The following is a 115,343-nucleotide window of genomic DNA, read 5'->3' on the forward strand; positions in this document are numbered from 1 at the left end:
CTGCATGAATCAGCACGGATTCATTTTGTTGAAGCCTTGCAACATTCACGAGTAAATTATAGCTTGTGAAAGATACGATCGGACAAGCAGCTGCAGTTTGAAAGTCGACTTCATGGGGTAAAACGAAAGTGAGATTTTCATTTGAAACAACGTACTCTGCGTAAGATCCATTTTGAGGAAAAGCAATGACACGCTGTCCAGGTTGAATATTTTTCACATGAGAACCGACGCGTTCTACAATACCAGTTGCATCTATTCCTGGAATAAAAGGTAGTGCTTTATTTCCTTTTTTGCCATAACGTGATTTAATATCAGCGAAATTTACACTAGTAGCAAAAACGCGAATTAAAACTTGATCTTCTGAAATAGTCGGCATATCCACATCTGTATATTTCATCACTTCAGGACCACCGAACGACGTTACAACGATAGCTTTCATCATATATCCTCCTAAATTTGACTATATAAATCATTTTAAATCTTTATCAGAAATTGGAAAATTATATAATAGTTATGTGTGGTTATAAGTGAAGCTTATGAACTCATTGGATCATAATATTAATTTATATAAAAAATTTTTTCGGAAAAATCGAACGAAATATGAATTACTTGCCAATATATAGTGTAAGACAAAGGAGGGCTGGAATATGAAGGCTGAAATAGATTACGCACATTTAATTCGATTAACTTTATCAGGAAATAAAGAAGCGTATAGCGAATTGTATGATGTAACGATTCAAGAAGTATATAAAACAGCACATTTTTTAATTGAAGATAAAACGGATGTAGATGATGTCGTTCAAGAAGTATACATACAGCTATATGAATCGCTTCGTAAATATGATAGCGAGAAGCCATTTCGCCCTTGGCTAATTGGGCTTGCGATTAAACAAATTCATTCTTATAGAAGAAAGAGGTGGATGCGACTACGAATTATGAAAAAAGCAGAAGAGCAAAGAAAGCCAGTGCAAATTGATTTTTCTAACGATGTTGTAAGTAAAATATCAAACCAAAAACTAATCGAACTCATTCATAAATTACCGTATAAATTGAAACAAGTTATTATCTTAAGATACTTATACGAATATTCACAAGAAGAAGTAGCACAAATATTACATATTCCAATTGGTACAGTGAAGTCTAGAATTCATGCGGCATTAAAGAAACTACGTCAAAAAGAGCAAGTAGAAGAAATCTTTTTAGGAGAGGTAGGGAATGTGAAATGAGTTTAGATTGTAGAGTTAGAGAATCTATACGAGAAGAAGCGAAGGGGATTGTTGCCCCACCGGAGTTAAAAGAAAAAGTAATTGTTCAAATCAAAATGAATCGCGGGGGAAGTAAGGTGAAGAAACGTCTTATCGCCGGAGTGCTTGCAGCAGCATTTTTAATCCCTACGACCGGTTTTGCATATCAATCTATTATGGCGGATGGTATATACGGATCTTTTGAGAATTTAAAAAAACACGCCGGAGCGATGACATTAGAAACGTATATGCGTTTTAATGCAAAATTATCAGAAGCGAAAGATGAAATGAGTTCGAAGGAATATGAAGAGTTTACAAAAGAACTGAAAAAATTAACTAATGCAAAGCTTGCGTACGGGGATTCGAATGGTAATATAGATTATGATCAATTATCACCAGCTAAAAAAGAGGAATTGAAAAAGGTAGTAATGGAGCTTCATCCGTATTTTGATAAATTAAATGGCCATAAATCTAGTAAAGAAGTACTAACTCCTGAAGAGTATGAACAATACATGGAGGCGTTAATGTCACATCAAACTGTGTTAGTAAAAACGAAATCGAGTGGCGGGATAACAGTAGAAGAAGTGCCTGAGGCGTACAAAGAAAGATTTATTAAAGCGGAGCAGTTTATGGAGTATGTAGATGAAAAGGTGAGATAAGTAAAAAAGCTCAAAGCTTTAGCTTTGAGCTTTCTTTATTAAAAGAAAATAGAGCATTCAATTATATTTTTTCATCGTTGCATTGTCCTTTTGTATAAAACAATCTAATAGTGAATAACCAGCTATTAAACTAATAATCGTAACAAAAGTTGTATTTATTAGAATAATATTAACTAAATAAGGTAGGTATTCGGCAAGTGGTGAAAAGAGTAGTGCTGGGGAAAAGGAAATGAATAGTGTAGGCACTGTAATAGCAATAAATTTATCCGGTTGAAAGCTCCAGTTTTGTTTACTCGTTTCGCGATTAATAGATTGAAGGAAGCGTAATAAAATGCCAACTATAAGAGGGAAGAGTGTAAAGTAGAATAATCTTGGATAAACGTTAAAGTTCACTTGTGCATCTGTATCTAAATAAAATTGAATTTTTACTCCTACAAATAATAATAAGACGATAAATAATGTGAAGCAGAGGTATAGCATCACTTTTTGCATTATATTCCACCATCCTTTACTCAAAATATATTCAAAAAAAGAAGAGATATACAATAACTACTGTTGTATATCTCTTCTTTTACTGTTAGTTAATAGTGGAGTTTGATTTTTCTTGCTTCGTGAAATAATCAATAATGCCCATTGCGCTAATTTCTATATCTAAATGTAAAATATTATAAACGGAATGATCTGATGGAACGTTTAACTTTGTAAGATGAGAAGAGATTTTATCCATTAACAAAGTTTGTAAAGCTTTAGTTGCTTCATCGAAATCATTATACTTTTCAAAGACTTCCTTACCAGTATGAACGAAAATAGGTAGCCAATATTCCAGTTGATTATATACTTCTGTAACATGAGAGGATGCGCCGTAATGACCGAAATAAATAGTATCTACATTCATACTTTGAATGTGATTTTTAGAAGTAATCATCGCATCTGGTTGGAATTGTGAAGGGGACGTTGATGGTAGATATAACTCTACATCAACGTCTGCGAGTTCTCTATAATAAATTCCAATTGTATCGCCAGTAAAAATCCCGTTTGTTAATGAATCGTGAATGCTAATATGGTGCTTCGCATGTCCTGGTGTATCATAAAATGTAAGGGTGCGATCTTTTGCAATTTTTAACGTATCACCATGTTGTACAATATGAACACGTTCTTCTTCAATTGGAAGAATTGGATCAAAGAGTTTATCGAAATCTTCTTTGTAGACAGCTTTTGCACCTAAAATAAGTTTTGTTGGATCAATCATATGACGAGCACCACGAGAATGCACATATAACGTAGCATTTGGGCACTTTTCCATCATTAAACCAGCTGCTCCAGCGTGATCTAAATGCACATGTGTAACGATAATGTTTTTAACATCGTTTAAATCAATATGTAATTGTTGTAAGCCGTCTAAAATATACGGAAGAGAAGGGGCTGCACAAGTTTCAATTAAAGTAATATCGTCACCTAATAAAACGTACGTACCTGTTCGTTCATTATGCTGTAAATCGAAATCATCAATAAGATATAGGTGAGAAGATAATTGCTCTACTTTTTTCATAGTTACCACTCCTTATATACTGCATGTTTTTATTATACGCTAAAATAGAAAAAAGGCAGAAAACGAAGCTCGTCTTCTGCCTTTTTGTAATATTATTATTTCGTTTGTTGTTTATTAATAGACATAATGAACAGTCCAACAATCCCGCCTACTAATGGAAGCATAATCTCTCCTGCTAAATTAAAGTAGGAGCTTAAGAATAAACCATTTACATCGATTACCCAGCCAGTAACAAACAATAACATCATATATAGTACGAAATAAAACTCGCGATTTGAAATCGTTTCATGTTGTGCAGTTTTCATAATGAACACCATCCTTTTCTTTTATAATGGAATATAAACTGTCACATTTTGTTCATATTTCAATTGTAAAACTTTCCATCATAAAAGTCTAGTAGTTTGTGTCGAATTTTCGAACAGAAATAAAGCGCTATCATTACAACTTATAAGTACGTAATAAGAGCTGTATATTCACGAATGTAGTATAGTATAAACATAGAATGATAGTGAAGAGAGGGGCAAAGACAATGACAGTTTATGATTTTTCAGCTAAAACAATTACAGGTGAAGAAAAATCGTTAAAAGATTACGAAGGAAAAGCACTTCTTATTGTCAATGTAGCTAGCAAATGTGGTTTCACACCACAATATAAAGGATTACAAGAGGTATATGATAAATATAAAGACCAAGGACTCGAAATACTCGGATTTCCTTGTAACCAATTCGGGGGACAAGAACCAGGTACAGAAGCGGACATTACTAGTTTTTGTGAATTAAACTACGGTGTAAACTTCCCGATGTTTGCAAAGGTTGATGTGAAAGGTGATAAGGCTCACCCTCTATATACATACATGACAGAACAAGCACCAGGTTTACTTGGTATGAAAGCAGTGAAATGGAATTTTACGAAGTTTTTAATCGGAAAAGACGGGAAAGTAGTAGGGCGTTTTGCTCCGCAGACGAAGCCGGTAGATTTAGAGGTTGAGATTGAGAAGGTGCTTGGGGAATAAGTAGGAGTTTCACTTTATTAAAAAACGTCTCAAAGAACAATGTAGTTCTTTGAGACGTTTTCTTTAAACTCAAATTTTCAAGATTAAATAACTGTATCAAAGCCATCTGATTTAGGTGGAGAAGCTGCTTTTTTCATAAGTACTTCCCATAAGTGTACGGATTTCTTCCATTCTACCGTAGCCTGCCCCTGTTGATACATAGCGTTCTCATAACTGGCAGTAAGTTGTTGCATATCGGCCGAGTTGTAAAGTGTATCGATATGGAGAGCGTATTCTCGGAATGTTTGACTTTCACCCCGTGGTATGCCAATTCTCGCAAATTGTTTTAAAAGTGCACCGTAAGCTTTTTGATAAACAGCATCATCTTTTCGGTATTTATAGAAATGAATAATAAGAAATGTCATCCATTTCATTCTAGTGGTGAAGAGAATGTATCCTATAATACTAATTAGTATCGTAGAGAGGAATACGTACCACCAAGAAAAACTAGTTTTAGAATTTGTGACCTTTTTAGTAGAAGCTTCTTCTGTATTTTCAATTAAACTTTTAAGTTTTGCTTCATTATTTCGTTGTTGTATTTGCTCGTTATTAGAATTATTTGCTTCGCTATTTTGTGAAATAGGAGCAGGCGTATTATTTATAAAATTATAGGGATTAGTAAATCCTTTTGTCGGTTCGAATGGAATCCATCCGTATTCTGGGAAATATACTTCGACCCAAGAGTGTGCGTTATCGTTCGTGATTGTATAAACATCCTCACCTTCTGCAGAGGCAAGTGTATTGTCAAGAGTTCCTTCTGTATAGCCTTTCACCCAGCGAGCTGGAATCCCGGCAGAACGAAGTAGTACAATCATAGACGTCGAAAAATTATTACAGTAGCCGCTTTTTGTATCGAAAAGGAATTGATCTACATAATCTTGGCTTTTGGCAGGGAATGAGACATTCGTTGATTCGTATGTAAAAGAGTTGTCTGTGAAGTAATTTTCAATAGCTAATACTTTATCATATCGGTTGTCTTTATCATTTGTAAGATTGATAGCCAAGTCTTTTACGCGCTGTGGTAATGACTCGGGAAGTTGTGTGTACTTTGTCATAAAATAAGGATTTGTTTCTTGACCTTCATTTGTTTTTACAGCTTTCAAGTTTTTTATGGAAAACTCAGGGATCTCATATGTTACTTTATACGAATGTAAAGTAGTAGAAGAGTCTCCATTCATTGTATAAATTTTTTCTGAAAACGGGTCAACACTGTATGATACATCAGAAGAAGCTTCAACTGTTACTAATCCTGCTGGATAGGTAAGGTGAGGGTAACTTTTTTGCATGGTAATTGTTGCCTCAGTAGTTTCTGTTTTTGTATTTTGTTCGTACCAGCTTACGACGTCGTTTTTATTTTTAAAAGAAACCTTTTTCGGATTTTCAGAAACCTCCCAGCCTTTTCCGGTATAAAAATCTTTCGTTTCGACTCTCCAATATTGTTTGTTTTGCGTTCGTGCTGTGAAAACAATTGTAGGATCCGCCTTAAAAGGACCACCTAATCGTGAGTCATCTAAACCATACCCAATTGTAGAAACTTTTTTTTCTTTACTTGCTTCAGATGTGTTGAATTTTAAGAAATCCATTGGGTTTGGCCATTGAGGGCCAAATTTTGGAGCAAAGTATGCGATGATTGCTAATAATACAATAAATATTGTAAGTGGTCTAAGTAATTTTGAGATTTCCCTAGCATAATTTTGTAAGTGTTCACGTTCTTTTATTCGTTCTACTTGAAGAAGACTAAGCATAAAAAAGCCGATGACAACAGTACGAATAATAGCGTAGTTTGCATTGTATAAATGTAAGTTATGAAAAGTTGCGATATAAATAATAGTCAATACAAGAAATAGAAACCCACGTTTTTTATGAATAATCCAAAATGAAGTAAAAGAACTCAAAAACCAAAATGAGAGAAAAAATAAAACCGTCGGAAAAACTGGAGAAATATCTAGTAAATTCCCTTGGAAAAACAGGGAGGAATTTCGAAACATATCAGAAAAGAATGCTGTTAGCCAAGATGGATTTATAAAAGCATTTTTATAATATAGGGAATGAATGATAAATAGGACTGTGACAATTTTTATTGGAATCTGCCACCTCGTTTGAAAAAAAGAGAGAGCGAAGCAAATTCCTATAAATGTTACGAAAATATCTAATCTACCTACATTTGTAATACCTATAAGAGGTCTTAGCCATTCTAGTAAAAGAAGAAATACACATGCATGCATAAAGAATCTGTTCGTATCCCACTTGTATTTTGTTTGTAATGTTATCATTTGCTCACCTCAAAAAACACGTTTGTATAACGGTTTTCATAAACCGTGTTTACAAATATTTGTCGTTTTTTTAGAGTTTCTATTATACTGATTTCTCGGTGTGAAAGTTGATTCGCTTTTTCTTTCACGACAAAAACCATACATTTTCTATTTCTTATAGCGGCACAATCAGCCGCCTTTTGAATATCGGGAGAAAGATTACTGGTCACGAGTATAACCGTGACGGGCTCATAAATTTTTCTTAGTTCCATGTCTACACTCTGGGAGAGCGGGAATACACTGTCTGCTTGCACTTTTGCTAAATGACAAAGGATTTGTTGTAACTGCGTATCTCCATTGTCTAAAGGGAAAATAGTTTGTTCTTTTCCGATAGACACGAATGATGCTGGTGAATTTTGTTTCAAGACAGTCCTTACGATAGAGGCAGTAAATGTGACGACTGATTCGAATAGAGGAGACTCGGTTCTGTCTATGAATATCATGACATTATGGCTGCGCTGTTGTTCAAACTCTTTTGTCATAATAGTGTTTGTTCGTGCAGTTGCTTTCCAATCAATCCATGAAAAGCGATCACCAGGTTTATAGTCTCTGACACCGACAGAGATTGTAGAGTCTTTTGCTGAATTTATATTTGCTGAAAGCGCTCCTTGTTCGAAATGATTTTCCAATTGTCGATATGCTATATCTACATACTGGGGATAGACTAAAAATGTATCTGGAACTGAAAAAGTTACTTCTTTCTCTATCATGCCGAATAAATCGCCAGTTTTGACACGAACGCTTGAAAAAGTGTGCTCGCCTCTAGGGATTGTGTTAATAACATATTGAAACGAAATATTTCGTTTCAATCCTGGGAAGAGTACTACCTTATTCATCTTTGTTTGTTTACAACTTATAAATTGTGGTGGCAGTTCATCTTCTATAACTAAATAAAGTAAGGGAAAAGGAAATTTTCTTTTTATTGTAATCGTGCTTACAAATTGTTCTCCTACTACATATCCATTTTGGTTTGTTATTCGTTTTACTTCAGCGTCCCGTAAAGCGTAGAAGGGGAGTAGTAGCGAATAAAGAGCAATGGGAATTGTGCTGTAAAACAAAAACCAACTGACAAACCCTCCTTGAAGCATAGCGTACACAAATGTTAAGACTAGACATAAAGGGAGTAGCAATAACTTCATAACGTGATATAGCGCTCGCAGCATTCGTTTCATCAAGGGTTCATCGTCCTTTGAGTAGGCACGGTAGTTCGTGCAACGATTTTTCCGATAACTTGTTCTCCTGTTATTCCTTCAAATTTTGCTTCCATTTTTAGAATGAGTCTATGTGCTAAAACGTAAGGAGCTAAAAATTTAACATCGTCTGGAATAACATAATTCCTGCCATGGATAAATGCATAAGCTTGTGAAGCTTTCATTAAAGCAATCGAGCCACGTGGACTTGCACCTAACTGTATAGAACTGTACGTACGAGTCTGATTAACAAGCTTTACAATGTAATGCTTAATTGCTTTGTCCATACTTACTACCCGTACGCTTTGTTGTAAATAAATTAATTCTTCTATTGTAGTAATGGTCTGTAATTGAGAGAGTGGATTTGTTTTTTCCATCCGGTTTAAAATTTCAAATTCTTCCTCTGGTGTAGGATATCCCATTTTTAGTTTCAATAAGAAACGATCGAGCTGAGCTTCTGGTAGAGAATATGTTCCTTCATATTCGACCGGATTTTGTGTAGCCATGACAAAGAACGGTTTTGGTAAAGGTCTTGTAATGCCATCTATTGTAATATTGCCTTCTTCCATACATTCAAGTAAAGCAGATTGTGTCTTTGGAGATGTACGATTAATTTCATCAGCAAGTACAAAATTCCCCATAATTGGTCCAGGCTTGAACTCAAATTGGAGCTCTTTCGGATTATAAATAGAAACTCCTGTTACATCTGACGGCAATAAATCAGGTGTAAATTGAATTCGCTTATAATCAGCATCAATGGATTTAGAAAGGGCACGTACTAGCATTGTTTTCCCGACACCAGGAACATCTTCTAATAGCACATGACCTTCAGCTAAGAGAGCTGTCAAAGCTAAGATTGTTTCTTTTCGTTTTCCGACCATTATTTTTTCAATATTATTGATTATTTTTTCTACAGTGGGATGTAATGAATCAAGCTGGGGCATCGTAATCCTCCTAATGTTATTATCGTTTTCTAATCAATTTAGTGGACATATTTCTAATTCTATATGTAGATAGTAAAACTTCTACCTTAAATTCTGAGAATATTCAGATTATTTATTTCGATTACATCTAGTATAATTGTTTCCGTAACTAAGGGCAATACAGTAAATAATGATTTGTATTTTTATGTAAAATCAGACTCGATATAAAATAATAACATTGGGAAAAATTTTTTTACATACAATTTATACTCTTTTCCTTATGGCAGTTTTGAAATAATATCAAAACTCTTTTTCTTTTGCAAAATAGTCGATACCTCAAAATACCATTCTCCTAATAATTAAGATTAACCATAATCTTCACAACGGAACACAAGATTTTCTCACAAACTTATTTTCTACTGAATTTTTGACAATCTCTTGAACTGTGCGAAATGTCACATCTGTATTTTACAACCTCTCTTATAGTAAGGGTATGTAAGAGAGACGTATTAAAGGAGTGAACAGTATGAAGAAAAAAACTTCAGCACTAATGAGACGTTTAAAATATTTTTCACCAATAGATCGTTATAACGATAATCATACACAAGAAACATATGAAGATCGCGAATGGGAAAATGTGTACAGAAAGCGTTGGCAGCATGATAAAGTAATTCGTTCTACACACGGCGTGAACTGTACTGGTTCATGTAGCTGGAATATATATGTGAAAGATGGAATTGTAACTTGGGAAGGGCAAGAGCTTAACTATCCAACAACAGGTCCAGATATGCCTGATTTTGAACCACGAGGATGTCCGCGTGGAGCGAGTTTTTCTTGGTACATTTATAGTCCACTTCGTGTGAAATATCCGTATGTACGTGGTGTTCTTTGGAGTATGTGGCAAGAGGAACTACAAAAGCACAAGTCACCACTAGATGCTTGGAAAAACATTGTGGAAAACCCTGAAAAAGCACGTAAGTATAAGCAGGCGCGTGGTAAAGGTGGATTCGTTCGTGCGAATTGGGATGAAGTATTACAACTCGTTTCAGCTTCTCTACTTTATACAGTAATTAAATACGGGCCAGATCGAAATGTTGGCTTTTCACCAATTCCAGCTATGTCGATGTTAAGTCATGCTGCTGGTAGTCGTTTTATGCAACTTATGGGTGGGCCGATGCTTAGTTTCTATGATTGGTACGCAGATTTACCACCAGCTTCTCCGCAAATTTGGGGCGATCAAACAGATGTACCAGAAAGTAGTGACTGGTATAACTCTGGTTACATTATGACATGGGGTTCAAATGTACCGATGACGAGAACACCAGATGCTCACTTTTTAGCAGAGGTTCGATATAAAGGAACGAAAGTCGTTTCTGTCAGCCCTGACTTCGCTGAATCTACAAAGTTTGCGGATGATTGGATTAGTGTGAAACAAGGTACAGATGGTGCACTTGCGATGGCAATGGGGCATGTGATCTTACAAGAATTTTACGTAGATAATCAAGTGGAATATTTCACAAAGTATGCGAAGCAATATACTGATTTTCCTTTCTTTGTCACATTGAAACAAAAAGGAGATCAATTCGTTGCTGATCGTTTCTTAAACGCTGCTGATATTGGACGCGAAACGAAGTTAGGAGAATGGAAACCTGTTCTTTGGAACGAGAACACGAATGATTTTGCAACACCTCAAGGCACAATGGGCTCACGTTGGGATAACGAAAAGAAATGGAACTTGCGTTTAGAAGATGAAGAAACAGGTGAAAAGATTGATCCACGTCTTTCTTTACTTGGAATGGAAGAATCGATTGGAACGGTACAAATTCCGTACTTCTCTGATGATGGAAACAAAGTATTAGAACGTACAATTCCAGTGAAAAAGGTTATGACAGAAGAAGGCGAAGTGTTCGTTACAACTGTATACGACTTAACGTTAGCAAATTACGGAGTGAACCGAGGGCTTGGCGGACAAGAGCCGAAAGACTTCAATGATGACATACCGTTTACACCTGCATGGCAAGAGAAAATGACAGGAGTAAAACGTGAGCTTATTATTCAAATCGCTCGTGAGTTCGCACAAAATGCTGTTGATACGAATGGTCGCTCAATGATTATTGTCGGAGCGGGTATTAACCACTGGTTTAACTCTGATACGATTTATCGCGCTGTTTTAAATCTTGTTCTTCTCGTTGGAGCACAAGGTGTAAACGGCGGTGGTTGGGCGCATTATGTTGGTCAAGAAAAGTTACGACCTGCAGAAGGATGGCAAACAATCGCGATGGCAAAAGATTGGCAAGGGCCACCAAAATTACAAAATGGTACGTCTTTCTTCTATTTCGTAACAGATCAATGGCGCTATGAAGATACACCTGTTGGACATTTAGCATCACCAATTGAAGGTAACTCACGCTATCAACATCACGGTGATTACAATGTATTAGCAGCACGACTCGGCTGGTTACCTTCTTATCCAACATTCGAGAAAAATGGAATTGAATTATATAAAGAAGCTGTTGCTGCTGGTGCAACAACGCAAGAAGAAATCGGAAAATATGTTGCACAAAAATTAAAAGAAAAAGAACTGAAATTTGCGATTGAAGATCCTGATAATAAAAACAACTTCCCGCGCAACTTATTCGTTTGGCGTGCGAATTTAATTTCAAGTTCTGGTAAAGGGCATGAATATTTCTTAAAACATTTATTAGGTACAACAAACGGATTAATGAATGACGATAGTGATTCATTACGACCAGAAGAAATTAAGTGGCATGAAGAAGCACCAGAAGGGAAGCTTGATTTACTCATTAATTTAGATTTCCGTATGGCTGGAACAGCGCTGTATTCTGATATCGTCTTACCTGCTTCAACTTGGTACGAAAAACATGATTTAAGTAGTACAGATATGCATCCATTTGTGCATCCATTTAATCCAGCAATCGGTTCACCGTGGGAAGCACGCTCTGACTGGGATATTTTCACTTCACTTTCTAAAGCTGTGTCAGATTTAGCGAAGAAAATAGATCTTGAACCAATGAAAGAAGTTGTTGCAACACCACTTCTTCATGATACACCGCAAGAATTAGCGCAACCACTTGGCAAGATTAAAGATTGGAGTAAAGGTGAATGTGAACCAATCCCGAGTAAAACGATGCCACAAATTCATGTTGTTGAAAGGGATTATAAAACGATTTATGACAAAATGACAGCACTTGGACCAAATGCCGGAAAACAACCGATTGGTACGAAAGGGATCTCTTGGTCAGCTGAAAAAGAGTATGAGCAATTAAAGAGCAAATTAGGAGTTGTTCGAACGGATACTATTGCGAAAGGTTGCCCAGACATAAAAGAAGCAATCAATGCTGCTGAAGCGGTATTAACGCTTTCTTCTACAACAAACGGTCATATGGCAGTAAAAGCATGGGAAGCACTTGAAAAACAAACAGATCTAAAATTACGTGATTTAGCAGAAGAACGTGAAGAAGAATGCTTTACATTCGAACAAATTACAGCACAACCGAAAACAGTAATTACTTCTCCGGCCTTTACAGGTTCAGAAAAAGGTGGACGACGTTACTCACCGTTTACAACAAATGTGGAACGTCTTATTCCTTGGAGAACGATAACTGGTCGACAATCTTTCTACTTAGACCATGACATGATGAAAGAATTTGGTGAAACGATGGCAACATTTAAACCAATTCTGCAACATAAACCGTTCCGTAAGTCACGCCCTGAAGTAGAAGGGAAAGAGATTACACTAAACTATTTAACACCGCATAATAAGTGGTCGATTCATAGTATGTATTTCGATTCATTACCGATGTTAACGCTGTTTAGAGGTGGTCCAACTGTTTGGATGAATAAAGAGGACGCTGCAGAAGCTGGCGTTGCTGATAATGATTGGATCGAGTGCTTTAACCGTAACGGTGTTGTCGTAGCGCGTGCTGTTGTAACGCACCGTATACCGAGGGGAATGGCATTTATGCACCATGCGCAAGATCGCCACATTAACGTGCCTGGTACGAAATTAACAAGCACCCGTGGGGGAACGCATAATAGTCCAACCCGTATTCATGTTAAACCAACACATATGATTGGTGGATATGGCCAATTAAGCTATGGATTTAACTATTATGGTCCGACTGGGAACCAGCGTGATTTAAATGTTGTAATCCGTAAACTGAAGGAGGTAGATTGGCTTGAAGATTAAAGCGCAAGTCGGAATGGTAATGAACCTAGATAAATGCATCGGCTGTCATACTTGTAGCGTAACGTGCAAAAACACCTGGACAAATCGTCCAGGTGCGGAATATATGTACTTCAATAACGTAGAAACGAAGCCTGGAATTGGTTATCCGAAACAATGGGAAGATCAGGAGAAATATAAAGGCGGATGGGAATTGAAAAATGGTGAAATTCAGCTGAAATCTGGTTCGAAAATGAAACGTCTTATGAACATTTTCCACAATCCAGATCAACCAACAATTGATGATTACTTTGAACCTTGGAATTATGATTATGAAACATTAACAAATAGCCCGCAGCGTAAGCATCAACCAGTTGCTCGTCCGAAATCAGCAATTACAGGCGAATTTATCGACAAAATTGAATGGGGTCCGAACTGGGAAGATGATTTAGCTGGTGGACATATAACAGGATTACAAGATCCGAACGTAAAGAAAATGGAAGAAGAAATTAAAACAGATTTTGAAAACGTCTTTATGATGTATTTACCACGCATATGTGAACATTGTATGAATCCGTCTTGCGTATCATCTTGTCCATCTGGTGCGATGTATAAACGTGAAGAAGACGGCATTGTTCTTGTAGATCAAAATGCATGTCGTGCTTGGAGGTTCTGCGTATCATCTTGTCCATATAAAAAAGTGTATTTTAACTGGCAAACGAATAAAGCTGAAAAATGTACAATGTGTTTCCCACGTATTGAGGCTGGTATGCCAACAATTTGTTCAGAAACATGTGTGGGACGTATCAGGTATATTGGGGTAATGCTATATGACGCTGACAAAGTAAAAGAAGCAGCTTCTGTTGAAGACGAAAAAGATTTATATGAATCTCAGCTTACTGTTTTCCTAGATCCAAATGATCCAGAAGTAGCAGCTGAAGCGAAAAAACAAGGCATTCCTGAAGAATGGATTAAAGCAGCACAAGAGTCACCAATCTATAAAATGATTATCGATTGGAAAATTGCTCTGCCTCTTCATCCAGAGTACCGTACAATGCCGATGGTTTGGTATATTCCGCCGCTTAGCCCAATTATGAATATGGTGGAAGGGAAAGGCAGTAACTGGCAAGCAGAAGAGATTTTCCCTGCTATCGATAATATGCGTATTCCAATTCAATATTTAGCGAATTTACTCACTGCAGGAGATGAATCACACATTCGTCTTACATTGAAGAAAATGGCTGTTATGCGAACGCATATGAGAGCGCTGCAAATTAATAAAGAGCCAAATGAAGCTGTATTAAAAGAACTTAGTTTAACAAAACAGGATGTAGAAGATATGTATCGTCTTCTTGCTATTGCGAAATATAAAGATCGCTTCGTCATTCCGGGCACTCACCGTGAACAAGTGGCAGATTTATATAGCGAACAAGGAAGCTGTGGTTTAGCATTCGCAGGTGGTCCAGGCTCTTGTATGACAATTTCTTAAATAAAGGGGGCAGAAAATGATGAAACAAAGTTTACAAACTGCTTTTTCTTGTTCTTCTTTTCTTCTCTCCTATCCTGAACTAGGGTGGAGAGAAGCTGTAACTGAATTGCAAGAAGAGATTGAAACGATAGAAAAGGAAGAAGTTAAAGCATCACTTACAGCCTTTATAAAGCAAGCGCTACATAAAACGAATGATCAACTCATTGATAGTTACGTATATACATTCGATTTTGGTAAGAAAACAAATATGTATCTTACTTATATGAACACTGGTGAACAAAGAGAAAGAGGTATTGAATTATTAGAGTTAAAGCAGCATTATAAAAAATCTGGTTTTGAAGTAACGGATAAAGAACTACCTGATTATTTACCACTTTTTCTTGAGTTTTTTGCAAATGCAAATGAGCAAGACAGTGAACCAATTATGAATAAATACAAGGAGAATATACAAGCATTACACGTTCAGTTAAAAGAAGCAGGTAGTATGTATGAACCAATTCTTGCGGCTGTTCTACTCGCTATCGAAGCATGGGATGTACAGACAAATTAGAAAGGAGAGTTGTTAAAATGATGAATCAATTTCTATGGGTATTGTTTCCCTATATCATTTTTGCAATCTTTATCGGTGGACATATTTTTAGATACAACTATGATCAATTTGGATGGACATCAAAATCTAGTGAACTATTAGAAAAGAAAATGCTCCGAATCGGAAGTCTATTATTCCACTTTGGGATTATGTTCGTAATTGGCGGTCATGTTATGGGGATATTAATTCCAGAAGCTGTATACCGTTCGATAGGTATTTCTGAGCATACGTATCACATAATGGCAATTAGTTTCGGGCTTCCGGCAGGTGTTGCTTCTATCATCGGTTTAATTATATTAACGTACCGCCGCGTAACTGTAAAACGTATCATTGCAACGAGCACAAAGGGAGATTATATTGCGCTTATTTTATTACTTATCGTAATGTTAGCAGGACTTTCTTCAACATTTTTAAATATCGATTCAAAAGGATTTGATTATCGTACAACAATTGGCCCTTGGTTCCGAAGTCTCTTTATTTTCCAACCGAAAGTTGAATATATGACGGAAGTACCAGTATGGTTTAAAATTCATATTCTTGCAGGGATGGGTTTATTCGCAGTGTGGCCATTTACAAGACTAGTACATGTATTTAGTGCCCCAATTAAATATGTAAGCCGTAGTTATGTAATTTACAGAAGACGTATTCCTAATGAGTTGAAAAAATAATACTGCTGTAAACAGATAGGAGTTAGCAGCTAAAACGAAACGAGGTCTAATATGGAAGGCCTCGTTTTTGTTTATATAGGGAATAGCCGTTAATAAGTAGTTTAAATTGAAAAAAGATTAGCATCTAAATAAGATGCTAATCAATGCTACAAACAGAAGCAGAGCAATCTTCACAAGCAATTTCACATTTTAAAAATTGTAAATCGTGGATTGTAATCTTTCCTTTATGAATCGAAATTGTACCTTGCTTTTTTAATTCATTTAACATTCGATTTACACTTTCACGTGAAGTTGCACAGAAATTAGCAAGTTCTTGATTTGTTAATGGTAAATCGATGAGAATCCCATTTTCTTTTAATACACCGTAACTATTTGTCATTCGTATAAGAGTAGAGTACAGGGCACCTTTTTTGCCGTGTAATACTAAATCTCGGAACTTCGTTTGCATTCTTCTTAAATGTTCACTAATCCATTTCATAAATTCAAATACAAGTGCTGGTTTTTGGAGTAATGCTTTTTCTAACGCTTCACGCTTTATAACTCCTACTTCAACATCTTCAAGGCATTTTGAATTTAATAAGTATTTCGCATTGTCCGTGAATAATGTTAGTTCTCCAATAATGTCATATTCCGAACAAATTCGAAGTGTCAATTCTTGTCCGTCAGCACTTAATTTACTAATTTGTACTTTTCCTGAGTGGATGATATAGAGCTCTGTTGCCTCCATACCTTCTTGAAAAATAAAACTACCTTTTTTAATTTGCATTTTATATTCAACAGATGCAAGTAATTCTTTTAAATCTTGAGATAATGTCATACTGTTTGCCACAGTGATCACCTTTCTTCTTATAAGCAATACATTTCCTATTTTGAGTGTAAGTATGATGAAAATGCAAGAGCTATTTTAAAAATAAATTGAAATTTCAATGACCGTAAGGGGAAGAAATCTTCAGTTTTTAGTTTGAAAAATTCAATAGACAAAGTGGATGAGATTAAAGATGTGAACAAAATTCGAACGGATTTGTGAAGAATTTTTGAATGGGGAAAGTAATGTGAGAAAAGTCACATTGAATATGTAGCTTCTTTTTTATAATGAAGGCAAATAAAAAAATTGAAAGCTTACTAAGGATTGCAGCAGAAAAGAAGGGATATAGATGCATGAGAACATGAAAGATTCTTTAGAACGGCCACTTCAAGATTTACGTATTTCAGTTATTGATCGTTGTAATTTTAGGTGTACATACTGTATGCCTGCTGAAGTGTTCGGACCTGATTACGCTTTTTTAAAGGAAGAGCTTTTATTAACGTTCGATGAAATAGAAAGATTAGCGAGATTATTTATAAGTATGGGAGTCAATAAAATTAGGCTTACTGGCGGTGAACCTTTATTGCGTAAAGACTTACCGACGTTAATTGCAAGACTTGCAAAGCTAGAAGGCTTAAAAGATATTGGACTCACAACAAACGGTATTCATTTAGCAAAACAAGCAAAGGCGTTAAAAGAAGCGGGATTAAAACGTGTAAATATTAGTTTAGATGCGATAGAGGATTATGTCTTCAAAAAAATTAATGGACGAAATGTAAGCACAAAACCTGTATTAAAAGGAATTGAAGAAGCGAAGAACGCAGGGTTAGAAGTAAAGGTAAATATGGTCGTAAAAAAAGGAATGAATGATAGTCAAATTCTTCATATGGCTCGTTACTTTAAAGAAAAAGAAATTCAGCTCCGTTTTATAGAGTTTATGGATGTGGGCAGTACAAACGGCTGGAACTTTGAACAAGTTATTACGAAGGAACAATTAATAGAGAAGATTAATCGTGTATATCCGATTGAGCCTGTTAAACCTCGTTACTTTGGAGAGGTTGCGAAAATGTATCGATATGTAGGGAGCGATGCAGAAGTTGGATTTATTACTTCTGTTTCTGAGTCATTTTGTTCTTCTTGTACGAGAGCCCGTATTTCGGCAGACGGTAAGTTTTTTACATGTTTATTTGGAACAAAAGGAACGGATTTGCGAACGCTTCTTCGAGAAAATATTTCTGACGCCTCATTATTAAAAATTTTACAACATACATGGCGATATAGAACAGATCGATATTCAGATGAAAGAACAGTTGAAAGTACAAGTAAACGTCCAAAAGTTGAAATGTCTTACATTGGTGGATAGTGAAAGGCGGAGTTCTTATGCAAGAGCGTTATGCAAGACAAGTATTGTTTTCTAGAATTGGTGAAATGGGACAAAGAAAAATAAGAGAAAAGCATGTGCTCCTAATCGGTGCGGGTGCACTAGGAGCTGCAAATGCAGAAGCTCTTGTTAGAATGGGAATTGGGAAATTGACAATTGCTGACCGTGACTACGTCGAATGGAGTAATTTACAACGGCAACAGTTATATACAGAAGAAGATGCACAGCAGTGCAAACCGAAAGCAATTGCAGCGGCAGAGCATTTAAGAAAGATTAATTCTGAAGTGGAAATTGTACCAGTAGTATCGGATGTCACACTGCAAGAAATAAAAGAGTTAACAAAAGAAGTGGATCTCATATTAGATGCGACTGACAATTTTGATACGCGCCTACTTATAAATGACATTTCACAAAAAGAAAATATACCTTGGATATACGGTGGATGTATTGGAAGTTACGGTGTAACGTATACAATTCTTCCAGGGAAAACACCATGTTTTCGCTGCTTAATGGATCATCCTATGGGCAGTGCAACATGCGATACAGCAGGAATCATTCAACCGGCTGTACAAATGGTCGTTGCTCATCAAGTAACAGAGGCGATGAAAATATTGGTGGATGATTTCGAGGCGCTAAGAGGAACAATGTTATCATTTGATATTTGGAACAATCAATATCTCTCATTAAAAGTAAATAGACAGAAGAAAAATACATGTCCATCTTGTGGAAATACACGCACGTACCCAAGTTTAACATTTGAAGCACAGATGAAAATGGAAGTGCTATGCGGACGGAATACGGTTCAAATCCGTTCAGGGGTAAAACGTGTTCTTCATTTAGAGGAAGTTCAAAAACGATTACAAAAAAGTGTACTTGTCCAAAAAACGCCTTACTTACTATCATTTCTAATTGATGAATATCGTTTCGTTTTATTTACAGACGGTAGGGCATTTATTCATGGAACAAATGATGTGAAAATAGCAAAACGATTATACGCAAAATATATAGGATGAACAGAAAGAGAGTTGTCCCTTATTAAAACGAGGTGAAAAAGAATGTTAGAAAAACGTATACCAATTCCAGTGGCAGAAGCAGTTGCACGTGTAATGGAATATGCTTACCAAGGTGAAATAGAAAAGGTTTCTCTTATAGAAAGCTACGGTAGAACACTTGGAGAAGATGTTATTGCAGATCATGATGTCCCGCATTTCAATCGTTCTCCATACGACGGATTTGCGATTCGAGCAGAAGACACAAAAGAAGCAAGTAGCAGTAATCCCATTCTGTTTGAAGTGATTGGTGAAATTGGAGCAGGTTTTGTTTTTACAGAAGATGTGAAAGCATTTCAAGCTGTCCGTATTATGACAGGTGCGGCAATTCCTGCGGGGTGTAATGCAGTAGTTATGTTAGAGCTAACGGAAGGATTTGAAGAAAACGAAAAGACTTATATGAAATTGAAACGCTCCTTTGTTGCTGGGGATAACATTTCTTTTAAAAGAGAAGATGTAAAACAAAATAGCATTCTGGTGAAAAAAGGGACTGTTATTAATCCTGGAGTTGCAGCACTTCTTGCTACATTTGGTTATAGTACGGTATATGTTGTAAAACAGCCAGTCATTGGAATTGTAACGACAGGAAGTGAACTGCTCGAAGTACATGAACAATTAAAGCCAGGGAAGATTCGAAATAGTAACTCTTATATGGTAGCTGCTCAAATTGAACGAGCAGGTGGAATTGTACAGTATTATGGGCAATTCGCTGACAATTTTGAGACGTGTTATAACACTGTAAAAAAAGCGATAAAAGAAGTTGATATATTAATTACAACTGGTGGCGTTTCAGTAGGAGACTATGATTATTTACCGGCTATTTATGAGAGATTACAAGCTAATGTACTTTTTAACAAAATAGCGATGCGACCAGGAAGTGTGACAACTGTAGCTGAGTTAGAGGGAAAACTATTATTTGGTCTATCTGGTAATCCTTCTGCTTGTTATGTCGGATGTGAATTGTATGTTCGACCTGTCATTGGAACATACTTGCATAGGAAAGATCCGCACATATATCGTGCAGAGGCAATTTTACAGAAAGACATTTCGAAAGCAAATCCGTTTACTCGTTTTGTAAGAGGGAGAGTAGAAATTGTAGATGGGCAATTGCAAGTTACACCAGTCGGTTTAGATAAATCTAGCGCAATTTCTTCAATTGCAGAAGCGAATGCATTTATCGTTCTGCCGGGAGGAACGAGAGGATTTGAAACAGGAATAACCGTTTCGGTACTGTTATTAGAATCGAACGTCGGAAGTGAGTGGCCGTGGGAAGAGCCGCTTCGATCATACAAGTAATAGAAAAAGAGATTGCTAACTTATATAAGGATCAGAGGTGCAAGATGACACATACGTATTATGAAGTAATTGATACACCTATTTCAATTGAAGAAGTTACAAACAAAGTAATTCGTCGTGAGTGTGGTGCGGTTACTACTTTTATTGGTACTGTTAGAGAATTTACGAAAGGTCGACGTACACTTTGTTTAGAGTATGTAGCTTATAAGACAATGGCGGAGAACCAGCTTGAGAGAATTGGCACTGAAGTAGGAGAGAAGTGGCCAGGGACATATGTCGCTATTACACATCGCATTGGTACATTACAAATTTCTGATCTTGCTGTTGTTGTCGCTGTTTCTACACCACACCGGAAAGCTGCATATGAGGCGAACGAATATATTATGGAGCGTATTAAACAAATTGTTCCAATTTGGAAGAAAGAGTTTTGGGAAGATGGTGAGTCATGGATAGGTGATCAGTTAGAGAAGGTAACATATGCAAATGGTGAGCCTGGAAAGGAGAGGAGTATATGATTGAAGTACTATTATTTGCACATTTACAAGAAGAAGTAAGTAAGCCAGCATTACACATAGATTGTGAAAATATTACAGTTGCGAAGCTGAAGGAAGTTCTGATTAAGGAATATAATGTAGCAATTTCAAACGAGATTATGGTCGCGATAAATGAAGAGTATGCAAATGAGGATGACATCATTCAAGTTGGCGATGTCGTAGCAATGATTCCGCCAGTAAGTGGTGGTTGATTCTTTTCAGCCTAATCATGTTAGGACGTGATTAGGCTGGAGAGAATGAATATAACTATGCATACATAGGAGGGAACAGGATGAAAAGTCCTAATTTTCAATTAAGTTTACAAACTTCTAATCTAGTTATCGGTTTTATGGTATGGGTCATTTTATCATCATTAATGCCTTATATTAAAGCGGATATTCCATTAACTGCGGGACAAATTTCTATGGTAACAGCAGTACCGGTTATTTTAGGTTCTGTTCTTCGCATTCCAATTGGTTATTGGACAAATCGTTTCGGAGCAAGAAAATTATTCTTTATTAGTTTTATTTTATTATTATTTCCTGTCTTTTATATTAGTGTTGCCAATTCTATGATGGATTTAATTATTGGTGGATTATTTGTCGGAATCGGTGGTGCTGTATTCTCTGTAGGGGTAACTTCTTTACCAAAATACTTTCCGAAAGAGAGTCACGGTTTTGTAAATGGTATTTACGGTGTAGGTAATGCCGGAACAGCCATTACTTCATTTTTAGCGCCTGTTATCGCAACTTCAGTTGGCTGGAGAGCGACAGTACAATGTTATTTGGTTTTACTTGCAGCATTTGCACTTATGAATTTTTTATTAGGCGATCGTAAAGAGAAAAAGGTGAATACACCATTAATGGAACAAATAAAAGGTGTATATAAAAATGAAAAACTTTGGTTTTTATGTATCTTTTACTTTTTAACATTCGGATCATTTGTCGCATTTACCGTATACTTACCAAACTTTTTAGTATCTCACTTCGGATTAGAGAAAGTAGATGCAGGTATGCGGACAGCTGGATTCATCGTACTCGCAACAATTATGCGCCCAATTGGTGGTTGGCTCGGTGATAAGTTTAATCCATTTAAAATATTAATCTTTGTATTTATCGGTTTAACACTTTCAGGTATTATTTTATCATTTATGCCTAGCATGAACGTGTATACATTTGGTTGCCTACTAGTCGCATTTTGTGCAGGTATAGGTAATGGTACAATCTTTAAACTCGTTCCAATGTATTTCTCAGAACAAGCTGGTATTGTAAATGGTCTCGTATCAGCTTTAGGTGGACTAGGGGGATTCTTCCCACCGCTAATTTTAACATTACTATTCCAATTAACAGGTCATTATGCAATTGGATTTATGGCGTTATCAGAAGTCGCACTTGCTTGTTTAATTATTACAGTGTGGATGTATAGCCAAGAGAAATTGTTAGTGATGTTAAAGAATCATTAATAAGGAAAAAGAACCGTCCCAAAGTATATTGGGATGTTTTTTTTAGTAATAGGCTTCAACATGTTTTTATTGCTATCTCAACAAACGCTCGTTTTCTAAAAGAATGTGCTTTTAAAATGAAAAACAGAAGGTTTATGGAATTTTATTTTAAAATATAGAAGTCAAAAGTTATTCAATTAAGGGGTAGATTAGTGAAGGAAATCTTAAATCTATTCTAAAGATCGAACTCATTTTTAGAATGTAAATATTTAATTGAATCGGGATGTTTAGATGAAAAAAATATAAGTCCACTCAAGATAAACAAGTATCAGGTGTGTTAGGTGGTTTAAGCGACAAGTATGGAATTGATGTAAGTATTCTTCGCATAGTAACTGCAGTATCAGATTTTTTTAGGGCCAAATTTTTTGGTAAGGCTAACGGATATTGTGAAAAAAGTACTACACTAAAGAATACAGTTTAGTTCGATAAGATAAAATTATGAATTTGTATAAACAATCCATAATTTTCTTTATGAGTTATATTTGATATGTTAAAGAAAAGAGAGGGGAGGGAAATGAAATAAGAATTTTTGATGAGCATTTTCATATTATTGATTTCAGTTTTCTGATTATTAAGAACTGAGGGTGTTTTCCGATGAATTAAATGTGGTCCATATTTAGTAAAGAGTTTCATCCAACTATAATATATTTGGAATGAGGTTTTACATGTTTGTTTTTATTATATTAGACGTGATATTACCAATATTAATATTGATGCTAATTGGTGCAATCTTACAAAGAAAGTTTCAATTTAACTTAAAGCAGCTATCTACACTTATTACTTATTGCTTGATGCCAGCGGCTGTATTTGTGAATATATATGATATTCGTATAGAAACAGGTTTGTTGCTCCAGATAATATACTATTTAATGCTTTATAGTCTGAGTCTGATCATAGTAAGTCATTTCATTTCAAAAATATTAAAGTTAGAAAAAGGAGAAAGTGCAGCTCTAAAAAATAGCATTTCGTTAATGAATTCCGGTAATTATGGGTTACCAGTAAGTCAATTGATTTTCAGTAACAATCCAGTGGGGGTTTCCATTCAAATTTTTATTGTTATTTTCCAGAATCTTTTAACTTATTCATATGGGATATATAACTTACTATCAGCAACAAAAACAATCGGAGGTATTATTCAATCATTTCTAAGACTGCCTGTATTTCATGCACTCGTATTAGGGGTTTTCTTTCAATCTTTTACAATTCAAATACCTAATTCTATCTTTATTCCTCTTAATCAGCTTGCGAATGGTTTTGTTGCAATAGCACTCATATTGCTAGGGGCACAATTATCCAACATTAAGCTTAATTTTTTCCATCGAGTCATAACATGGGCTTTAATTGGAAGGTTACTGATGGGACCATTATTAGCACTTGCTATGATATATCTACTAAACATGGATGGTATTGTTGCACAATCATTATTTATTGCAAGTTCTTTTCCTACTTCAAGAAATACATCAACCATTGCTATGGAGTATCAAATAGAACCTGAATTACATGCACAAATCGTTTTATTTTCAACACTTTTCAGCATTATTACAGTAACTGTCGTTATTTATTTGTCATATATTTTGTTTTGAATGTACGTGCAAAAACGAATAGATTTGAGGCGGTAAATGATGGACGGAAATCCCATCGATATGAGAAGAAAACAGTCTTAAATATATTGAGTGTCGTTTACAATTGTACTATGTCTGATAATCAAGTGGCTTAATTCAAAAAAAAGGAAACTCGTTACGGGTTATTTCGTATGTAAATCTTTAAAGCATCTACATATAGATTTGCGAAAAAAGACACAATCTCGCTTATAATTGACGTTACATGAGCTTAGGTTGATAGTGATGGGGGAGCGTCAAGTAAGAATTTTATCTTTATTGATTCCATGTAATTTTTCCGTATTATTGTAAATAAAGGGGATGATTCCAAGTTGAGTAAACAAAATATCAGCACAACAGTTTCAGGAGATGTAATTGTTACCCATCTAGTTGGTAATATAAAAACAGATGATGTGTATGAATGGTTTAATGGTTTCGAGCAGGTTTGTCAGCAATTCATTTCCGAAGGGCGGAAATATAAATTGTTGGTGGATAGAAAAGGATACACGCCAAATCATTTTTCTGTTCAAAAAGTATGGAAAGAGAAGTTTTTCAATGAAACCATTTTGAATCACAGTAAGGCAATTGCATTTCTCCTTGAAGAGGGGGGAGATAATGGATTATTTACAACAATCTAATACGAAAGAATCTGTGAGATTTTTTGATGAGTATGAATATGCGCTAATTTGGTTGAATGAATATCCAATATAAAACCTGTATTGAAGCAGTTGCTCTCAAGCAACTGTTTTTTATGTCCGTAATTGTTGCCGTTATTTTTCTTCACAGATTCTTGTCCAATTGCTTGTCTGAGCCTAAAAAACGAAACTAAAGCAAAAAGAACAAACGCCTCTAAAAACGTTTGTTCAAAGTTAATTACTATTTTAGCTGAGTGATAGATTACAATTTGCGAGTATGAGAAAGTTTTTTTATAAGTTTAGGAAGTATGGATGTTAATTCTTGCTTCATGCGCTTCGTAAACGATGGGTCCTTACCTGAAGTTGAAATAGTGACAACATATTCATCATTTCGAATGACACCAGGTGTGTGAAAAGATGATGCTGTACTACCACTTACAACGTTAACCCACTGGAAATCATGAGCGGCCTGTTTGACCATCATATTTACAGCATGTTGATTTGTAGCTGCATAAATAAGATGAGCATCTTTAATATCATCATTACTAAAAGTTTTTTGCTTCCAAGTAATATAAGAAAGTTCCTTCATTTCCTCGCAAATTTCTGGGCTGACAACAGTGACGAAAGCACCTGTATTTTTTAATCCAGACGCTTTTCGATATGCAATTTTACCTCCACCAATGATAACGACCACTTTATTTTGTAGATTAAACATAAGAGGGTACATGTTATACATATATGCATTCCTCCATTCGTTCTAATAATGTTAACTTCATGTATGTATCAAACTGAAGACAGTTACAAGTCGTAACGTGATCATATTTTTTTGTATGCAATTTAATTTTTTGAAGTAATAATCCGGTAAAGAGAAGGTACGGCATGACATATACATGGGACGCAGTCGATGTTATAGCCTTGAGCTCAGCAGCAAAAGAGGGAGTTCCTTTCGTTAAAAAGGAACAGGATACTGGCATACCAAGTTTTCGTTCGACAGCTGCTCTGATTTGTTGTAATTCATGTATCGGTTGTGGATCACTACTGCCTCGTCCTACGAGTAAAATACTACTATTTTGCATTGACATAGCTTCACGTATTCTTTTCACTACAAGTTCCACCATATGTGGATGTGTACTAAAAGGAGGTACAACTGAAAATGTTATTTGTGGATATTTCTTTTGTAGTTGCTCTATTTCAAAAGGAATATCACGTTTATAGTGAGCTGCTGCAAATAATAAAACAGGTACAATCATTATTTCAGTTACTCCCTCTATTATCGTTTCTGTAACTGCATCCGAAATAGTAGGTGTCGTTAGTTCTAGAAAAGCTATTTTTTGAATTCTTTCGTTTCGCTCTTTCATAACAGATTGAATAAATTGAATGAATTGTTCATTACCTTCTTGTAGCCGGCTCCCATGTCCAACATATACAATTCCTTTCATTGTCTCACCATGTCTTTCTTCATAAGAGTTTCTTGTAATTGATGATCTACGTTATGAAACCCAACTTTATTTGCATAGTGTAAAGTTGGAACGTCGGTATACGAGAATGGGAGAGTAAGAATATTGATAAAGCCAAGGCGTTTTATTTCTGCTAGAAACGTATCAATAGAAGCACGACCTTCAAATACAATGCTATCCCATGAGAATTCAGAAAGAATACGTGAATGAATTTCATCGAAGCGATGATCAATTGTGTACTCATGAGTCATCATATAGGAACCAGCACCAATTTTTTCTTGAATAACAGCAATTCGGTTAATGTTTCGTCCTAAATAAATCGTTGAATTCGAAGAAAATTGCGCAGGTTTACTGAACAATCCATATTGCATGAGCTTTTCTTGAATAGAAAGGTTCATATACTGAAGTTCTGCCTGTAAGGAACGAATATCTTTATGATATTTACTGCATGATTGCATTAAGATGTCTACACTGTCAGCGGAACAAAATACAAGACGATCAACGTTAAAAATCTTATTGATTTGTTCAGAGGTTAATGTGTATTCTTTCTTTTTGAAAGTTGGAATTTGATATATTTCTGCACCGGACTCTTGTAACATTTGCTTTATTGCGCTTTTTTTATTTGTTGCAGATGTAAATAAAACTTTCTTGCTGTGCAATGGCTTGCGTTCTTTCCAAGAGATTTGATTACGTAAGGAAACGACATCACCAACAATTGTCATAGAAGGATTAGAAATATTTTCGTTTTTGACAATAGAAACAATGGTAGACAGTGTCCCTGTGACAACGCGCTGTTTACCAGTTGTACCCCATTCAATGACTGCTACTGGCGTATCTTCTTTTTTTCCTGCTTGTAGTAAGTTTTCACAAATTGTAGGTAAGTTTTTTATACCCATGTAGTAGGCAATCGTGTCGCTATTGTAAGATGAATTATATTTTCCATGATCGCTTAAAGGACCTTTTGCATGTCCGGTTAATAAAGTGACACTATTACTGTAGTCACGGTGGGTGAGGGGAATACCTGCATAGATACTAGCGGCGATGCTAGATGTAATACCTGGTACAATTTCATATGGAATATTTGCTGATGCTAAAGTTTCTGCTTCTTCACCAACACGGCCAAAAATAGATGGATCTCCGCCTTTTAAGCGGACTACGATTTTTCCTTCTTTCGCAAATTGAAGGAGGTGTGAGTTAATCATTTCTTGACGCATAGTATGATTCTTTGGCATTTTTCCGCAATAAATAAGTTCACATGTTTCTTTTGTATAATTAAGAAAGGAAGGGTTTAATAAGCGGTCATATAAGACGATATCTGCACGATTTAAGCACTCTATCGCTTTTTTTGTAATAAGCCCTTCATCACCTGGTCCTGCACCAACTAAATATACATATCCGTTCATATTCGCACCTCGTCTATTTTTATTTAAAAGGAAGCCAGGGGAGGCTTCCTTTTGTAAATTACATGTATATATAAATATCTCCGTCAATAACTTCTACTTCATACGTTTGAATACAACCGTCATCAGGTTTTTGAACTTCACCTGTTAGTAGTGAAATTTTCCAATCATGTAATGGACAAAAGACGAATTCTCCAGATACAATACCTTCCGCTAATGGCCCGTTTTTATGAGGACAACGATTTTCTACAGCTCGAATATCGCCATTTGAAAGGCGGAATAGGGCGAAAGACATACCTTTCATTTGCACCTCTTTACCGATTTGAATAGGAAGGTCTTCTGCACGCATAACTTTTATTTTTTCTTTCGTTTGTATCATATAGGTCACAGCTCCTTATTTCACAGTTTCTACTTCATACATCGCTTTTAATGATTTCGTTTCTAGTGCTTGTCCCCAAGCTTCTTTATATGTGCCACGAGCTTTTTGGAAACGTTCATTTAACGTAGTAACCATATTTGCATCTTGCAGTATTTCTTTTATGTGATCGAAGCCTAAACGTTCTGTCCAGTAGGCAGTACGCTCTCCGTAAATACCAGTTTCACGATAATATTGCATGTAAGCTGTAGCGATGCGAAGGACATCATCTTCAGTAGGGACAATCATTACAAAATCAGCTTCACGTACTTCTGTACCACCATTTCCGCCAATATAAAGTTGATATCCATTTTCGACACAAACAATGCCAAAATCTTTCGTCAGTACTTCCGCACAGTTACGCGGACAACCAGTTACACCCATTTTCATTTTATGAGGTGTATCTACCATTTCTAATGATTGTTCAAGCAACATACCAAGTCCTAATGAATCTTTCGTACCGAAACGGCAAAAACGAGAGCCAACACATGATTTTACATTACGAAGAGATTTTGAATACGCATATCCAGAAGTCATATTTAAGTCAGCCCATACGTTAGGTAAATCTTGTTTCTTGACACCGTATAAGCCAATTCGGCTTGCACCGGTAATTTTCACAAGTGGAACATCATACTTCTTCGCAACTTCAGCAATTTTCATTAAATCATCTGCTGTTGTAACGCCTCCGTACATACGTGGAATAACAGAGAATGTACCATCGTGTTGGATGTTACCATTCATTCTTTCATTAACGAAACGGGACGATTTATCATCTTCATATTCTTCTGGAATCGCCATACGTAAATAGTAGTTTAAAGCAGGGCGGCATTTCGAACAGCCGTCTTCATGTGCAAAACCAAGAACATTTCGTACTTCTTTTGGAGATTTTAAGCCTTTCTCGTGAATGGCCGCTACGACTTCATCACGGGATAAAGGTGTACATCCACACATACCGGCAGATTGCGCTGAGGCATCAAAAGCATCTCCAAGTGTATGAGATAAAACTTGTTCCACAAGCGGACGACATTTACCACAAGACCCTGCGGCTTTCGTACAGCCTTTAACTTCTTCAAAAGTCGTTAACTCTTGTTCTAAAATGGCGTGAACGATTGTACCTTTCGTAACACCATTACATCCGCAAATCGTGTCATCAGCACTCATAGTAGCAACGTCAAGTTCACTCTCTTCACCAGCTTTGTGAAGAATGGAAGCTGGTGTATATTCTTGTATATCTTCTTCTTTCTTTAACATGCTAAAGAGGCGTGTACCGTCAGCTGTGTCACCATATAAAACGATACCGACGACTTTATTATCACGAATTAATACTTTTTTATAGGAACGTTTACATTCATCAAAGATGGATATTGCTTTCGTTTGATCATCTTCATAAATTTGACCAGCAGAGAATAAATCACAACCAGCAACTTTTAATTGCGTACCGACGATACTGCCCGAATATCCATCAGTTTGTAAATTTGTTATATGTTTTGCTAATATCGCACCTTGTTCATAAAGAGGAGCAACAAGTCCATATGCGATACCGTCATGCTCTGCACATTCTCCAACTGCATAAATGGACTCATCATTTGTTAGCGTATAGTCATTGACTACAATACCGCGATTTACAATTAAACCAGCATCTTTTGCTATTTGCGTATTTGGGCGTATTCCGACAGCCATTACGACTAAATCACAATCTACAACTTCACCATCTTCAAATTGAATGCCCTCAACATGGTCTGTACCAAGAATTTTTACAGTTTTCTTTTCCATTAGAAATTTCATGCCTTGCGCTTCCAAATCTTTGCGTAATAGAGAAGCTGCTTTCGTATCTAGTTGCTGCTCCATTAAGTTTGGCATTAAATGAACAACATGTACGTCCATCCCTAAGTCAATAAGACCTCTTGCGGCTTCTAAACCAAGTAACCCACCACCAATAACAACGCCCTTTTTCTTTTCTTTAGCGGTGTCTATCATAAATTGTGTATCTTCAATTGTTCGAAATCCTGTTACACCAGGAAGAGTAGAACCTTCAACAGGTAAAATAAAAGCACTAGAACCTGTTGCGATAATGAGTTTGTCATATGTAAGAGTACGATTTTTTTCTGTGATAATGATTTTTGCTTCTCGGTTAATACTTTGAACTCTTTCGTTTGTATATAAAGTTATCTCATTCTCTTCGTACCAACTATATTCATTCATAATGATATCTTGCATATTTGTTTTGCCTTGTAAAACGTGAGAGAGCATAATACGGTTGTAGTTTGGATGCGGTTCATCTCCCAAAATAGTAATCTCATATGAATCACTATTATGTTTTAATATTTCTTCTATACAGCGTATGCCAGCCATACCATTTCCGATCATAACTAAACGTTTTTTCATTTTCGTTTCCCCTTTTTCTGTGAAATGTTGAACAAAGGATTATATTTCTATTATAGAAAATCCAAAAAAGGGGAGATGTGATATTTGTCACATTTTTATAATGATTCACAAATTGTTAAAATTCGGATTTATTCGAGAGGGATGTGTATATTTTTTACCAAATGAAAAAACAGGACATAAGTATGTATACTCATGTCCTGCAATTTATTTATGCTCTCGTAATGGCACGTGGAAATAAAATATTATTTTCTAAATGAATGTGTTCAACTAAGTCAGACTCTAATGCTTCAAGACGTTGGTAAACAAGTCGATAAGTACCGCAAGCTCCTTCTGGAGGAGTAAAGTCATTTGTAACTTTACGAAGCTCTTTAATAATGTTGCCTGCGTGGTTATGTTCATTTTCCAACTCATCTACTACTTTAAGTAATTTCACATAGTTTTCTTCAATTGGATTTTGTTCAAATTCTAAAATTAATGGGAAATCTTCTGTTTCTTCTTTAATTAAATGTTGTTCTAATTCCATCTTTAATTCGTGAAATAGCTTATGAATTTGAGCTAAGTGAGGCTGACTTGCTCCGTGGACGCGTAATACTTTCGTCACATACGGACTTAATTGTGGTAATTCTTCATTTAAATAGCGATGATGCTTATTTATAACATAATCAATCAATTCACGATAAGAAGCATTTTTCCAATCAATTTCAGATTCATTTAATCGTTTCGTATTATTATAAAGTGTATTTAATTCTGTAAGTACTTCTGTTGCTGATAAATTTCTTTCATGAATTGCATCAATAAGTGGTTTATTACCACCACAACAAAAGTCTATTCTATATGATTTAAAAAGATCGCTAGCTTTCGGAAATTGTGTAACGATCTCACCGACAATAGAAGTTTCAGTAAATGCATGTTTCATATGAACGCCTCCATAAAGTTTGAATGTAATAACTAAATTAAGAATAGCGATAAACTAACATCTATGTAGTGATTGAAATCACTTATTCTGTGTCGTTTTTGAGAATAATAAGAAGAATGTTATTAAAATAAGGGGGAAAGTAATAAGTGGTAATATTTTTTATTGCTATTTTTCACATGCAATTCCATCGCCATCACGATCAAGATGAGAGCTATAACCTGGTTGCCCTTTATGTAAAGGGGCTTTCCCAGCTGCTCTAACTGCAGCACAATTTTTGTAGTATGCACTACTAGTATTTCCTGAAGCGGGTTGTGTTTGAGTTTGCTGTGCTTTTTGCTCTTCTTGTTGTTTGCGAGCCTGTTCGTCAGCCTGACGTTTTTGTTCTTCTTGTTGTTTACGAGCTTGTTCCTCGGCTTGACGCTTCTCATCTTCTTGCTTTTGAGTTTTTTCATCCGCCTCTTTCTTTTCTAGTTCTTTTTTCTGTTCGCTATTTTTTTGTTCTTCATTGTTAGAGGCAACTTTTGTACTAGTTGCTGTCGTTTTTTCAAAAGAAGGAGCTGAAATACCTAATAGCGCAACAAAAATGACAAATAATACGGCTGTAATAATAAATTGTTTTTTCGCTACACCTGTTTTCTTAATTACAGATAAGATTGCTATAACAAGGAAGAATATAAATAGAATGAAAATTAAAGTAGAAAAAACTCGACGACGGGGTGTTCCGACTTTGTTGTACCGGTCGTTATTAATATAATAGAAATCATAAAAAGAATAACGGTAGGACGTCCATATTGTTTTGCTTTTCCATTTTTCTTAAAGAATGAAATGATACATAAGATTAAAAGAATAAAAGCAATAGAAAATAAAGCTGCACCAATATTAATCAAAATCGCCATTTTCATACCTGCATTTGTAAGATTTTTCTTATTGATTATAAACTTATTGGATATTACACGTTTTATATAAATTTAGAAAATTAATATTTTTACTAGACTTATAAACGATTATTTTATATATAGAGAAAAATAGATATATTTCCTATTACTTTTTGAAAGATATTTCATAAATTATAGTATATCGATTGAAAGGAGGAGATTTGAATGGAATTTCAATTGTTAGTAACTTGTATATTACAAGAAGGTAATGCTTACTTTTTAGTAACGAAGGTAGACGATGTTATTACGTTAAAAGTACCGATTACTGCGGGAGTAGCAGGTTTATTTTTAGCTTTAGGTGTACCAAGATGTTCTTAATTTAAATCTCTATAGTAGAAGGGGGAGGGACATGCCTTCCTTTTCTGCTATTACATAATATAATTATGTAAACTTAAATATCATATTTGTGATAGCACGTTTGAAATGGACATGCATATACTATAATGTTTCATTGGATGTTAGCGGTGAAAGGTAGTTTTAATAAGTGCATCCAGTGATGTTTTTAAGCTATGAAAATAAAAGAGGTGCTATTATATATGAAAAGAAAAACATTGGATATTCCAGTTACATTGCGAAGAGAGTGGTTTTTACTAGAGTTAGCTCATTTAACGAAAAAATATGGAATTGAAATTGCAACTAGCAAAATGGATGCTGCACCGTTTTTAAGAGATCAAGTTACAGAATCAAAGATAGGGAAAGGGTTACAATACGATAAATATGATGATGAATATATAATTGAAAATTAAAGGGTAACAACAAAATTAAATTAATTTATAACAAAATATAAAATAAAGCAGATTCTAAATATAGAATCTGCTTTATTATGAAATACTTGTAGTCAACTAACCTCTTTCTAGTGTTTTTCCTACATATTTCTCTTGCGTTATTCCAAAAGATTCACGAAGAATGCGAGCGTAATCTTTAGATTCTATTGGTCGTTTATTTTTAGTGCCTTTAAAGGTTTCTGTATAATTTTTATTTGTTAATGATATGTGACCATAAGTAGTTAATTTACAAGTGATAGCCCCTTTATTAAAAGGAGATTCTTTATGCTCTACAATCACTTTTTGAATGTTATTCACTTTTTTCTCATCTATTGGATCTACAGTGAAAGCATAGCCTATTTTCCATTCATTTGAAGGTTCAGATTGTAAGAAACTTGTAGATTCTCCGTTAGCTCCTTTTCTCATTTCTAAAATATGCGTACCTTTTCGAGTATTTCGCTTACGAATTCGATATTCTCCTGTTTGAGAGGAGATGACATCTCCGTTAAAAGGGACTGGATGTAAAGGGAGATGAGATGCAAAACCTGCATCCACAACATAATCTTTATCCTCATGACTTAATATGATAATGACATGACCATCATCGGGTTTCCATTTATTATCGTACAGATCATAAACAGTACCGGCTACTTTGTATACTTGAAACCTACAATCAATTAAAAAATAATACAATAAGGAGTTTAATTCATAACAAAGTCCACCTCGTTTTTGAATAAGTAACTTTTCTATTAAGTTATCTTTTGAGATATTTTTAATAGTGCCAGCCATAATATCAAGATTTTCATAGGGGAGAATCATTCCCATTTTTAAGAGAATTTCATCTAAATCATCAAATGTTATTTCTTTTGCAGGAATTTTTAAGCGTTTAAAAAACTCCTTTTGTAAATTGGTCATCATAAAGTATTCTCCTTTCTTTTTACAGAATTTTCTTCTGCTCACCGATAGGTTAGTACTTCTAAAAAGTTAATTCAAGTGCGCAGAAATTATCATAATATATGTTTCTGGAAATGTGATTTTTTATTCTGAAATTTCAGTTTAATTTTTAATCGTAGGAAAGTCTTATAATATAAGCTCCTTTAAAATTAGTTTGTATTTAATGAAAAGAAAGTACATATCTTTATTATATTTTTAAATAACTAACTAGTAATAAAATGTTTTTTCACTAAAATTTTTTCAAGATTTGTATGCTTTATATAAACAATAATAATTTAAAAAATATCTGGGTGTAGCGAAGTTAACAATTATTGAGAAACTTTTTTGTCGTATTCTATCAAAAGGAAGAGGTAGAAACAAAGAGAATAACGAGAGTTAAGGAAGAGGGTATACAACTAGTAACCTTCTAAAAATAGGGCTAACATCTTTTTAAAATAAAAGATTAGCTATTATTAAGGAAGGGAAAATATAAAATATTATAAAGAACACCTTCTTTCAAAAAAATAGGGGGAGTAATATGCGATTGATGAGAAGATGTGTGGCCTTACTAATTGTATTTTTTATCATGGCTCCAACGATTAGCACAAATGTACAGGCAGAAGTTGTAAAAGAGCTTGGAAAGGGGGTTCCTGATACAGAAGTATTCACACCTGGAGAATGGTTTTTAGGCCAAAAACCTGCTAATTATGATGAGAATAAACCACCAATTCTCTTTGTACAAGGAAGAAATGGTAATGCAGATAGTTGGTATGGAAAGACAGTATATCATGATATAAATGATATGTATGATTATGCTTTGAAAGCAGGCTATCAAACAGTGTTTATACAATTATATGATGCTGCTGGGAAAGGTTCGGCTAGTCAGTGGGATAACGGAAAATTGTTAGCACAAAAACTTGAAGAAATATATAATCATTTCGGTAAAAAAGTTAATATTGTAGCACATAGTAAAGGTGGTATTGATACACAAGCTGCATTAGTTGAATATGGTGCGAATCGATTTGTTGGAAATGTTATTACACTTGCTACACCGCATCACGGCTCAAATTTAGCAGATTTATCATATAGTTGGTGGGCAGGGTGGCTTGCTTCTATATTAGGTCAAAAAGATGATGGTACGTATTCGTTACAAATAGGTGAAATGGCAAAGTTTCGTTCAACAATAGATAACAACCCAGCAGCTAAATTAAACCGTTACTATACGGCTACTGGGACTAGCTGGGGGCCAACATTTTCTGCATTATCTATGGGCGGGTTATATTTATCGTCGTACGGTTCAAATGATGGACTAGTAAATGAATGGAGTGCGAAGCTATCGTACGGTACACATTTATTTACAGATTCAAGATTTGATCATGACAATATAAGAAAAGGATCAGCTGTTTTTGCACGAATTGAACCATATTTACGTACGACAAATGTGGGGTTACCAGCTTTAGTAGCATCCAGCACTAGTTCAAATGAAAATCTAGAACAATTAAATACAACTTCAAATCAAAATATTTTAGGAGGCGAATTACCACAAAATCAGTGGATAGAGCAAAGTATTTCTGTTGATAAAAAGGCTGAAGGAATAGTTTCTGTACTAACTGCTTCTTCTGATGTAGAAGTACAAATGGTATCTCCAAAAGGAAAAATCTATGCAAACAAAGATAGCGCTATAACTACTGGTGAAGGCGAATCTTTCTTTAATGGGGCGACAATTAGAACATTCAAGTTTGATAAATTGGAAGTAGGCGAATGGAAAATCAAAATGATGGCGAAGCAGTCGAAAGATGCATATTTAGTTGTAAGCGATTACAAGAATGACGCGCCATTTGTTCTTCAAATGCCTACAAAGGTTAAAGTAAAAAACCCTGAGTATAAACTGAAAAAATCACCATTGGCACCTGAAATGAAAGGGGATCTTTCCATAACAGTAAGAGTCGTTAATAAAGAAGGTAAGTTAGTCTCTGAATTTAATGAATTACAAAATGTTAATACGAATACATTTACAGGTGCTTTGAAAGATATAAAACAACCGGGAGTATATAACGTTACGATGGATATAAAAGGGATGAATAAAGAAGGAAAACCATATAATCGTACGATTGTTAAGTCGGTTTATGTAGAGAAATAAGGAAGAATAAATAAGCATAATATAAAAGTGCAGAAATCTTGAGTTAGAAAGAATTCTGCACTTTTTTTGCGTGATGAGAGATAATAAAAGTCGAAGAAAACTGTTATTCAATAAAAAAAGATGCTGAAATAGCATCTGAATGTGAAGAAATAATATTAACTTAGTTTTGTAACTGTTAATTCGACTGAATTTATACCATTGTCACAAGTTACAATACTTTGACGATTAAAGCCACTATTATTTCTAAGTTGAAGAGTTGAATTAGCTGGCACTGTAACAATCGTTTCGCCAACGAGTTGAAGACATTCGTTATTTGATGAAGTATTCATTTGAATAGCGAAGTCACCTTGACTATTAGCAAGTGGATTGTTATTTAAAAATATAGTTATGACTGGGATATGTGGAAATACAGGATTTAAAGTAGTATTAATACTGGAAATGAACGAAACTCTATAATCACCAGCTTGTCTAAATTGTATAGTAGTAGAGTTTAGTAAGGAAACGCCTCCTGCTAAAGGTCCAACGTGATTAAATGGAAAAGGGTTGCCAAAAGGAACAGTTATAAATTCAGTTTGCCAAAAAGTTCCGTATGCAGGACAGCTTCGTTTATGTGAATGGTCACATGAACATTTTTTATTTGAACTGGAAGAAGATTTACATGAGCATTTTTTATACGAGTTTGAAGAATGATAGTATGAACCCAATATATTACCTCCTATTCTTAATAAATGTAAAACACATAATAGTTTATGAAAATGAATCACAATTGGCGTGTATGCTTGTACTATAAAAGGAGATAGATTTGGAATATAAAGTGCTCAAATGATGAAATATAGTATTGGGGTATTACCTGTAATACTTTTTGAAGATGATAAGGTTCATAATTTGATAGAAAAATGAATGGGATTTCTAAATGGATTAAAGTAACGAGGAAACGTTTATCCCGCTATTTTCCGAGCGGTAAGACCCCACCTCAAAATTCAGTGAAAGCAAAGAAGTTAGTTGGGGGATGAACAAAACCCCCACTGAGTAAAGTTTCATTTTACTATATTAATTTCGTCTGACAAACAGCAATATTATCTTTTGCTGTATGGATGTTATCGTTTGGTGAAGTTATGATATTTAATCGTATGTATATTAGATTATTTAGTTTATTTTTTTATTTTATTTGTGTAGCTGGGCAGGAAGAAGTCAGAAAATATAGAATAAATGTACATATGAAGCATCGTTTGTTTTTGGTGTGAATAGTAATTAAAGATACGCTAAAATATTTAAAATTGTAACGAAAGAGAGATTAAATAATAGAGGGAGCAACTTACATGGAAAATATATTAAAGGTATCTTCAAAATCAAGCCCAAATTCAGTCGCGGGTGCAATAGCGGGTGTACTAAGAACAAGTGGTAATGTGGAAATTCAAGCGATTGGGGCTGGAGCTATAAATCAAGCGATTAAAGCAATTGCGATTGCGAGAGGGTTCGTCGCTCCAAGTGGTATTGACTTAGCTTTTGTTCCGGCGTTTCAAGAGATTTCTATCAATAATGAAGAAAGAACAGCGATTAAATTAATTGTAGGCCCTAGAAAGAAAAGGTCTTAGTAGAAGAGAGTGTTACTATAAGGGGGAAAGACCAATAGACTTCCGATGTTAGATACGTTATTTTATGTAACCGATCCTTGGGTGTGGACATGGCATTATGCCGGACGCATGTCTGTTAAGTTCTCCTTAAACTTAGCGAGTGTTCTAGATACTTAAAAATAAACACCCTTAAAACTGCTCATTCTTTTCCCAAGATTCTAATAGACCACCTGTAATAGGTGGTCTATTTTTATTTATTTACAATTAATATACTTTGAAAGGAATTGTTAATTTTCATTTAGCATAGTCTCTAATTTATCTAATTCAATAAGTAGAGGGTCGTCAAAGCTTTTTACGAGACCGGTATCAGTATAGGCTCTCACTGCGCCTTTAATTCGACGAGATTCTAATCCGTCATTAGTATAATCGTTACTTTGCAGATAATTAGCTAAACGATTTAATCGTTTTAGTAAATCTTCATAGAATGGATCTTCTTTTTCTTTTTGTTTATTTTTTGTAATTTCAATTACTATCTTGATTTGACTTAATAGTACATTTGCATTTTTAGACATATATATATTTTCCTCCCTCTCCCAATTAAGATTATAAGATAAATAGAAGAAAAGTAAATATATAAAATTTAGATTATATTAAGGGGCATTTATTTATAGAAGAAATATAAAAAAGTGCTAACAAGTTTGCAAACGAACTTGCTAACACCTATAAGAAATAGACATAAAGTATCGCCGATATGTCGTCTTTGAAAATAGCTTTAATCAGTTACATCATACTTATACGAAATGCTCATAAAAACAGTCTTAATATCAAGAATAAAAACAGCCACGAATTAATAATAAGTAGTGATATCGTAGAAAAACCTTATCAAATAAAGACGTATTTAATAAGACCTATGAAACGAAATGAAACTATATAATATGAAAGTATATTTTTAGAACACAAGTTCAACAAATGGAAGGGGAATGTTTATTTATCAAGGGGATCTAATACAGTTTAATTAAAAGGTTATTATTTGCTCACAAATAATATAAAAACATGTGAAAAAATATGAAATACCCTTTTGAAGTAGAATATAATATAACAAATAAAAAGCGTTGCAAATGCTTGTATAACAGGCATTTGCGACGCTTTTATAGTTTTTCTGAACATAAAATAAACAACCCTAAAACTGTTCATTCTTCTCCCAAGATTCTACGATATAATGAGCAATCGTCGGATTGAAGCCTTTACCAACTAAAAACATAATCGCAGCAACTTCTGTTAATGCGTGTTCGTGTGATGTATGTTTTGCTTCATTTAAACCGTAATCTACCCATGGTTTTACGAAATCTAGTACGGGTTTCTTGAAAGGTAAAAACTGTGTACCGACAACTTGTTGAATTTGTTGTTGTGTTGGTTCAGTAATTGGTCCAGGTGGTAAGATTTGTGGTTGTGTAATGTCTAATGTTGGTCCTGGCGGTAAAATTTGTGGCTGCGTTGGATCTATTGTTGGTGGTTTAGGTGGTGAGACACGTGCGTCGTAGTTTGGTTGATACATTTGTTGTTGGTATTGCGGTTGTTGTGGTTGAGTTGTGTATGGGTTTTGTGGTGCTGCATATGGATTTTGTTGATATGGTTGTTCTTGGTTTTGTGGTGCTGCATATGGATTTTGCTGATATGGTTGTTCTTGGTTTTGTGGTACCGCATATGGATTTTGAGGATATTCATAATTTGGACGTGTTTCATATGGATTTTGTTGAAATTCAGTTTCTTGATTTTGCGTTGTTGCATATGGGTTTTCGTCATATTGTTGTTCTTGCTGTTGTAACTCTTGTTCTTCGTATTGTTCTGTGTATCTTTGTTCTTGTTGTTGAGGGTAAAATGGTTGCCTTGGATAAGGCGGTTGATTATTATAGAACATATTTATTCCTCCTTCATGATGATGCTTACCACTCAGTGTATGGGCGGACAAGAAAATATGTGATGAAAAAATGCGGGCGTGTTACAATAAGTAACTGGGTGAAGATAAAATGACAAAACAAGAAAAGATTCAAAAAACAATTACTTTTGTAAAACATATTTTAGAAAAAGATGCGAGTGGGCATGATTGGTATCATATTGAACGCGTACATAAACTGGCGATTTCTTTATCCGAGCAAGAAGGGGGAAATCGTTTTATAATTGAAATGGCAGCATTACTTCACGATGTGGCAGATGAGAAGTTAAATGAAAGTGAAGAAGAAGGAATGAAAAAAGTTTCTGATTGGTTAGAAGAGTTACATGTGGAAGAAGAGGAAAGTAAACATGTTCTTCATATCATCGCCAATATGTCTTATAAAGGTGGTCATGGCGGTAAAGTGGATTCACTTGAAGGGAAGCTTGTTCAAGATGCGGATCGCTTAGACGCCCTTGGAGCAATTGGAATAGCTCGCACATTTGCGTATGGTGGAGCGAAAGGGAGATTAATGTATGATCCAACTATTACTCCGCGTGAAGTGATGACGAAAGATGAATATAGAAAAAATAACGATCCATCTTTAAATCATTTTTATGAAAAACTTTTGAAATTAAAAGACTTAATGAACACGAACGCAGCAAAACAAGAGGCGGAAGTTCGTCATCGTTATATGGAACAGTTTATTGAACAATTTATGAAAGAGTGGAATGCACAAATATGAAAATGTTAACTGTGGAAAACTTATCAAAATCATATGGAGAAAAACCGTTATTTGATGGATTATCATTTAGTATTGCAGAAGGACACCGTGCCGGAATTATCGGTGTAAACGGAACTGGTAAATCGACGTTATTAAAAATTATTGCAGGGGCAGAAATTCCTGATACAGGTGATATGACTCATTCTCGTGGGTATACAATTAGTTATTTATCACAGCAACCAGAGTTTGATGAACAACTAACAGTGCTAGAGCAAGTCTTCCATGGTGATACTCCTTTAATTCGTCTTCTTCGTGAGTATGAAAAGGCGCTATTACATATCGAAAAAGATCCAAGTAATGAAAAAGTACAGGAACAATTATTTGCAGTGCAGCAACGTATGGATGCAATGAGTGCATGGGAAGCAAATGCAAATGCGAAATCTCTTTTAACGAAATTAGGAATTACGGACTTCACTGCAACTGTTGGAAATTTATCTGGTGGACAGAAAAAACGTATTGCGATGGCGCAATGTTTTATTGAAACACCGGATCTATTAATTTTAGATGAGCCTACGAACCATCTTGATCATGAGACAGTGGAATGGTTAGAGGAATATTTAGCTCGATATAATGGCGCAGTATTACTTGTAACCCATGATCGTTATTTCTTAGATCGTGTGACGAATCGTATTTTCGAATTAGATAATGGGAAACTGTATAGTTATGAAGGGAATTACAGTACGTTTTTAGAAGCGAAAGCACTTCGTGAAGAACAAGAAATTGCGCAAGAATCAAAACGTCAAAACTTATATCGCCGCGAACTAGCATGGATCCGCCGCGGTGCAAAAGCCCGTTCAACAAAGCAAAAGGCACGTATTCAACGATTTGATGAGCTAAAGGGCCAAGAAGGGCCAGCTGCAAAACAGTCAGTTGATATTGCACTTAGCGGTAGCCGTCTTGGGAAAAAAGTACTTGAGTTAAAAGATGTGACGAAAAAATTTGGTGATAAAACGGTATTAAACAACTTTAATCATATCGTGAAACCAGGCGATCGCATCGGAATTATTGGAGCGAATGGAAGCGGGAAATCTTCGCTATTAAATATGCTTGCAGGTAAGTTATCTCCTGATAGTGGTGAAATTGAAGTTGGGCAAACTGTAAAAGTTGCTTATTATACGCAAGAAAATGAAGAGATGAATTTAAATCAGCGTATGATTGAATACATTAAAGAGATTGCAGAAGTTATTCATACAACAGATGGAAAAGTAATTGGTGCATCTCAAATGTTAGAACGTTTCTTATTCCCGACTCATTCACATGGTACACCGCTTGGTAAACTATCTGGTGGTGAAAGAAGACGTTTATATTTATTACGTATTTTAATGGGAGAACCAAACGTACTTTTACTTGATGAACCTACGAATGATCTAGATACACAAACATTAACAGTACTAGAAGATTATTTAGAAGATTTCCCAGGTGTCGTTTTAACTGTATCGCATGACCGTTACTTCTTAGATAAAGTAGTAGATGAACTGTTCATCTTTACTGGCGGAGGCGAAGTGCGTGAGTTCCTAGGTAGTTATACAGATTATTTAGAAATGGAAAAAACGAGAGAACTTATGGAGAAAGCGGAAGTTCAAAAAGAGAAAAAAGTAGTAGAAGAAGCTCCAAAACAACAACGTAAACGTAAACTTTCATACAATGAGCAGCGTGAATGGGAAACGATTGAAGATACAATTGCCGAACTTGAAGAAAAAATTGAGTCAATTGGAGAAGAACTTGCGAAAGTTGGATCTGACTTCACAAAGGCACAAGAATTATCTGAAGCACAGCAGAAAACAGAAGAAGAGCTAGAAAAAAAGATGGAAAGATGGAGTGAACTATCAGACATCGTTGAAGGATTAAAATAAAAACAAGCTGCATATATTGAAAAGTAAAGAGAAAAACTTTACACTATTGGTAGAACCTATTTTAGGAGGGAAAAAATGAGAACATCTAATCCAATGTTGAAAAAAGAGGCATTCCGTAAAGAGGGAGCAAGCGCTTCTGCGATGACGATTGGCGGAACAGTAGGCAAAACGTTCATTATGCTTATCTTGCTACTTGCAACGTCTGTCTATTCATACATACAGATGATGCAGGGGACGATGAAGATGCCAGTATTAATTGGTGCTTTAATCGTTGCGGCAATCATCGCATTTGCGTCTATGTTCTTCCCGCGTATTTCACCTTTTGGTGCACCAATCTATGCGGCGGTAGAAGGGGTTGTGTTAGGAAGTATTTCAGCAGTTTATACAATGAAATTTGGCGATTCTATCGTTTTAAATGCTGTATTACTAACAATCTCAATTCTATTTGCAATGTTAGTGTTATATGCAACACGCGTAGTAAAAGTAACGGATAAATTCCGTACAGGCGTTATGGCAGCAACACTCGGAATTATGGTTATGTATTTAGTCGTATTCCTACTAAATATGTTTGGTGTAACTGTTCCATACATTCACCAAGGTGGTACAATCGGTATTATTATTAGTGCAGTTGTTATTGTAGTTGCTGCATTAAACTTATTACTAGATTTCGATTTAATCGAAAATGGTGTACGTAGTCAAGCTCCGAAATATATGGAGTGGTACACTGCAATGGGACTAATGCTTACATTAGTTTGGTTATACTTAGAAATTCTTCGTTTCGTTTCTTACTTTACGAAAAATGACTAATAAAAAAACCTGCATGAAAAATGCAGGTTTTTTTTATTTTCAAAGATATATTGAACGTATGGCATAATATGGATGTTATCAACTTGAATTGAAGGAGATGGAATATGATGAAAGAGAAGAAGGGGATTATGAAAAAACTATTTTCTAAAAGTTTTTTCATAGAACTAGATGAAGCTTTAACGTATCCATCATCTGAAGTTATTACTTCAGCGATTGAAGGATATGCAACTGAATGCAATGAAAGACTAAAATTTGAGAGTAAAGTTAAACCGATTACTTTTTACTTAGAAAATGTAATGTACCGTGCTGAAATAAAGATGGCTCGCGGAGGATATTACATATCTTGTACTGAAGTGTAATAAATTTTGAAACCATACATGTTTGAACTATGTATGGTTTCTTTTTTTGTTTTGTAAGGTCTAAAATAAAACTTTTTACTTACGGATATATCATTTTGTGCTTTTTACTATTCAAATACTTCTCCTTACAATGAAGAAAAATATGTGAGGTGGTATAACTTATGATGAATCGAGTTGTATTAATCGGTAGATTGACAAAGGAGCCAGAATTATACTACACAAAACAAGGCGTTGCTTATGCAAGAATATGTATTGCGGTGAATAGAGGATTTCGAAATAGTTTAGGTGAACAACAAGTCGATTTTATTAATTGTGTCGTTTGGCGAAAATCGGCTGAGAATGTAACTGAATATTGTAAGAAGGGATCACTTGTTGGGATTACAGGGCGTATTCAGACGAGTAATTACGATGATGAACAAGGCAAGAGAATATATAGAACTGAAGTTGTGATTGAGAGTATTACCTTTTTGGAGAGAAGGCGGGAGGGGGCATCGTAATAAAAGGTGATTTTAAGTAATAGCTACGGAAAAAATTGTGGAAAGTATTTTAATAAACTTAAAGAAGGAGTACCGCCAGCTTTTTTTGGAAAACAAGTAAAGAGTATACAAAATTTTATTACGTTTTTCGGCTAATCCAGTAACAATCGAGAACCGTAAAACCCATGCCAGGATAGGAATGTATAAAAAGAAGAATCGAGTGATAGAAAATAAAAAAGGGGATCCTTTCTGAGAGTAAGGAATCCCCCTTTTTATTGTTTCTTGCAAGTGAATTATTTAAATTCTTGTCTATATAATTTAAACGAATAAATAGCTCCAACGAAGAATACAAAGGCTTCAAATAATATAAAGATTTGACGGAAATTCTCAATATCTTTACCAACTAAAGAAATAAATATGCAATTCATTAGAATTTGAGTAGTAAACATACAAGAAATAATTTTAAAATAAATAGGAGTTGTTCTTTCATCTGGTTTACCAATTTTTTTGTAAATAATAATAAGTGTAATTACTGAACCCAAAAATAGAAGTGCTGTAAGTCCTACAACGATATTGAAATTTCCTGTACTTTCTAACATCCATTTATTTAATAAATCAATCATTATTATCTTCCTTTCCTACATAAGAGAATATTTCGTTCTTCTTTTTCACTATAATAAAAAAAGAAAAAGGAAAACATCGAACTTTCTTACAAATACTCGTGTATTCTTACAGTTTTGTCATTTTGCAAATGTATTCATCGCCTTGTCTTTCAATATTTTCTTTGGAAAACATAGTGAATTACGAGAAAGAGCGCTACAAGATCAACTTCCGAGAACGAAAAATATGTAAATAAGCTGTCTATATGGACAGCTTATTATATTTTTTTGCTTAGCGTGTGTTTTTTTTAATACTGGCGGTACCTCAAGAAATGGATAAAAAATAAAAAGCATCGGAAACGAAAGCTTTTAAAACCTCATTCCTAATTTGAAATGTAAAAAGAATGAAATAGTATGGTAATGGGAAGAAAGTAGTAAAATTAAGCATCCGAGTAGGAGTATAGAGTGATAACATGTTACAATACAGCTAAGAACACGCAATAAAGGAGAGTTTTTTACGTGAAGATTAAAGCAATTGAACCGACGCCAAGTCCAAATACAATGAAAGTTATTTTGAATGAAGTATTACCATCAGGAGCGCGTAATAATTATACAAATGAAAATAAAGAACAAGCACCAATGCAAGTGCAAGAAATTTTGAAAATTGAAGGCATTAAAGGTGTGTATCATGTAGCTGACTTTTTAGCAGTCGAGCGAAATGCAAAGTATGACTGGAAAGTATTATTACAACAAGTTCGTGCTGTTTTTGGCGAAGAAGTAGTGGAAGAAAGTGAAGAACAACAACTGTCTCATTTTGGAGAAGTGAAAGTGTTTGTTCAAATGTTCTTTACAATTCCAATGCAAGTAAAGTTAACAGATGGAACATCGGAAGAACGCGTTGGCTTACCAGATCGTTTCAAAGAATCAATTATGAAAGTACAAATGTCTGCACCAAACGTTGTAAAAGAGCGTAAATGGGTAGAACAAAGTACACGTTACGGTAATTTTGAAGAAATCGGGAAAGAAGTAGTAGAAGAGATTGTTGCTGCTTATTCAGAAGAACGTGTAAATGAAACGGTTAAAGAATTATTAAATCAAGCAGGTGCTGTTGAAGTAACGATTCAAAAGCGTGAGCCATATAAAGTAACAGAAGAGATGATGAAAGATTCTGACTGGAAAAACCGTTTTGCAGCATTAGAACAAATGGATCCTACTGAAGAAGATATTCCAGTGTTGAAGATGGCGTTAGATGATGAAAAAGTTTCAATACGCCGTTTAGCAACAGCGTATTTAGGTATGGTAAAAGGTGATGAAGTATTACCGTTATTATATAAAGCGTTGTTAGATCGCTCTGTAAGTGTTCGTCGTACTGCAGGAGATTGTTTATCAGATGTAGGTGATCCGGCAGCGATGTTCGTTATGATTAAATCTCTGAAAGATCCAAGTAAATTAGTACGCTGGCGTGCAGCGATGTTCTTATTTGAACTTGGAGATGAAAGTGCGATTCCAGCATTAAAAGCAGCGCAAGATGATCCAGAGTTTGAAGTAGCGATGCAAGCACGTCTAGCATTAGAGCGTATTGAAGGCGGAGAAGTAGCAAAAGGTTCTGTATGGAAACAAATGACGGAGTCTCGTAAAGGGGAATAATGTATGATTGTTTTCTATGATAGTTGGTGTCCGATGTGTACGGCCGTTGCAGAACGTACGAAAAAATTAGATAAAAAGGGTAAGATGAAATTTGTTTCATTTCGAAATGAAGATGTAGTTGAGAAATATAAGCTTTCTCAAGAACTACAAAGTAAGATGGAACAAAGACTGTATATTTTTAAAAATAATAAGTGGTATGACGGCATTCAGAGCATAGATGTATTAGCAAAGGCCGTTCCATCTTATTGGTTTGCCGTTCCTTTTATAAAGCTATCCATCGTACTTGGTTTTGGAAGTAAAGTATACGATTATATCGCTAATAATAGAAAACTTGTTCCAGTGGGACATTGCCGCGGTGGGGTTTGTGAAATCCCTACAAAAAAATGAAATCATCGTTATCTTTCTTTTGCACCTATTAATAGAGCGTGATATGATGAATTTGGAATGAAAGTTGAAGGAGAGATTACAAGATGTCAAATGCTTATGAAGAATACATGCGCCAAATGGTAATCCCAATGCGCCAAGAGTTAGTGCGTTCTGGGTTTGAAGAGTTAACTACAGAAGAAGCTGTAACAGAATTTATGGAAAATACATCAGGTACAACTTTAGTAGTTGTAAACTCTGTTTGTGGTTGTGCAGCTGGTTTAGCACGTCCATCAGCAGGTCAAGCGGTTGTTCGTGCTGAAAAACAACCTGATCATCTTGTAACTGTATTCGCAGGTCAAGATAAAGATGCTACTGCAAAAATGCGTGAATACTTCGGAGAAATTCCTCCATCTTCACCATCTATGGCATTATTAAAAGGAAAAGAAGTTGTTCACTTCATTCACCGTCATGAAATTGAAGGTGCAACTATGGACGAAATTATTACGAACTTAGAGCAAGCTTTCGAAAAGAATTGCTAAAAGAAGGGGGAGAGTAAATCTCCCTCTTTTCTTTATATAGAGGTGAAAGAATGATAGTAACAACAGCAGGAAGAACGAACAAAGAAATGACAGATTATGCAAACAAGGTAGCAGCAGAATTAAATGCTTCTTTCGTTAAACGTAATGACATACCAGTACATAAGCTGCATGAACAGTATGAACAAGATGTACTTGTCGTAGGAAAGAACCGATTAGCTATTTATCCGAAAGGTACGGAAGAATCATTTTTCTTTCATCCGAACTCAGCGATGTTTCGTGTGAAAAGGTTAATGCGTGGAGAGCACGATCCGTTTGTACAAGCTGCTAAATTAGAGAGCGGAATGAGAGTGTTAGATTGTACGCTTGGTATGGCATCAGATAGTGTTGTAGCTAGTTATGTTGTTGGTGAAAGTGGAACAGTAACAGGACTTGAAGGCAATGAATATATGGCTTATATTATGGAAAATGGTTTGAAAACATGGTCTTCATCTGTTTCTGAAATCGATGAAGCAATGCAAAGAATCCAAGTAAAGCAAACGGAGCATTTTTCATTTTTAGCGCAATGTGAAGACAATAGTTATGATGTCGTTTACCTTGATCCGATGTTTGAAGAAACTGTCATAGAATCCGATGGAATTAAAGGATTAAAACACTTCGCTTTGTATCATGATATTACTGACGAAACAATTGCGGAGGCAAAACGAGTGGCGAGAAAACGTGTTGTTTTAAAAGATCATTTTCGTAGTTCTAGATTTGAAAAACACAATTTTTATGTATACAAAAGAAAAAGTGCTAAGTTTCATTTTGGTGTAATTGACCCTTGCTAATTGTTTGAAAAGATGTATAATAAGCAATAATTAATTAAATATACTGTCTGTGATGAAGAGAGTAGTCTTTTTTAGAAGGAAAGCGAGCTAGGGATGGTGTGAGCCTAGTACGGAAGAAAAAGATGAAGCGCACTTCGGAGATGCTTCTTGAACGAATAGTAGAGAAAGCCGAGGCCCCCCTGTCCTCGTTATAAACGGGAAAGTGGTTCGTAACGAACAACAAGGGTGGTACCACGGGTTAAAACTCGTCTCTTTTTTAGAGACGAGTTTTTTGTGTTTTAAAAAATAAGGAGGTTGTATCATGGATTATAAAATGCAGTTTGCGGAAAGTTTATCTAATATTTTCACGAATGAATTAACGCAAAAACAAATTTTAGATTTAATTGAAACACCGAAACAAGATGAATTTGGAGATGCAGCGTTCCCATGTTTTTCATTAGCGAAGCAATATAAAAAAGCACCAGCTCTTATCGCAAAGGAAGTTGCTGAGAAATTAAATGATCCGTTTTTTACGAAAGTAGAAGCCGTTGGTCCGTATGTAAATGTATTTTTCAATCGTGAAACTGTAAGTGATGCAGTATTAAAAACAGTTTTAGCGGAGAAAGAAGAGTTCGGTCAAAACCACTTTGGCTGTGAAAAAACAGTAGTAATTGATTATTCCTCTCCTAATATCGCGAAACCTTTTTCGATGGGGCATTTACGTTCTACAATGATAGGAAATTCGCTGAAACATATCGCTGAAAAATGTGGCTATGAAGTTGTAGGGATTAATTATATAGGAGATTGGGGAACACAGTTTGGAAAGTTAATTACGGCTTATAAAAAATGGGGAAATGAAGCAGTAGTTAAAGAAGATCCAATACGTGAGCTATTTAAGTTATATGTCCAATTCCATGAAGAGGTAAAAGACGACGAAGAACTAGAAGAAGAAGGACGTGCTTGGTTTAAGAAATTAGAAGAAGGTGACGAAGAAGCGGTAGAGCTTTGGAATTGGTTCCGTCATGAGTCCCTTAAAGAATTTTCGCGCATTTATGAACTTCTCGGCGTAGAATTTACTAATTTTCAGGGAGAAGCATTTTATAATAATTTAATGGAAGATTTTATTGGGATTTTAGAAGAACATGAGTTGCTTGAAGAATCAGAAGGTGCATTAGTCGTTAATTTAGAAGAAGAAGGAATGCCGCCTTGCTTAATTAGGAAATCAGATGGTGCGACGATTTATGCAACGCGTGACTTAACGGCAGCTTTATATCGTCAAAACACTTATGGGTTTGATAAAGCGCTATATGTTGTTGGTCCAGAACAAAGCTTACATTTCAATCAATTTTTCACCGTATTAAAAAAACTTGGCTATACTTGGGTTGATGGTATGGAACACGTACCGTTTGGCTTCATTTTAAAAGATGGTAAGAAAATGTCGACACGTAAAGGAAGAGTTATTTTACTTGAAGAAGTACTCGAAGAAGCAATCGAACTTGCAAAACAAAATATTGAAGAGAAAAATCCAAACTTAAAACAAAAAGAAGTAGTAGCAAAGCAAGTCGGTGTTGGTGCAATCATCTTCCACGATTTAAAAAATGAGCGTATGCACAATATTGAATTCTCATTAGAAAACATGCTGAAATTTGAAGGAGAAACAGGCCTTTACGTACAGTACACACATGCACGTGCTTGCTCTATTTTAAGAAAAGAAAGTGTAGAATTTGAAACATGTACGTTTGCTTTAAAAGACGATCATAGCTGGAGTGTCGTAAAATTACTAAACAAATTCCCACAAGTAATTGAAGCAGCTTTCAATAAAAATGAGCCATCGATTATTTCGAAATATGTATTAGATGTAGCACAATCGTTCAATAAATATTACGGTAATGTTCGTATATTAGAAGAGAGTGAAGAAAAAGACAGCAGACTCGCATTGGTTTATGCTGTGACGGTTGTATTAAAAGAAGGATTACGTTTACTTGGGGTGGAGGCTCCTGAGGAGATGTAGCATAAAAGGTGTATGTATCATTACAGATATGTATGCCTTTTTATTTGGTATAGGAGTCATGTAAGCAGTAATCTCACCTTATTAAAACCAATTTCTTGGGTAATTGTTAAAAATGTAGGAATGTTTTGTTAAATGGAGAATTGTAAGGGGTGTATATAAAAGGAGGCGTTAGAGGTTGGAAACATACGATTGGAACAGTAAACTAGCGTATTTAAAAAATACGAGAGATTTATATTACAATAGCGATTATGTAAGTTTTCTAGTGAATTCAGTTTGGAAGATTTCTGAGCCAGTCCATGTTGTTGATTATGGTTGTGGATATGGTTATTTAGGCTTATTATTAATGCCTTTACTTCCAGAAGGATCAAAGTATACAGGCATTGATAGTGGAGAAACATTATTAGCTGAAGCGAGAGAGTTGTTTCGTTCACTTCCGTACGAGTCAGAATTTCTGGAGGGAGATGCTATAGAAATTGAATTGAACGATACATACGATATAGCAATTTGTCATGCCTTCTTATTACATATGAGTTCACCAAAAACGATGCTACAAAAAATGATTCATTCAGTTAAAAGTGGCGGGAAAATAATCTGTTTTGAACCACATTGGATATCAAATATGTCTTCATACACTTTGGATGGAGAGAACCAATCGGAAATTATCCAGCTAGGCATTTTGCAGAATTTATTTGAAAGTGACACGCAGAGGAGTGGAAAAGATGGAAATATTGGTATGAAAATACCAATATATTTAAGTGAATTAGGTGTGAAAAATATTGAATGTAGAGTAAGCGATAAAGTGAACTTTTTAGATTCAAATATGCATCACAATGATAAAAACGATTTGTATCAATCATTAAAAGAAGAGGGGATTGCAGGTGATCCGGGTGATAAGCAACAATTTGTAGAACGTTTAATGGCTAGAGGATTAACATATGATGATGCGCTAGCTCAATATGAAGCTGAACTGCGATTTTTTAAAATATTTCATGTGCATTCTTCTTTAGTATACGCTCCGAATATGAAAATTACATTTGGTGACATAGTATGTTAAAAGTCATGATATATAAGGATCGTCGTTTAATGTCGATATAATTTGAAAATCGCCGATATATTTGAATTATCGCTGATATAATTTTATGTACTAATTTCAGCTTCTACAAGATTAAAACCGCATGTTACGTTATTCCATATAATTAAACAAAATACGGAGAAAAACAATCATTTTTACTATATTTTGTTATAAATTTGAATAATATTAATTAATACCATCCATTATAAGAGATTTTAGTTGAATACATACTATATGGTGTGTAAAATCTAAGCAAGTAGCAGTATAAATATAAATTCGAGGTGAATGCATGCTAGATTTTAAGCAGTTAGAAACTTGTTTAAAAGACAAGAGATTTGTAGATGGATTACAGGAAATAAATAATGAAATTGCATATATAAAAGAAACGAATACTTTATCCTATGTGAAGAATTGGCTTGCCAATATTACTTCGCATAAGGAGTTCGATATATTAATTCGCCTTACTGATGAAGGGCTTATGCACCAATACAGTTCATTCCTCATTCGTTACGCTTATAAAAAATTCCCAAATATGAGAACGCTCTCTTTATATTGTGATGAGTTAATTGATGAGCGGAAAATTCTTGAAGCAGAGCAGTTGTTAAAATCTTCTTTAGAAGAGTTAAGTAAAGAAGAAATAGATGCAGATTTTTTAGCGAAAACATATTTTACATTAGTACGATGTCTTTTAGAAATGAAAAGAAATGAAGAAGCGCTAATGTATATGCAAAAAGCAGAGGAATATAGTACGCGCGTAGTGTTTGATAAATGGGGCTACGTTTATATGCATACAGGCGAATGGGAGAAAGCGGAAGAACAATTTATTGCTGGCATGCAGCATGAAGATTGTGAAGAGTTATCTACCTATTTATTATCACAATTGTATGCAAATAAAGGAGAACAAAAACGTGCGATACAGTTAATTAATGATGCGATTGTAAAGTTCCCACAAGTACCATATTTTCATTTTGAGAAGGTAAAGTATTTATTAGATTTAGAGCAATATGAAGAGATGTTAGCGGTAATAGATAACATAAATACTCAGCTGCCATATCATGCTTATAACACTTACTTTGTACATTTACGTGCAGAAGCGCTGTACAAAATGAATAAATTTGCAGATTTACAAAAGCTATTAAAAGAAGAAAAGAGTTTAAAAGAATCTTTATATCATAATTTAGAAAAAAATCCGGATGGAAAAAAGGTTCACTTGCCGATAGTTCCTATTGTACAAAAGGATAATTATTGTGTTCCGACAAGTTTAGAGATGATGTTGCGTATATGGGGAGAGACACGTACACAAGATGAAATAGCAGAGTTTATTTTTGATATGACAGGATCGAAGTTTTCAGATACTGTTTCTTATTTGGAAGAATTAGGTTATGAATATCGTTATTTTAAAGGGAATGAAGAGAATTATAAGAGACTGATTGATGAAGGAATTCCTGTTTTATTAAGTATAGATATTGAGCATGCTTCACATGTACAAGTTCTATCTGGATATGATGATACATTGCAAGCTTTCTATGTTCAAGATCCAAACTTTATAGAACCAGTTCTTGTAGAATATAGTAAATTACAAGAAAAATATCGTTATACAGGCTGTTTAGCAATCACGTTTGTTCCGAAAGAAAAGAAGGCGCAACTAGCGTTTCTAAGTGAGGAAGAAAATCGTTATTTTAAATCTATTTTTTCTCTTACGGATCATTTAGATGAACATGACAAAGAGGGAATTAGTAACTTAGTACAATTTTTAAAAGAAACGAGCGATAATCCAAATACGTGGCTATATACGATAAAGCACTTAGATGTTGAAGTAGATAAAGAATTTATTTTATATTGTATCGATAAGTTAATGGAAAAGTTTCCGAACTCGGACTTTGTTAAATTGCATGGTGCACAGTGTTTTATTCGTCTTCAGGAAGTAGAGAAAGCGGAGCAAATGCTGACAAGCGTTGAGAAGAAAAATAATCGTGCATTATATCATTTGATAAATGGAAGATATGCTTTTGAGCAGGAAAGTTATATAGAAGCGATTTCAAGCTTTCGTTCATCGTTACAATTAGACGCAGATCAGCCTATTGCTTGGAGTTTTCTCGCTTTATCCTATATGTATATTGATCAATCTGAAAAAGCATTGCAATACTCTCAAGTTGCGTTAGAGCGCAGTCCTGAAAGGTTCACTTTAACGAATCACGGTTTAATATTAATAGATTTAGAAAGATATGAAGAAGCATATGAAATTTTTAATGACTTGTTAAAAGAGTATAAATATGAAGCACATGTATGGTATGAACGAGCGAGATGTGCACATCAACTAGGAAAATTATATTTAGCAATAAAAGGGCTTAAAGTAGCGATTCATTTGGATAGTAATGCATCTTACATTTATACGAAACTTTCAGAAATATACGAATCTGATTTGAAGGATGAGAAAAGTACGAAAGAAATTTTATTAAATGGTATTGAGAATTGTGATGATAAAGCACCTCTTTACGTAAAATTAGGGGACTATCATTTTCAAAATGATAGCTTGGAAGAAGCAGAAGTATTGTATAAGCGTGCTTTAGAAGAAAACGATGAGGATGTTTATTCTCACTTCGGACTTACACAAGTGTATATGGCAAGAGAACAATACAAGGAAGCAAAAGAATACATTCTTGGTCTTGAGAAGCAAATTGAAAAGAGCCAAGATTTCCTCATGAATGCAGGAATGGTTTTATGGGATGCTGAACTTGAACTTGGTGGAAATGAAGAAGGGTTTAAAGTAGCGCTATCTAAGTTAGAAAATGGTATAAAGAAAAGCGATTATAATGTAGCAAGTGCGTTAGATGAATATGTGAATCGAATTAAAGGAACGGAATTTGTACAACGAGGTATAGCATTTTTAAGAACGTTACACAAAGAAAGTAATGAAGTAAGTGAGTACGGTTGTTATGCAGGTATTTTATATGAATCTATTGGACAGTATGGCCAAGCGATGAAAAGATATAATAAGGCGATAGAACAAAAGGAAACGGCATTACCGTATTACCGAATTGGTGAAACACTTATGGCATTAGGGCAATTGACGGAAGCAAAACAAGCGTATGAAACATGTTTAGAGCTTGATGGGAATTTCGTAGGTGTACATTTACAGCTTGCGGAAATATACGAAAAAGAAGAAAACCGTTCTAAAGAACAAAGTCATATGGTTCAGGCGATGAAAGAAGAGCCGTTGCATATTAATATGGAATATTTGGCACAGCTTTCAGTAGAAATGAACCTTCAGGAAGAATTGCTGATTGAACTAGAACAATTAGCGGACGAAGTACCTGAAATATGGCGTTTAGATGCGATTGCATATGTGTACGGAGCGATGAATGAAATAGATAAAGAACAAGCACAGATTGAATACGCGCTACAATTAGATGGTGAGCATATAGAAGTACTATATCATTATGCAAAAGTATTAGTGAAAAAAAGAAATGTAAAAGCAATTGAAGTTGCAATGAAAGTAATACAAAAAGATTTTGATAATGAACGTATATTTGATGTTTATGTAAAAGCAGTAGAGCAACATAAAAAATTGTCTAACATACGAGATTTTCTTCATACATTAAAGGTGAAAAAAGCAGAAAGAAGTACAGCATTCATGTATGCTGCAGCTGCGGTTACGGAAATATGGATTGAACGCCAGCTGCATGAACAGCCGAAACGATCTATCATTACGAGGGCTTTTTATCGTATGAAAAATCGTGCGAAAGAAATTTCAATGGTTACTATGATAATTGATTTATATGAAATCTCTTTAAAGTTAAATCCGAAAAATAGTATGGCAGCACAGCGATTTGCGCTATTTTATGAGAATGTAGAGATGAATAGAGAAGCAATAGAGATTTTGCACACGTCACTAGAAAATAGATGGGATTATGAAGTAGCGAAGCAACTTGTAAATCTTTTCGTTGAGTGTGAGGAAGAAGATATGTTAAGAGATGCTTTGGAATTAACGAAGCAAATGGTTCGAGAACTACCAGATGATTATGATACTCTTCTTCTGCAAGCACAAGTATTCTTTAAAGCAGGGGAAGAAAGAAAAGCAGAAAAGATTACCTTACAATTAACGGAGCAAACACCGTTCGTAAGTAGAGCATTTCTTGCTTTAGGAGAAATATATCAAAGTCAAGAAAGGTTTGAAGAGGCAATTCATGTATTAGAAAATGCTTCTATACATCATCCAAATGAAACAGCAATTCTCCTTTCTTTAGCGTCTTCATATCATGGTGCCGGCCAAACAGTAAAGGCAGAAAAAATAGCAAATGAAGTATTAACAATGGATGCAAATGATTTGTTAGCAAGATATGATCGTGCTTGTTATTTAGCACAGTTAAATAGAAATGAAGAGGCGAAGGAAGAGCTTGAAATTGTCCTTCGTGAGGATGAATTGGGATTCTTTGCTGAACTTATTGAGGATGATGAAAATTTAGCAGCATTGCGAGAATTTGAAAAGTAATTGTATAAGAATAGGGGAAAAGATAAGGATATATTTTGAATTAGTTGACAATTAGTTGTCAAATGGCATAAAATAACTTTTAACAAAGTATACAAATCTGAAGACGAGAAAGAGTAAAATAGTGAACTGTTCTCCAGAGAGCCGGTATATTGCTGAAAGCCGGTGGGCAGACGTTATTTGAAAATCATCTCCGAGGAGCCGAGGCTGAAAGTGAGTAAGCCCGGACGGATGTCTACCGTTACAAAGAACACGTATGATAGTACGTTGCTAAGCGCTATTAGTGAAAAAGCTAATAGAATTAGGGTGGTAACGCGGGTAAACCCGTCCCTACTTCATAGGGACGGGTTTTTTGTGTGCTTTTAAAACATTCAAAGGAGTGATTGTAGATGAAGAAAGTAGATGTTAAAGAGTCAGCTGTAGGGAGAGAAACACGTATTCGTAAGCAGTGGAACGAACAAAGCATTTTTGAACAATCAATTCAGAATCGAGAAGGCGCGCAATCGTTTGTGTTTTATGAAGGACCACCAACGGCGAACGGTTTACCACACGTCGGCCATGCACTTGGTCGGGCAATTAAAGATTTAGTAGCAAGATATAAAACGATGGCTGGTTATAAAGTAGTAAGAAAAGCAGGATGGGATACACATGGTTTACCTGTAGAACTAGGTGTTGAGAAGCAACTTGGTATTTCTGGTAAACATGAGATCGAAGAATATGGCATTGAACCATTTATTCAAAAGTGTAAAGAGAGTGTTTTCACATATGAAAAGCAGTGGCGTGAATTCACTGAAAGTATTGGTTATTGGGTAGATATGGATGATCCATATGTAACTTTAAAGAATCCATATATTGAAAGTGTATGGCATATTTTGGGGACAATCCATGAAAAAGGATTGTTATATAAAGGACATAGAGTTTCACCATACTGTCCAAGCTGCCAAACCTCATTGAGCTCACATGAGGTTGCACAAGGGTATAAAACAGTAAAAGATTTAAGTGCAACTGTGAAGTTTAAAGTGAAAGATAGTGAAAATGAGTATTTCTTAGGTTGGACAACAACGCCTTGGACACTTCCAGCAAACGTAGCGCTTGCTGTACATCCAAATATGGAATATGTTAAAGCAAAACAAGAAAGTCATGTATACATTGTTGCGAAAGAACGTGTACAAGAAGTATTAAAAGAAAACTATGAAGTATTATCTGTTCATAAAGGCGAAGAATTATTAAACACATCTTATACAGCGCCATTTCCGATGAAAGAAGTTACAAATGGTTACCGCGTTATCGCAGCAGATTTTGTAACGGCAGATAGTGGTACAGGACTTGTTCATATTGCTCCAGCATATGGAGAGGACGATTATAGAGTTGTTCAAAGTGAAGGATTGTCATTCTTGCACGTTGTAGATGAAAAAGGTGAGTATACAGAAGCGGTACCATTTTTGAAAGGTAAATTTGTAAAAGATTGTGACGTTGACATTGTTCGTTATTTAGCGAAAGAAGGTTTGCTATATCATAAAGAAAAATATGAACATAGCTACCCACATTGCTGGCGTTGTGATTCACCACTACTTTATTATGCAGGAGAAAGTTGGTTAATCCGAACAACTGCAATTAAAGATACATTTTTACAAAATAATGATTCAGTTACTTGGTATCCGGATCATATGAAACATGGACGATTTGGTAAGTTTTTAGAAAATATGGTGGACTGGAATATTAGCCGAAATAGATATTGGGGAACGCCATTAAACGTGTGGGAATGTGAAAGTTGTGATCATCAGTTTGCGCCGAAAAGCATTGCCGAATTAAGAAAGCATAGTACGAAAGAAACACCGGAAGATTTAGAATTGCATAAGCCTTATGTAGATGAAGTTCAAGTCCGCTGCGAAAAATGCGGAGGCACAATGAATCGTACACCAGAAGTAATTGATGTTTGGTTTGATAGTGGTTCCATGCCATTTGCACAATATCATTACCCATTTGAAAATAAAGAGTTATTTGAAGAGCAGTTTCCAGCTGATGTTATTGCAGAAGGAATTGATCAAACACGCGGCTGGTTTTATAGTTTATTAGCAGTCTCAGCACTGTATACAGGAAAAGTACCGTATAAACGAGTGTTATCACTAGGGCATGTTTTAGATGAAGAAGGTCAGAAAATGTCTAAAAGTAAAGGGAATGCACTAGATCCAGTTGATTTAGTAGATAAGTTTGGTGCAGATGCGCTAAGATGGGCTTTACTTGTTGATAGTGCTCCGTGGAATGCGAAGCGTTTTTCTGAAAGAACCGTACTGGAAGCGAAATCTAAATTTGTAGATACATTAGTCAATGTGTATAGCTTCTACGTTTTATATGCAAATTTAGATGAGTATAACCCGAAAGAAACGTATGATGTAAAGCGTACGAAATTAGACGAATGGGTATTATCAAGATTGCATAGTACAACGAAAAAAGTGAGAACAGCACTTGATGATTATCAATTTACGAATGCAGCTCGTGAAATTGCAGTACTTGTAGATGAAGTGAGTAACTGGTATGTAAGACGCTCACGTAATCGTTTCTGGGAATCTGGTATGAACGCTGAAAAAGCTGCTGCGTATGAGACACTTCATGAAGTACTTGTAACAATTAGTAAATTAATTGCACCATTCACACCGTTTGTCGCGGAAGACATTCATCTTAATTTAGAAGGAAGTAGCGTTCATTTAGCTGATTATCCAGTTGTAAATGAATCACTACTTCAGCCGAAATTAGAAGCGGAAATGGATGCTGTTTTACAAGTTGTTGAACTTGGAAGAAGTAACCGTAATCAGCATTCTTTAAAAGTAAAACAGCCGCTAGCAGAACTTGTATTACTTGAGCATAACGAGAATGATATGGATTGGGAATCTTATCGTGATATCGTTATGGATGAGTTAAATGTAAAAGCGTTCCATGTTGAACTCGATGAAACAAAATACACATCATATCAATTGAAGCTCAATTTTAAAACAGCGGGGCCGAAATTCGGTAAAAATGTGAATGCAGTGAATGGTTGGCTAAAACAATTATCACAAGAAGAAGTACAAAACTTTGTATCAACAGAAAGAGTAGTTTACGAAGCAACACCAGGAGAAAAAGTAGTTGTAACTGCTGAAGATGTGTTAGTTGAGAAAGTTGCAAAATCAGGATTCTCTAATACGACTAACGGACAATATACGGTTATGTTAGATACGAATGTAACGGAAGAATTGTTACAAGAAGGAGTAGCGCGTGAATTCATTCGTGCGGTTCAAGAATATCGTAAACAGTTGAATTTACCAGTTAATTTACGAGTCGATGTTATTCTCGATACAGAAGAAGAACTACAACGAACGTTAACGAACCATAAAGATTTATTGGAAGAAAACTTACTCGTAAAACAATTTACATTTGGTCACTTAACGAACGAAGATGATGAACTTTCTTTAGGTGAAACAAAACTTAGAATTAAATTAAGTGCAGCTAATTAAAGAAAAAAGGAAGTTGGAATGATTCCAACTTCCTTTTTCGTATGGAGGTAAATTAACTAGCTAATTTCCTCATAATCCATTCGATAGGTCCTCTAGAAAATTTCTTTCTCCATAATACGCTAAACAAAATACTGAAAATGAAAAATACAGTAGCAAATAATAAAACGAAAAGTAGTGTTTGATGTTCCATTCTATTGAATAGAATTAATGTCCCAATCCCGATAAATACATGACTTACATAATGAGTTAATGTTAATTGACCTGTTTGTATAATGGAAGTAACAAACCAATTATTTTCATATTTTTCAGTGATATAGAGGCAAAGTATTAATATAGCAATAGCAGATCCTGTTGCAGATAAAATGTACAATACATTTGGTAAAATGGGTCCTGTATTAAACAAAAATGTAGCAGTTGCTTTGCTAATGTGTGGAATGAAGTAGTACGTGAGCCCTTTTGATAAAAGTTCTATCAGTATGGTGAATGTAATACCGAGCAAGAGCAACCTATCTCTAATCTTTTTATTATGAAGATCTAATCTGCCAATTATCATACCGATTAAGAAGAATGAAAACCATGGGAAAAAAGGGTGATAACCATTAAAGAATAAATTGCGAAGAAAACCGTTAACTGTCCAGAAGTCTACATAGTTTATAAATGGAGTAGGGCCTCCCCAACCTTCGAAAGCATTGAAAGTAAGCTGAAGAGATTGTGCCAAGAGTAGGATAATAATAGATAAGAAGAGTAATGCTTTTTTTCGGACTGTAATGAGTAAGGCAGCAACGAAAAGGTAAACACCATAGTAGTGTAATATATCCCCAGTCCACTCCATTACGTATAAAAGTAATCCTAAAATAAATAAGAATAGTGCCCGTTTCCATATGATCTTTCGGCTATTAGAAATTTTTATTTTTTCATTTCTAGCAACAGAGGATCTAGTCATTAAAGATATGCCAATTCCAGCAAGTATAACAAACAAGGCAGAAGCTCTACCTTCAAAAAGTGACATGAAGGTTATTAAAAATGGGGGACCATTTCCTTCTGCACCTGTTATAACCATAAAATTAACAAGCAGCATACCAAACATCGCCAAGGCCCTAGCAAAGTCTAAGCCGATAATTCGTTTTTTAGTATTCAATTCAATCCCTTCTTTCAAAAATACTGTTTACAGCTTCCATCCATATTTGTCTATAATCTATATCCACATGTAACATCATAAAATTCCCGACATTATCAAGCACTAATGCTAACATATGAGCTTTTGAAACTAGATTTTTATTTTCAATTAATTGAAGCTCATTTGCTTTTGTAAGGAGGGATTCAAATCCTTGTAAATATTCTGTTTGCACAGTTAGTAATCGATCTTTGTACATATCATTTCTTGAAGATAGTAATACATATTCTTGCAACACACGATTAAAATAAGGATCGTTCTGCTGTTCATCAATTATTTTGAATCCAATTTCAATGCATTTCTCAATAAAATTTTCTTTCGTAAACTCTTCTGTATGGAAGAAGGAAGAAAACTGCATCGCAGCACATAATTCTGTGAAAATACATTCGATTAATGCATCTTTAGATTTAAAGTAATAATAAATGGACGGTTTAGCAATTCCGACTTCTTCAGCAATCATTGAATAAGTCGTTTTGGTAATACCATGTCCGGCAAACAGTCGATAGCTTGCTTCCATAATTGAAGAGAGTGTTTCTGCACTTTTGCTCATAATAAAGCCTCCTAAAAAAAGGTTATATAAATCGTATCATTCATTAATATTTTTTTCAACCTACCGTTAGGTAAAAAAATGGCCTGTTTTTTACAAAGTCATTTAAAAAGTTTAAGAGTTAAGGAATTGCTTTAGAAATATATTTCTAAAATATTGTGTTCACTTTACACATAAATATTGAGAAAATTTCACTTACCCTAAATGGAAAGGTAATAGAAGTGTCCATAGAGAATTACTCGTAGATTCAATTTTTATCCCCCCATTTTGTGGGGAATGATTGCCGAGTGGTAATGGGATAAGGTTGAGCTACTTTATTAGGGGGAGTGGTTCTATGTTTAATAAAAAAATGGTGGCAATGGCAATGACTGTACCGTTAGTAATGGGGACGATTTCTACGGTTTCGGCATTGGAAAAACAACAGCAAGTAAAGTTAGAAGCTTATTCGCCACAGAAAAAAGCAATTGAATATTTAAAAGAAAATGCTGCGCAGTATGGATTGAAAACAGACCTTTCAGACTTGCAATATATTTCTACAACAGAAACGTCAGTAGCTTCATATGTTAGGTTCCAACAAGTTGTTAACGGTGCGCCTGTATTCTCAAAACAAATTACAGTTACTCTTAACGGAGAGGGAAAGGGAGTACTCGCTGTCTCTGATTATCAGCCTGTTACAGGTGTGAAGGAAGTAACGACAAAAATTAGTGAAAAAGATGCAATACAAAAATCAATGGCGTATGTTGGAGAAGCAAGTGAGCAAAATTTATGGGCTCCTACAGATAAAGAGTTCGGATATATTGTTGAAGAAGGAATTGCTCGTCCAGTATATAAAGTTGTAGTCCATTCTAATAATCCATTTGGTGCATGGGAAACATTTATTGATGCAGAAAATGGAAAGTTAATTAAAAAGGTTGATATAAACCGAAAAGCTGAAGGGTCAGGAAAAGTATTTTTACCTAACCCAGTCGTATCTAGCGGTAGTAAAGTAGGCTTAAAAGATAATAACGATGCAGATTCAACAGCTCTAACGAACCAACTGAAAACTGTTACGTTAAAAGGTTTAGATGGAACAGGATTTTTAATTGGAGAATATGTAACGATTTCTTCAAAAGCGAAAACAAAATCTACGAATTTACAATTTAACTATACACGCGCAAATGATAGCTTTGAAGATGTTATGTCGTACTATCATATCGACACATTGCAACGTTACATTCAAAGTCTAGGTTTTAAAAATATTAATAACCGTTCGATAAAAGTGAATGTTAATGGTACAACTGATGATAACTCATTCTATTCTCCATCAACAAAAGCTTTAACTTTCGGTACTGGCGGTGTTGATGATGCAGAAGATGCTGGTATTATCGCACATGAATATGGGCATTCGATTCAAGATAACCAAGTTCCTGGCTTTGGTAGTTCAGCAGAAGGTGGAGCGATGGGAGAAGGATTTGGCGACTTCTTAGGTGCTACATATGAAGATGCAGTATCGACTACAGGATATGGTAAAGCATGTGTTGGAGAATGGGATGCGACAGCTTATTCTAGTTCAGATCCAACATGCTTACGCCGATTAGATACGAATAAAGTATATCCGAAAGATATAACGAATGAAGTGCATGATGATGGTGAAATTTGGGCTCAAGGTCAATACGAAATGGCACAAGCTTTTGGCCGTGATGTAGCAACGAAAATCATTTTACAATCACACTGGTCATTAACACCAAACTCTAAATTCAGTGATGGAGCGAAAGCGATTAAGCAAGCGGATGCTCTTTTATATGGCGGACAACATGCTGCTGATATCGATCGCATTTGGGCAGCGAGAGGCATTAATACGAATTAATATAAAAAGTCGTGGCATTAAGCCACGACTTTTTAATTTGCTTACGAACTGGTACTAGTAAATAAAGCTATATCAATGTTAGTGTGAATATATCCGGATCCCATTTACTTTTTAGCTTCTTTAAAAACAAAATGCTCTTTAAATTTTCTAGATTCAACTTTTTGACCATTTCGCATCGATCGGAATGGGTGTTCTTGCCATGTAATAATAACATCAACCTCATCCGCTTTTGTAGCAACAGGTAAATTAGCGTGTTCAAATCCAGTTTTTCCACTTGCTAAACGACTTTCCTTTAGGGAAAAGAGTTCATATTTCGTTTTCTTATTTGGTTCGTTGCGGAATACTTCGACGTTTACGTTATATACCTCACTATTCCCGACATTCTTTACTGAAAAATGATATGTTTGAAATTCATCTTTTTTAGCTTGAAGCATATTCTTGTTTGTTTTTTTCGGTTTATCAATATTCACTCGCCATTGATCAGAGTTTTGAGAGATTGGTAAAGATTTTGGTGAATAGGCGTATGTTTCGTTTACTATAATTAGGAAAAACAATAGGAGAAAGAAACTAATTGCTTTTTGCATATACACACCTCGCTATAAAATTTTTTATTAATATGCGTGGAAAATACAACTTTTATGTAATAAAATGGAAAAAAGGTGACGATTTGATTCAAATACAATTAAATAAATTGGAAGAGATAGTAAATGGTGAAGGATTACAAGAATCATTTCATTATATAGAGATGCAAGGCGTCTGTATTGACTCTAAAAAAATTACGAAAGGGAATTTGTTTGTTCCGATTATTAGGGTGAAAGATGGACACGATTATGTAAAAGAAGCGATGGAAAAAGGTGCGGCTGCTTCTTTATGGAAAAAGTCTTACGGTGATCCTCCAAAAGGAATACCGATTATTTTTGTAGATGACACATTACTTGCACTGCAAAAAATAGCGCGATATTACCGAAAGACAAGTAATGTGAAAGTTATCGGAATTACTGGTAGTAATGGAAAGACAATGGTAAAAGATATAATAAGCACGATATTAAGTACAACTTATCGTGTGCATAAAACGAAGGGAAATTTAAATAGTCAAATTGGTTTACCACTAACGATTTTAGAAATGAAACAGGATACAGAGTTTTTAATACTTGAAATGGGAATGAGCGAAACGGGACAAATTCGAAACTTAGCACAAATAGCACAGCCAGATGTAGCGATCATTACAATGATTGGACAGTCACACTTAGAAACGCTTGGATCAAGAGAAGAGATTGCGAAGGCTAAATTTGAAATTGTAGACGGATTAAATGACGGTGGACTGTTCTTATATAATGGTGATGAGCCATTACTTTCTCAAAATATTAATATGCTAGGTATAGAAAGTAAGTCGTTTGGTGGAAAGTATACAAATGATTTGTTTCCAACGAACGTACAATTAGATGAATATGGTGTTCATTTTAAATTAAATCATTCAAAAATACAGTACGATGTTCCCTTACATGGAAAACATAATATTTTTAATACGATTGTCGGAATTGCTGTAGGTCAATTTTACAAAGTCCCTATAGAAAAAATACAAGAAGCATTGCAGCAAATAAACATTACACAAATGCGCTTTCAGTTTTTAACCGCTAAAACAGGTTTTACAATTATTAACGATGCATGGAATGCCAGTCCTTCCTCCATGAAGGTTGCAATTGAAACGTTGCAGAAATTAAATGCCTATAAGAAAAAAATTATAGTGATTGGGGATATGTTGGAGTTAGGCAAGAAAGCTGAAACATATCATAGAGAAATTGGTAAAATGTTAAATGAGGAGAGCATTCAATATGTATTTACGTATGGAGAGTTAGCCGAAATTGTAGCGGAAGAAGCAAGAAAGAACTATCATACAGGAAAAATAAAGTCATTTGATAATAAAGCCAAAATAGCAGAGGAAGTATTGAAAGTTATAACGAAAAAAGATGTTGTTTTACTGAAAGGTTCACGTGGCATGGCTTTAGAGGAGATTGTACAAAAGTGGATGTGAAAAATCAGAATATATTTTAAAAAGGCTTGCATTCTATAAAAAGAAGAGTTAGAATACTCTGTAAATATAAAAAGTGATGATTAGGAAAAGTACATGATGCAAAGGTCTACAGAGAGCAGCCGGTTGCTGGGAAGGTTGCGATACCGCATGATGGAAAGACACCTGTGAGCGTTGCTTTGAACGTGATTGTTAGTAAAAGCAAACGGTACCTACCGTTATCAGGACTAAGATGGTCAGTATGACAATTTGGGTGGTACCGCGGAAAAAAATCCGTCCCTATTTATAGGGGCGGATTTTTGTATTCTTTGAAAGGGGGTGAGTGACCGTGGATGATGACGATGACAACAATAACGTAAATAAATATAAAATTACTGGAGGGAAAAATAATGGATTCAATAATGAAGCGTTCACTCACAAAAGAATGTACAAAGCAAAGTGGAAAGGTTGTATTACTTCAAGGATGGGTAAAAAAAATTCGGCACCTTGGAAATGTTAGTTTTTTATTATTACGGGACAGAACAGGAGTAATTCAATGTGTATTAGAAAATGAATTGGCCGGATATAAAGTTGATGTAGAAAGTGTTGTCCATGTAATCGGTGAGATAGTCGAGACGTCGAAAACGGAATTGGGTGTTGAAGTACTTGCTCATGAAGTGAAAGTAATAAACGGTGCAGAGCCACTTCCATTTGAAATAAATAAAAAGAAGTTACAAGTTGGCTTAGATCAACTACTTAATGAGCGGGTAATATCATTAAGGCATGAGCGAACTGCAGCGATTTTTAAAGTGAAATCTACACTCGTTCAGAGCTTTAGTGAATTTCTAATAGAGAACGATTTCACACGTATATTTACTCCGAAAATTGTTTCACAAGGGGCAGAAGGAGGAGCAAATGTTTTTAAGCTTCCATACTTCCAAAAAGAAGCTTATTTAGCACAATCACCACAGTTCTACAAACAAATGATGGTAGCGGGTGGACTAGAACGAGTTTTTGAAATTGCACCTGTATATAGAGCGGAACATCATAACTCTTCCCGTCATTTGAATGAATATATCTCGTTAGACGTAGAACTTGGATTTATTCATGATTTTTATGAAGTGATGCAACTAGAAACGGATGTTTTACGATATATATTTCAACAAGTAGCGAAAAAATGTGAAATAGAACTACAACTATTACAAATAGAAGTACCTGTTATTACTGAAATACCTAAAATTACATTGTTAGAAGCACAAGAAATTTTGAAAAGTAAGTATCGTAAAGAATCTCCTGTAGGGGATTTAGATACAGAAGGTGAAAAGTTACTAGGGAAATATGTAAAGGAAACATATAATAGTGAATTTGTTTTCATTACACATTATCCGAAAGAAGCGAGACCGATGTATACGATGCAAAATAAAGAGAATCCAGCTATTACTGATTCATTCGACTTATTATATAAAGGGTTAGAAATAACGTCAGGGGCACAGCGAATTCATAATTATGAAATGTTACTCGCTTCGTTTAAAGAAAAAGGATTGCACCCAGAGAAATTTCAATCTTATTTAAATACATTCCGATACGGTTGTCCCCCGCATGGAGGTTTCGGAATTGGGTTAGAAAGGATTGTATATAAACTATTAGAATTAACAAATGTACGAGAGGCGAGTGCTTTTCCGAGAGATTGTACTCGTCTTATACCATAATATCAAAACCCTTCTATGAATATAGAAGGGTTTTGTATATTTAAACATAAGTTAAAGAGAAGAAAAATGTCTTTTTGTGTGAAAATATGTAAATTATATCGAGAACATTTTATAATAAATTGAGAAAAAGAAAATTCATAAGTTATAATGAAATGTGAATATAAAAAAAGTTCATATAATAATGTATGGAAGGGTATGAAACATGTTATATCAAACTCAAGCAACACAACAAACACCAGCTTATATAATCTATCTTCTTGATGTAAGCGCATCAATGAATCAAATGATGGATGTAGAGGGAGAAGAAAAAAGGAGAATTGACATTGTAACAGATGCTCTTTCTTTAGCGATTCGCCAAATGGTATTTCGTTCGACAAAAGGTAGTCGATTGCTTCCAAGATATAAGTTATCTATTTTAGCTTATAGCGATCAAGTTTTTGATCTTTTGGGTGGGGTGAAAACAATAGATGAAGTAGCAAGACTACGTCCACTAGAAAAAATTCAAACGCATCGCTTAACTGATACAGCAAAGGCTTTCTCTGTAGTGGAGAAGTTATTGCAAAAGGAATTACCGAATTTACAAGATGGGCCAGCTCCTGTTGTTTGTCATATGACAGATGGTGCTTCAACTGGCGAAGATCCAGAATTAATTGTGCGAAGAATTATGAATATGTCTGTACCTGATGGAAATGTACTAATTGAAAATATCTTTATTTCGGATGAAATTATGCAAGAACAAATTACTAGTATAAAGAAGTGGGAAGGGATTATGCCACATACAGAAATTACGGATGAATATGGTGCAAAGTTGCAACGACTTTCCTCTCCTATCCCTCAAAGTTATCGTGAGATGATGACTGAGTATGGTTTTCATATTGGGGATGGTGCAGTGATGATGTTTCCAGGTACAAATGCAGATTTAGTATCACTTGGATTTCAAATGTCTGCTGCAACGCCGGTTCGATAGGAGGGAGAAAAATAGTGAAGTATATCCTGTCGCAAGAAAAAGAAACAGTATTACAAGAGAAGAAAGGTGAAAATTTTACATATCGATATAGTTACGTAAGAGCTAAAGAAACGCAAGACTTAAATGAGAGTGGACAAGATTTTCTTATATTTCAAGATAATGGGACTAGTATTACCTTTGCATTATGTGATGGTGTAGGAATGTCTTTTCATGGTGAAATCGCTGCGAAATTTCTTGGTATGAAGTTAGTAAACTTGTTTGATACATGTCAAGAAAGTGGACTGGATATTGCTACATTATTAAATGAACAGTTAAATAATTGGATAGAAGAAGCTTCAGAGGAAGTGAGTGCATTTCGCTTGCCAGAAGAAACACCGTGGTTACTACTTGATGTTTTGGAAGAAAAGCGAACAAAAGGTAGTGAAACGATGTTTATTGGCGGGAAAATAGAACTCATTCCAAATCAAGATAAAGTACAAATAACGATAGTTACACATGGTGATTCATTTGTACAATTGTTTCAAGATAAGGAGAATTGTTCGAATATAATGAAGTTTAATAGAAATATAGAGAAAAGATGGTCTACACAGCGAGGCATTATTGGTGGGGAATTGGCGGTTTTTTCAAAGGCATTATCTAGGCAAGAAGCTAATCGGATAGTTATTCACTCAGACGGACTTGTGCCGCTTATGCAGTATAATTTTGAGGAAGTGTTAAAAGAAATTGAGAGGGCACAGAACTCTCCGACAAGCGATGATATTTCATTTTTAGATGTTTCTTGGTAACAAACATGATGGAGAAAAAGGTGAATAAATGTGGAAGAGATTATTGTGACATACATAAAACAGTCAAATGAAGAAATTGATATTGCAATTCCAAATGACGTAAAAGTGGTGCAAATTATTGAAGCGATTTTACATCATGAAAAAATAGATGAAACATTAAGTGAAATTTACGAAATTAGAGTGACAAAGGATAAAGAAGAGTGGCATTCTATTCGAAATGACGAGACTTTGAGAGATAATGATGTTTGGGATGGACAATATGTAATGCTAAATAAAAAAGGGGCGATTATCCCTTCTTTTGAAATGTTACCGGCAGAAGAAGTTAATAATGAACCTGTTAAACAAGGTATATCTTCTAGTGAAGAAGATTATGTATGGAAAATCATTGAGTAATAGTTTTGAATGGGGAAGGAGAAATGTTTTGTGCAAAAATCACCGTATTTTCAACGCTCTCCGCGTGTGAAAGTAGATATACCAACAGGGGATGTTATTATTCATGATCCGCCAAATATACCAGAAGAACCTAAATTTTCTATTGAAACAATGTTATTACCAGCGATGATGACAATTTTAACATTGATATTGTATTTTGTGATGATGAAATTTATGAAGATGAATGCAAGTTATATGCCACTTATGATGGTTTCGAGTATCCCAATGTTAGGATCGTATGCAATTACAACGATGGGGCATTTCCGTAAAAAGAAAGAACATAGGCAAATGGTGGAGCAGTTACAACAAAGATATTTGGAGCAAATTCAAAAGCATCGAGTGGAGTTAGATACGTTAAAGGTTGAACAAGCGAAATATTTAATAACACAAAATCCAAGTCCACTAAAGAGTGTACAAAGAATTGAAAATCGAGAAAGTAATTTATGGGAGCGAACACCTGAAAGCCCAGACTTTTTAGATATCCGTATTGGAACAGGTGAGAGACCATTTTATGTTGAATTGAAAGTGCCTGAACAGCAAGGTTATGAGGAAAATCCATTAATCACAGAAGCACAAAATGTGAAAAGAGATTTTAATACAATCCCTAATGGGCATATTTCAATATCATTGAAAAAAAATGATGTAATTGGTGTGGTTGGCAATAAAGAAGATCGATTGAACTTCACTCGAATTGTAACGACGCAAATTATGACACATCACGCTCCAAATGAAGTGAAAATAGCAGCCTTCTATCATGAGAAGGAGAAGAAAGAATGGGATTGGATGAGGTGGATTCCTCATGTGTGGGATGAGCAGAGAAGCATGCGTTTTTTATCTGAGAATCAACAAGAAGCGCAGAAATTAGCTGAAGCGTTGTTCACACCACTTAATATGCGTAGAATTTATAATTCCTCTGCACAGGTAGATGCGAAAATACCTTTAATCCCAATGTATGTTTTTTTCTTATCCGCGAGAGAATTTTTAGAAGATGATCCTATACTTCCAATGTTACTTAGAGAAGGGGAAAGTGTCGGAGCATCTACATTTATATTTGCAGAACAGAGAGAACGATTGCCGATGGAATGTGATCTTGTTATTAGCTTAAACGGAGAAAATGGTGAGTTAGTAGAAACATTTTCAAGCTCAGCTGAAAATAGCGGGACAACGCGTGCTAGTTTTAAAGTAGACCGACTTTCATTTGAACGATGCGAATCAGGTGCGCGAAGTATTGCTCCTATTCGAATGAAAAGTTCTACAGCGGCTAACATACCGAAAGTATTAACTTTTTTAGATTTGTTCCAAGTGAAAAAAATGGAAGAGTTACAGGTGCTAGAGAGATGGAATAAAAATCGATATCCGACTTCATTGCCGGTTCCAATAGGTGTAAGAGAAGGAAGTAAACCTGTGTTTCTAAATATTCACGATAAAATTGAGAAGAAAGGACATGGTCCGCATGGTTTAATGGCTGGTACAACAGGTTCAGGGAAAAGTGAAGTGATCCAGTCTATTATAGCAGCGTTAGCGGCTACCTATCATCCTCATGAGATGGCATTTATGCTTATCGATTATAAGGGTGGCGGAATGTCAAACACGTTTGCAGGATTACCACATATTATCGCATCTATTACAAACTTAGAAGATCCGAACTTAATTGAGCGTGCAAGAATATCATTAAAGGCGGAATTAGAGAGAAGACAAAAATTGTTTATTCAGGCTGGAAATGTTCAACATTTAGATGAATATTATGAAACAAGCTGGCGTGAAAAAGAACCTTTGCCACATTTATTTATTGTCATTGATGAGTTTGCTCAAATGAAAAAGGAACAACCAGAATTTATGGACGAACTAATTAGTGTTGCTGCAATAGGAAGGACATTAGGAGTTCACTTATTATTAGCTACACAAAAACCTTCAGGGGTTGTAAATGATAAGATTTGGAGTAACTCACGTTTTCGAATTTGTTTACGTGTACAAGATGACGCCGATAGTCGTGAAATGTTAAAAATTCCAGATGCCTCTAAAATTAATGTACCGGGAAGAGGTTATTTACAGGTTGGAAGTAATGAAATATTGGAATTGTTCCAATCTGCATGGAGTGGAGCACCTTATAATCCAGATGAAGAGAAAGTTCTTGCTGTTGTTGATTTTACAGAAGTTAAGCTTTCGGGTGAAAGAATAAAAGTGAAAAAGCGCCCAAAACCAATGACAAATAGTCCAAAGCAATTACAAGCGTTTATTCACTATATACAGAACGTATCGGAGAAAGAAAATATTAAAGCATTGCCAGGACCGTGGTTGGCACCTTTACCAGAAAAATTATTATTAAAAGAGTTTTATGAAATGGAAAATTGGACTGCTGATGTATGGAATAAGGAGAAAGAAAATTTACAAATTACGGTTGGATTAATTGATGATGTCGGAAATCAAGCGCAGTATCCTTTAAAGCTCGATTTACAAGAAGGCCATTTAAATATATATGGTATGCCAGGAACAGGAAAAACAACGATGTTACAAACGATCATTATGTCTCTAGCAGTATCTCATACACCAGCTGAAGTGAATTTTTATATTATTGATTTTGGACGTATGTTTTTAGATTTTAGAGATTTACCTCATGTAGGCGGGATTGTACAAGAGGACGAATATGAAAAAATGAAACGTTTATTTGGTTTTTTGAAGAAAGAAATTACAGAAAGAAAAGAGAGTTTTTCTAACATCGGTGCAAAGTCATTTTCTATGTATAATCGAATGGTCGGAAAGAAAGTTCCTGCTATTGTTGTAATGGTAGATGGTTATATAAGATTTAAAAATGAATTCGAAAAAGAGAATGAAATATTAGAAATGTTATTACGAGAATCAAGCACATACGGCGTGTACTTCTATTTCTCGCTTAATCAAACTATTGATATGTTTGATCGTGTTCGTAATAATATACCGATGGCAATTACATTTGAATTGCAAGATAGAACTGAATATCATAGTTTAGTTGGTAGACCTAATTTCCCATTAATCGAAGTTCCTGCTGGTCGTGGGTTAATGAAAGGACAACCGCCTGAATTGTTCCAAGCAGCATTGCCGTTTATTGGTGAAAGTGAATTAGAATATTCACAGCAGTTAAAAACGATTATTCAAACAATGAGCAGTGAATGGAATGGTGAAAAAGCAAGAGAGATTCCAATGGTTCCTAAAGAAATATTTGTAGAAGATTTAGTTGAGCAATTAAAACCAGCTCAAATTTCTGCAGGAGTTGAAACAGACGATATTCGTTTACAAAGTTTTTCATTGGACGAAATGAATCATATATTTATCGGTGGAAGAATAGAAGGTGGGAAAACATCATTATTACAAACACTTCTGTTCTCTACTGCTTATCAATATTCTCCGGATGAAGTCGAATTATACTTAGTAGATTTTGGTGAAAGACCTACAGGTATTTTAGCTCTGGGAGATTTGCCTCATGTAGAGAAGAGGTTTACAGATGGTATACAATTAAAAGAAATGTTAGATGATCTGCTAGAAGTAATAAATAATAGAAAAGTAGTTATGCCATCTTTAGATTCAAAAGAAGAAGTGGAAATGCCATATAAGAAAATAATTATTGCAATTGATGATATTGATCAAATGTTAGCGATATTATCTAACGACTTTGATTCGAAAAATAAAATGGAACAAATAGTTCAAAATTGTAAAAATAAAGGGATTCATTTTGTTGTGGCCGCTACAACGTCTAGTGTAAATAGCTATTCTCATGAAAAATGGTTTACAGAAATTAGAAAGAGAAGTTTTGGTTATTTATTAGGTACGACTCAAAATAGTGATGTCTATTTCTTTAATATAAAGCTTCCACATACTGAGATGGATCGAGAATTATCAAGTGGGGATGGATATTGTATACGTAGAAAGCCAATGAAAATAAAATGTGCATATACACCACCACATTTACTTTACAAAATGACAAATAAAATTATTGTGAAATGGTCAGAATTAAAGGTTAAATAATATTAAAAAAGGTTTAAATTACAAGAAAATAGAATTTTTTTGTAATTTACCCCTTTTAAAATTGTTTGAATATAGTTTATAATCTAATTGTTGTATCATTTAAGAATTGAAAGGGGAAATATATACAATGGCAGAAATTAAAATTACACCAGAAGAACTTGAGCGAATTGCTAGTAACTTTACAAACGCAGCTGGGGAAGCTCAAAACCAAATTAATAGACTTGAAGGCGACATTAATAGTTTAGAAGGACAATGGGCTGGGGCAACACAAGCGAAGTTCCGAGGCGAATTTGCTCAATCTAAACAAGCGATGCAACAATACATTCCAATTTTAGAAGGTATTTCATCAGAATTAAAACGTATTTCTGATAAATTCCGTAACACAGATAACGCATATTAATAATAGAACAATTGCAAAAGACCAGGAGCTATTGTTCCTGGTCTTTTCTTTAAAAATTGTCATATGAGAGTAAGGGGATAAAATGGGATTCCGACCAGAAGTAGGAGAAAAAATTATTTTTAATAAAGATGTTTATCGTTTTGAGAAACATCCAGCAGTTATTGGGATTGAAATGCCATATGGGCAAGAGGGAAGACAAGGAACAGTTTATCAATTACAACATGAAAATGGTGTGGAACGAATTGCGTTAAAAGTTTTTAAAGAGCGCTATCGTGATGAAAAACATCAACTAGCATTTTTAAAGCCACTTTCCTCCTTAGCTGGTCTTAAAGTATGCTCACGCTATATCGTTACTACAGAAGAACATACATCTGCTATCGAAAAATCAGAAGATCTTGCTAATAGTATTGTAATGCCTTGGATTAAAGGGCCAACTTGGGCTGATATTTTACAAGAACAACGAGTGTTATCAAAAGAACAATGTTTCTTTATTGCAGAAGCATTTCTTACAACACTTAAAATGATGGAGGAAAATGAGGTTGCTCATAATGATCTATCATCCAGTAATGTACTCATACCTTTTTTAAGTGAAAATCCAATTGAAGGCCAACATTATATTGAACTTGTTGATGTTGAGCAAATGTATGGACCAAAAAGTAAAAGACCTTCATTATTGCCAGCAGGTTCAGCGGGTTATGCACCAGTGTATTTGGAAAATGGGATATGGCAAAAAGAAGCCGACCGTTTTGCTGGCGCCATTTTATTAGGTGAAGTATTAAGTTGGTGTAGTGAGGAAATTCGAAATAACAAATGGACGGATGCCAGTTACTTTAAAACGGAAGAAATGCAGACGGAATGTGAAAGATATACGTTACTTCAGCAAGAATTGCATAATCAATGGAATGGGGAAATCGCACAGTTATTTAATCAAGCATGGAATAGTAACACTTTCGCAGAATGTCCAAGCTTTGCACAATGGTACGATGTATTTCATAGTGCAAGAGAAATAGTAAAAATTGATGCGAAAAGGCAGTCAGAAGAAGAACACTCTCTTTTTGTATCGAAATGTTTGGAAATTGCAAGATTATTAGAAGAGAGAGGATTTAAACAAGCGGCATTATATGAATATAAAACAATTTTTAATTCACTCAATCCATCAACAGCTCTAAAACAAGAACTCGCATATATTATTCAACTACTAGAGAATCAAGAATCTGAAATAAATCAAAAAAAGGTGCTGCAAAGTTATGTGGAACTAGCTACTGAATTGGAGCGAGAAAATAATAAAGAATATGCTTGTTTCGTCTATTCACGAATCGTACAATTTCCAAACATTGATCATGCGTTAAAAAAGGAAATTGAAAGCATTATTAAAGAGATAAAAGAAGAAAAAGAGCCAACAATACCAGAAATAGCAGCTACAATCACAGTTCCAAATAGCATTTTACAGAGCCGTAAACAAACAAAAAAACAAGTTGAATATGATATAGATGATGAAATTTTAAATGCAAAAGCATCGAATCAACCTCTTACATTAACGCATGAACAAAAAGAACCGTCCGCCTTCTCAATTTGGTGGAACAAGAATAAAAAACGGGTTTTGATTATTGGCTCAATTGTAGTAGTTGTTATAGGTGGTTCAACACTATTTTACTTTTATACAACAAATGCTAAATACCAAAAATTTATGGGACAAGCACGCCAAGCCTATCATGATAAAAAATATATAAAAGCAGAAGAAGCTGTTGGTCATGCGATCGCAGTGAAAGGAAAAGATGAAGCTCATCTTCAGCTAGCAACGATTTACATTGCTGAAGGGAAAAATAAAATTGCAATCGACTACCTTACAAAATTAATAAAAGATAGAGAAATAGATAAAGAAAATAATGAAGCGGCATATCTATTAGCTTCAGCGAATTTCCGTATAGGAAAATATCAAGAAGCAGTTCCGAATTTCGAACAAGCATTAGCGAATAATGCAAAAGGAATTGAACCATATAAAAAAGATGCGATGCGAGATTTAGCTGTAAGTCATATGAAAATGAAAGAATTTGAAAAAGCAGAAGATGTTATTGTCAAAATGAGTACGAAAACAAATGAAGATAAGGCAATTGTTTCGTATTTAAAAGGACAACTAGCAACTGCAACTGTGCAATTAGATAAAGCAGAATCTTTCTTTAAAGAAGCCATTATGCAAGATTCAAAGAATGCTATATATGCAATTGAACTTTCGAATTTATATGTACTTTGGAATAAAACAAATTTAATTGATAGTGCAAAAAAAGAAGTGAATTATCAACAAGCATCGCAAGTATTACAAGCTGCAATCCAAAAAGATATGAAAAATATAGAGTTACTAAATCAATTGGGAATTGTATATTATGAAGCTGGTCAATTTTATGAAACACGAGATGGCGGAAAAAGTAATGCATCGTATCAACAAGCGTTAGAGGCTTACAATAGAGTTGTTAACAACGGGACTCGTGACACAAATACGCTTGTGAATATAGGGATTTTATACGACAAAGTGGGACAAGGAAATGAAGCCGAGAAATTTTTCACGGAAGCATATTCACAAAATGATGAAGATCCGCATGTGAATTTTGCATTCGGGATGTTTAAAATTAAACAAAAAAAATATGAAGAAGCGAGTCGTTTCTTAAGAAAAACGGTACAAGCAAATGAAAATGAAACTGAAGTAAGAGCAGCACAAGAAAAACTAACAGAGATGAAAACAAACGGCTGGATTCAATAAAGATGTGAAAAGGGGAAGAAACATGGAAGAAAACAACAACAATCTAGGAAAAAAAGTTGCTATATCAGTAATGTCGGTGGCTTTATTTGGAACGTCAGGATATCTTGTTTATGACAAAGGCTTTAGTACAGCAGGAAGAGAAACGGTAAAACTAGCAAGTAATACAGAAGAGAAAAAAGATGACCGTATTACAGGAAGTAATTTACAGTCTATGTTCCCAAATTTAGTTGCTGATCCTGCAAAAAAAGATGACAAACCTGGAGAAAAACCAAACATTAATTTAGCAGATTTAATCGGAAATAATAAATCACCGATTACACCAGTGACGTATAAGCCAGATGATGTGTCGGTAGAAAAGAAAGATCCACAAATCAAATTATCAGATGCACCAGCGCCACAAAAGCCGGAACTGCCAACTAATATGGGGGGGCCTGTGGTGGAGCCGAGTAAAAATTTACCGGATAGTTTGGTGGATACGGGGAAAACACCAGGTGGTGATAAGGAACTAGAAAAACCAAAACCGGATGGTGATAAAGAGCCGGAAAAACCAAAACCGGATGGTGATAAAGAGCCGGAAAAACCAAAACCAGATGGTGATAAAGAGCCGGAAAAACCAAAACCAGATGGTAATAAAGAACCAGAAAAACCAAAACCGGATGGTGATAAGGAACCAGAAAAACCAAAACCGGATGGTGATAAAGAGCCAGAAAAACCAAAACCGGATGGTGATAAAGAGCCGGAAAAACCAAAACCGGATGGTGATAAAGAGCCAGAAAAACCAAAACCAGATGGTGATAAAGAGCCAGAAAAACCAAAACCACCAGTGCCACACGATCAAATTACAGTATCACCAATAACGGGAGATATTTTAGTTGAGTGGTATGCTGGGAATGGAGAGAGGTATTCATCTGTATTCTTTAATGAGTATTATGGAAAAGGGCAAAATTCTGACACGTTAAATAGTAGGGCTAAATATTCGGAGGAAAATAAAGAGTTAACACTGATATCTCAATTGAATGCATCTTCAAATGCACAGACAGTTGCTGATCATAGATTAACATTGGACAATTTGGGAGAAATTTTAGCTAATAAGGAGAATTATTCGAATCAAAGTGAATTATTTTATTTACGTAACCAAATGAATACACTTAAGGAAAAAGTTACAACCCAACAAGAATTACAAGAGTATTTAAAAGAAAATAAGAAAGAGTATATTCAATCAGTTGCAAAGTTAGTATACGATAAGGCTGTACAAGAGGAGAATGTTTGGTTAAATAACCAAACAGATATAGCTTCTCTAGAACAATCTTTAAGTAAATATTACTTAGTTACTTCGGTGCTTGAAAGCGTGGATCCTAAATTAGTAGAGGCTGCAAATCAACGTGTAGAAAAGATTTTCTATAAACTATTACAAGAAGAATTAAAAAATATTAACATCGAAGCACCAGTAGTGACATCTAAAAATGATACAAAAGAAAACGTAAGTCCAGAAAAAGAAACTGTAACTAGCAGTAATGGAGGACAAGTGGTTGTTAAAGAAGATAATACGAATAAAACTGGGGCGTCAGAAATAGCTAGTGAGAAAGAGCAAAAAGATCAATTAATTGAAGCTAATAAAAACAACAAAGAAAATACGAAAGAAGTAAATCATAAAGAAACAAATAGCAATGATACAGATGGTCAAATGAAACCAGAAAAACCAGAAAAACCAGAAAAACCAGAAAAACCGGAAAAACCAAATCCGATCAATCAAGCGATTGAGAAAATTGAAACATATTTAACCCCTGAAAGTCTAAACTATGAAAATGCTTTACTATTAGCAAATCAATGGATTGATGTCGCAAAAGATCAACAAAAAGAAAAATTAAATCAGCAATTTAGTATAGCTGTAGATGGACTTAGGGGACAGATGAAAGACCCAAAATTTTCAGTGGAAGATGCTTTAAAGAAAGCAAACCTATTAGCAAGTACGGCAAGGGTAGAACAATCTGTTCGAGATGAAGCAAATAAAATGTTAATGCCACTTATGTTTGAAAGAAAAGCAAATGAGGCTGCAAATAAAGGAGAATATTATACAGCTGTATTGAATATTGCTAATGCAATTCGTACAAAGCATCCATTAGAGCGTTCAAGAGAAGAAATGGTGAATTATGCAAATAAACTATGGGAAAAAACAGAAGTCGAATGGGAGCAAATCAATGGAACACCAGATTGGCAAGAAAAGGCTGAGAAAACTGTACTTCCATCGTATACATTATTGGCACAGTTGAAAGATATCGATAAAACAATTGAAAAAATCGTTGGTATGAGTGTTATTGACAATGCGTCGAAAAAGAGGGAGGGAATCCAACTAATAGAAGTAGCAAATACAAAAGCGAATCAGAACGGAAAGCTTTACGAAGCTTTACACTATTATGGACAAGCTTCCTATCGTGGGGTTAATGATAAAAAAGGATTTTCGGATGTCGCAAATCGCGTATTAAAAGAAGGGGAAAAAATTGAAAAGAGTAATTACCTATCAGCTTTAGAAATCTATCAAATTCTTTATAAAACACCGGGGATTGAAATGACTGGAGTGAAAGATAAAGCAAAAGTTGCCATTGAATATTTAAGTACATTTGATGCTGCTAATAAAAAGGCTACTCGTATAAACACTATTGAAGATTTAGCGTCAGTAGTTGAGCTAACTCATCAAGCCATGAACTTAGGATATCAGCAGGCACCTGCAAAAGAATTTATGAAAGTTGTCTCTGAAAAAATGTTACAAACAGGTAAAGGGTATTTAGACAAAAATGAAAACAATAATGCATATAAATGTTTTGAGTTTTTAACTCGACCACAATATGCAACAACGATTGTTGGAGAAGTGCGCCAAAAAGCAATGGAGAACTTAGACAAAATAAAAGAAATGGACACAAAAAAATAAATAGATAATGAATTCGCCATCTTATTCCAAGTAAGATGGCGAAATTATTCCAAATAGGAGTGAAAGTTAATGAGTTTACTAGAAATTAGTCCATTAGATGAGGCGTTAGTGGAAGCGTTACAAAACGAAGAGAAAAGAGGCTATTTTTATGAGATATTACAGAAATCAAATTTATTCGTTGTTGCTTCTGTCGAAGGGGATACAAGTGTAGATGAAGAAGGAAATTTGATTTCTACTAATAATACACAATTACAAATTCATTATTTTGAAATGGAAGAAGGATTAATGTTACCACTGTATTCGGATTTAAAGCATCTAGAAATGGTTATTCCAGAAGAATGTCCGTATGTCTCTATGAATGCAGTTGAATTATTAAAAACAATAGATTTAGAGGCAAATGTAATATTAAACCCAGGAACAAAATTTCAAAAATTATTTGTAAAGGAAGAAATTGAAGCGATTTGTGATAACAGTATTTTTGATGTTTTCTCTAAAGAGAATAAGTAAAAAATGATGCAGTTCTATTTCTTTTTGGTATAAAATAGAGGAAGGTGGGAGAAGGTTTGGAGATTAAAGTCAAACCTGAACAACTCGAACAAATTGCCAAAAACATATCAGAGATGCAAACACACAGCCAGACCATACAACAAAATCTCAATCAATCTATGTTTAGTATTCAAATGCAATGGCAAGGAGCAACGAGTCAGCATTTTTATGGGGAATATATGAGATCAATGAGACTCATGGAATCTTACATACGTAACTTACAAGTTACAGAAAAAGAATTACGGCGTATTGCTCAAAAGTTTCGTCAAGCAGATGAAGAATATCAAAAGAAACAAAATGAAAAATTGAAAGAAACCCATAAAACAGAAAAGAAACATGAAAAATCATGGTGGGAAAAGGGCGTAGAAGGAGCAGCTGAATTCATTGGAGTAAATGATGCAATTCGTGCAGTTACCGGTAAAGACCCTATTACAGGAAAAGAATTATCATCAAAAGAAAGACTCATCGCCGCAGGATGGACGCTCCTAAACTTTGTTCCTGTTGGAAAAGTGGCAAGTCTTGCTGGAAAAGGAATAAAGTATGTCGCTTCTAGCTTTGGGAAGACGATTGTAAAAGCAGGAAAAAAACTAGGCGAAGGCGTAACAATGGTAGCTGGAAAAGCTGGAAAAGCAGCTGTCGATGGCATAAAAACAGCCAGCCACAAAGTAAAAGAGGGTGTAAACTTTGTAGCCTCCACAGCAAAAGGATTTGCCGACAAAATCGGAAATCTATGGAACAAAGGCGCCACAACCGTAAAAACAACCTTCTTGCAGGGGAATGAAAAAATCCAGCACGCAGTAAAAACATTACTGGAATACAAATGGATCCCAGGCGAGGGAAAAGGCTTCGCCATGGCTGGAGTAGGAAATGTCTCAGGAGGAGGACAGTATTCTCTGAAAGAGGCTTATCAGTATATGGAGAGTAAGGTTGTTAAGGGTACGGGTAAAGGTAGTAATACAAACCCAAACAAAATTAAACTAACTTCAGAACGAGAAGAATACTATCGAAAGAAAATAGATGAAGCTAAAGCGCGAGGAGATTATAAAGCAGCAGATGATATTAGATATGATCGTCATTGTGAAGAAACGAAAAAACCTTTAGAGCGTAAAGATTGGGATGCTAGGACTGAAAATTTAAGAAAGAGCCAAGAGCGTGGAAGAGAAGAAGAAATAAAAGGGAGAAAAGCTTTGGGAGAACATCTTGATCGCCAATTAGAGGACAATAATGCTGGTGAGGTTGTTACATATACATCTAGTGAAGGGCATCTTACGCGTCCAGATAGCATTGGGCGTAATGATAAGGGGGAAATTGATTTAGTTCATGATCACAAACACAAAATGGGTGAAAAAGAGCAAACTATTCATAACGACAGCCAAATGCGAGCTGAAAGAGAAATGCTCGAAGATAAAAATGGGAGTCATGTTGTGACAATATCAAGTGACAAACCCGATTTAAATGGGATTCCTCCTAAGCCAAGACCAAGTGGGCCTTTAGGAGAAAAGAGTGAGATTTACTATACTGACCCAAGTAGTGGAAAAGTGACTCATAAATGGGAGGGCAATTCACGTTTACCTGGTGGAGGCCGATGGAAAAAACTATGAATAAAAATTATTATGTGACTATATTTTTTAGTATTAAGGGGGATATACATGAAACCTGATTTTTTCTCAATTACAATGTATCCTACAGTATCTTTTAACGAAGAAGAAGTATTAGGTCGTCTTTTGGATGTGTTTGAGTCAAATGAAAAATTTGCTCCTACTCATTGGGGTAACAGTGAAATGGTACGAGTAGAATATAATCGTCAGGAAATCCTGGAAAAAGTAGTTTCAGAGCATAAAGTATCAGAAGTTTACCTTTATCGTGATAAATCGGTGAACTATAGTGGGAGTTTTGAAGTTAACTGGAGTCATCGCTCATTTTTGAAGTTTGAGTTTCATAAATCGATACCTAAAAAATTATGGCCTGCTTTTTTTGAGTTATCTGACCAAATTGCAGAAATTGCGAAACCAAGTTATGGAGTAACTCAAATTTTTTGGCCTTTATCATATCCGTGGAATACCCAACGTGAGCGATTACAAATGTGGATGGAAATATCTTCCCAACCAATACCAGTTAGGTTTCTTCCTAACGGTCCCTTAGGGATAGGGGCTAGAACATACTTTAGCGGTCATATTTTAGAAATGTTTGATAAGGAATTATTACAAAATAGTCCAGCTGTGGTATCTGAGCTAGATTGGGGTGGCCTTTGTATTGATATTTTAAATAATCCATTAGAGAGTGATAGTGATACATTACTTGATAATTGGCTACAAGTAATGAAGTATTTGGAACAAGCACAAGTAATGGCTATACCAAGTTTTGATGAAGATCAGATGGGGGTAACTTATTCTCCAAATGTTGCTTGGAAGGACTATCTGAAAAGCTAAATGAAAGGAGATCATAATAATGAATGAGAATGGTAATGATAGAATAAGAGTCATGGAAATATTAAATAGATCTCAATACAATGATGAGGTTATAGATCAGTTAGATATGAGTGATTTAAACCTTACTTTTTCAGATTTGTCAGAGGTAATGGCAGAGCGTATCATGGCAAAACGAGTTCTGTTAAGAGCTTCTTCATTAATGAGAGCATCGTTTTTTGATTGTGATTTTGAGTTTGCTGATTTCAGAAGTTGTAATTTAGAGGAAATACACATTGCAGATTGTAGGTTTGGTGAAGCGGATTTCTCTACATCGAATATGAAATATGCAAAATTGAATATAAGTAGTTGTTTTGAAACATGTTTTGACGAAGTTGATTTTTCATATGGAGAATTAGTTGGAACAATTTTAAATCATGCTACTTTTCGCCATGCAAATTTATCTGGAATCAATGCTAAACAAGCAGAGTGCACTGGGACGGATTTTAGTAGTGCCAATCTTACTGATGGTAACTTCGAAAAAGCGTATTTGGAAAATGCTAATTTATCAGAAGTAGATGCTAGAAATGCGGATTTAACAAATGCAGATTTAACAGGAGCGACCCTTTTAAATGGGAATTTTATGGATGCGGATTTTACCGGTGCCAAACTTGACAATGTAGTTTGGAAGGGAGCAAATGTGGAAGGTGCTAAGTTTGACGAAGGTGTTAAGGAACAAGTATTGCAAATGATATAGAGGTTTATTTTGAATTCTGTGTAAACTTGCTGAACAGACTTGATCGACATACGTAGAAGGCTTATTCTAACTCGAAATTTGAGGAGGAGTAAGCTTTTTTGCATCATGCTAAAAAATAAAAAGAGGGAAAAGCCAATGTTAAAATGCGTATATTCAGAGGCTACTTAGTACTGAATGATATACTTCCAGAAAAATTTATAGTTAATTACCTTATTGATGGTAATCCTGGTCTTAAAGTTCTTAAAAATTAATCTAAGGAGTGAGAAAATAGTATGAAAGAATTTGAAGATAGATTTAGTGAATTGCAAGCTGATATGATATCTAGTAGTTTCTTTTATTTAATTAACAAAAAGTATGTAGAGTGTCATAAGGTTAATGATGCATTGGAAAATGGAGAAGAAAAATATAATGTATCTCCAGAACGAATGTTTTAGGTGCTACAAATTATAGGGGAAGATATCGAAGAAATTGAAACATTATGCAAAGAATACGAAAAAGATATGCCAACTGAGATGAAATTAATATACGATGCTAAGAGTGGTAAGTTTAAAGCTGAATATAAGTATGATTTAATACATACAAATGAGGATATAAAAACGGCTGATGATTTTGCTGATGAGTGGTTTGAGGAAGTGAAAAATAATAACCTCTAAAAAATTTACAGTAATAGATATATCTAAATTGAATTAATAACTCATGAAAGTTGTACCATCATGGAGTACTATGTGCAATGATAGAGTAGAAAAAGAAGTACGAGTTTAGGCGAGATGATATTTTACCGGGGGATAAATATAAACCACATAGACTGTATATGAAACTAACGAACTTGTACAAACTCGTAAGTTTTAACATAGTATTTGTCATGATGTATAAAAGCTGGCATACTGTTACTACAAAACTTATAAATTTATGCTACTTAAAAACATATGAACTTAAAGCACTTGATTGTCTATGAGAGGCAACAAGTGCTTTTTGCATTTTAAGATAGAAGAGAGGATAGTATAATAAATAATAAGTACATATGTTGTTTCAGCAAATAGTATAAGAAAATAGATTAGAAGGAGCAGCTGAATTCATCGGAGTAAATGATGCAATTCGTGCAGTTACCGGTAAAGACCCTATTACAGGAAAAGAATTATCAACAAAAGAAAGACTCATCGCCGCAGGTTGGACACTCCTAAACTTTGTTCCTGTTGGAAAAGTGGCAAGTTACCGGGTGATAAATATAAACACATGGAATGTATATTAAACTAACAAGCTCGTACAAACTCGTAAGTTTTAATATAGTATTTGTCATGATGTACAAAAGGCGTCATACTGTTACTACAAAACTTACAAATTTACGCTACTTAAAAACATATGAACTTAAAGCACTTGATTGTTAATTAAAGGCAACAAGTGCTTTTTTGCGTTTTAGCGTAGAAATTTAAAAGAGCATTATAATTTTATTAGTGCATTAAGTGTTAAATTTTTATTGTTGTTTTATAGATTGTAATGGCTATGTACAGTGTACGACGATAGTAGAGGGAAAACTAAAGGGGTGTATTATTTTTTGAAGTCATCGTAAAGTACGTTTTAACGGAAGGACAAGTACGTGATGGACTACAAGCGCTATTGTCCGATATGGCGAAAGTATTAATACAACGAGAACTAAAGAAATATGAAGTAGATGTGAAGGCGATTGAACAATCTATAGTATTTACACATGATCCAAATGACTTTTTGGTGAATGGCATGTTAGAGCTATTAGACCAATATTAACGTCTTGAGAAATCTTTTTCGACAAAAAAATAATATATCCCTTGACAGTTACAAATATAACAGATATAATTCATATTAATTTCAAAAGAAAATATATTCTAAATATTACAATGTGTTGAATAGGAGTAGTAAGGTCATGTATTTGTACAGAGAGCTATGGGTTGGTGTGACATAGTCAAATGACATCCTGAACTCGCCTAGGAGCAGTAAGGTGGAACGGAATTACATTCTTAGTAAATCTTAACGGTTAACCTTCGATATTAGGTTTGTAATCAAACGATTACTACTAAGGTGGATTCATAATGGAATCAATAAGGGTGGTACCGCGTTAAGTAAATGGCTTAGCGTCTCTTTATATAGAGATGCTAGGCCATTTTTTTATTATATGGAAAAAGAAATGGAGGGTTTATTTGGATAGGTTTATAAAATTTATTTATTTATATAAAAAGATTTAATTAGGAGGAAAATGAGATGAAACAGACGGAGCAATGGACTTCGAAATTAGGTTTTATAATGGCAGCAGCCGGATCAGCAATTGGACTTGGTGCGATATGGAAGTTTCCTTATATCGCTGGGAAGAGTGGGGGAGGAGCGTTCTTTTTAATCTTTATATTATTTACTGTTTTAATTGGACTACCGCTACTTATAGCTGAATTTATGATTGGACGCAGTACGCAGAAACAAGCAGTTGGAGCATTTAAAAGCATCGCACCAAATACAGGATGGCACTGGATTGGACGACTTGGCGTTGGAACGTGTTTTATACTACTTTCGTTTTATAGTGTTGTAGGTGGATGGGTATTAATTTATTTATTCAGAGGAATAACTGGACAACTGATTACTCCAGGACAAAATTACGGTGCGTTATTTACTGAAACAATTGGGAATCCCACTTGGGCTATTATGGGACATTTCGCTTTTATGTTCATTACGATATGGGTTGTATCAAAGGGTGTACAAAACGGAATTGAAAAAGCAAGTAAATATATGTTGCCAGCATTGTTCGTTTTATTTGTCGCTCTTATTATTCGTTCGTTAACACTTGATGATGCAATGAAAGGTGTGAAGTTTTTCTTACAACCAGATTTCTCAAAGATTACTTCGGAAAGTATTTTGTTCGCAATGGGGCAATCATTCTTTGCAATTAGTATCGGGATTTCAATTATGGTTACCTATAGTTCCTATTTAAATAAAAAAGAAAGTTTACCAAAATCAGCAATAACAATTGTTGGATTGAATTTATTTGTTTCTTTATTTGCGGGTCTTGCCATTTTTCCGGCCGTATTTTCATTAGGAATGGAGCCGACAGAAGGACCTGGATTACTATTTATCGTATTACCATCTGTATTTAGTCAAATCCCATTCGGTGGATTTTTCTTAACAGTATTTCTTGCACTATTTACATTTGCGACATTAACATCGGCATTTTCTCTACTAGAAACTGTTGTTTCAGCATTAGCAAATGGTGAACAAGAAAGAAGAACGAAACTATCATGGATCATTGGTTTCTGTATTTTCTTAGTAGGTATACCATCTGCGTTATCATTTGGAGTATGGAGTGATATTACGATTTTTGGAAAGAATATTTTTGATGCGGTAGACTTTTTATCTAGTAATATATTAATGCCACTTGGAGCACTATTTATTAGTATTTTCGTTTCATTCAAAATGGAGAAGAAGGTACTAGAAGCAGAGTTTTTTGTAGGTGGTAATTATGGAAAGAAAGTATTTACTTGTTGGGCATTTTTACTTCGATTTGTAGCACCACTTGCAATAATTATCGTCTTCTTAAATGTAATAGGTATTATTTAACATTAAATGTTGTAATATTCAGTAAAAAGAGAGGGTGATGATCATAAAGGCAAATTTGATAGAAGCAGGGAAATACATGAATATTAGAGGGGAAAAGCTATACGTTGAAACGCATGGAAATCCTAAAGATAAACCAGTCTTATACTTGCATGGTGGTCCAGGAGAGAGTTGCTATGATTTTTCATTTCATCAAGCGGAACGTTTAAAAGATTCTCTATATGTAATTATGATAGATCAAAGAGGTGTTTGTCGTTCAGAAAAAATTACTGAAGAAGAACCTTTTGGACTAATTGATTTAGTTGAAGACGCTGAGGAACTAAGAAAAGTATTACAAATTGAGAAGTGGTCTATAATTGGACATTCTTTCGGTGGATATGTAGCATTGCTTTATGCGTCGATATATCCAAGTTCAATAGAGAAAATAATATTTGAAGGACCAACTTGCGACTTTGCATTAACAAGTAGAGCTTTGTTGCAAAAGACAGGGCATTTATTAAAAAAGTATGGAAAAGAAGAAGTAGCAGAAGAGTCTCTTGCTTATTCATCTAGCGATGCTAGTTCAGAAGAGTTGTTAGAAGCTTATATAAGATTAAGCAATGAATTAGAAGAAAAAAGAATGGAGATTTACAATAATAAGGAAGATAGGACAGATGAGAGTTTATACAGTGATGAAGAGTGGGAAGTATTTTCAAATCGCTCTCAAATTCATTTTGATAGATTAAAATTAGAGGGCTCATGTCATACGTCATTATTATATAAAATAAAAGAAGTACAGAATCAAATGTTATTAATTGTAGGAAAACATGATGTAGTAACGTGTGAAGAACAAATAAAAACATTTAATAAAGATGCCCGAAACGGCAAGTATATCGTATTTGAAGAGAGCGGTCATTCACCTCATTATGAGGAAGCAGATAGGTTTGCAGAAACAGTCATACATTTTTTGAAATGAAGAAAAGGGTGCTTCTATAAATGAGAGGCACCCTTTCTATATTTCTGGATATGTGATTGTGATGTTAGGCCACTTACTTTGCCAATTCTTTTTTATAACTCTGTTTTTGTACATATGTAATCGTTCTTTCGATTCAAGAAAATGAGCTGTTGGTCTCACTTGTAAGGAAAGGACATCTTCAATACCACATGGGGCTGTTAATATGACGTTGTTTAGTTCATCAAGTGTAACTCCTAAAGCCGTTGCTGTTTCAGGAAATTTAGAAATAGCATCAACAGAAGAAGAATATGGTGGCATATTATTCACTACATGCATACGAGCTTGATTTTTTACAGACCAAGGGATAGTAGCATCCATATTCATTAATTTCGTTTCTAATGATTGTTCGTATATCTCATCTTGATGTAGACTATCATAATAAATTAAATCAACATCAGGCATAGCCGTTTTAGCTTCATAGTCATGTAAAGTATCCCAAATTTTAGAACGAACAAAGCCGGCACAAACCCACCAATCAGGTAACTCTAGTGATTTTGCCATTTGTAATACATTCATCATCCATTCGTCGTTTTCTATTAAGCGAATGATATCTTGTTCTGTTTGTATAGTCATTTGTAATCTCACCTGCTTTTTTTTAGAGAGTAAATTTAATTCATAAGCTTTATAATCCATGTAATCCAGTAAGCACCTGGTATGAATAACAGTTGAGCTAGTAATGTACCAAAAAGTCTAGAAATCATTAGCCAAGCATACATTTTACTCATTGCTTCAGCACCTTCTTCTGATTGAAGAGCTCGCTCTGTTAAAAGAGCAATACGTGGATCTAGTAGCACTGTTAATAAAATAGTAGCAAAACCATTAATAAGACCAGAAGCTGTAGTGGCTTTTGTTGCGAAATCTGGAATTAAAAAAGAAGCATATAGTGCGGAAAGAACTCCCGCTGTATAAATTGCAGTAGCGAACATGTTAATAAGCATTATACGCTTTGGAATACCGCCGATACGCAGTCTATGAATCATTTCTAACTTTGGAAAGCGGACATATTTTTTTGTGTACTTTAATTTTTGAATGTTATTCGTTTTCATCATTCGAATGAAAGAACCGTCTGTTTCAAAGTTTTGAATGACATATCCAAATAGTTTTGTCAAAGTTGGATACAGTATAATCGCAAGCAATGTACCGATAGAAGCAGATAATAGTACAAGACGTATAATATGCTCTAAATCAATAGAAGGATCTAGTTTTGCTTCGTCCACAATCCCGCCAAGTAAAAAGGCTTGTAGTAAGTTTGACGTTCTTGAAATGAGTAATACGATTCCTACGACGGATAATGCGACAGCAATCTTCTTTAAACGAACCCCCGCTAATCGAATACTATAAGAGCTTGTTTCAACTGCGTGGATTACAATTGTGAAAGCCATTATAAAAATTAACGTAATTGACATTTGTTTCACCAGTTTCTATTAAAATAATTGTAACTTTTTTACTTTATCATATCTATCGTATTTTGTAACTGAAAGTATGTGACATATGGAAATTGATTTTTCGAAAAAATAGATAATGATAGTATAATAGGGAGAAGTGGAAGAGATGTTAGCAGTTATTTATACAGCAAATTAAGTGGAGGAATGAAACATGTATAAAACATTTCTATTTGATTTAGATGGAACTTTAACGGATCCGAAAGAAGGGATTGTAAATTCGGTTTTGTATGCGTTAAAAAAAGTAGGAATTGAAGAAGTACATATAAGTGAGTTAGATTCATTTATAGGTCCTCCTATTCAGCAATCATTCATAGAGAGATATAATATGAGTGAAGGAGAGCTTGAACGTGCTGTTTTTTATTTCCGTGAGTATTTAAAGCAGCGTGGATTGTTTGAGAATAATGTATACGAGGGGATTCTGAAGCTCTTGCAACAATTAAAAAGTTCAGGGAATCGCATATTTGTAGCTACTTCAAAGCCCACTGTATTTGCGAAACAAGTTATAGAACATTTTCAATTAACGAATTATTTCGAAGATATCATTGGAAGTAATTTAGATGGTACGAGAATAAAAAAAGAAGAAATAATTGCTCATATTTTACAAACAAATGAAGAACTAAATAAAGAAGAAATGATAATGATTGGTGATAGAAAGCACGATATAATAGGTGCGAATCAGAATGGAATTGCTTCAATTGGTGTTTTATATGGCTATGGCTGTGAGAAAGAACTGACTGAAGTTAGTGCGACTTACATAGTGAAAGATGTTGAAGAACTGTATCATTTTTGTGCAGAAAAAAGTTTAATAAATTAGTAAATATAGATGCTAGCAATCCCTTTATAACGTATGATGAGGAATTCGTTTCTGTTTAAAGGGATTTTTCATATGTAATCGAATATTTATAATTAGACATTTTTAGCATGAAAAAATTGTATGAATAAGAGGAGGGATGTCAGAATTAAAAGATTAGTAGAAGTTTATCAATAAATTTTAGAATATTCTGTTTAATGGAGGGGTAAAATTGGAGTTAGTTATTATATTATTAGCACTAAGTTTACTTATGTTCGTAGCATACAGAGGCTTTTCTGTTATTCTATTCGCACCGATATTTGCATTATTTGCAGTATTTTTGACAGAACCTAGTTATGTATTACCTTTCTTTTCTAATATCTTTATGGAGAAAATGGTTGGATTTATAAAATTATATTTTCCTGTGTTTTTATTAGGAGCAATATTTGGAAAAGTAGTGGAAATGTCAGGAATTGCAGATTCTATCGCAAAAACGATTATTGAGTTAGTTGGTGAAAAACGTACTATATTAGCGATTGTATTAATGGGGGCTATTTTAACGTATAGTGGTGTTAGTGTGTATGTAGTAGTGTTTGCTGTTTATCCGTTCGCAGCTAAGTTGTTTCGACAAGCTAATATTCCAAAACGTTTAATCCCTGGAACGATTGTTCTTGGAGCAGTAACGTTTACAATGGATGCACTACCTGGATCACCACAAATTCAAAATGTAATACCTACAACATTTTTTAAAACGGATATTTATGCTGCACCGATACTTGGGATTGTAGGAGCAATTTTTGTTCTTACATTAGGTTTACTATATTTAGAGAGTAGACGTAAGAAGGCAAAAGCAGCAGGTGAAGGGTATTTTGGTTTTAATAATGGAAATACTGAAATGGCAGCATCTTTGCAATTAGAACAAAAAAATATGCCATTAATTAATAACATTGAAATCACAAGAGCACAACAACTTATTGCATTTATACCACTTATTTTAGTAGGTGTAATGAATAAAGTGTTTACTATTATGATACCGAAATGGTATCCAAGCGGTTTTGATTTTTCTGCAATTGGTATGAAAGCATTTGGAAAAGTAGAATTAAGTGCAGTAGTAGGAATCTGGTCTGTAGAATTGGCACTTATTATAGGGATCTTAACAACGTTATTATTATATTGGAAGCGAGTAGTAACAGGTTTCCAAGCTGGATTGAATACAAGTATTGGTGGAGCACTACTTGCAACGATGAATACAGGAGCTGAGTTTGGATTCGGTGGTGTCATTGCAGCACTTCCAGGCTTCGCAATTATGAGAGATGGTATCTCTGCTACTTTCACAAATCCGTTAGTGAATGGTGCAGTAACGACGAATATTTTAGCTGGAATTACAGGCTCTGCATCAGGAGGTATGGGAATAGTATTAAGTGCAATGGGAGATAAATTTATTGCAGCGGCCAATCAATTTGATATTCCATTAGAAGTTATGCACCGTATCGTATCAATGGCATCAGGAGGAATGGATACACTACCGCATAACGGGGCTATTATTACTATTCTTACAGTAACAGGATTAACACATAAACAGTCCTATAAAGATATATTTGCTATTACAATTTTGAAAACGGTTGCTGTATTTTTAGTTATCGCGTTCTATACTTTAACAGGACTCTATTAAACATTCGAATCGTAAAGATTCATCAAATCGATAATTTATATCATAAAATATTAATTAGGATAAGAAGGGGTGGAGTACTTGCAAGAAGTTTCTGAGTTTCGTATGCCAAAGTCGGTATTATATGGAAGGAATTCGCTTGAAAAACTGGGGGAACAATCAAAAAAGTTAGGGAAAAGAGCTTTTATAGTTACTGATACAATTATGGAGAAATTAGGATATGTTGAAAAGTGTATAAAACAACTAAATAAGAAAAGTATTACTGTTAGTACATATAATAAAGTAGATGCTGAGCCTACAAATATACACGTGTTAGAAGCGTTATCTCTTTGTAAAGAGGAAAAGTGTGATTTTATTATCGGTATTGGTGGTGGAAGTTGTATTGATGCTGCGAAAGCAGTAGCGGTTTTATATACAAATGGTGGAGAAGTTGAGGATTATGTCCAAAAGGATATTGAAATAGAAAACAACCCACTACCACTTATTGCAATTCCGACAACTTCTGGTACTGGATCGGAAGTTACAAGTGTAGCAGTAATTACGAATAAAAAAACAGATGTAAAAATGATGCTGAAGCATCCTAGTTTTATACCGAAAGTAGCAATTATAGATCCAGTTTTGACAAGTTCATTACCACCACAAATTACGGCAGCAACAGGAATAGATGCGTTATGTCATGCAATTGAAGCGTATATTTCTAAAGTTTCACAACCACTTACAGATGTACTTGCTCTTTCAGCTATTGAAAGTATTATGAAATATTTACGTATAGCATATGAAGATGGACGTAATATGGAGGCAAGAGAAGCGATGATGATTGCTTCCTTACAAGCTGGAATTGCATTTTCTAATGCATCAGTTACATTAGTTCATGGAATGTCAAGGCCAGTGGGAGCATTATTTCATGTACCGCATGGAATATCAAATGCCATATTATTACCTACAGTGTTAGAGTTTACAAAAACAAGTGCAATGAAAAGGTTGGCAAAAATTGGACGTAGTTTAAATAAGGATTTGTATTCGAATTCTGATGAGGAAGTAGCAGACTACACGCTTGGTGAAATAAAAAAACTTTGCCTTGATCTTCGTATTCCAAATTTAAAAGAATACGGAATCGATGAAATTGAATTTGAAAATGCTATTTCTAAAATGGCATCAGATGCAATTGAAAGTGGTAGCCCAGCTAATAACCCACGTGTTCCATCATATGATGAAATCAAAGAGCTGTATCGAGAGTGTTTTAATTATAAGTATAAAGAATTTATAAAAACATCAGATTGTTAATTTCAGAATATTCTATAAAAATTTCCTTGGAAATGAAAGTAGAATTATTCTTTAATATTTCCGTATTTCCGTTAAAACAAGACTTTATATTCCAAACTTAAAGTCTTGTTTTATTATGTATAATATACATAATAAAACATTGCTATTAGTTTCATGAAAATAGTTTAGGTAGGTGTTTGTATGAAAACGATAGGTCTTATAGGTGGTATGAGTTGGGAATCAACTTCTGAATATTATCGAATTATTAATGAAGAAATAAAAGAGAGATTAGGAGGGCTACATTGAGCAAAATGTTTGATTAATAGTGTGGACTTTGAAGAGATTGAAAGATTCCAGTCTAGAGGAGATTGGAATGGAGCAGGTGAAGTTTTAGCGAATGCGGCGTATTCATTACAGAAGGGAGGAGCAGACTTTATAATCATTTGTACAAATACAATGCATAAGGTAGTTGGAAAAATAAAGGAGAAAATTGATATTCCAGTCTTACATATTGCAGATGCAACTGCAAAAGCAATTAAAAGAAAAGACATTCAAAAGGTTGGTCTGATTGGAACTAAATATACAATGGAGCAAGATTTCTATAAGTCACGTATAGAAGAAAATAATATAAAAGTAATAGTACCATCAGAAAAAAATAGAAAAGAAATAAATAAAGTAATATATACAGAATTATGTTTAGGAAAAATAGTATTTCAATCTAGAGAGTATTATAAAAGGGTTATAGAAGAATTAGTACAAGAAGGAGCACAAGGAATTATATTAGGTTGTACGGAAATAGGTTTATTAATAAAGCAAGAAAACGTATCAGTCCCGATATTTGATACGACTTATATACATGCAATTGAAGCAGTCAAGGTAGCTTTAGATAAATAGATTATAATTATATTATGTAAACTTAATTCATATATCTGGAAAACATTCAGAAAATATTTTATAATGTAAGTGGTTACATTTAAGGGGGAATGCGTATGTTTTCAGTTCAACCAATCGCATTTGTACATAATGAAAGAAAGGAAATAAAAGATGATGATTGGGGAGAAGTAAGATCCCGTATAACTTTAACTGAAATGTATGCAGAAGAAAGTATACAAGGGATTGAAGATTTTTCCCATATTGAAGTTGTTTTTTATTTTCATAAAGTAACTGACGAGCAAATTCAGTATTTTGCTAGACATCCTAGAAATAATAAAGATTATCCTGAAGTAGGTATTTTTGCACAGCGCGGAAAAAATCGCCCGAATCGCATAGGTGTAACAATTGTAAAGGTGATCAAAAGAGAAAGTAAATCAATTATTGTTGAGGGATTAGATGCTATTAATGGTACTCCTATATTGGATATAAAACCAATAATGAAAGAGTTTATGCCGAAAGAAGAAATACACCAGCCTAAATGGGCAACGGATATAATGAGACAGTATTGGAAGGGGAATGGAGTAAAATGAGAATATATGAGGCAACAATTGCAGATTTAGATGGACTAGCATCAGTTTTTAATAACTATCGCATGTTTTATAGGCAGGATTCTGATTTAGAAGGTGCAAAAGTATTTTTACGAAATCGAATTGAGAAAAAAGAGTCCGTTATTTTCGTAGCAGTTGAAGACGGCGAATATATTGGGTTCACACAACTATATCCATCATTTTCTTCCATTTCAATGAAAGAATTATGGATTTTAAATGATTTATTTGTACAAGCGGCGAAGCGTGGAGCCGGAACAGGTAAAAAATTATTAGAAGCTGCTAAAGAATACGCATTAGAGAATGGAGCAAAAGGTGTAAAATTGCAAACAGAGATTGATAATTTATCAGCACAACGATTATATGCTGAAAATGGTTATTTGAGAGATAATCGTTATTTCCACTACGAATTAACGTTTTAAAAAATTAAGTTGAAAGAGACATTTTCAAGAAAAAGAATTTCTTTGTAATGAGAAATTCTTTTTTATTTTTGCCTAAATTAAACATGAAGAAAACGATATTTATTTATTGTTAAACGATAAATAATATGATAAAATTATGTTATCATTAAATAAATGAGGTATTGTAAATGAATCTTAACCGAAGTTCAACAACGTTCTTAAAAGTAATTATTTTTCTTGCTGGAATTTCAGTACTTGCTTTATGCATATTTTTAGTGCCGGAAATGGCGGATTTCACAGAGAATTTGTATCCTAATATTGCTTCGATAAAATATCTTGTTTTCATTGTGATGTATGGAGCAGCTGTGCCTTTTTACGTTGCTCTTTATCAGGCTTTCAATCTTTTACAGTATATTGACGAGAACACAGCGTTCTCGGAATTATCTGTAAAAGCGTTAAAGAATATAAAGCACTGTGCAGTTACAATCAGTGGTTTGTATGTATTGGGTTTGCCACTTTTTCATTTTATAGCGAAAAAAATGGACCCTCCTATTGGGTTAGTGGGACTTATTATCGTTTTTGCTTCGCTCGTTATCGCCGTTTTTGCCGCTATCCTTCAACGCCTTCTACAAGAAGCAATTAACATAAAATCAGAAAATGATTTGACAGTCTGAGGTGGTTGATATGACAATTATTATTAATATTGACGTCATGTTAGCAAAACGAAAGATGAGTGTAACGGAGCTTTCGGAGAAGGTTGGAATTACGATGGCGAATCTTTCTATTTTGAAAAATGGGAAAGCAAAAGCGGTTCGTTTTTCAACATTAGAAGCGATATGTAAAGCTTTGGAGTGTCAGCCAGGGGATATTTTGGAGTATAAAAACGATGAGAATACTCAATAAAAAAAGATAACAAATGTAAATAATAGAAGTCAATAAAGAAGGGATAGCCACTAAGCTATTCCTTCTTTACGTTAATTGCTGTTACTAATAAAAAATAAAATTTGAATTGCAATGTTTGCGTATCAAAAGGGAACTTGCTACCTTTTGAGGTGATCCGTTTTATGGAAGACAATTATTTTCCAAAAAGGCTATTTTAACTATGTTTTAAATTATTTTGAGTGAATCAAAATCTTCATTTGTATTATAGTTGATTTAAAACCCAGTTTGTTGCATCTTCAAAGTTATCTGCAATGTAGTTTGGTTCAATATGTGCCCATTTGTCTCGGTACGTATGCAAAGCATCATACCCAGCGCCTGTTCGGACTAGAATCGTTGTTGCATTTACTTTTGCTCCTGCAACAATATCAGTCCAGCGATCACCAACTACAGCACATTGTGTTAAATCAAGCCCATGTTTTTTTGCTGCTTTAAGCAGCATGCCTGTACTTGGTTTACGGCATTCACAACCATCACCGTGTTTATGAGGACATACATAAATATCATCAAAACCGAAGCCTTCTAATTCTTGTACAAAATCGGCTACAGTTGCTATTCCATCTGCGATACCAGGTTGATTTGTGAAAGAGAAAATTTTTATATTTTTAGCTTTTAGTTTTTGCAAGGATGTTTTTGTGAATGGAAATAATGTAAAAGATCCCGGATAATGTATTGTAGTGTCACCACCAATTGTACCGTCATGATCAATGAAAATTGCTTTAATGTTTGTCATAGTTATAGTCCCTTCAATTATAAGTAGTTTAAAAATGTTTTACAAATCGGTAGCCATTTACTTCATACCCTAATTTTTTGTAAAAAGGATGAGCTTCTACTCTTTTTGTTCCACTAACTAGCCATGTGCCAATGCAATTATGTTTCTTTGCTAATTGCTCTGCATAATCCATCAACACTTGTCCAATGCCTTTCCGTCGTATGTTAGAATCGACGCTAATAATTGAAATCTCTCCATAACGTGTTACATCTTCTAAATTTTCACGTATACGAAATCCAAGTAATCCAAATATAGCTTCTTCTTCTTCTTCGTAAACATATAAAAAATCAAACGGACTCATTTGTACGAATTGTAATCGATTGTTCATATCTTCATAGGAAATAGAGGAACCTTTTAATTCTTTCGTTAAAGAACAAAGTGCGTCTATATCATCTATCGTTGCTTCACGAATTTGAAAAGACATATTATCCACTCCAATAAAATGTAATCAAACATTTAATATTCTGTTAAAAAATGTTTTTTCCTGCTATGAAAATAAATATTTTATAATGATATATAGATAGTTATATGTTATTCTTTTCCTTGATTGTATTGGAAATGGAAAGAGGGGAAATACATGTTAGAAGTAAATATCCGCTCAGCTGGATATGAAATAGGCGAAGAAACAATTCATAATATAGCTTTTTCTATCGAAAAAGGTGAACTAGTTGCTCTTATTGGAGCAAATGGTGCTGGGAAGAGTACGACGATAAAAACGATGCTCGGATTACTTGTAAATATGGACGGTGAAATATCATTCGGTGAAAAGAAAAATCCGTATGCATACGTGCCAGAACATCCAACATACTATGATTACTTGACGCTCTGGGAACATATTGAATTATTAATGGCTGCTCGTGGAAGTGAAATGGGAAGCTGGGAAGAACGAGCGGAACAATTATTACATACTTTTCGAATGGATAAGCATAAACATGAGTATTTATCAAAGTTTTCAAAAGGTATGAAACAAAAATCGATGCTAATATTGGCGTTTTTAACTGAGCCAGATTTTTATATCATTGATGAACCCTTTATCGGTTTAGATCCAGTAGCTACGAAAGAGTTTTTAAGTTATTTATATAAAGAAAAAGAGCGCAGAGCAGGAATTTTACTTTGTACGCACGTATTGGATACTGCTGAAAAAATTTGTGAAAGATTTTTACTCATTTCACAAGGTACATTAGTCGCAGATGGACATTTAGAATCTATTCAAATGTTAGCGGAAATGCCGGGTAGCTCATTACTAGACTGCTTTGATGTAATCGTAAGGCGTGAACAACATGATTAAACAACAATTTTATAAAAGATTACGCCATGAGCTTCAGCGGAAGTGGAAGTCTATACGTTCGGTAACAGATTGGACAGTCGCATTATATATTATTATACCAGCACTTATATTTATGGGAATCTATTATAGGTCACTATGGATAAATGAATTATCAACGGAAGAGACGATTTATTTCGGATTAGGATTACTCGCATTTTATCTAGTAACATATCCGAGAGGAGTTCGTTCATTTTTTGAGCAAGCGGATAGTTTATTTTTAATTTCGTATGCAACACATATGCAAAAATTAGTCCAGTATGGCATGATGTACACATTTGTTCGAATAGCGATAACGAATATAATATTAGTCGTTATTATGTTACCGGTGTTGATGAAAAGTATCGGAGTAACAGAGATACAAGTCCTATTATTTTGGGTATTCTTTACTATATTTCGATTTATGATGTCGTTGTTAACGAGATTTATTCATGTACATGCGGAGAAACGATGGGTTTTATGGATTGTAAAAAATGTAGTATTTTCTATGAGCGTGTCCTTTTTTGGAATTAGTTTATTTTTTATTTATAAAAATCCATTTTATTCAATTCTATTTATCGGTTTAGTAATTTTCTTAAGTAGTGTATTAGTAAAAGCGAAAATGAATTATAAAAAGTTCTTTTTTAAAGAAATTGAGAAAGAAAAGGAGGAAAGCATGCGCTGGACGAGCGGAATTATGCAAGTTGGTGGTCATGCGGCTAAACCGAGTAGTTCGAATAAAAAACCGTGGATGTTTCCGTACTCTAAAAGACTTTTAGGAAAAAAAGCTGATTCTCGTATTGTCGAATCTTTTTTGAAAGAATTTTTCCGTACAAGTACTGCACGAATATTTTATATTCAAATTGTATGTATCAGTACTGCAAGTATAATTATGACTCCTAGGTGGATTGCAGCTATTGTTCTCGTATTTGCTGTAGTTGCAATTTCTCGCTATGCACGTGATTATTGGAATGAATTTACGAATAAGATGTTTCTTCATTTATATTGTGATGAAGGGAACTTACTTTTGTTAAGATGGAAGGCAAATCGTTATTTACTACTACCAGCAATACTTTTGTATGGAATAGTTATACTTGCCCAGTTTTATTTATTGCCAGCTGTGATTGGTGGCATTATTTTTATTTTATTAATTGTATGGATTGTATTTTTACCATTAAAAAAGAGCCATTGACGGCTCTTTTTCTAGTCTGTAACACATTGATAAATAAAATATACTAAAACGAGTATGCTTGCGGCGGAATACATGACATCTAAAGTCATCTGATCGCCTCCTTATTATTGTTGTATTTTTATTGTATGAAACCTTACAATTTCATATTCAAGTGAAAAATATGTGAACGTTAACAAAATTGTAAAGTGCAAAAATTACAATCATTTTGTATAATAGAAGAAACCACCGTTATATAAAAAAATAATGAGTGAAAGGGGAGGGAACATAAATGCCAAATTGGTTTAGAAAAACCTTAGTCGCATTAATTACCGTATTTACATTTGGTTTAGTGACGCCTCCTTCCATATTACTTGATAATGCCAAAGCTGCGGACAAGCCTACGAGCACAGCTGGGCAACAAAGTTTGGAGAGCACGTCCTATACATATGAAGAAACGAATGACAGGTTAACCACCGATACTTTTATTACTTATGCAATGCAAGAAGCAGAAAAGCAGTCGATGCAAAAGTTTGGTACTAAAATTGGTCCAGTAATTGAAGATGAGTTTAAAGATGTAATATTACCGAAAATTGAAGAGGCAATTGCTGAGCTTGCTAGTGATGTACCAGAAGATTCACTACAATCATTAGCGATTTCTCAAAAACCAGCTGGTGGAAATAATGAAAAGATTTTTCACGTCTACGATACGAAATCAGGAAATGATTTATTGCGTTTCCATGTAAGAAGAGATCATCCGCCGCAAGATGGTTATTATTTTAATTTCCATTATCACCGTTTTGATGATGGATACTCTGGACATCATGAGTTAGGAAATATTTATTGGAATACGAATGTACCGCCGAAATGGTTGTCTTAAAAAGAACAAGAGAAAATCTTGTTCTTTTTTATTTTTATAGAAGGGACAGACAACTATGTTGTTGAATAACATAGGTTTAGAAAAAAGAAGCAAAAGGAGTATGGAGATGCAAAAATATATTGTTTTTGACTTTGATGGCACATTAGTAGATTCACAAAATATATTTGTACCGATTTATAATCAACTTGCTGAAAAACATGGATATAAAGCAGTAAAGGAAGACGAAATTGAACATTTACGTAAATTAACGATGACAGAGAGATGTAAACAACTCGATGTACCACTGTATAAATTACCGATATTAGCTTTGGAATTTTATAAATTGTATCAGCCTGCTATAAAAAATCTTGTTTTATTTCATGGGATGAAGGATGTATTAGATGAACTACATAAAACAGGATACGGTATTGCGGTCATATCATCTAACTCAGAAGAGCATATTCGGGCGTTTTTGCACAATAATGGTATCGAAAATATTCAAGAAGTGTATTGTTCTAAAAATTTGTTTGGTAAAGATAAAATGATAAAAAGATTTTTAAAATCGAAAAAGATAACAGAGCAAGATATGTTATACATTGGTGATGAACAGCGAGATGTAGCAGCTTGTAAAAAGGCTGGGGTGAATGTAATTTGGGTATCTTGGGGATATGATGTTATTGAAACAGTGAAAAAAGACGCACCCGATTATATGGTTCATAAGCCGATGGAAATTGTGCAAGTAGTACAAGGAGTGTATTCATCATATTGAATTTTGAGTAGCAAATTTAGAGGAATCCATTTCTTATTATGATAAGTTGTTTCCGATAATTGGATGGAGAAAGTTAAATGAAGTAGCATATAGCACGGGAGAAAGTGAAATATACTTTAAAGAAGTAGATGAGGAAATCGTAAGGACGTTAGGTCCTAGACATATTTGTTATCAAGCTATTCATAGAGAAGTAGTTGATGAAGTAGCAGATTTTCTTTCTAGTACGAAAGTGAAGGTAATACGTGGTCCAATTGAAATGAATCATTATTCAAAAAGGTACTATACGATTGATTTTTACGATTCGAATGGATTTATTGTAGAAGTAGCCTATACACCAAATGCAGAAATGTGAGGGGAATAGATATGAAGATAATTACAGCACGGCAAAACAATATACAAATTGTAAAAGATGCAGCGAATATTGAAGAAATTTCTAAAGGTTTCTCTCCAGATAAGAAATATGTAATTACGAATGCAAATAATGAAAAATATTTATTTCGGACAGGAGATATAAAAGAGTATGAAAGAAAGAAAATAGAGTTTCAAATTTTAAATGAAATGGTAAAACGTAACGTACAGGCACAAAGGCCAATTGAAATAGGTATATTGGAAGAAGAAGGTGTATGCTATAGTATTTTTTCATATTTAGAAGGGGAAGATGCGAAGAAGCTATTGCCTACGTATTCACCAAAAGAACAATATGATATTGGCATAGAGGCAGGAAAAGATTTAGCAAAAATGCATACATATGAAGCTCCTAATGATATACTTCCATGGCATGAAAGAGCAATGAAAAAACATAGTAAATATTTAGAAGCATACAAAACATGCGGAATAAAAATAAAAAATGATGATAAGATTATTAAGTTTATAGATGAAAATGAAATGTATGTAAAGGATCGCCCAAATCGATTTCAACACGATGATTTTCATTTAGAAAATATAATTGTACGGGATGGGAAATATGTAGGTGTAGTTGATTTTAATGGTTATGACTGGGGCGATCCACTGCATGATTTCGTGAAAATTGCACTATTTGCAAGGGACATTAGTATTCCGTATTCAATCGGACAAATAGAAGGATACTTTAATAGGAGAATACCAGAGGAGTTCTGGAAATTATATGCGGTGTACGTTGGTATGACAGTTTTCTCATCAGTTGTCTGGACATTAAGAGCAGCACCACATATGTTGGATGATACGTTAGAGCGTCTTACTATTGTATTGGAAGATCATAAAAACTTTGAGTTATCAAAACCAAGTTGGTTTCAACCAGATAAGATTGATATGAAATAGAAAAGGTAGGTGTGATTTGCACCTACCTTTATTTTTTACCATCAAAATAATTATTTAATTTTCTTAAATGTAAGCGGCTGTGTACTTAACATAGCAGGTACATGTAACTGAAGGGATGGGAATTCACCACTTACATTCATTTCATAAGCGAATAATAAGCTCATTTTCATTTGGAATAAGTCAACTTTTGTAGAGAAGATGTCGTAATGATGATGCCCTAATTGAATATCCATTTCCATAAATTGTACATATAACGAATCATCTCGTTTGTATACTTGTAATGTTCCGTATGCAGGATGTTCAAAAGTACCAGTATAATCCTCTAACTTGTGCGAAGGTGTAGTCCCTTTAATTTGTTCAGGGAGGGATTCAGTTGCTTCTTTCATCATTTCCTTCATTTTTTTAGTATCTTCTACAGCACGTTTATGCCAATCAATGGATTCTAATTCAAGTAGTTCGTCATAAATTTGATTAGCGAGATAAGTAGGAAGTAATGTTCCTCCAGCATTCGTTAAAATGACAAGGCCTATGTTTTCTGTTGGTATAAATGAAACAAGCGCTGAAAATCCATCGATATTACCGCCATGATGAATCACTTTTTTACCACGATAAGCGCTAATAAACCAACCAAGACCGTAACTATTTAATGGAGATTCAGGGAGTGATAAAACCGGTTGGTCTGGAATTGAATTGTGTGGTGTATACATTTGTTGTAATAATTCAGAGGAGATTAATTCATGATCTCCAAATTTTCCTTCATTTAAGTGGAGAAGTACCCAATTTGCCATATCTTCAATTGTGGAATTAATACACCCAGCAGCGCCAACTGTATCGATGTTACGGAATGGAACTGCTTTTATTTCACCGTCATTTTCAATGTAAGGTAAAGCATAATCATCTGTAGTTTGTGAATCGTTAACAGAGAAGTTTGTATGTCTCATATTTAAAGGTTCTAAAATATGTTCTGTAGTGTATTGCTCCCACGTTTGATTTGTAATGTTTTCAACAATGTAGCTAATTGTTGCATACATTAAGTTGTTATATAGAAATGCAGTCCGGAACGGTGCATCAAGTGGTAAATGTTTTATTTTTTCAACGAGATCTTTTCGAGATAAGGAAGAACTATACCAAAGAGCCTCATGACGACTCACTCCAGTTCGATGAGAAGCTAAATCCCGTCCTGTAACTTGTGAGCTAGCAAGTAGTTCAGATAAAGTAAAGTTAGGTATATAAGACTGGATAGGGGTATCCCAATTAAACTTTTTTTGCTGTGCTAACAAGCTTAATGAAAGTGTGCCAAATGCTTTCGTTGAGGAACCGATTGCGAATCGAGTATTCGGTGTAACAGCTTCTTTTGTTTCTATATTACGATAGCCGAAACCTTCTGAAATAATAACTTCACCGTCTTTTATAACAGCGACAGCAGCACCAGGAACATTTAAATCCTTCATCATTTTTTCAACCGCTGTTTGTAAAGAAGTCATAACAGGCGTTTCAATTTTAGACATACTTCTAACCTCCAAATATAAATTTTGTTCTACCGCACTATACTTTCGGTAATAGAAAATGAAAACCTTTTTAAATTTGGAAAGTTAATAATTTTGTAAGAATTAGCGGAAGAAATTTTATTAATTAGGATTATTAAATTTACCATTTTTCATGTTATGATAAATTGCATATACGATTGAAAGAAGGTTTTCCTACATATGAAACATGCTGAAAATGAATACTTAAATTTATGCCGCCATGTAATGGAACATGGTACGAAGAAAGAAGATCGTACAGGGACAGGAACTGTATCTGTATTTGGATATCAAATGCGTTTTGATTTGAGTAAAGGATTTCCTTTATTAACGACAAAAAGAGTACCATTTCGCCTTGTAGCAAGTGAACTACTTTGGTTTATGAAAGGTGATACAAATATTCGCTATTTATTGCAGCATAATAATAATATTTGGAATGAATGGGCGTTTAAGAGCTGGGTAGAAAGTGATGAGTATACTGGTCCTGACATGACGGATTTTGGTCTTCGCTCACAACAAGATGAAGAATTTAAAGTACAGTACGATGAGCAGATGGAATTGTTTAAAAAGAACGTTTTAGAAGATGATGATTTCTCAAATAAATATGGTTATTTAGGAGACGTTTACGGTAAACAGTGGCGAGCTTGGAAAACGACAGCTGGTGAGACACTTGATCAATTAAAAGATGTAATTGAAATGATTAAAAAAACACCAGACTCACGTCGTTTAATCGTTTCTGCTTGGAATCCTGAAGACGTACCAAGTATGGCATTACCCCCTTGTCATACATTATTCCAGTTTTATGTAGCGGACGGAAAGCTTTCTTGTCAGCTATATCAAAGAAGTGGTGACATATTCCTTGGAATACCATTTAACATCGCAAGTTATTCACTACTAACACATTTAATTGCACACGAATGTGGTCTTGAAGTAGGGGAATTTGTTCATACAATTGGTGATGCACACATTTATACAAATCATTTTGAACAAGTAGAAAAGCAATTGGCACGTGAACCACGTCCGTTCCCGAAACTTACATTAAATCCAGATGTGAAATCTGTTTTCGATTTTGAAATGGAAGATTTAACGATTGAAGGATACGATCCGCATCCAGCAATTAAAGCACCGGTTGCAGTATAATTGTAGAGGAGATGAAAAAATGATTGTTTCATTTATGGTCGCAATGGACGAAAATAGAGTAATTGGTAAAGATAATAATTTACCTTGGCGTTTACCGAGTGAATTACAATACGTGAAGAAAACAACGATGGGTCACCCGCTTATTATGGGAAGAAAGAACTATGAAGCGATTGGTAGACCGCTGCCTGGAAGACGTAATATTATTGTAACTCGTAATGAAGGATATCACGTTGAAGGATGTGAAGTTGTTCATTCTGTAGAAGAAGTATTCGAACTATGTAAAAATGAAGAAGAGATTTTTATTTTTGGCGGAGCGCAAATTTACGATCTCTTTTTACCATACGTAGACAAGTTGTATATAACAAAAATTCATTATGCATTTGAAGGAGATACATTCTTCCCAGAAATGGATATGACAAATTGGAAAGAGATTTTTGTAGAAAAAGGTTTAACAGATGAAAAAAACCCGTATACGTATTATTACCACGTATATGAGAAACAACAATAATAAAGAAGATTGATGTGAGAATTCGCATCAATCTTTTTATTTATATTCACCAATATAAGTTTATAGATGAGATTCGATAGTGCTATAATGATAGGTAGCATGTAAAAATGCTAAAATTTTCAAAAGTACTAATATAGAAAGAGGAGGAGAATCGATTGAGAAAGATATGGGGGATTCTTTTTCTTTGCTTAACATTCATGTTAGTTGGATGTGGTAAAGAAGAAAAACCACAAGAAGCGTTTGATACATATGTAAAAGCGTGGAATAAACAAAAATTTGCAGATATGTATGATCAACTATCAAAAAATGCAAAAAAAGATATTTCAAAGAAAGAGTTTACTGAGAAATATGAAAAAATTTATTCTGGTATCGAAGTGAAAGACTTAAAGGTAGAAACAGGGGAAGTAAAAGAAGATAAAAAAGATGAAGGCCCTGTTCCTTTTAAAGTAAGCATGGATACAGTTGGTGGTAAAATTACTTTTGGCCATGAAGCAAAAATGGTGAAAGAAAAAGATGGAGATAAAGAATCTTGGAAAATAGATTGGACTCCTGATTTTATTTTCCCTGGCATGACGAAAGATAGTAAAGTGCGTATGCAGACAACACAGCCAAAACGTGGTGAAATATACGATCGTAATGGAAAAGGTCTTGCAACGAATGGGAAAGCTTCTGAAATCGGATTGATTCCTGAAAAGTTAGGCGATACTGCTCCGCAAACGAAAGAAACAGTAGCGAAGTTATTAAATATGTCTGTAGAAGAAATTGATCAAAAATTAGCTGCTAAATGGGTAAAACCAGGGTATCTCGTACCAATTGGAATTTTGCCTGAAGGGGCAACGCAAAATACGTACATTGATTTACCAGGTGTTTCAACAAAACCTGTAAATGTTCGTACATATCCGTTAGGGGAAGCGGCAGCTCATCTGACTGGTTATATTGGAAAGGTAAATGCTGAAGATTTAAAAACGCTACAAAAGAAAGGCTATCAAGCTGATGACCCAGTTGGTAAAGCTGGTTTAGAGCAAGTATTAGAGGAAAAGCTACGCGGTAAAAAAGGTGGCCGTGTCTTTGTAGAAGATGCGCAAGGAAAAGAAATTAAAAACTTGGCAAAAACAGATGCTGTTGATGGAGAAAATGTAACTTTAACTATTGATAGTGCTGTTCAAGAAAAAACGTATAATGAAATGAAGGGCGAAGCTGGTTCAAGTGCAGCAATCAATCCGAAAAGTGGAGAAACAATTGTACTAGTAAGTAGTCCAGCATATGATCCTAATTTAATTGCACGAGGAACATCGAAAACGCAACGCGAAGCTTGGAATAATGATCCGAAAAAACCGATGACGAATCGCTTTACACAATTATCGGTACCGGGTTCTGTATTTAAACCAATTACAGCTGCAATTGGTCTTGAAACGAAAACAATCGATCCAAAAGAAGAGTTGAAAATTGAAGGATTAAAATGGACAAAAGATTCTTCTTGGGGTAATTATTATGTAACGCGTGTGAAAGATGCAAATCCGATTGATTTTGATAAGGCGATGAAATACTCGGATAATATTTACTTCGCACAAGAAGCTTTGAAAATCGGAAAAGACAAGTTTATGAGTGAAGCGAAAAAATTCGGATTCGATGAGAAACTACCAATTGAATATGGATTCCCTGCTTCTAAAATTGCAAATGACGGCATTAAAAATGATATTCAAATGGCTGATACAGGATATGGACAAGGTCAAGTATTAATGACTCCTCTTCATTTAGCTTTAACGTATGCGCCAATTGTAAATGATGGAACGATTCCATCACCGTATATTATTAAAACAGATAAACAACCAAAAGCTTGGAAAGAAAATGTAATTTCTAAAGGAAATCAGGATATATTAAAAACTGCTATGACGAAAGTAATTAATGATCCGGATGGTACAGGGAAAATTGCTAAAATTGATGGAATGACTCTTGCTGGAAAAACAGGTACAGCGGAATTAAAAGTATCAAAAGAGGCCGAAGGAAAAGAACTAGGCTGGTTCGCTGCATTTGATTTGAATGCGCCAGATATGGTCATTACAATGATGATTGAAGATGTAAAAGGTAGAGGTGGAAGTAACATTCCAGCTGAAAAAGTAAAACATGTTTTTCAAAAATAATATGTAATAAAAGGCTATCTCTATAATTTATAGAGGTAGCCTTTTTGTATGAGAAGTCTTAATATCTGTATACTAAATTTTAGAGAAACAAAATAAATCATTAACTTACGAAAAAAAAGTAGCTATTTTTTATTGACATTGAATAAAACTTTTTGTATTATACTTACATAAGGTAAGTTATTAACTTTTAAAAAACAAATCTTGAATTGAAGATAAAGAGAAAAAAGGGAGAGAATACAATGACAAAAGTACTATTTATCACAGCAAATCCAAATTCAGCAGAAGGTTCTTTCGGAATGGCAGTAGGGGAAGCTTTCATCGAGGCTTATAAAAACGAGCATCCACAAGACGAAGTTGTAACAATTGATCTATTCAATACTACTGTACCAGCAATCGATGCAGATGTATTTGCTGCTTGGGGTAAATTTGCAGCAGGTGAAGGCTTTGAAACTTTAACGGAAGCTCAACAACAAAAAGTAGCAGCAATGAACACAAACTTAGAAACATTTATGCATGCAGATCGTTATGTATTCGTAACTCCAATGTGGAACTTTAGCTATCCACCAGTAGTAAAAGCATACTTAGATAACGTAGCAATCGCAGGTAAAACATTCAAATATACTGAAAATGGTCCAGTCGGCTTATTAGAAGGTAAAAAAGCACTTCACATTCAAGCAACAGGTGGCGTATATTCTGAAGGAGCATACGCAGCTGTAGACTTCGGACGCAATCATTTAAAAACTGTATTAGGATTTGTCGGTGTAAATGATACTGATTATATTGCAGTTGAGGGTATGAATGCAAACCCTGAAAAAGCACAAGAAATTAAAGAAGCGGCAATTGCTAATGCTCGTGAATTAGCAAAACGTTTTTAATATAGAATGCTTAAAAAGTCCAAACACTTGCTGTTTGGACTTTTTTTCTTCTTTTTCCTTCGTTTGTCTAGTATAATGAAGGTCGGAATGATAATAGGTGGGGGTTCTGTATGATTCAAACGTTTTTTAAAATCTTTTATTTAATTTTAATTGTAATTGCGATTACACCGAGAATGTGGCGTCTTAAAAGACAAGTAAATACGATGGCGCCAAAAGAAAAAGATAATGCTGTGTATAAAACGACAAATTGGTTTGGTAAGAAAATGGTACGTGTAGCTGGAGGGACAGTAGAAGTGAAAGGGCTTGAAAATGTTCCGAAAGACAAGCCGGTACTAGTTGTAAGTAATCACCAAAGTAATATGGATATCCCTGTTTTACTAGGTTACTTAAATAAACCAATTGGATTCGTGTCAAAGGCAGAGATTAAAAAGTTCCCAGTTGTACCAACTTGGATGGAACTTATGAATTGTGTATTTATGGATCGTAGCGATCGTCGTCAATCTCTTAAAGCAATTAAAGATGGAATCGAACTATTAAAGAATGGACATTCTATCGTAATTTTCCCAGAAGGAACGAGAAGTAAAGGTGGCGAAGTTGGAGAGTTTAAGGCTGGTAGTTTCCATCTTGCAGTAAAATCAGGTGTAGCAATTTTACCTGTAACGTTAGATGGTACATATAAGATGTTTGAAGCGAATGGAAATCGTATGAAGTCAGCTCATGCAACAGTAACAATTTCTAAGCCGATTACACCTGAAGAGTATGCGAATATGGATATTAAAGAATTAACGAAGCATACACAGGAAGTTATCGCATTACAATTACATAAGTAATAAAAAAGGTTTCAGCTTATAGTAAGCTGAAACCTTTTTTATTATGCTGTAGGTAAGACATAAAAGAGTACACAGAAGAACATCATCGTACTACCACCTAAAACGAACAGGTGCCATATGGCATGGTTGAAAGGTAGCTTTTCCCAAAGGAAGAATATAGCTCCGACAGAATATAAAATTCCACCTGCTAAAAGTAGTGAAAAACCATGTCCAGTTAGATTTTCATAAAGTGGTTTAATGGCAACGATTATGAGCCAGCCCATAATGATGTAACATAAAGTTGATGCCTTTATAAAGCGACGTACAAAGAAGATTTTGAAGACGATACCTCCGATTGCAAGTGTCCAAATTATAGCAAGCAACGTCCATCCTAATGGGCCACGAAGTGTAATAAGTAGAAAAGGAGTATACGTGCCAGCAATCAATAAATAAATGGCTGAATGATCTAAAATAGTAAATATTTTTTCTACTTTAGGATGATGAATGCTATGTAGCAATGTTGAAAACAAGTACAGTAAGAACATGCTTACACCATAAACAGTAAATGCGACTACAGCTGATGCGGTACCGTGCTTAGAAGCATGAATAATCAATATGATTAAGGCAGGGATGCTTAAAATGGCACCGATACCATGTGTAATTGCATTTGCAATTTCTTCTTTTACAAATTGGGTCATTCGTGTCATTTTTTCAGTCATAATGCAAATCCTTTCTACTATCATAAAATAATATGTCATTTCCCTTACCATATCATACACAAGAGCAATAGAAAATGAAATTTGTATAATTGATTATATTTTTGAATTTTTTTGACAAAAGGCAATGGATTTGTTGACGTTTTCAAACTTTTTTGACAAAATAAAATTATGTAATAGTAGGACAAGGAAACTACTAATAAAGGGGATGGGGAAATGTTTTCAAATATTGGCTTTCCAGGGTTAATTTTAATTTTAGTAGCAGTACTCATTTTATTTGGACCTAAAAAATTGCCGGAAATCGGGAAGGCTTTAGGGGAAACGTTAAAAGAGTTTAAAAAATCAACGAAAGAATTGACAGATGACGCATTTCAAGAAAAGGAAAAGAAAGAAAAACTGTAATGTATTTTCCTTGTAATGGATAAATAAAGTGTGGTGAACGAGATGGAAGATCGGGAAATGAGCGTAGTAGAACATATTGTTGAACTTCGAAAAAGAGTAATATATACAGTGTTATCCTTTGTACTATTTTTAATTATTGGATTTACTTTTACAAAGGATATTTATTTTTGGCTTGTAAAAGATTTACCAATGAAATTAACTGTTCTCGGTCCAAGTGATGTATTGTGGATTTTTTTCTCGATTGCTACAGTATTTGCTATCGTTTGTACAATTCCTTTTGCTGCTATACAAATTTGGTTATTTGTAAAACCGGGTTTACATCCAAATGAACAAAAGATGACAATAATGTATATACCGGTATTGTCTATATTATTTATCGCAGGTTTATGTTTTGGATACTTTATTGTAATGCCGTTTCTATTTCACTTTTTAACTACGATAGGTAATGAAATGTTTAATACGATGTTTACGACAGAAAAGTATTTTCATTTTGTACTTAATTTAACAGTTCCATTTGCGGTGATTTTTGAATTGCCAGTTGTTGTAATGTTTTTAACTAGTATTGGAATACTTACGGCGGAATTTTTAATAAAAATAAGAAGGTACGCTTACGTAGCATTAATTATCATTGCATCTTGTATATCACCGCCTGACTTTTTATCTCATAGTTTAGTTGCGGTGCCGCTTATTTGTATTTATGAAGTAAGTATTGCTTTATCAAAGGTTGTAAGTAAGAGGAAAAAGAAAAGAGAAGAAATGCAGTCGAAAAGTGCCTCGTTATAAAGGCACTTTTTTATTTATTTGTTATACTATAGCTATAAACGTATACAATATATAGAAGAAAAAAATTATAGAATCTCCAAAATTTAGACAAACTTTGCGCTTTTATAAGCTTATACTAAATGTATTAAACAATTGATGGATAATGAGATTCCCGTCTCAGAGATATTTAGGACGGGAAGATGGATTAGGTGGAGATGAATAGAGTATAAATCTTCTAGCCATAAGGACTACAGAAATCATATAAGTCTGATTTTACTCCACTTTAAACCACGTCTTACAGCGCAAAGTAGAGGAAGTTCAAAAATCCAATGAAAAAGAGGATTGATATTGTGATTACGAAAAGTTTTTATTTCACTCATTCAACAGGGGATTGTATTAAAATATTCGAAATCCCTGTCCTACAGGCACAGCATCCATTATCGTTTCTAATTCAGTCTCGTCTTCAATTATTTATTGCAAAAATTCAAAAACAAAAACATCCAAGATTTTCATATTCTTTCCGTGAATATTTACAAAATTGTTTGAAGTGGAATGATTATTTAAATGTATATAAAACAAATACTCTTGAAAAAAATGCATGATATAGAGTAGAGACAGGGTTAGGAGCTCTGTCTTTTTCATTTTAGATATAAAAATATAATTAATTTGATGAAATTTCGTTCCAAATTGTTGAAAGCAGTGGGAATACTAGTATAATAACAAGGAGAGCGTATTGGAAAGGGAAGAATATAATATGCAAAAAATTAAAATTGTAACAGATTCAACGGCAGATTTATCACAAGAGGTAATCGAGAAGTATGACATTCATGTTCTACCATTATCAATCTCTGTAAATGGACAAACATATTTAGATCGCGTTGATCTACAACCAGATGAATTTATTGAAGAAATGATTAAATCAGAGGAACTACCAAAAACATCACAACCTGCAATGGGTACATTTGTAGAAATGTACGACAAGTTAGGTGAAGATGGAAGTGAAGTACTTTCCATTCATATGACAAGTGGAATGAGTGGTACTGTAGCAACTGCAAATAGTGCTGCATCAATGACTGATACAAAAGTAACAGTTGTTGATTCTCAATTTATTACACATGCTTTAGCATATCAAGTGATTGAAGCTGCAAAAATGGCAAATGAAGGACGCTTACTAGAAGAAATTTTAAAACGTGTAGATGAAGTAAGAAAGAATACTCGTTTATATGTAGTAGTAGATACATTAGAAAACTTAGTGAAGGGTGGACGTATCGGTAAAGGAAAGGCGTTTATCGGTTCGCTGCTTAATATAAAGCCAATTGCTAGTCTTGAAGATGGTGTTTATAATCCTGTAACGAAAGTTCGTAGCCAAGGCCAAATTGTAAAAACATTAGCTAAGTTATTTGAGCAAGATACAGCTGGAAAAGTTGTAAAGGCTGTTGCAATTCCGCATGCGAAAGCAATTCCTTTAGCTGAAAGTATGAAAGCGGCGGTTGAAAAAGTGAGTGGGTTTGCTCAATCAGAAATTTTCTATACAACGCCTATAATTAGTACTCATACAGGTCCAGGTGCAATCGGATTTATGTATTTAGCAGAGTAATAAAAAAGCTACTTGAAAATATATTTCAAGTAGCTTTTTTATGTAAATAGAAAGTAAGAAATAAGAAGAGCTATACAGGCACTACCGCTAATGATATAGCGAGTCTGTAAATATTCATTCATAGATAACACCCTTTATCCTGCTATTTGTGGACAGTAAAACTCCCACCTCAAAATTTAGCTGGAGCAAAGAGGTTAGGTGGCGGGCTGTCCGTAAAAGCCCGATTGGTGAAGGTTAATAATCAGTGGGGATAAAGAAACTCCCACTGATTAAAATTTCATTATAGGATTTTCTATATTATATGTTGGATATAGAAAATCAGTCGTTACGTTACACATGTAAAGTTTCAATTTTTTCATTTACTTGCTTATCATTTGTTGCGTTACTATAAATAAAAGTTTGGCCTAAAAAGAGCACATGCAGTTGTTCCCATGGTAACATGCGCAAATTCCAATTATTTCGAAGTCTAGTTATTGCTTCACGAGGTGTTTCATCGGCGAGTGCAAAAGCTCCGTAATGCATCGGTATAAAATGCGTAGCGTTTAAATCTAAATAAGCTTGCACAGCTTCTTCAGGTGAAACATGAGATACTTTCATAAACCATTCTGGTTCATAAGCGCCAATGGGCATAAGAGCAATATCAATTAAAAAGCGTTCACCGATTTTTTTGAAACCTTGGAAATAGCCACTGTCGCCACAAAAATATATGGTTTCCATAGTCGTTTCATTATCAATAATCCATCCGCCCCAGTGAGACGTATTCATATCAAATAAGAATCTTCTCGTCCAGTGCTGAGCAGGTACGAAGTGAAAAGAAACTTCGTTAATTATCGTACTTTCCCACCATTTATACTCTTCTACATGTTTAAATTTCTTACGAGTAAATAATTTTTTCAATCCGATAGGTACAAGATATAGAACATCATCATTCAACTGACGAAGAGTTGAAAAATCTAAATGATCATAATGACCATGTGAAATAAGGACAATATCAATTTTAGGCAGTGCTTCTATAGAGAGTCCAGGTTCTGTAAGTCTTGTAACTAGCTTTAATTTATTGGCCCATACTGGATCTGTTAATATATTAAGTCCATTCGTTTGGATAAGAAAAGTAGAATGCCCAATCCATGTGACAGTCGTTTTTTTTACATTACTTTGCAAAAATGCACTTTGTTTAACGGGTGATTGTTCTACTAAGAAAGAAAAATCTTTTTTGTTTTGCTTTCGTTCTTTACGCCAGCGTAAAAAAGAGCGAATTGATTTTTTTGTACTAACATTATCCATATTTTCATAGCGCTTTGCCATGAACATCACCTCATTTACAATCGTTGTATTTGTATTGTACCGAAATGTTGTTAAGGAATACAGTGTAAAACATGGATTAATGTTTAAGGAATTGTTAAAAAATAGGGAGAGGTATTTACAAAAGTAACAATAAAATTAGTTTTATCAATTCTATTTATAGAAATAATAGTAAAAAAATATATTTTGTCTAGTAATTCGCTTGAAATAAAGAAGTAACATACGTAAATTCGTACGATTTCGTGAACAAATGTAGTAAACAATTTTCTCGTAGTGTTAACTTTTGTTATTATAAACATAACCTATTTAAATTTAGGATAGAGAAAAGAGGTTTATAAATGAAGCGTTATCAAAAAATAATTGGTCTTATGGTTGTATTTTGTCTCTTTGTACTTGCTGGATGTAGTGAATCAGGTTCAAAGCTTCGTAAACCATTAAATTGGGATTTAGAAACTTTCCAATTTACAAATCAAGATGGAAAGCAATTTGGTACAAAAGATTTAAAAGGGAAAGTTTGGGTTGCAGATTTTATGTTCACAAATTGTCAAACAGTTTGTCCACCAATGACTGCAAATATGGCCAAGCTGCAAAAGATGGCAAAAGAAGAGAAGATAGACGTTCAGTTTGTTTCATTTAGTGTAGATCCAGACCTTGATAAGCCGGAAAATCTGAAAGCTTTTATTCAAAAGTTTACAGAGGATACTAGTAACTGGAATTTATTAACGGGATATTCGTTAGAAGATATTACGAAGTTTTCAAAAGATAATTTCCAATCACTTGTAGATAAGCCGGAGAATGGTCAGGTCATGCATGGTACATCATTTTATTTAATTGATCAAAACGGAAAAGTAATGAAAAAGTATAGTGGAATTAGTAATACGCCATATGAAGACATTATACGTGATATGAAGCGATTAGTGGATTAAAAATAAGGGTGCTATGCACCCTTATTTTTTTGCATTAGTCTATGGATAAAATGTCATGTTGTTGGGGAAGTTTCGGCGCCCGAATTTCTAATACGCCGTTTTGATAAGAAGCTTTTGCTGCTTTTTTATTAATTGAATACGGCAACTTAATCAATCTTGATGCTTCTGAAATGGAACGTTCCCGGCGATAATAGTTATGGGATGTTTCTTCTTCTTCTTCGAGTATCTCTTCTTTTACAGAGACTTTTAAGTATTCACTTTGTATTTCAATTTGAATTTGCTCTTTTTGTATACCTGGTAGTTCAGCTGTAACAACGAGTTCTTCACCAACTTCATATAAATCTACAGGGAATGTTAATAAACGGTTTCCTTTTTGGAAAAAATGATTTAAATCAGCGATTACATTGCGAAGAGGTGTTTGCTCGAAGAAATCATCAATTTGCTTTAAGTAATTACGAACCGGTGGGCGAGAAGAATCTTTTTTTTCTTCACTCATGGTATTCCCTCCTAGAAATCAATTTGCAATATCATATGACAAAAGCGGAGAAAGGTGAGTGCCTAGTTTTCATGTTTTCATAAAAAATTGTTAAAAATGTGAAATGGAGTGATTTTTTTATAGTTTTTGGTCGCCATATTCAGTTGATTATGCTAGTATAAATAGGGTTGATATAGTAGTATAGAAACAGAATGAAAACCGAAAGAGGGTAAGAAGTATGTGTGGTTTTGTAGGATGTTTATGTGAAAACCCTAGAGAGTTTTCAGAAACAGAAAAACATCAATTTGAAAATATGAACACGATGATTTTCCACCGTGGTCCAGATGACGAAGGATATTTTCGTGATGAACATGTACAATTTGGCTTCCGCCGTTTAAGTATCATTGACTTAGAGGCAGGACATCAGCCGCTAACTTATGAAAATGATCGATATGTAATTATTTTTAATGGTGAAATTTACAACTATGTAGAATTACGTGAAATGTTACTTGAAAAAGGTGCAACGTTTGCAACACAATCTGATACAGAAGTTATCATTGCATTGTATGCACATATGAAAGAAAAATGTGTAGACTATCTTCGTGGTATGTTTGCATTTATGATTTGGGATCGTGAAGAGAAGAAACTTTTCGGTGCACGTGACCACTTCGGTATTAAACCTTTATACGTCGCACAACAAGGTGATACTACATTCTTCGCATCTGAGAAGAAAAGTATTATGCATGTGATGGAAGATAAAGGAGTTAATCCAACGTCACTACAACATTACTTTACGTACCAATATGGTCCAGAGCCAGAAACATTAACAATTGATGTTAATAAAATTGAGCCTGGTCATTATTTCGTAAAAGAAATCGGTAAAGAGATGGAGATCCATCGCTACTGGAAACCTTATTTCAATGCTTCAAGCGCAACGAAAGAGGAGCATATCCAAGCAATTCGTGATGTGTTATACGATTCAGTAAAAGTGCATATGCGCAGTGATGTACCAGTAGGTTCATTCTTATCTGGTGGTATCGATTCATCTATTATCGCTTCTATCGCAAGAGAAATGAATCCAAATCTTTTAACATTCTCTATTGGTTTTGAACAACGTGGTTTCAGTGAAGTTGATGTTGCCAAAGAAACTGCTGAGAAATTAGGCGTTAAAAACCATAACGTATTCATTTCAGCGAAAGAGTTTATGGATGAGTTCCCAAAAATCATTTGGCATATGGATGATCCTTTAGCAGATCCAGCAGCTGTACCATTGTACTTCGTTGCAAAAGAAGCACGTAAGCATGTAACAGTTGTTCTTTCAGGTGAAGGTGCAGACGAGCTATTTGGTGGTTATAACATTTATCGTGAGCCAAACTCACTAAAAATGTT

Annotated in this window: 100 protein-coding genes, 9 pseudogenes and 4 other annotated features (2 of these 113 running past the window's edge); of the genes and pseudogenes, 78 read left to right on the forward strand and 31 right to left on the reverse strand. The window is 34.5% G+C overall.

Translation table 11 applies throughout. The annotated features are described in order from the left end of the window. Nucleotides 1-439, reverse strand: the 5' end (the start) of a protein-coding gene (locus tag ATL10_RS04585) for a quinone oxidoreductase family protein (protein ID WP_048567938.1). Its footprint begins 548 nt before the window's first position; the window shows 439 of its 987 coding nt (coding positions 1-439); the start codon lies at nucleotides 437-439; its stop codon lies beyond the left edge, outside the window. Between the two features lie 208 nt (nucleotides 440-647). On the opposite strand from ATL10_RS04585, the gene ATL10_RS04590 reads away from it, so the two are divergent. Continuing rightward, the gene (locus ATL10_RS04590; protein ID WP_000642664.1) at nucleotides 648-1,226 is read left to right on the forward strand and encodes a sigma-70 family RNA polymerase sigma factor; all 579 of its coding nucleotides are present in this window, start codon (nucleotides 648-650) and stop codon (nucleotides 1,224-1,226) included. Next, a complete protein-coding gene (locus ATL10_RS04595; protein ID WP_000050703.1) occupies nucleotides 1,223-1,903 on the forward strand; it encodes a DUF3600 domain-containing protein in 681 nt (226 codons plus the stop codon). Before ATL10_RS04590 ends, ATL10_RS04595 begins: the two co-directional genes overlap by 4 nt. Before the next feature lie 57 nt (nucleotides 1,904-1,960). Here the strand turns inward: ATL10_RS04595 and ATL10_RS04600 are convergent, their stop codons facing one another. The 3 genes from ATL10_RS04600 to ATL10_RS04610 form a co-directional block, all read right to left on the reverse strand. After that, a complete protein-coding gene (locus ATL10_RS04600) occupies nucleotides 1,961-2,395 on the reverse strand; it encodes a hypothetical protein (protein WP_001174535.1) in 435 nt (144 codons plus the stop codon). Nucleotides 2,396-2,480: 85 nt separating this feature from the next. Next, nucleotides 2,481-3,452, reverse strand: a complete 972-nt coding sequence (locus ATL10_RS04605; RefSeq protein WP_043938463.1) for an MBL fold metallo-hydrolase — start codon at nucleotides 3,450-3,452, stop codon at nucleotides 2,481-2,483. Between the two features lie 95 nt (nucleotides 3,453-3,547). Further along, a complete protein-coding gene (locus ATL10_RS04610) occupies nucleotides 3,548-3,757 on the reverse strand; it encodes a DUF3925 domain-containing protein (RefSeq protein ID WP_043938462.1) in 210 nt (69 codons plus the stop codon). Between the two features lie 224 nt (nucleotides 3,758-3,981). Here ATL10_RS04610 and bsaA point away from each other — a divergent pair, with 224 nt between their 5' ends. Next, nucleotides 3,982-4,464 (forward strand): glutathione peroxidase, encoded by a 483-nt coding sequence (bsaA, locus tag ATL10_RS04615; RefSeq protein ID WP_000219434.1) that lies wholly within the window; start codon nucleotides 3,982-3,984, stop codon nucleotides 4,462-4,464. Nucleotides 4,465-4,547: 83 nt separating this feature from the next. Here bsaA and ATL10_RS04620 read toward each other — a convergent pair whose 3' ends face one another. The 3 genes from ATL10_RS04620 to ATL10_RS04630 are packed head-to-tail and all read right to left on the reverse strand — an operon-like array spanning nucleotide 4,548 to nucleotide 8,949. Then, nucleotides 4,548-6,776, reverse strand: coding sequence for a transglutaminase TgpA family protein (locus ATL10_RS04620; protein ID WP_110496518.1), 2,229 nt, complete (start codon nucleotides 6,774-6,776; stop codon nucleotides 4,548-4,550). After that, on the reverse strand, nucleotides 6,773-7,987 hold the full coding sequence (locus ATL10_RS04625) for a DUF58 domain-containing protein (RefSeq protein ID WP_097821811.1): 1,215 nt from the start codon (nucleotides 7,985-7,987) through the stop codon (nucleotides 6,773-6,775). The genes ATL10_RS04620 and ATL10_RS04625 overlap by 4 nt, the downstream gene beginning before the upstream one ends. Then, nucleotides 7,987-8,949, reverse strand: a complete 963-nt coding sequence (locus ATL10_RS04630; RefSeq protein ID WP_001135807.1) for an AAA family ATPase — start codon at nucleotides 8,947-8,949, stop codon at nucleotides 7,987-7,989. The genes ATL10_RS04625 and ATL10_RS04630 overlap by 1 nt, the downstream gene beginning before the upstream one ends. A 505-nt stretch (nucleotides 8,950-9,454) precedes the next feature. Here ATL10_RS04630 and ATL10_RS04635 point away from each other — a divergent pair. From ATL10_RS04635 to narI, 4 genes are read left to right on the forward strand one after another with little or no spacing between them, the layout of a single operon-like run. Then, complete coding sequence (locus ATL10_RS04635) at nucleotides 9,455-13,138, forward strand: nitrate reductase subunit alpha (RefSeq protein ID WP_090976296.1); 3,684 nt, start codon at nucleotides 9,455-9,457, stop codon at nucleotides 13,136-13,138. Beyond that, entirely contained in the window at nucleotides 13,128-14,603 is a 1,476-nt protein-coding gene (narH, locus tag ATL10_RS04640; RefSeq protein WP_063547125.1) for a nitrate reductase subunit beta, read from the forward strand. The genes ATL10_RS04635 and narH overlap by 11 nt, the downstream gene beginning before the upstream one ends. A 19-nt stretch (nucleotides 14,604-14,622) precedes the next feature. After that, nucleotides 14,623-15,153, forward strand: a complete 531-nt coding sequence (gene narJ / locus ATL10_RS04645; RefSeq protein ID WP_063220184.1) for a nitrate reductase molybdenum cofactor assembly chaperone — start codon at nucleotides 14,623-14,625, stop codon at nucleotides 15,151-15,153. 17 nt (nucleotides 15,154-15,170) lie between these two features. Next, the gene (narI, locus tag ATL10_RS04650; protein ID WP_000981851.1) at nucleotides 15,171-15,860 is read left to right on the forward strand and encodes a respiratory nitrate reductase subunit gamma; all 690 of its coding nucleotides are present in this window, start codon (nucleotides 15,171-15,173) and stop codon (nucleotides 15,858-15,860) included. 136 nt (nucleotides 15,861-15,996) lie between these two features. Here the strand turns inward: narI and ATL10_RS04655 are convergent, their stop codons facing one another. Continuing rightward, nucleotides 15,997-16,689: a Crp/Fnr family transcriptional regulator gene (locus ATL10_RS04655; protein WP_000013866.1), complete on the reverse strand. Its 693-nt coding sequence runs from the start codon at nucleotides 16,687-16,689 to the stop codon at nucleotides 15,997-15,999. A 325-nt stretch (nucleotides 16,690-17,014) separates the two neighbouring features. Between ATL10_RS04655 and moaA the strand changes: the two genes are divergently transcribed. The 9 genes and pseudogenes from moaA (at nucleotide 17,015) to ATL10_RS04700 (ending at nucleotide 24,734) form a co-directional block, all read left to right on the forward strand. Then, nucleotides 17,015-18,028: a GTP 3',8-cyclase MoaA gene (gene moaA, locus ATL10_RS04660; protein WP_000545008.1), complete on the forward strand. Its 1,014-nt coding sequence runs from the start codon at nucleotides 17,015-17,017 to the stop codon at nucleotides 18,026-18,028. 17 nt (nucleotides 18,029-18,045) lie between these two features. Next, nucleotides 18,046-19,059: a molybdopterin-synthase adenylyltransferase MoeB gene (locus ATL10_RS04665; RefSeq protein WP_001158064.1), complete on the forward strand. Its 1,014-nt coding sequence runs from the start codon at nucleotides 18,046-18,048 to the stop codon at nucleotides 19,057-19,059. A 42-nt stretch (nucleotides 19,060-19,101) separates the two neighbouring features. Further along, complete coding sequence (locus ATL10_RS04670; protein WP_090976298.1) at nucleotides 19,102-20,391, forward strand: molybdopterin molybdotransferase MoeA; 1,290 nt, start codon at nucleotides 19,102-19,104, stop codon at nucleotides 20,389-20,391. 44 nt (nucleotides 20,392-20,435) lie between these two features. After that, nucleotides 20,436-20,906, forward strand: coding sequence for a molybdenum cofactor biosynthesis protein MoaE (locus ATL10_RS04675; protein ID WP_000149965.1), 471 nt, complete (start codon nucleotides 20,436-20,438; stop codon nucleotides 20,904-20,906). Continuing rightward, a complete protein-coding gene (moaD, locus tag ATL10_RS04680; RefSeq protein ID WP_000573676.1) occupies nucleotides 20,903-21,136 on the forward strand; it encodes a molybdopterin converting factor subunit 1 in 234 nt (77 codons plus the stop codon). The genes ATL10_RS04675 and moaD overlap by 4 nt, the downstream gene beginning before the upstream one ends. 80 nt (nucleotides 21,137-21,216) lie before the next feature. Next, on the forward strand, nucleotides 21,217-22,386 hold the full coding sequence (gene narK / locus ATL10_RS04685; RefSeq protein WP_000841863.1) for a nitrate transporter NarK: 1,170 nt from the start codon (nucleotides 21,217-21,219) through the stop codon (nucleotides 22,384-22,386). A 274-nt stretch (nucleotides 22,387-22,660) separates the two neighbouring features. Beyond that, nucleotides 22,661-22,789, forward strand: a pseudogene (locus ATL10_RS31735) (PspC domain-containing protein); the annotation flags it as partial. A gap of 301 nt (nucleotides 22,790-23,090) precedes the next feature. After that, nucleotides 23,091-24,008, forward strand: coding sequence for an AEC family transporter (locus ATL10_RS04695; RefSeq protein WP_069355489.1), 918 nt, complete (start codon nucleotides 23,091-23,093; stop codon nucleotides 24,006-24,008). A 317-nt stretch (nucleotides 24,009-24,325) separates the two neighbouring features. Beyond that, a pseudogene (locus tag ATL10_RS04700) lies at nucleotides 24,326-24,734 on the forward strand (STAS/SEC14 domain-containing protein). A gap of 186 nt (nucleotides 24,735-24,920) precedes the next feature. Here the strand turns inward: ATL10_RS04700 and ATL10_RS04705 are convergent. The 7 genes and pseudogenes from ATL10_RS04705 to ATL10_RS04735 form a co-directional block, all read right to left on the reverse strand. Further along, nucleotides 24,921-25,394 (reverse strand): precorrin-2 dehydrogenase, encoded by a 474-nt coding sequence (locus tag ATL10_RS04705; RefSeq protein WP_000282601.1) that lies wholly within the window; start codon nucleotides 25,392-25,394, stop codon nucleotides 24,921-24,923. Then, nucleotides 25,387-26,097 (reverse strand): sirohydrochlorin chelatase, encoded by a 711-nt coding sequence (locus ATL10_RS04710; protein ID WP_000676477.1) that lies wholly within the window; start codon nucleotides 26,095-26,097, stop codon nucleotides 25,387-25,389. Before ATL10_RS04710 ends, ATL10_RS04705 begins: the two co-directional genes overlap by 8 nt. Next, on the reverse strand, nucleotides 26,094-27,518 hold the full coding sequence (locus ATL10_RS04715; RefSeq protein ID WP_071714372.1) for a uroporphyrin-III C-methyltransferase: 1,425 nt from the start codon (nucleotides 27,516-27,518) through the stop codon (nucleotides 26,094-26,096). Before ATL10_RS04715 ends, ATL10_RS04710 begins: the two co-directional genes overlap by 4 nt. A 58-nt stretch (nucleotides 27,519-27,576) precedes the next feature. Beyond that, on the reverse strand, nucleotides 27,577-27,894 hold the full coding sequence (gene nirD / locus ATL10_RS04720) for a nitrite reductase small subunit NirD (protein ID WP_000616683.1): 318 nt from the start codon (nucleotides 27,892-27,894) through the stop codon (nucleotides 27,577-27,579). Nucleotides 27,895-27,909: 15 nt separating this feature from the next. Next, nucleotides 27,910-30,315 (reverse strand): NADPH-nitrite reductase large subunit, encoded by a 2,406-nt coding sequence (gene nirB / locus ATL10_RS04725; protein ID WP_110496520.1) that lies wholly within the window; start codon nucleotides 30,313-30,315, stop codon nucleotides 27,910-27,912. Nucleotides 30,316-30,523: 208 nt separating this feature from the next. Beyond that, entirely contained in the window at nucleotides 30,524-31,231 is a 708-nt protein-coding gene (gene ric, locus ATL10_RS04730) for an iron-sulfur cluster repair di-iron protein (RefSeq protein WP_090976304.1), read from the reverse strand. 165 nt (nucleotides 31,232-31,396) lie between these two features. Beyond that, nucleotides 31,397-32,127, reverse strand: a pseudogene (locus tag ATL10_RS04735) (excalibur calcium-binding domain-containing protein). Between the two features lie 204 nt (nucleotides 32,128-32,331). Between ATL10_RS04735 and exsG the strand changes: the two are divergent. Beyond that, nucleotides 32,332-32,484 carry an exosporium protein ExsG gene (gene exsG / locus ATL10_RS04740; RefSeq protein ID WP_000395679.1) on the forward strand — a complete coding sequence of 51 codons (153 nt, stop codon included), beginning with the start codon at nucleotides 32,332-32,334 and terminating at the stop codon, nucleotides 32,482-32,484. A gap of 218 nt (nucleotides 32,485-32,702) precedes the next feature. Next, entirely contained in the window at nucleotides 32,703-32,912 is a 210-nt protein-coding gene (locus tag ATL10_RS04745; RefSeq protein ID WP_139213218.1) for a hypothetical protein, read from the forward strand. A 96-nt stretch (nucleotides 32,913-33,008) separates the two neighbouring features. Here ATL10_RS04745 and ATL10_RS04750 read toward each other — a convergent pair whose 3' ends face one another. Beyond that, on the reverse strand, nucleotides 33,009-33,848 hold the full coding sequence (locus tag ATL10_RS04750) for an arylamine N-acetyltransferase family protein (protein ID WP_090976308.1): 840 nt from the start codon (nucleotides 33,846-33,848) through the stop codon (nucleotides 33,009-33,011). 553 nt (nucleotides 33,849-34,401) lie between these two features. Between ATL10_RS04750 and ATL10_RS04755 the strand changes: the two genes are divergently transcribed. Next, nucleotides 34,402-36,003 (forward strand): esterase/lipase family protein, encoded by a 1,602-nt coding sequence (locus tag ATL10_RS04755; RefSeq protein ID WP_097912434.1) that lies wholly within the window; start codon nucleotides 34,402-34,404, stop codon nucleotides 36,001-36,003. Between the two features lie 155 nt (nucleotides 36,004-36,158). Here the strand turns inward: ATL10_RS04755 and ATL10_RS04760 are convergent, their stop codons facing one another. Then, the gene (locus ATL10_RS04760) at nucleotides 36,159-36,707 is read right to left on the reverse strand and encodes a hypothetical protein (RefSeq protein WP_053564648.1); all 549 of its coding nucleotides are present in this window, start codon (nucleotides 36,705-36,707) and stop codon (nucleotides 36,159-36,161) included. A 615-nt stretch (nucleotides 36,708-37,322) separates the two neighbouring features. Between ATL10_RS04760 and ATL10_RS04765 the strand changes: the two genes are divergently transcribed. Continuing rightward, nucleotides 37,323-37,598 carry a stage V sporulation protein S gene (locus ATL10_RS04765; protein WP_000427801.1) on the forward strand — a complete coding sequence of 92 codons (276 nt, stop codon included), beginning with the start codon at nucleotides 37,323-37,325 and terminating at the stop codon, nucleotides 37,596-37,598. Between the two features lie 266 nt (nucleotides 37,599-37,864). Here ATL10_RS04765 and ATL10_RS04770 read toward each other — a convergent pair whose 3' ends face one another. Continuing rightward, a complete protein-coding gene (locus ATL10_RS04770; protein ID WP_023521790.1) occupies nucleotides 37,865-38,149 on the reverse strand; it encodes a hypothetical protein in 285 nt (94 codons plus the stop codon). Between the two features lie 608 nt (nucleotides 38,150-38,757). Continuing rightward, the gene (locus ATL10_RS04775; protein WP_061660812.1) at nucleotides 38,758-39,495 is read right to left on the reverse strand and encodes a hypothetical protein; all 738 of its coding nucleotides are present in this window, start codon (nucleotides 39,493-39,495) and stop codon (nucleotides 38,758-38,760) included. A gap of 109 nt (nucleotides 39,496-39,604) precedes the next feature. Here ATL10_RS04775 and ATL10_RS04780 point away from each other — a divergent pair, with 109 nt between their 5' ends. The 5 genes from ATL10_RS04780 (at nucleotide 39,605) to ATL10_RS04800 (ending at nucleotide 43,807) form a co-directional block, all read left to right on the forward strand. Next, a complete protein-coding gene (locus ATL10_RS04780) occupies nucleotides 39,605-40,252 on the forward strand; it encodes an HD domain-containing protein (RefSeq protein ID WP_097911861.1) in 648 nt (215 codons plus the stop codon). Continuing rightward, on the forward strand, nucleotides 40,249-42,144 hold the full coding sequence (locus ATL10_RS04785) for an ABC-F family ATP-binding cassette domain-containing protein (protein WP_000783191.1): 1,896 nt from the start codon (nucleotides 40,249-40,251) through the stop codon (nucleotides 42,142-42,144). Before ATL10_RS04780 ends, ATL10_RS04785 begins: the two co-directional genes overlap by 4 nt. Nucleotides 42,145-42,219: 75 nt before the next feature. Continuing rightward, entirely contained in the window at nucleotides 42,220-42,951 is a 732-nt protein-coding gene (locus ATL10_RS04790; RefSeq protein WP_001260655.1) for a Bax inhibitor-1/YccA family protein, read from the forward strand. A gap of 104 nt (nucleotides 42,952-43,055) precedes the next feature. Further along, nucleotides 43,056-43,310: a DUF4318 domain-containing protein gene (locus ATL10_RS04795; protein ID WP_000975133.1), complete on the forward strand. Its 255-nt coding sequence runs from the start codon at nucleotides 43,056-43,058 to the stop codon at nucleotides 43,308-43,310. Between the two features lie 161 nt (nucleotides 43,311-43,471). Next, on the forward strand, nucleotides 43,472-43,807 hold the full coding sequence (locus ATL10_RS04800; protein ID WP_000982013.1) for a single-stranded DNA-binding protein: 336 nt from the start codon (nucleotides 43,472-43,474) through the stop codon (nucleotides 43,805-43,807). A 272-nt stretch (nucleotides 43,808-44,079) separates the two neighbouring features. Here ATL10_RS04800 and ATL10_RS04805 read toward each other — a convergent pair whose 3' ends face one another. Continuing rightward, nucleotides 44,080-44,409 carry a 6-aminohexanoate hydrolase gene (locus tag ATL10_RS04805; protein ID WP_097911860.1) on the reverse strand — a complete coding sequence of 110 codons (330 nt, stop codon included), beginning with the start codon at nucleotides 44,407-44,409 and terminating at the stop codon, nucleotides 44,080-44,082. Between the two features lie 139 nt (nucleotides 44,410-44,548). Between ATL10_RS04805 and ATL10_RS32295 the strand changes: the two are divergent. The 9 genes and pseudogenes from ATL10_RS32295 to ileS all read left to right on the forward strand — a co-directional run. Continuing rightward, nucleotides 44,549-44,623 (forward strand): annotated as a pseudogene (locus ATL10_RS32295) (transposase); the annotation flags it as partial. 281 nt (nucleotides 44,624-44,904) lie between these two features. Beyond that, complete coding sequence (locus ATL10_RS04815; protein WP_110496523.1) at nucleotides 44,905-46,032, forward strand: conserved virulence factor C family protein; 1,128 nt, start codon at nucleotides 44,905-44,907, stop codon at nucleotides 46,030-46,032. Nucleotides 46,033-46,035: 3 nt separating this feature from the next. Further along, entirely contained in the window at nucleotides 46,036-46,419 is a 384-nt protein-coding gene (locus ATL10_RS04820) for a thiol-disulfide oxidoreductase DCC family protein (protein ID WP_000634891.1), read from the forward strand. Between the two features lie 83 nt (nucleotides 46,420-46,502). Beyond that, nucleotides 46,503-46,937 (forward strand): BrxA/BrxB family bacilliredoxin, encoded by a 435-nt coding sequence (locus ATL10_RS04825; protein WP_000063706.1) that lies wholly within the window; start codon nucleotides 46,503-46,505, stop codon nucleotides 46,935-46,937. Nucleotides 46,938-46,987: 50 nt separating this feature from the next. After that, entirely contained in the window at nucleotides 46,988-47,764 is a 777-nt protein-coding gene (locus ATL10_RS04830) for a class I SAM-dependent methyltransferase (RefSeq protein ID WP_110496524.1), read from the forward strand. 40 nt (nucleotides 47,765-47,804) lie between these two features. Beyond that, nucleotides 47,805-48,020 (forward strand) — a binding site (T-box leader). Nucleotides 48,021-48,065: 45 nt separating this feature from the next. Continuing rightward, nucleotides 48,066-49,754, forward strand: coding sequence for an arginine--tRNA ligase (argS, locus tag ATL10_RS04835; protein ID WP_100910325.1), 1,689 nt, complete (start codon nucleotides 48,066-48,068; stop codon nucleotides 49,752-49,754). Nucleotides 49,755-49,929: 175 nt separating this feature from the next. Beyond that, a complete protein-coding gene (locus tag ATL10_RS04840) occupies nucleotides 49,930-50,808 on the forward strand; it encodes a class I SAM-dependent methyltransferase (RefSeq protein WP_053564639.1) in 879 nt (292 codons plus the stop codon). Between the two features lie 307 nt (nucleotides 50,809-51,115). Continuing rightward, entirely contained in the window at nucleotides 51,116-55,318 is a 4,203-nt protein-coding gene (locus tag ATL10_RS04845; RefSeq protein WP_110496526.1) for a bacteriocin-processing peptidase family protein, read from the forward strand. A 91-nt stretch (nucleotides 55,319-55,409) separates the two neighbouring features. Beyond that, nucleotides 55,410-55,650, forward strand: a binding site (T-box leader). Nucleotides 55,651-55,704: 54 nt separating this feature from the next. Then, nucleotides 55,705-58,806: an isoleucine--tRNA ligase gene (gene ileS, locus ATL10_RS04850; RefSeq protein ID WP_098508771.1), complete on the forward strand. Its 3,102-nt coding sequence runs from the start codon at nucleotides 55,705-55,707 to the stop codon at nucleotides 58,804-58,806. 52 nt (nucleotides 58,807-58,858) lie between these two features. Here the strand turns inward: ileS and ATL10_RS04855 are convergent, their stop codons facing one another. Both ATL10_RS04855 and ATL10_RS04860 read right to left on the reverse strand, forming a co-directional pair. Further along, the gene (locus tag ATL10_RS04855; RefSeq protein ID WP_142669931.1) at nucleotides 58,859-59,944 is read right to left on the reverse strand and encodes a DUF418 domain-containing protein; all 1,086 of its coding nucleotides are present in this window, start codon (nucleotides 59,942-59,944) and stop codon (nucleotides 58,859-58,861) included. A 1-nt stretch (nucleotide 59,945) separates the two neighbouring features. After that, entirely contained in the window at nucleotides 59,946-60,530 is a 585-nt protein-coding gene (locus ATL10_RS04860; RefSeq protein WP_016512885.1) for a TetR/AcrR family transcriptional regulator, read from the reverse strand. Between the two features lie 331 nt (nucleotides 60,531-60,861). Here ATL10_RS04860 and ATL10_RS04865 point away from each other — a divergent pair, with 331 nt between their 5' ends. Beyond that, entirely contained in the window at nucleotides 60,862-62,373 is a 1,512-nt protein-coding gene (locus ATL10_RS04865; protein WP_100910323.1) for a M36 family metallopeptidase, read from the forward strand. Nucleotides 62,374-62,477: 104 nt separating this feature from the next. On the opposite strand, the gene ATL10_RS04870 is transcribed toward ATL10_RS04865, so the two are convergent. After that, nucleotides 62,478-62,957 carry a hypothetical protein gene (locus ATL10_RS04870; protein WP_110496529.1) on the reverse strand — a complete coding sequence of 160 codons (480 nt, stop codon included), beginning with the start codon at nucleotides 62,955-62,957 and terminating at the stop codon, nucleotides 62,478-62,480. A gap of 83 nt (nucleotides 62,958-63,040) precedes the next feature. Here ATL10_RS04870 and ATL10_RS04875 point away from each other — a divergent pair, with 83 nt between their 5' ends. From ATL10_RS04875 to ATL10_RS04965, 18 genes and pseudogenes are all read left to right on the forward strand, one after another. Beyond that, nucleotides 63,041-64,405: a UDP-N-acetylmuramoyl-tripeptide--D-alanyl-D-alanine ligase gene (locus ATL10_RS04875; protein ID WP_098629189.1), complete on the forward strand. Its 1,365-nt coding sequence runs from the start codon at nucleotides 63,041-63,043 to the stop codon at nucleotides 64,403-64,405. Between the two features lie 67 nt (nucleotides 64,406-64,472). Continuing rightward, nucleotides 64,473-64,686 (forward strand) — a binding site (T-box leader). 105 nt (nucleotides 64,687-64,791) lie between these two features. Further along, entirely contained in the window at nucleotides 64,792-66,090 is a 1,299-nt protein-coding gene (aspS, locus tag ATL10_RS04885; RefSeq protein ID WP_000377342.1) for an aspartate--tRNA(Asn) ligase, read from the forward strand. 202 nt (nucleotides 66,091-66,292) lie between these two features. Continuing rightward, nucleotides 66,293-67,057, forward strand: a complete 765-nt coding sequence (locus ATL10_RS04890; protein ID WP_000966848.1) for a vWA domain-containing protein — start codon at nucleotides 66,293-66,295, stop codon at nucleotides 67,055-67,057. An 11-nt stretch (nucleotides 67,058-67,068) separates the two neighbouring features. Further along, complete coding sequence (locus tag ATL10_RS04895; protein WP_098835433.1) at nucleotides 67,069-67,842, forward strand: hypothetical protein; 774 nt, start codon at nucleotides 67,069-67,071, stop codon at nucleotides 67,840-67,842. 30 nt (nucleotides 67,843-67,872) lie between these two features. Next, complete coding sequence (locus ATL10_RS04900) at nucleotides 67,873-68,235, forward strand: EsaB/YukD family protein (RefSeq protein ID WP_098508789.1); 363 nt, start codon at nucleotides 67,873-67,875, stop codon at nucleotides 68,233-68,235. 30 nt (nucleotides 68,236-68,265) lie between these two features. Continuing rightward, nucleotides 68,266-72,273, forward strand: coding sequence for a type VII secretion protein EssC (gene essC, locus ATL10_RS04905; RefSeq protein ID WP_142327658.1), 4,008 nt, complete (start codon nucleotides 68,266-68,268; stop codon nucleotides 72,271-72,273). Between the two features lie 127 nt (nucleotides 72,274-72,400). Beyond that, a complete protein-coding gene (locus tag ATL10_RS04910) occupies nucleotides 72,401-72,673 on the forward strand; it encodes a WXG100 family type VII secretion target (RefSeq protein ID WP_053564631.1) in 273 nt (90 codons plus the stop codon). Between the two features lie 82 nt (nucleotides 72,674-72,755). Then, nucleotides 72,756-75,428, forward strand: coding sequence for a tetratricopeptide repeat protein (locus ATL10_RS04915; protein ID WP_097911840.1), 2,673 nt, complete (start codon nucleotides 72,756-72,758; stop codon nucleotides 75,426-75,428). A 22-nt stretch (nucleotides 75,429-75,450) separates the two neighbouring features. Continuing rightward, nucleotides 75,451-78,354: a hypothetical protein gene (locus tag ATL10_RS04920; RefSeq protein ID WP_110496531.1), complete on the forward strand. Its 2,904-nt coding sequence runs from the start codon at nucleotides 75,451-75,453 to the stop codon at nucleotides 78,352-78,354. Nucleotides 78,355-78,423: 69 nt separating this feature from the next. Then, complete coding sequence (locus tag ATL10_RS04925; RefSeq protein ID WP_053564628.1) at nucleotides 78,424-78,861, forward strand: SseB family protein; 438 nt, start codon at nucleotides 78,424-78,426, stop codon at nucleotides 78,859-78,861. Between the two features lie 56 nt (nucleotides 78,862-78,917). After that, complete coding sequence (locus ATL10_RS31740) at nucleotides 78,918-80,501, forward strand: WXG100 family type VII secretion target (RefSeq protein WP_141549175.1); 1,584 nt, start codon at nucleotides 78,918-78,920, stop codon at nucleotides 80,499-80,501. Between the two features lie 48 nt (nucleotides 80,502-80,549). Further along, nucleotides 80,550-81,329 carry a hypothetical protein gene (locus ATL10_RS04935; protein WP_090976435.1) on the forward strand — a complete coding sequence of 260 codons (780 nt, stop codon included), beginning with the start codon at nucleotides 80,550-80,552 and terminating at the stop codon, nucleotides 81,327-81,329. 19 nt (nucleotides 81,330-81,348) lie between these two features. Next, a complete protein-coding gene (locus tag ATL10_RS04940; RefSeq protein WP_110496533.1) occupies nucleotides 81,349-82,062 on the forward strand; it encodes a pentapeptide repeat-containing protein in 714 nt (237 codons plus the stop codon). 272 nt (nucleotides 82,063-82,334) lie between these two features. Further along, nucleotides 82,335-82,715: pseudogene (locus ATL10_RS04945) on the forward strand (DUF600 domain-containing protein). 392 nt (nucleotides 82,716-83,107) lie between these two features. Then, nucleotides 83,108-83,272, forward strand: a pseudogene (locus tag ATL10_RS31745) (pre-toxin TG domain-containing protein); the annotation flags it as partial. Between the two features lie 383 nt (nucleotides 83,273-83,655). Continuing rightward, nucleotides 83,656-83,820: pseudogene (locus ATL10_RS04955) on the forward strand (recombinase family protein); the annotation flags it as partial. 109 nt (nucleotides 83,821-83,929) lie between these two features. Continuing rightward, nucleotides 83,930-84,178, forward strand: a binding site (T-box leader). A gap of 116 nt (nucleotides 84,179-84,294) precedes the next feature. Further along, nucleotides 84,295-85,635: a sodium-dependent transporter gene (locus ATL10_RS04960; RefSeq protein WP_023521821.1), complete on the forward strand. Its 1,341-nt coding sequence runs from the start codon at nucleotides 84,295-84,297 to the stop codon at nucleotides 85,633-85,635. 76 nt (nucleotides 85,636-85,711) lie between these two features. After that, nucleotides 85,712-86,587: an alpha/beta fold hydrolase gene (locus ATL10_RS04965; protein WP_142669932.1), complete on the forward strand. Its 876-nt coding sequence runs from the start codon at nucleotides 85,712-85,714 to the stop codon at nucleotides 86,585-86,587. A gap of 36 nt (nucleotides 86,588-86,623) precedes the next feature. Here ATL10_RS04965 and ATL10_RS04970 read toward each other — a convergent pair whose 3' ends face one another. Then, nucleotides 86,624-87,199: a nucleotidyltransferase family protein gene (locus ATL10_RS04970; protein ID WP_000155289.1), complete on the reverse strand. Its 576-nt coding sequence runs from the start codon at nucleotides 87,197-87,199 to the stop codon at nucleotides 86,624-86,626. A gap of 35 nt (nucleotides 87,200-87,234) precedes the next feature. Beyond that, nucleotides 87,235-88,032 carry a lipid II flippase Amj family protein gene (locus ATL10_RS04975; protein WP_072938300.1) on the reverse strand — a complete coding sequence of 266 codons (798 nt, stop codon included), beginning with the start codon at nucleotides 88,030-88,032 and terminating at the stop codon, nucleotides 87,235-87,237. A 190-nt stretch (nucleotides 88,033-88,222) separates the two neighbouring features. Here ATL10_RS04975 and ATL10_RS04980 point away from each other — a divergent pair, with 190 nt between their 5' ends. The 8 genes and pseudogenes from ATL10_RS04980 (at nucleotide 88,223) to ATL10_RS05015 (ending at nucleotide 94,575) form a co-directional block, all read left to right on the forward strand. After that, a complete protein-coding gene (locus ATL10_RS04980; protein ID WP_000278475.1) occupies nucleotides 88,223-88,885 on the forward strand; it encodes an HAD family hydrolase in 663 nt (220 codons plus the stop codon). A gap of 208 nt (nucleotides 88,886-89,093) precedes the next feature. Then, nucleotides 89,094-90,533 (forward strand): GntP family permease, encoded by a 1,440-nt coding sequence (locus ATL10_RS04985; RefSeq protein WP_000424331.1) that lies wholly within the window; start codon nucleotides 89,094-89,096, stop codon nucleotides 90,531-90,533. Between the two features lie 78 nt (nucleotides 90,534-90,611). Continuing rightward, complete coding sequence (locus ATL10_RS04990; protein ID WP_110496537.1) at nucleotides 90,612-91,814, forward strand: iron-containing alcohol dehydrogenase; 1,203 nt, start codon at nucleotides 90,612-90,614, stop codon at nucleotides 91,812-91,814. Nucleotides 91,815-91,994: 180 nt separating this feature from the next. Beyond that, nucleotides 91,995-92,687, forward strand: a pseudogene (locus ATL10_RS04995) (aspartate/glutamate racemase family protein). A 95-nt stretch (nucleotides 92,688-92,782) separates the two neighbouring features. Continuing rightward, entirely contained in the window at nucleotides 92,783-93,256 is a 474-nt protein-coding gene (locus tag ATL10_RS05000) for an SAM-dependent methyltransferase (protein WP_100910317.1), read from the forward strand. Beyond that, complete coding sequence (locus tag ATL10_RS05005; RefSeq protein ID WP_001223866.1) at nucleotides 93,253-93,693, forward strand: GNAT family N-acetyltransferase; 441 nt, start codon at nucleotides 93,253-93,255, stop codon at nucleotides 93,691-93,693. The genes ATL10_RS05000 and ATL10_RS05005 overlap by 4 nt, the downstream gene beginning before the upstream one ends. A gap of 167 nt (nucleotides 93,694-93,860) precedes the next feature. After that, nucleotides 93,861-94,346 (forward strand): DUF2975 domain-containing protein, encoded by a 486-nt coding sequence (locus tag ATL10_RS05010; RefSeq protein WP_097925466.1) that lies wholly within the window; start codon nucleotides 93,861-93,863, stop codon nucleotides 94,344-94,346. A gap of 10 nt (nucleotides 94,347-94,356) precedes the next feature. Next, nucleotides 94,357-94,575, forward strand: a complete 219-nt coding sequence (locus tag ATL10_RS05015) for a helix-turn-helix domain-containing protein (protein ID WP_000152534.1) — start codon at nucleotides 94,357-94,359, stop codon at nucleotides 94,573-94,575. A 241-nt stretch (nucleotides 94,576-94,816) separates the two neighbouring features. Here ATL10_RS05015 and ATL10_RS05020 read toward each other — a convergent pair whose 3' ends face one another. Together ATL10_RS05020 and ATL10_RS05025 are read right to left on the reverse strand one after the other, a co-directional pair. Beyond that, nucleotides 94,817-95,344, reverse strand: coding sequence for an HAD-IIIA family hydrolase (locus tag ATL10_RS05020; protein ID WP_110496539.1), 528 nt, complete (start codon nucleotides 95,342-95,344; stop codon nucleotides 94,817-94,819). 28 nt (nucleotides 95,345-95,372) lie between these two features. Continuing rightward, nucleotides 95,373-95,807, reverse strand: coding sequence for a GNAT family N-acetyltransferase (locus ATL10_RS05025; RefSeq protein WP_016081796.1), 435 nt, complete (start codon nucleotides 95,805-95,807; stop codon nucleotides 95,373-95,375). A 153-nt stretch (nucleotides 95,808-95,960) separates the two neighbouring features. Here ATL10_RS05025 and ATL10_RS05030 point away from each other — a divergent pair, with 153 nt between their 5' ends. From ATL10_RS05030 to ATL10_RS05055, 6 genes and pseudogenes are all read left to right on the forward strand, one after another. Further along, on the forward strand, nucleotides 95,961-96,671 hold the full coding sequence (locus ATL10_RS05030; protein WP_110496541.1) for an ABC transporter ATP-binding protein: 711 nt from the start codon (nucleotides 95,961-95,963) through the stop codon (nucleotides 96,669-96,671). Next, nucleotides 96,664-97,878 (forward strand): ABC transporter permease, encoded by a 1,215-nt coding sequence (locus tag ATL10_RS05035; protein ID WP_000595455.1) that lies wholly within the window; start codon nucleotides 96,664-96,666, stop codon nucleotides 97,876-97,878. Before ATL10_RS05030 ends, ATL10_RS05035 begins: the two co-directional genes overlap by 8 nt. A 268-nt stretch (nucleotides 97,879-98,146) precedes the next feature. Next, the gene (locus tag ATL10_RS05040) at nucleotides 98,147-98,734 is read left to right on the forward strand and encodes a YpjP family protein (protein ID WP_001134421.1); all 588 of its coding nucleotides are present in this window, start codon (nucleotides 98,147-98,149) and stop codon (nucleotides 98,732-98,734) included. A gap of 106 nt (nucleotides 98,735-98,840) precedes the next feature. Beyond that, a complete protein-coding gene (locus ATL10_RS05045; protein WP_001174995.1) occupies nucleotides 98,841-99,482 on the forward strand; it encodes an HAD family hydrolase in 642 nt (213 codons plus the stop codon). Then, nucleotides 99,469-99,834 (forward strand): annotated as a pseudogene (locus ATL10_RS05050) (VOC family protein). Before ATL10_RS05045 ends, ATL10_RS05050 begins: the two are co-directional and overlap by 14 nt. An 11-nt stretch (nucleotides 99,835-99,845) precedes the next feature. Further along, nucleotides 99,846-100,778 (forward strand): aminoglycoside phosphotransferase family protein, encoded by a 933-nt coding sequence (locus ATL10_RS05055; protein ID WP_000692072.1) that lies wholly within the window; start codon nucleotides 99,846-99,848, stop codon nucleotides 100,776-100,778. 50 nt (nucleotides 100,779-100,828) lie between these two features. On the opposite strand, the gene ATL10_RS05060 is transcribed toward ATL10_RS05055, so the two are convergent. Further along, entirely contained in the window at nucleotides 100,829-102,286 is a 1,458-nt protein-coding gene (locus ATL10_RS05060) for a serine hydrolase (RefSeq protein WP_061660138.1), read from the reverse strand. A 198-nt stretch (nucleotides 102,287-102,484) separates the two neighbouring features. On the opposite strand from ATL10_RS05060, the gene ATL10_RS05065 reads away from it, so the two are divergent. The 5 genes from ATL10_RS05065 (at nucleotide 102,485) to ATL10_RS05085 (ending at nucleotide 107,795) form a co-directional block, all read left to right on the forward strand. Then, nucleotides 102,485-103,441, forward strand: coding sequence for a thymidylate synthase (locus tag ATL10_RS05065; RefSeq protein WP_000679600.1), 957 nt, complete (start codon nucleotides 102,485-102,487; stop codon nucleotides 103,439-103,441). 19 nt (nucleotides 103,442-103,460) lie between these two features. Then, entirely contained in the window at nucleotides 103,461-103,949 is a 489-nt protein-coding gene (locus tag ATL10_RS05070) for a dihydrofolate reductase (protein WP_000637207.1), read from the forward strand. Between the two features lie 155 nt (nucleotides 103,950-104,104). Then, nucleotides 104,105-106,090: a penicillin-binding protein 3 gene (gene pbpC / locus ATL10_RS05075; RefSeq protein ID WP_110496543.1), complete on the forward strand. Its 1,986-nt coding sequence runs from the start codon at nucleotides 104,105-104,107 to the stop codon at nucleotides 106,088-106,090. Nucleotides 106,091-106,329: 239 nt separating this feature from the next. Then, entirely contained in the window at nucleotides 106,330-106,965 is a 636-nt protein-coding gene (locus tag ATL10_RS05080) for an FMN-dependent NADH-azoreductase (protein ID WP_000170028.1), read from the forward strand. 110 nt (nucleotides 106,966-107,075) lie between these two features. Beyond that, complete coding sequence (locus ATL10_RS05085) at nucleotides 107,076-107,795, forward strand: lysophospholipid acyltransferase family protein (RefSeq protein WP_000616580.1); 720 nt, start codon at nucleotides 107,076-107,078, stop codon at nucleotides 107,793-107,795. Between the two features lie 41 nt (nucleotides 107,796-107,836). Here the strand turns inward: ATL10_RS05085 and trhA are convergent, their stop codons facing one another. Continuing rightward, nucleotides 107,837-108,493, reverse strand: coding sequence for a PAQR family membrane homeostasis protein TrhA (gene trhA, locus ATL10_RS05090; protein ID WP_000136890.1), 657 nt, complete (start codon nucleotides 108,491-108,493; stop codon nucleotides 107,837-107,839). 213 nt (nucleotides 108,494-108,706) lie between these two features. Between trhA and ATL10_RS05095 the strand changes: the two genes are divergently transcribed. The 4 genes from ATL10_RS05095 to ATL10_RS05115 all read left to right on the forward strand — a co-directional run bounded on the left by ATL10_RS05095 (nucleotide 108,707) and on the right by ATL10_RS05115 (nucleotide 111,251). Then, nucleotides 108,707-108,892 carry a twin-arginine translocase TatA/TatE family subunit gene (locus ATL10_RS05095; protein WP_000492442.1) on the forward strand — a complete coding sequence of 62 codons (186 nt, stop codon included), beginning with the start codon at nucleotides 108,707-108,709 and terminating at the stop codon, nucleotides 108,890-108,892. A 42-nt stretch (nucleotides 108,893-108,934) separates the two neighbouring features. After that, on the forward strand, nucleotides 108,935-109,675 hold the full coding sequence (gene tatC, locus ATL10_RS05100; protein WP_000390119.1) for a twin-arginine translocase subunit TatC: 741 nt from the start codon (nucleotides 108,935-108,937) through the stop codon (nucleotides 109,673-109,675). A gap of 329 nt (nucleotides 109,676-110,004) precedes the next feature. After that, the gene (locus ATL10_RS05110) at nucleotides 110,005-110,256 is read left to right on the forward strand and encodes a DUF2535 family protein (RefSeq protein ID WP_000629012.1); all 252 of its coding nucleotides are present in this window, start codon (nucleotides 110,005-110,007) and stop codon (nucleotides 110,254-110,256) included. A gap of 152 nt (nucleotides 110,257-110,408) precedes the next feature. Next, complete coding sequence (locus ATL10_RS05115) at nucleotides 110,409-111,251, forward strand: DegV family protein (protein ID WP_100910584.1); 843 nt, start codon at nucleotides 110,409-110,411, stop codon at nucleotides 111,249-111,251. Between the two features lie 330 nt (nucleotides 111,252-111,581). Here ATL10_RS05115 and ATL10_RS05120 read toward each other — a convergent pair whose 3' ends face one another. Next, nucleotides 111,582-112,556 (reverse strand): MBL fold metallo-hydrolase, encoded by a 975-nt coding sequence (locus tag ATL10_RS05120; protein ID WP_142669933.1) that lies wholly within the window; start codon nucleotides 112,554-112,556, stop codon nucleotides 111,582-111,584. A gap of 335 nt (nucleotides 112,557-112,891) precedes the next feature. Here ATL10_RS05120 and ATL10_RS05125 point away from each other — a divergent pair, with 335 nt between their 5' ends. Next, a complete protein-coding gene (locus tag ATL10_RS05125; RefSeq protein ID WP_000833332.1) occupies nucleotides 112,892-113,479 on the forward strand; it encodes an SCO family protein in 588 nt (195 codons plus the stop codon). A 34-nt stretch (nucleotides 113,480-113,513) separates the two neighbouring features. Here the strand turns inward: ATL10_RS05125 and ATL10_RS05130 are convergent, their stop codons facing one another. Next, nucleotides 113,514-113,975 carry an Hsp20/alpha crystallin family protein gene (locus ATL10_RS05130; RefSeq protein WP_001288086.1) on the reverse strand — a complete coding sequence of 154 codons (462 nt, stop codon included), beginning with the start codon at nucleotides 113,973-113,975 and terminating at the stop codon, nucleotides 113,514-113,516. A 217-nt stretch (nucleotides 113,976-114,192) separates the two neighbouring features. Between ATL10_RS05130 and asnB the strand changes: the two genes are divergently transcribed. After that, a protein-coding gene (gene asnB, locus ATL10_RS05135; RefSeq protein WP_000333826.1) for an asparagine synthase (glutamine-hydrolyzing) crosses the window boundary here: on the forward strand, nucleotides 114,193-115,343 show its 5' portion. It continues 751 nt past the right edge of the window; the window shows 1,151 of its 1,902 coding nt (coding positions 1-1,151); it begins with the start codon at nucleotides 114,193-114,195; its stop codon lies beyond the right edge, outside the window.

Source organism: Bacillus sp. 196mf, assembly GCF_003217275.1.
In the GTDB taxonomy this organism is placed as follows: Bacteria; Bacillota; Bacilli; order Bacillales; family Bacillaceae_G; genus Bacillus_A; species Bacillus_A thuringiensis_S.

Bases quoted from the DNA above. Each gene is read 5' to 3' on its own strand.
- ATL10_RS04590 (WP_000642664.1), top strand. From the start codon at position 648: ATGAAGGCTGAAATAGATTACGCACATTTAATTCGATTAACTTTATCA.
- ATL10_RS04595 (WP_000050703.1), top strand. From the start codon at position 1,223: ATGAGTTTAGATTGTAGAGTTAGAGAATCTATACGAGAAGAAGCGAAG.
- ATL10_RS04600 (WP_001174535.1), bottom strand. From the start codon at position 2,395: ATGCAAAAAGTGATGCTATACCTCTGCTTCACATTATTTATCGTCTTA.
- ATL10_RS04605 (WP_043938463.1), bottom strand. From the start codon at position 3,452: ATGAAAAAAGTAGAGCAATTATCTTCTCACCTATATCTTATTGATGAT.
- ATL10_RS04610 (WP_043938462.1), bottom strand. From the start codon at position 3,757: ATGAAAACTGCACAACATGAAACGATTTCAAATCGCGAGTTTTATTTC.
- bsaA (WP_000219434.1), top strand. From the start codon at position 3,982: ATGACAGTTTATGATTTTTCAGCTAAAACAATTACAGGTGAAGAAAAA.
- ATL10_RS04620 (WP_110496518.1), bottom strand. From the start codon at position 6,776: ATGATAACATTACAAACAAAATACAAGTGGGATACGAACAGATTCTTT.
- ATL10_RS04625 (WP_097821811.1), bottom strand. From the start codon at position 7,987: ATGAAACGAATGCTGCGAGCGCTATATCACGTTATGAAGTTATTGCTA.
- ATL10_RS04630 (WP_001135807.1), bottom strand. From the start codon at position 8,949: ATGCCCCAGCTTGATTCATTACATCCCACTGTAGAAAAAATAATCAAT.
- ATL10_RS04635 (WP_090976296.1), top strand. From the start codon at position 9,455: ATGAAGAAAAAAACTTCAGCACTAATGAGACGTTTAAAATATTTTTCA.
- narJ (WP_063220184.1), top strand. From the start codon at position 14,623: ATGAAACAAAGTTTACAAACTGCTTTTTCTTGTTCTTCTTTTCTTCTC.
- narI (WP_000981851.1), top strand. From the start codon at position 15,171: ATGATGAATCAATTTCTATGGGTATTGTTTCCCTATATCATTTTTGCA.
- moaA (WP_000545008.1), top strand. From the start codon at position 17,015: ATGCATGAGAACATGAAAGATTCTTTAGAACGGCCACTTCAAGATTTA.
- ATL10_RS04665 (WP_001158064.1), top strand. From the start codon at position 18,046: ATGCAAGAGCGTTATGCAAGACAAGTATTGTTTTCTAGAATTGGTGAA.
- ATL10_RS04670 (WP_090976298.1), top strand. From the start codon at position 19,102: ATGTTAGAAAAACGTATACCAATTCCAGTGGCAGAAGCAGTTGCACGT.
- ATL10_RS04675 (WP_000149965.1), top strand. From the start codon at position 20,436: ATGACACATACGTATTATGAAGTAATTGATACACCTATTTCAATTGAA.
- moaD (WP_000573676.1), top strand. From the start codon at position 20,903: ATGATTGAAGTACTATTATTTGCACATTTACAAGAAGAAGTAAGTAAG.
- narK (WP_000841863.1), top strand. From the start codon at position 21,217: ATGAAAAGTCCTAATTTTCAATTAAGTTTACAAACTTCTAATCTAGTT.
- ATL10_RS04695 (WP_069355489.1), top strand. From the start codon at position 23,091: ATGTTTGTTTTTATTATATTAGACGTGATATTACCAATATTAATATTG.
- ATL10_RS04705 (WP_000282601.1), bottom strand. From the start codon at position 25,394: ATGTATAACATGTACCCTCTTATGTTTAATCTACAAAATAAAGTGGTC.
- ATL10_RS04710 (WP_000676477.1), bottom strand. From the start codon at position 26,097: ATGAAAGGAATTGTATATGTTGGACATGGGAGCCGGCTACAAGAAGGT.
- ATL10_RS04715 (WP_071714372.1), bottom strand. From the start codon at position 27,518: ATGAACGGATATGTATATTTAGTTGGTGCAGGACCAGGTGATGAAGGG.
- nirD (WP_000616683.1), bottom strand. From the start codon at position 27,894: ATGATACAAACGAAAGAAAAAATAAAAGTTATGCGTGCAGAAGACCTT.
- nirB (WP_110496520.1), bottom strand. From the start codon at position 30,315: ATGAAAAAACGTTTAGTTATGATCGGAAATGGTATGGCTGGCATACGC.
- ric (WP_090976304.1), bottom strand. From the start codon at position 31,231: ATGAAACATGCATTTACTGAAACTTCTATTGTCGGTGAGATCGTTACA.
- exsG (WP_000395679.1), top strand. From the start codon at position 32,332: ATGGAATTTCAATTGTTAGTAACTTGTATATTACAAGAAGGTAATGCT.
- ATL10_RS04745 (WP_139213218.1), top strand. From the start codon at position 32,703: ATGAAAAGAAAAACATTGGATATTCCAGTTACATTGCGAAGAGAGTGG.
- ATL10_RS04750 (WP_090976308.1), bottom strand. From the start codon at position 33,848: ATGATGACCAATTTACAAAAGGAGTTTTTTAAACGCTTAAAAATTCCT.
- ATL10_RS04755 (WP_097912434.1), top strand. From the start codon at position 34,402: ATGCGATTGATGAGAAGATGTGTGGCCTTACTAATTGTATTTTTTATC.
- ATL10_RS04765 (WP_000427801.1), top strand. From the start codon at position 37,323: ATGGAAAATATATTAAAGGTATCTTCAAAATCAAGCCCAAATTCAGTC.
- ATL10_RS04770 (WP_023521790.1), bottom strand. From the start codon at position 38,149: ATGTCTAAAAATGCAAATGTACTATTAAGTCAAATCAAGATAGTAATT.
- ATL10_RS04775 (WP_061660812.1), bottom strand. From the start codon at position 39,495: ATGTTCTATAATAATCAACCGCCTTATCCAAGGCAACCATTTTACCCT.
- ATL10_RS04780 (WP_097911861.1), top strand. From the start codon at position 39,605: ATGACAAAACAAGAAAAGATTCAAAAAACAATTACTTTTGTAAAACAT.
- ATL10_RS04785 (WP_000783191.1), top strand. From the start codon at position 40,249: ATGAAAATGTTAACTGTGGAAAACTTATCAAAATCATATGGAGAAAAA.
- ATL10_RS04790 (WP_001260655.1), top strand. From the start codon at position 42,220: ATGAGAACATCTAATCCAATGTTGAAAAAAGAGGCATTCCGTAAAGAG.
- ATL10_RS04795 (WP_000975133.1), top strand. From the start codon at position 43,056: ATGATGAAAGAGAAGAAGGGGATTATGAAAAAACTATTTTCTAAAAGT.
- ATL10_RS04800 (WP_000982013.1), top strand. From the start codon at position 43,472: ATGATGAATCGAGTTGTATTAATCGGTAGATTGACAAAGGAGCCAGAA.
- ATL10_RS04805 (WP_097911860.1), bottom strand. From the start codon at position 44,409: ATGATTGATTTATTAAATAAATGGATGTTAGAAAGTACAGGAAATTTC.
- ATL10_RS04820 (WP_000634891.1), top strand. From the start codon at position 46,036: ATGATTGTTTTCTATGATAGTTGGTGTCCGATGTGTACGGCCGTTGCA.
- ATL10_RS04825 (WP_000063706.1), top strand. From the start codon at position 46,503: ATGTCAAATGCTTATGAAGAATACATGCGCCAAATGGTAATCCCAATG.
- ATL10_RS04830 (WP_110496524.1), top strand. From the start codon at position 46,988: ATGATAGTAACAACAGCAGGAAGAACGAACAAAGAAATGACAGATTAT.
- argS (WP_100910325.1), top strand. From the start codon at position 48,066: ATGGATTATAAAATGCAGTTTGCGGAAAGTTTATCTAATATTTTCACG.
- ATL10_RS04845 (WP_110496526.1), top strand. From the start codon at position 51,116: ATGCTAGATTTTAAGCAGTTAGAAACTTGTTTAAAAGACAAGAGATTT.
- ileS (WP_098508771.1), top strand. From the start codon at position 55,705: ATGAAGAAAGTAGATGTTAAAGAGTCAGCTGTAGGGAGAGAAACACGT.
- ATL10_RS04860 (WP_016512885.1), bottom strand. From the start codon at position 60,530: ATGAGCAAAAGTGCAGAAACACTCTCTTCAATTATGGAAGCAAGCTAT.
- ATL10_RS04865 (WP_100910323.1), top strand. From the start codon at position 60,862: ATGTTTAATAAAAAAATGGTGGCAATGGCAATGACTGTACCGTTAGTA.
- ATL10_RS04870 (WP_110496529.1), bottom strand. From the start codon at position 62,957: ATGCAAAAAGCAATTAGTTTCTTTCTCCTATTGTTTTTCCTAATTATA.
- aspS (WP_000377342.1), top strand. From the start codon at position 64,792: ATGGATTCAATAATGAAGCGTTCACTCACAAAAGAATGTACAAAGCAA.
- ATL10_RS04890 (WP_000966848.1), top strand. From the start codon at position 66,293: ATGTTATATCAAACTCAAGCAACACAACAAACACCAGCTTATATAATC.
- ATL10_RS04910 (WP_053564631.1), top strand. From the start codon at position 72,401: ATGGCAGAAATTAAAATTACACCAGAAGAACTTGAGCGAATTGCTAGT.
- ATL10_RS04915 (WP_097911840.1), top strand. From the start codon at position 72,756: ATGGGATTCCGACCAGAAGTAGGAGAAAAAATTATTTTTAATAAAGAT.
- ATL10_RS04920 (WP_110496531.1), top strand. From the start codon at position 75,451: ATGGAAGAAAACAACAACAATCTAGGAAAAAAAGTTGCTATATCAGTA.
- ATL10_RS04925 (WP_053564628.1), top strand. From the start codon at position 78,424: ATGAGTTTACTAGAAATTAGTCCATTAGATGAGGCGTTAGTGGAAGCG.
- ATL10_RS04935 (WP_090976435.1), top strand. From the start codon at position 80,550: ATGAAACCTGATTTTTTCTCAATTACAATGTATCCTACAGTATCTTTT.
- ATL10_RS04940 (WP_110496533.1), top strand. From the start codon at position 81,349: ATGAATGAGAATGGTAATGATAGAATAAGAGTCATGGAAATATTAAAT.
- ATL10_RS04960 (WP_023521821.1), top strand. From the start codon at position 84,295: ATGAAACAGACGGAGCAATGGACTTCGAAATTAGGTTTTATAATGGCA.
- ATL10_RS04965 (WP_142669932.1), top strand. From the start codon at position 85,712: ATGAATATTAGAGGGGAAAAGCTATACGTTGAAACGCATGGAAATCCT.
- ATL10_RS04970 (WP_000155289.1), bottom strand. From the start codon at position 87,199: ATGACTATACAAACAGAACAAGATATCATTCGCTTAATAGAAAACGAC.
- ATL10_RS04975 (WP_072938300.1), bottom strand. From the start codon at position 88,032: ATGTCAATTACGTTAATTTTTATAATGGCTTTCACAATTGTAATCCAC.
- ATL10_RS04980 (WP_000278475.1), top strand. From the start codon at position 88,223: ATGTATAAAACATTTCTATTTGATTTAGATGGAACTTTAACGGATCCG.
- ATL10_RS05000 (WP_100910317.1), top strand. From the start codon at position 92,783: ATGTTTTCAGTTCAACCAATCGCATTTGTACATAATGAAAGAAAGGAA.
- ATL10_RS05005 (WP_001223866.1), top strand. From the start codon at position 93,253: ATGAGAATATATGAGGCAACAATTGCAGATTTAGATGGACTAGCATCA.
- ATL10_RS05010 (WP_097925466.1), top strand. From the start codon at position 93,861: ATGAATCTTAACCGAAGTTCAACAACGTTCTTAAAAGTAATTATTTTT.
- ATL10_RS05015 (WP_000152534.1), top strand. From the start codon at position 94,357: ATGACAATTATTATTAATATTGACGTCATGTTAGCAAAACGAAAGATG.
- ATL10_RS05020 (WP_110496539.1), bottom strand. From the start codon at position 95,344: ATGACAAACATTAAAGCAATTTTCATTGATCATGACGGTACAATTGGT.
- ATL10_RS05025 (WP_016081796.1), bottom strand. From the start codon at position 95,807: ATGTCTTTTCAAATTCGTGAAGCAACGATAGATGATATAGACGCACTT.
- ATL10_RS05030 (WP_110496541.1), top strand. From the start codon at position 95,961: ATGTTAGAAGTAAATATCCGCTCAGCTGGATATGAAATAGGCGAAGAA.
- ATL10_RS05035 (WP_000595455.1), top strand. From the start codon at position 96,664: ATGATTAAACAACAATTTTATAAAAGATTACGCCATGAGCTTCAGCGG.
- ATL10_RS05040 (WP_001134421.1), top strand. From the start codon at position 98,147: ATGCCAAATTGGTTTAGAAAAACCTTAGTCGCATTAATTACCGTATTT.
- ATL10_RS05045 (WP_001174995.1), top strand. From the start codon at position 98,841: ATGCAAAAATATATTGTTTTTGACTTTGATGGCACATTAGTAGATTCA.
- ATL10_RS05055 (WP_000692072.1), top strand. From the start codon at position 99,846: ATGAAGATAATTACAGCACGGCAAAACAATATACAAATTGTAAAAGAT.
- ATL10_RS05060 (WP_061660138.1), bottom strand. From the start codon at position 102,286: ATGTCTAAAATTGAAACGCCTGTTATGACTTCTTTACAAACAGCGGTT.
- ATL10_RS05065 (WP_000679600.1), top strand. From the start codon at position 102,485: ATGAAACATGCTGAAAATGAATACTTAAATTTATGCCGCCATGTAATG.
- ATL10_RS05070 (WP_000637207.1), top strand. From the start codon at position 103,461: ATGATTGTTTCATTTATGGTCGCAATGGACGAAAATAGAGTAATTGGT.
- ATL10_RS05080 (WP_000170028.1), top strand. From the start codon at position 106,330: ATGACAAAAGTACTATTTATCACAGCAAATCCAAATTCAGCAGAAGGT.
- ATL10_RS05085 (WP_000616580.1), top strand. From the start codon at position 107,076: ATGATTCAAACGTTTTTTAAAATCTTTTATTTAATTTTAATTGTAATT.
- trhA (WP_000136890.1), bottom strand. From the start codon at position 108,493: ATGACTGAAAAAATGACACGAATGACCCAATTTGTAAAAGAAGAAATT.
- ATL10_RS05095 (WP_000492442.1), top strand. From the start codon at position 108,707: ATGTTTTCAAATATTGGCTTTCCAGGGTTAATTTTAATTTTAGTAGCA.
- tatC (WP_000390119.1), top strand. From the start codon at position 108,935: ATGGAAGATCGGGAAATGAGCGTAGTAGAACATATTGTTGAACTTCGA.
- ATL10_RS05115 (WP_100910584.1), top strand. From the start codon at position 110,409: ATGCAAAAAATTAAAATTGTAACAGATTCAACGGCAGATTTATCACAA.
- ATL10_RS05120 (WP_142669933.1), bottom strand. From the start codon at position 112,556: ATGGCAAAGCGCTATGAAAATATGGATAATGTTAGTACAAAAAAATCA.
- ATL10_RS05125 (WP_000833332.1), top strand. From the start codon at position 112,892: ATGAAGCGTTATCAAAAAATAATTGGTCTTATGGTTGTATTTTGTCTC.
- ATL10_RS05130 (WP_001288086.1), bottom strand. From the start codon at position 113,975: ATGAGTGAAGAAAAAAAAGATTCTTCTCGCCCACCGGTTCGTAATTAC.